Below are 115343 nucleotides of genomic sequence, written 5' to 3'. Positions count from 1 at the left end.
CCGTGTTGCCGAACTGTCCCGCTTCCGTTCGACCAAGGAAACGCAGGCCGCGATTGCGGGCCTGCGCGATGGCAGCGTAGATATTGTGATTGGTACGCACAAAATCCTGTCCTCGGACGTGCGTTTCAAACAACTGGGTCTGGTCATCATCGACGAGGAACACCGCTTTGGTGTGCGCCAGAAAGAGGCCTTGAAACAGCTGCGTGCCGAAGTCGATATCCTGACCCTGACCGCTACACCTATTCCACGCACCTTGGGCATGTCCCTGGAAGGCATACGGGACTTTTCCGTCATTGCCACGGCACCGCAAAAACGTCTGGCGATCAAGACCTTCGTGCGTCGTGAAGATGGCAGCACCATACGCGAAGCACTGCTGCGCGAATTGAAACGCGGCGGTCAGGTCTACTTCCTGCATAACGAAGTCGAAACCATTCACAACCGCCGTGCCCGTCTGGAAGAACTGGTGCCGGAAGCCAGTATTGCAGTGGCCCACGGCCAAATGCCGGAACGCGAACTGGAAACCGTCATGAAGGGCTTCTACCAGAAGCGCTACAACGTGCTGCTGTGCACCACGATTATTGAAACCGGCATTGATGTACCCACGGCCAATACCATCGTCATCCACCGTGCGGATCGCCTGGGTCTGGCTCAACTGCACCAGCTGCGCGGACGAGTGGGTCGATCCCACCACCAGGCTTATGCCTATCTGCTGACCCCCGGCGAGGATGCCATCACCAGCAATGCGAAAAAGCGGCTGGAAGCCATTCAAGCCATGGAAGAACTGGGTGCCGGCTTTTTCCTGGCCATGCACGATCTGGAAATCCGGGGTGCCGGTGAAGTGCTGGGCGAATCCCAATCCGGCGACATTCAGGAAGTGGGCTATTCCATGTATGCGGATATGCTCAACACCGCCGTCAAAGCCCTGAAAGCGGGTGAAGAGCCTGACCTGGACTCGCCCTTTGCCTTGCAGTGCGAAGTGAATCTGCATACTTCTGCGCTGCTGCCGGCCAACTATTGTCCGGACGTGAATGCCCGTCTGGGACACTACAAAGCCCTGTCACACGCCCGTACCGAAGACGACCTGATCCATATCCATGAGGAGCTGATCGACCGCTACGGCCTGCTACCAGAAGCGGGCGAAAACCTGCTGGCCGTGCATCGCTTGCGCATCAAGGCCGAACCGCTGGGTATTGTGAAAATCGATGCCAGCGAAGCTCAAGCGACGATTCAGTTTTCCTCCAAGCCCAATGTGGACGCGGTCAGCATTATTGAGCTGGTGCAAAAGAACAAGCAGGTACGCCTGGCTGGGCCGGACAAGCTCAAGGTTGAAATTGCCAAAGGCGAGGAAATCAAGAACCGTATTCAAGCCGTGCGTAATGTCTTGAACAGCTTGCGCAAAGAAAAGTAAGCCTTGAGTTTGCGGCGCCCACCTTCATTTTTTCGCCATACTAGGCTGACGATCCGCCGACATCAAACGTCCAGGCGGAACCAGTTCAACACGGCATCCAACGGAGAGTGATTCAAGGCAAAGCTGGCTTGCTCCTGCACCAACGGTTTGGCACGATAAGCCACCGAGTACTTGGCCTTGGACATCATGGGCAAGTCATTGGCCCCATCTCCAATCGCAATACACTGCTCTGGACCTGCACCCAGCTCAGCCGCCAGTTCCTGCAGGAAACGGGCTTTAGCCTGACCATCTACAATTGCGCCCAACACTTTACCGGTCAGTTTGCCGTCCACCACTTCCAAGGTATTGGAGTGGGCGTAGCTCAGACTGAAACGGTCTTTCATGCGCTCGGTGAAGAAGGTGAAGCCCCCCGACACCAGCAAAGTTTTCACCCCGTGGGCATGGGCCGTCGCAATCAAGCGGTCTGCACCCAGGTTAGGCTGCAAGCGCTCTTCATAGACGCGAGTCAGATCGCTGACGGGCACACCCTCCAGAAATGCGACACGACGATTCAGACTCTCGGTGAAGTCCTTGATTTCGCCGCGCATGGCCGCTTCAGTAATTGTGGCAACCTGCTCCTTGCGGCCAGCCATATCGGCGATCTCGTCAATACACTCGATATTGATCAGCGTGGAATCCATGTCCATTGCCAGCACACGCATTTCTTTCAGGCGATCAATCTGCTCCAGAAAAGCAAAATCCATCGCGCCGGTCTTGCACAGGGCCTGCACCTCAGCGCGTTGCGTAGCATCTGCACCCAGCAGGCGCACGGCGGTAGGACCCAGCTCCTGCACTCCATCGGCCTGCACCACTGCCGCAATTTTTTCGATGATGGCGCTATCCAGGCGCGGCCCTTGAAGAATGAGATGAGACATCAGATCGTCCACAAAGCAAGAAAATACAGCACAGCCACTGTGCCAAAAGACGATTATTGTAGCCTGCTGCGGCCCCGGCACGGCCCTGCCAACAGGCGCAATGTCAGTTTTCAGCCTGAACTCATCCTGCTACGATAAAAGCTATCGCGAAATGACCGAGGACGCCCTCCATGTACATCTGGCCCAACAATACCTTGCTGGATCTGCTCCACATCGAACATCCCATCATTCAAGCCCCTATGGCCGGCGCCCAAGACAGCGAACTGGCTATTGCCGTTGCTCGTGCTGGCGGCCTGGGCTCTCTGGCCTGCGCCATGCTCAGCCCGGAGCAGATTCGGGAACAAGTAGGCTTGTTCCGGCAAGCCGTATCGGCCCCTATCAATCTGAACTTCTTTTGTCATGAAGACCTGCGCCTGGAGCCAGAGGCTCTGCAAGAGTGGCGTCTGCGCCTGATGCCTTACTACCAGGAATACGGCCAGGACCCCAATCAGGAATTGCCCAAAGCGGCACGCGCGCCCTTCTCCAGCCAACATGCAGAATTGGTCGAAGACCTGAAACCCGAAGTCGTCAGCTTCCACTTTGGCCTGCCCTCCCCCGAGCTGGTCCAGCGCGTGAAAAAAGCCGGTGCCCTGATCATGTCCAGCGCTACCACGACGGCTGAAGCAGTCTGGCTGCAAGAGCACGGCGCCGACATCATCATCGCCCAGGGTCTGGAAGCCGGTGGCCACCGTGGCATATTCCTGGACGATAAAGTGCATACCCAAGTGGGCACCATGTCCTTGGTTCCCCAGATTGCCGATGCCGTCACTATTCCCGTAATTGCGGCCGGTGGTATTGCCGATGGACGCGGTATTGCTGCCGCCCTGGCCTTGGGCGCCAGCGCCGCTCAAATTGGCACGGCCTACCTGTTCTGCCCTGAATCCAAGATCACTCCACTGCATCGCGAAGCACTGTCCAATAGTCGCTCGGACAGCACAGCCTTGACCAATCTGTTCTCCGGTCGCCCTGCCCGCAGTATCCGCACTCGTCTGATGGATGAAATCGGTCCTTTAAGTGCCAGCGCTCCGGTATTTCCCCATGCGGGTTCGGCTCTCAGCCCGCTGCGTATCGAAGCCGAAAAACAAGGCCGTACCGAATTCAGTTCCCTCTGGAGCGGACAAAGCGCTGCCTTGGGTCGTGCCCTGCCTGCCGAGGAACTGACACTGGTTCTCGCCCAAGAGGCTCAGGGCGTCTGCAAGCGTCTGGGCGTGGCTGGCGCTACCCATGCTCCCCTGGACAAACCTTGATCGATTCTGCGGGCTGCACACGCGGTGTGCAGCCCCTCACATGCGTCAAAGCCAGCCGCTGACGGCATGGCCCAGACATTCAGGACAAAAAAAACCTCGCAAAATTGCGAGGTTTTTTCATGCAGTCAGCACTATTCAAACTTGCCCTTGGGATGACGCATCAAATAGCGATACACAAAGCCGGGGTACGCCATCACCAAAAATAAAGCAAAGGTAATGGTGTAGAACACCCAAGTCTGCTTGAACGGGTTACCGATGCTGGCTTCAAAAGCAAAGCCGTACGCACCCATAATCCCGTAAAACGCACAGACTTCCAGAAGGCGAGAAAAAAAGCCTTTGGAAACTTTCTGATGGCGGGAGCGCCAGGCCGGAAAGTAAAACATGGCTCCCACCAAAGCCAGACCCAAAAACAACTTGCCCAACATGACTGGCAAGGAGCTCAGGCCAGAGCTGGAGGCAATCACCGTGTAGATTCCCAAACCCAAAGCAGCCAGCACGGCCAGGTACACAAGGCCAACGATCAGCTGCAGCCAGGGCGAGAGGCCTGAGCGCTCGCCCGGCATGGACCAAGGCAAAACCAGCAAGGGCTTTTCCACGAGAAACGGCAGATTAGCCGTAATCACGGAAAGAACAATCAAGACCCAGATGGAAAGGCTTTGGTCCATAGTGCTACCTACTTAAAACTGCAAGGAAGACTGAATCACGCGGATGCAGGTGTCCATCAAGCCACCAGGCAAAACGCCCAGGCCGATAATCAGAACGCCGTTTACCAGCATGACCAGCTTGGTCAGCAAGCCCGTTGCCACAGGATGCTCTTCACCTTCAGGTTCGTCGAAGTAAACAACCTTCACGACACGCAGGTAGTAGAAAGCACCGATCAAGGACATGATGACGGCAAACACGGCCAGCCAGACATAGCCCGCACCCACCACAGCTTGCAGAACACTCAGCTTGGCAGCAAAGCCGGACAGCGGAGGAATACCAGCCAGGGAGAACATGGATAGCAGCCAGATCAAGGCCAGACCAGGGTTACGGCGGTTCAGGCCCTTCAGGTCGCTGATGTTTTCGCATTCAAAACCACGACGGCTCAGGATCAGGATCAGACCGAAAGTGCTCAGGGTGGTCAGAACGTAGATCACCACATAGAACAGCGAAGCACCGTAGGCTTGAGAGTGAGTCTCGCCATTGAACACGCCAGCCAGCAAGCCCAGGAAAATGAAACCCATGTGCGAGATGGTCGAATACGCAAGCATACGCTTGAGATTCTTTTGCATGATAGCAGTCAGGTTACCCAGAGCCAGCGACAGCACAGCCATGATCAGCAACATGGGCTGCCAGTCCACGGCAATACCGTGCAGAGCCTCAACCAGGAAGCGCATGGTTACGGCAAAAGCAGCCAGTTTAGGAGCAGCACCGATGATCAGGGTAACGGTAGTAGGAGCGCCTTGATAGACGTCCGGTGTCCACATATGGAAAGGAGCAGCCGTCAATTTGAAGGCCAGACCTGCCACAACAAACACCACACCGAAGACCAGAGCCAGACGCTCGGCTTGACCGTTAGCGATGACTTCAGCGATACGTGGGAATTCCAGATGGCCGGTAGCGCCAAAAATCATGGACATACCGTACAGCAAGATACCCGATGCCAACGCACCCAGAACGAAGTACTTCAACGCCGCTTCAATGGACTGACGGTGTTCACGACGCAGCGCAACCAGTGCGTACAGCGCAAAGGACATCAGCTCCACACCCAGATAAGCGGTCAACATGCTGTTGGCCGAAATCATGATCATCTGGCCCAGCAGGGCCATCAGAGTCAGGGTGTAGAGTTCACCACCGCGTTCCATCATGTCGCGCTGTTCAGCGTACTCACGACCGTAGATCAGGGTAGCGGCGACCGCAGCACACGAAAGCAGCTTCAGGAAGTGCGCCAACTCGTCTGCGACGAACAGGCCACCAAACGAGACACCGCTCACACCCTTGGACCACTGCCAGGCTACGCTGGCCGCAACCACGGCAAGCGTCAACAGGCTCAGAACAAACGTCGAGTGGCGCTGTTTGTGTTTGCTGAAAGCATCAAAAATCAGCACACACGAAGCCAGAACCAGGAGCAGGATCTCGGGCAAAGCCAGAGAAAAGTTAAAGGTAGTATCCATAGTGATTCGGCCTACAGTTTCGAGATGGAGACGTGTTGCAGCAACGCTTCAACCGAAACGTGCATGACCTCGGTAAATGGCTTGGGATAAACACCCATGCCCAGCACCGCAATCGCCATTACGCCAAGAACGAAGAACTCACGGCCACTCAGGTCGCTCATGCCGGCAACATTGTCGTTACCCACGGGGCCAAAGGCCACGCGCTTGAGCATCCACAGCGAGTAAGACGCGCCTGTAATCAGCGCTGTTGCTGTCAACAGACCGATCCAGAAGTTGTACTCCACCGCGCCCATAATGACGGTGAACTCACCGATAAAGCCGCTGGTGCCTGGCAAACCGCTGTTGGCCATCGAGAACAGCACAAAGAAGGTAACGAAACGAGGCATCACCTTGACCACACCACCGTAATCGGCGATTTGGCGGCTGTGCAGACGGTCGTACAGAACACCGATACACAGGAACATGGCACCGGACACGAAACCGTGCGAGATCATTTGCATGATCGCGCCTTCCATACCCGTGGTGTTGAACACGAAAAAGCCCAGCGTGACAAAACCCATGTGAGCCACAGAGGAGTAAGCCACCAGCTTTTTCATATCGTCCTGAACGATGGCGACCAGACCAATGTAGATCACCGCGACCAGAGACAGGGCAATGATGATTCCGGCCAGACCTTGCGAAGCATCAGGAGCGATGGGCAGGGAAAAGCGCAGGAAACCGTAAGCACCCAGTTTCAACATGATGGCAGCCAGCACCACGGAACCACCAGTAGGTGCTTCCACGTGGGCATCCGGCAACCAGGTGTGGACAGGCCACATAGGCACCTTCACAGCAAAAGCCATGAACAGAGCAGCAAAGATCAGCACCTGAGTGGTGTAATCCAGCGGCACTTTATGCCAGGTCAGGATATCGAAAGTACCGCCGGACACATTCCACAAGTAGATGAATGCGATCAGGGTCAACAGCGAGCCGAGCAAGGTGTACAAGAAGAACTTGACCGATGCATACACGCGGTTCGGACCACCCCAGATACCGATGATCAAGTACATCGGGATCAGCGTGGCTTCAAAGAACACGTAGAACAGCAAGCCATCCAGAGCGGCAAACACGCCAACCATCAGACCCGACAGGATCAGGAAGGCACCCATGTATTGAGCCACGCGGTTCTTGATCACCTGCCAGCCCGCCAGCACCACGATCACCGTGATGAAAGCGGTCAGCAGAACAAACCACATGGAAATACCGTCCACGCCAAGGTGGTAATTCACCTTGAAGGCATCAATCCAGGGGGCCAGCTCGACAAACTGCATGTCGGCCGTACCGGGATTGAAGCCCGTGTACAGAGGAATAGTGACAACAAGACCGGCAATCGAACCCAGCAGAGCCAGCCAGCGGGTGAAGGTGGGACGATCATCACGCCCCAGAGCCAGCACCAACAGGCCAGCGACGATAGGTACGAAAATCGCCAGCGTTAACCAAGGAAGAGTAGAAGACGCCATATCGCTAGCCATTTACCGAACCGTCAGTACAAAAAAGGATAAGAGCGCCAGGATCCCGAGGATCATGGCAAAGGCGTAGTGATAGACATAGCCGGACTGGATATGACGGCTGATTGCAGCCACCCAGCCCACTACGCGTGCACTACCGTTGACCACCAGGCCGTCAATCAGACCGCGGTCAGCACCTTTCCAGAGGCCCGTACCCAGGCAGCGAACGCCACGAGACAGCACTTGCTCGTTGAACCAGTCAACGTAGTACTTGTTCTCCAGGATACGGTAGATAAAAGAGCAGTTCTTTTTGATAGCGGCAGGCAAAGCAGGATTAACCAGGTACATGTACCAGGCCACCACAGCACCAGCCACAACCAGCCAGAATGGCAGCGTGCCAAAACCATGTAAGGCGTAAGCCATCCAGTCGGTCCAGTGCTCGGCCAGCGTTGCCATTGCAGGATGCTCGGGCAGAACCGTCACAATGCCTTCAAAGTAGCCACCGAACAGCAATGGATCAACGAACCAGATACCGGCGAAGATCGACGGAATGGCCAGCAGAACCAGAGGCAGCGTAACCACCCAAGGCGACTCGTGAGGATCGCCACCGTGAGCGTGATGGTCGTCGTGACCATGCGACTCGTCGTGCTTGACGTCACGGAAGCGCTCTTTGCCGTGGAATACCAGGAAGTACAGACGGAAGGAGTACAGCGAGGTGACGAACACACCGATCAGTGTGGCGTAGTAAGCGTAGGTCGAACCCCAGATACCGGCTTCGCCTGCGGCTTCGATGATGTGCTCTTTCGAGTAGAAACCCGAGAAGAACGGCGTACCCACCAGAGCCAGCGTACCGATCAGGAAAGTCAGCCAGGTAATAGGCATGTACTTGCGCAGACCACCCATATTGCGGATGTCCTGATCGTGGTGCATACCGATAATCACCGAACCAGCGCCCAGGAACAGCAAGGCTTTGAAGAAAGCGTGTGTCATCAGGTGGAACACAGCAGCCGAGTAAGCCGAAGCACCCAGAGCGACCGTCATGTAACCCAGCTGGGACAAGGTGGAGTAAGCCACAACGCGTTTGACGTCGTTCTGGATAATACCCAGCAAGCCCAGGAACAAGGCACCTGTTGCACCGATCACGATGATGAAGGACAGCGCGGTTGTCGACTGTTCAAACACAGGCGAGAAACGAGCCACCATGAAGATACCGGCCGTCACCATGGTCGCGGCGTGAATCAGCGCCGAGATAGGAGTAGGACCTTCCATGGAGTCAGGCAGCCAGCTGTGCAAAGGCACCTGAGCCGATTTACCCATGGCACCCACAAACAGGGCCAGAGCAGCAACGGTCAGCAATTGCCAGTCGGTACCGGGGAATGTCATGGTGCTCAGTTCCTGAACCTTGGCGAACACGTCGCTGTAGTTCATGGAGCCGGTGTAGGCGTAGAGCAAGCCAATACCCAGAGCAAAACCGAAGTCACCCACACGGTTGACCAGGAAGGCCTTCATGTTGGCAAAAATTGCAGTCTTGCGCTCGTACCAGAAACCGATCAGCAGGTAAGACACCAGACCCACCGCTTCCCAACCGAAGAACAGCTGCAGCATGTTGTTGGACATGACCAGCATCAGCATCGAGAAGGTAAACAGCGAGATGTAGGAGAAAAAGCGCTGGTAGCCCGGATCATCTTTCATGTAGCCAATGGTGTAGATATGCACCATCAGCGACACGGACGTCACCACCACCATCATCAGGGCAGTCAGCTTGTCGATCAGGAAACCGATATCCCACTGAATGCTGCCAATGGTGATCCAGGTGTAGACCGGACCGTTGAAGGTCTGGCCTTCCAGAACCTGCAACATGACCATGACCGAGCCGATAAAGGAAATCAGCACGCCCGCGATCGTAATCAGGTGAGCGCCTGTCTTGCCGATAAATCGACCCAGAAAGCCGGTACCGAACAAACCGGCTAGCGCCGAACCCACCAGGGGAGCAAGCGCAATCGTTAAGTAAAGATTTATGGAGTTCATTAGTGTGCTATCCCATCAACCCTTGAGCTGGTCGAGATCCTGGACATTGATCGAATTAAGGTTACGGAACAACAGAACCAGAATTGCAAGACCAATGGCCGCCTCGGCCGCAGCGACCGTCAGGACGAAAAAGACAAACACCTGACCTGCCTCGTTGCCCATCCAGGTGGAGAAGGCCACAAAGTTCATGTTGGCCGACAAAAGAATCAGCTCAACAGACATGAGCAAAATAATCAGGTTGCGACGGTTCAGGAAAAAGCCGAACAGGCCGATCGTGAACAGCACAGCGCCCAGGACCAAATAGTGCGCAAGCGTCAGCGTCATCATCATTTGTCTCCTGGCACGACAGCGTCAGCCGAACTGGACGCCGACGGCTTTTCGGTTTGAGAAGGAATGGAAACCATGCGCAGACGGTCTTGCGAACGAACCTTGACTTGTTCGCTGGAGACGGTGCGTTTGACACCTTCACGTTTACGCAGAGTCAGTGCAATGGCCGAGATCATGCCAACCAGCAGCACAATGCCACCGAGCAACACCGCCAGCACGTACTGGGAGTACATCAACTCGCCAATAACACGGGTGTTGTTGTAGTCCGCAGCCACCGCGGCAGCAGGTGCCGTTGTGAACCACAGCTTGGTCAGCACAAAGCCCATTTCCAGTACCATGATGGCGCCGATCAACAGCCCCATAGGCACGTGAGCCTTGAATTTCTTGGCAGCGGATTCCTGACGAACGTCCAGCATCATGATGACGAACAGGAACATCACCATCACGGCGCCCACATAGACCACCACCAGCAAGAGGCCCAGGAACTCGGCGCCCATCGTGATCCACATCATGGCGGCCGTGAAGAACACCAGAATCAAATGCAATACGGCTGTAACCGGATTCTTGGCAGCGATCACGCGATACGCGGCCACCACCATCACCAGCGCCAGCACATAAAACAGAACAGTAGTAAATAACATGAGTGTAGAGCTCCGGCCTTAGCGATAAGGTGCATCTGCGGCACGACGACGAGCGATCTCGTCTTCGTAGCGGTCACCGATAGCCAGCAGCATGTCCTTGGTGTAGTACAAATCGCCGCGTTTTTCACCGTGGTACTCGTGAATGTGCGTTTCCACGATCGAATCGACCGGGCAGCTTTCTTCACAGAAACCACAGAAAATACACTTGGCCAGATCGATGTCATAACGCGTAGTACGACGGGTACCGTCCTCGCGCTCTGCCGATTCGATCGAGATGGCCATGGCGGGACATACGGCCTCGCACAGTTTGCACGCGATGCAACGCTCTTCGCCGTTTTCGTAGCGACGCAAAGCGTGCAGACCGCGAAAACGTGGCGAAGCGGGCGTGGTTTCAACGGGATAACGCAGGGTTACCTTGCGCTTGAAGAAATACTTCCCCGTCAGGCGCATGCCTTTGAGCATCTCGGACAGCATCAGGCTGCCAAAGAAATCTTTGATTGCTTCCATAATCTTGCCCCTTAGCCTTAATGCCAGATGTTCCAGGGCGTCTGCATCCAGATCGCCACAATAACCAGCCAAACACCGGTCAGCGGGATAAATACTTTCCAGCCCAAACGCATGATCTGGTCATAGCGGTAACGTGGGAACGTTGCACGGAACCAGATGAACATGGAGACCACGACAAAGGTCTTCAGACCCAGCCACAGCCACCCCGGAATCCAGGTAAATGGAGCGAACTCGACAATGGGAGTCCAGCCACCCAAGAACATGATGGACGCCAGAGCCGACAGGAAAATCATGTTGGCGTATTCGCCCAGGAAGAACAGAGCGAAACCGGTACCGGAGTACTCCACCATGGGACCGGCCACAATTTCCGATTCGCCTTCCACCACGTCAAACGGGTGACGGTTGGTTTCAGCCACGGCGGAAATCACGTAGATCACAAACAGTGGCAGCAATGGCAGCCAGTTCCAGGACAGGAAGTTCAAGCCCTTGTCCGCAAAGTAACCCTGAGTCTGACCAAGCACGATGCCCGACAGATTCAGCGTGCCGGAAACCAGCAGCACGGTAATCAGCACGAAACCGATGGCCAGCTCGTAGGACAGCACCTGAGCGGCTGCACGCAGACCACCCAGCAAGGCGTACTTGGAGTTGGAAGCCCAACCGGCCACGATCACACCGTACACACCCAGCGAGGTAATCGCCAGAATGTACAGCAGACCGGCGTTAACGTCGGACAGAACCACATCGGGGCTGAAAGGAATCACAGCCCAGGCAGCCAGAGCAGGCATCAGCGTCACAACCGGAGCCAGCAGGTAAAGGACCTTGTTGGACTTCGCAGGAACGATCAGCTCTTTGGTCAGCAGTTTGAAAACGTCAGCGAAAGGCTGCAGCAAGCCACGGTAACCAACACGGGTTGGTCCCAGACGAACGTGCATGAAGCCGATCATCTTGCGTTCCCAGTAAGTCAGGTAGGCAACACACAGAATGACGGGCACAGCGATGGCAACAACCTTCAGCAGCGTCCACACCACATACCATGCGGTCGGACCCAGCAGGTCCGTGCCGTAGCTATTGATGGCAGAGAGAAATTCCATGTTATGCACGCTCCACTGTCAATTGACCGAATGCGCTACCCAAAGCGGCTGTTTCAGAAAAAGCGGTGGCAACACGCACCGAGTTCAATGCCACGGTGTCATCCAGCTGAGCTGGCAGGCTGACTTCGCCTTGCGAAGAACGAACCTTTACCAGATCGCCGTCAGCCAGACCCAGTTGGGCCAGCGTGGCAGCGGCCATGCGAGCCGTAGGTGCTGCCGAAGCAGGTGTTTCCTGCAAGGGAGCCGAACGGCGCACCAGCGCATCGCTACGGTAGATAGGCACATCTGCCACACGCTCCAGACCGCTTGCTGCAGGCAGAACGCTGGCAGCCAGATTGATCTGGTTGGACAGACGCGATTCCACACCGGCAGCCATGACAGAGTCACGAACCGATTCCGAGGTTTCATCGTCAAAACCATCCAGCTGGAACAGATTGCCCAGCACGCGCAGAACCTTCCAGGCCGGACGTGTATCGCCCACAGGAGCAGCAGCACCCTTGAAGCTTTGTACACGGCCTTCGGCGTTCACGAAGGTGCCGGAGGTTTCAGTGAAAGGAGACACAGGCAGCATCACATCGGCCCACTGCTCGGCAGCGGAACGATAGGAAGTCAGCGCGACCGAGAAGGTGGCGGACTTCAGGGTTTCTACTGCACGTTCGCCCAGATCGCTGTCCAGTGCTGGCTCAACATTCAGAACCAGGTAAGCACGCAGGGTTTGAGCCAGCATTTGCTCGGCAGTCAAACCGCCCTTGCCCGGTACGGCGTTAGCCAAGTAGCCACCCACGGTGTTACCACCGGCAGTCAGGAAGCCCAGCTTGGCACCGCTAGCCTGTGCAATCGCATTGGCGTTGGCAGCAATTACGCTGGCCTGATCCGAGTTGACAGCCATATTGCCCAGCAAGATAGCCACGCGTTCGCCGGAAACCAGGCTGTCAGCAATCTGCTGAGCTTCAGCAGAAACTTGCACGCCTTCCAGACCCGCAGGAACTGCGCTGTCTTTGGCTTTGGCAACGGCAACCAGCACTTGAGCCAGGGAGTTGGCCAACTGGCTGGGAGCCACCGTCATGCGGCCAGCAATCGCATTGAACAATGGATTATCGGCAGCCGAATCAATAAAGGAAACTTGAGCGCCACGTTTGACGGCCTGGCGCAGACGCTGAGCCATCAAGGGATGATCCTTACGCAGGAAGGAGCCCACGACCAGAACGCGATCAAGCTCGTTCAAAGCGGTCAGAGGCATACCCAACCAAGGCACACCGGCCAGAGCACCATCCAGACGGGCATCGGTCTGACGCAGACGGAAGTCCACGTTTTCGGTACCCAGAGCACGACCCAGACGAGCCAGCAAAGCCAGTTCTTCAGTCGTGGAGGTAGCCGAACCAATACAGCCCAGCTGATCTGCACCAAACTTCTCGCGCACGGCGTTCATGCCGGCAACGATGGTTTGCATGGCGTCGTTCCAGGAGGCTTCGCGCCACTGGCCGTCATCACCGCGCACCATGGGGCGAGTCAGACGATCTTCGGTGTACAGGCCTTCGTAGGAGAAACGGTCACGGTCGCTGATCCAGCACTCGTTGACTTCGTCGTTCTCGAAAGGAACAACACGCAGTACCTTGTCCATCTTGGCTTGCAGCACCAGGTTGGCACCTACGCTGTCGTGCGGGCTAACACTGCGACGACGGGCCAATTCCCAGGTACGGGCATTGAAGCGGAAGGGTTTGGACAGCAAGGCACCCACGGGGCAAACGTCAATCATGTTGCCCGACAATTCGGACTCGACTGCGCGCCCCACAAAGGTGGTGATTTCGGCGTGCTCGCCGCGGTTGAGCATACCAACCTCTTGAACGCCGGCGATTTCTTCGCCAGTACGCACACAGCGGGTGCAGTGAATGCAGCGCTGCATGGCTTCGGTCGAGATCAGTGGGCCCATGGATTTGGCGGCCACAACGCGCTTTTCTTCCTTGTAGCGCGACTCGGAGCCACCGTAACCCACGGCCAGATCCTGCAGCTGACACTCACCGCCCTGATCGCACACGGGGCAATCCAGGGGGTGGTTGATCAGCAGGAATTCCATGACGCTTTTTTGAGCGGCAATGGCTTTTTCCGAACGAGTACGCACAACCATGCCGTTGGTGACGGGAGTGGCGCAAGCAGGCAAAGGCTTGGGCGCTTTTTCCACGTCCACCAAACACATGCGGCAGTTGGCGGCAATACTCAGTTTTTTGTGATAACAGAAGTGCGGCACGTAGACCCCAGCGTCATGGGCAGCCTGAATGACCATGCTGCCTTCCGGGGCGTCAACTTTAATGCCATCGATGGTGAGTTCTACCATTACGTTGTCCTGGCCTACAAATATTGAGGCACCACACAGCCTTTATGCTCGATGTGGTGTGCGAACTCGTCGCGGAAATGCTTAACGAAACTGCGCACCGGCATGGCAGCAGCATCACCCAGGGCGCAAATGGTGCGACCCATGATGTTCTGTGCGATGTCATCGAGCATGTCCAGATCTTCTGGGCGACCTTGACCGTTCTCGATACGATGCACCATGCGCCACAACCAGCCTGTGCCTTCCCGGCACGGCGTGCACTGGCCGCAGCTTTCGTGATAGTAAAAATAGGACAGGCGCAGCAGGGACTTGACCATGCAACGAGTCTCGTCCATCACGATGACAGCGCCCGAACCCAGCATGGAACCAGCCTTGGCAATGGAGTCATAGTCCAGGTTGGTCGCCATGATGATGTCGGCGGGCAAAACGGGCGAGCTGGAACCACCAGGGATCACAGCTTTCAGTTTGCGACCGTCGCGCATGCCGCCTGCCAGTTCCAGCAAGGTGGCAAACGGCGTACCCAGAGGCACTTCGTAGTTACCGGGACGCTCCACGTCGCCAGTAATGGAGAAGATCTTGGTACCGCCCGCATTGGGGATACCCACTTCCAGGTATTCCTGACCGCTGTTGCGCAAAATCCAGGGTACAGCCGCGAAGGTTTCGGTGTTGTTGATGGTCGTCGGCTTGCCGTACAGACCAAAACTGGCCGGGAATGGTGGTTTGAAGCGAGGCTGGCCCTTCTTGCCTTCCAGGGACTCCAGCAGCGCAGTTTCTTCACCGCAAATATAGGCACCGTAACCGTGGAACGCATGCAGCTGGAAGCTGAAATCCGAACCCAGGATCTTGTCACCCAGAAAGCCTGCCGCACGGGCCTGTTCCAGCGCTTCTTCAAAACGCTGATAGATTTCGAACACTTCACCGTGGATGTAGTTGTAGCCCACGGTAATACCCATGGCGTAGGCTGCAATGGCCATGCCTTCGATCACGATGTGCGGGTTGAAACGCAGGATATCGCGGTCTTTGAAAGTGCCGGGTTCGCCCTCGTCGGAGTTACATACCAGGTACTTTTGTCCGGGCAAGCTGCGGGGCATGAAGCTCCACTTCAAACCCGATGGAAAACCTGCACCACCACGACCGCGCAAGGCCGAAGTCTTGACTTCAGCAATCACGTCTTCGGGCTTCATGCCGGTAGTCAGTACTTTACGCAGAGCTTCATAGCCACCACGCTTGACGTACTCTTCCAGGCCCCAGTTGTCGCCGTTCAAACCAGCCAGAATCTGTGGCTGAATATGACGATCATGAAAAATCATGCTGCGCGACAGGTCGCCACCAGGGTTAGGTTCCAATCCCTGTGCGAACTTGCGCAGAATGTCCGGTGCAATCATGCCGATTCTCCGTATGTCTTCAATTCTTCGAGCATGGCATCAATGCGCTCGGCTTCCATGCGCACGCACATATGCTGATTGTTCAGCAGCATGACGGGCGAATCACCACATGAACCCATGCACTCTCCCATGATCAGGGAGAACTGGCCGTCCGCCGTGGTTTCACCGTATTCGATACCCAGTTTCTCTTTCAGGTACTCGCCTGCCTTGACGCCATCACGCAGCGCACAGGGCAAGTTGGTGCAAACGGAAATGGTGACGCGGCCAACGGGCTTGGTGTGGAACATGTTGTAGAAGGTCGCAACCTCCTGCACAGCGATAGGCTCCACGCCAATATATTGAGCCACATCCTCGATAATTTCTGGCGATACCCAGCCTTTTTCCTGCTGGGCAATGGCCAGGGAGGCCATGATGGCAGAGCGACGTTGATCTGCCGGGAACTTGCTCAGTTCCTTATCTATCTGTTGGTAGGCTTTTTCGGAAAGCAACATAATTCGGTTCCGTTTTTCCAGGCGCGACCTTAGCGGTCGATCTCGCCAAACACAATGTCCTGCGTGCCGATGATCGTTACCGCGTCGGCAATCATGTGACCGCGGCTCATTTCATCGAGGGCCTGCAAGTGGACGAAGCCCGGAGCACGGATCTTCATGCGGTAAGGCTTGTTACCGCCGTCAGATACCAGATAAATGCCAAACTCGCCCTTGGGATGCTCCACACCGGCATACACTTCGCCAGTAGGCACGTGCATACCTTCGGAGAACAGTTTGAAATGGTGGATCAAGTCCTCCATCCCGGTTTTCATGCGTTCGCGCGATGGCGGCGCCACTTTGTGGTTATCCGTGATGACAGGACCGGGGTTGTTGCGCAGCCACTGTACACACTGACGGATGATGCGGTTGCTCTCGCGCATTTCCGCGATACGAACAAGGTAACGGTCGTAAGAGTCACCGTTGCGACCCACAGGAATATCAAATTCGACGCGATCATAGACTTCGTAGGGCTGCATCTTGCGCAGATCCCACTCCACGCCCGAACCACGCAGCATGGGGCCGGTAAAGCCCAGCGCCTTGGCACGATCAGGATCGACCACGCCCACGCCCACCAGACGCTGCTTCCAGATACGGTTATCGGTCAGCAGGGTTTCGTATTCGTCGACACAAGTGGGGAAACGGTTGGTGAAGTCTTCGATGAAATCCAGCAAAGAACCCGAACGCGCTTCGTTCATGGCTTTCAGTTCTTTGTCGGAGCGGTATTTGTTGGCCTTGTACTGAGGCATGGTGCCGGGCAGATCGCGGTAAACGCCACCTGGACGGTAGTAGGCCGCGTGCAAACGGGCGCCGGAGACCGCTTCGTAGCAGTCCATCAGGTCTTCACGTTCACGGAAGGCGTACAGGAACACAGCCATGGCACCCACGTCCAGCGCATGCGAACCGACCGACATCAGGTGGTTCAGGATGCGGGTGATCTCGTCAAACATGACGCGGATGTATTGGGCACGCAACGGCACCTCAACACCGACCAGACGCTCCACGGCCATACAGTAAGCGTGCTCGTTGACCATCATGGACACATAGTCCAGACGATCCATGTATGGCAGGGTTTGCAGGAAAGTGCGGTGCTCGGCCAGCTTTTCGGTGGCGCGATGCAACAAACCAATATGGGGGTCAGCACGCTGAATGACTTCGCCGTCCAGCTCAAGCACCAAACGCAACACACCGTGTGCGGCTGGGTGCTGAGGACCAAAGTTCAGGGTGTAGTTTTGAATTTCTGCCATGATGCTTATCGCCCAATTCCGTAATCGTCCTCGCGCACCACTCGTGGCGTGATTTCACGCGGCTCAATGGTGACGGGCTGGTAAATGACCCGCTTCTGCTCGGTGTCATAGCGCATTTCGACGTAGCCGGAGATGGGGAAGTCTTTGCGGAACGGATGACCGATGAAACCATAGTCGGTCAGGATGCGACGCAGATCAGGGTGGTTCTCGAAAATAATGCCGTACAGGTCAAACGCCTCGCGCTCGAACCAGTTCACCGACGGCCAGACCTCGAACAGGGTTGGCAAAGCGGGGAAATCGTCGTTGGGCACAAAGCAGCGCACACGCAGGCGCCAGTTGTGCTTCAAGGACATCAGGTGCAGTACGACGGCAAAGCGATGGGGAAACTGAGCCGATGCAGCCTGATAGGTAGGCGCTTTCCAGGCGGAATAATCAATCCCGCACAAGTCGATACAGGTCTCAAAGCGCAGATCAGCGTGGTCGCGAAGCAATGTGCAAGTGTCGACCCATGCATCAGCGGGCACTTCCAAAGTGAGTTCATTGCGCGCTTGCGTCAACGCAGCCTGCTCGCCAAGGATAGAGAGCAAGTTGGTTTTTAAAGTTTCTAGCCGTGTCATAGTCTTGTTTAGCCTGTTCTAACCGTTCAGCGTGCGATGGTATTGGTCAAACGGATCTTGTTCTGCATCTGCAGCAAGCCGTAAACCAAAGCCTCAGCAGTCGGAGGGCAGCCTGGCACATACACATCTACCGGCACGATGCGATCACAGCCGCGAACGACCGAGTAGGAGTAGTGGTAGTAACCGCCACCGTTGGCACAGGAGCCCATGGAAACGACCCAGCGTGGCTCGGCCATCTGGTCGTACACCTTACGCAAGGCGGGTGCCATCTTGTTGCACAGGGTGCCCGCCACAATCATCAAGTCAGATTGACGTGGACTGGGACGGAAAATAATGCCGAATTGGTCCAGGTCATAACGAGCTGCACCAGCGTGCATCATTTCCACTGCACAACAGGCCAGACCAAATGTCATGGGCCACATGGACCCTGTTTTTGCCCAGTTCAGAAACTTGTCTGCACTGGTCGTCACAAAACCTTCTTTGAGAATGCCGTCGATAGCCATAGTAGTTGCCTTTTGCCGGATCAGACCCTGGGAAGCCCCGGCCTATCCTGTTGCTGACCAAACCCGCTGTCATCAAGACGCATCCTCGTGCCCCTTATGCCCAGCAGCAGACGCGAAAACCCCTAGCAGGGTTCTCTATGGATGGGTTTACTCCCAGTCCAGAGCGCCTTTTTTCCATTCGTAGATAAAACCGACCGTCAAAACGGCCAGGAACGCCATAACGGTCCAGAAACCGACCAGGCCTACTGTTCCATTGGCCATGGCCCAGGGAAACAGAAAAGCGATTTCCAGATCGAACATGATGAACAGAATCGCGATCAGGTAGTAACGAATGTCCACCTTCATGCGCGAATCGCCGAATGCTTCAAAACCGCATTCGTAAGGAGAGAGCTTTTCAGCATCGGGCCGGTTTGGACCGAGCACTCGACCGACTAAAAGTAGAGCCAGGCCAATCCCAGTGGCGACGATGATAAATAGCAAAACGGGAAAGTACTCTTGCAGGTTCATGCAAAGCATCCAATCGCAGTAAATAAACTCTTGGATTGTAGCATTTTGAGAGCACAGTTTTGGGGGATAACCCCAAACCATTACATCTATGCACGGGTGTTGCACCCATGCCGCAAAAACTGTCAGCTACCTGACCAAAAACCCTTCAGCTATTGATTATTTACTTTATTAAGGGTTGCGATTTCAAGCGCTGATTAATTATCTTACCCGCTTTTGTAAGGAAAATGTCAGCGACAACAGCCAGGAAAACGATTTTTCGCGCTTATTTTGTAAGCAAGACAAACAAGACCGAGCAGTCGGAATAGTAGATGGGCAAGCACAACACACAAGCGATTCGGACGCCAGGCACAGTGGGCCGTAGCACCGCCCCACCCAACAGATCTGCACACAAAACCGCAAGAGCGAGGACAAGCACATACCAACACCCCCAGAAGCAACAGCCCCAAAACAGCCCAAGAGCCGCAATCCAAACAGACCGACCTGAACACCCTAAACAACGAGCAATAAAAAAGCCATCCCGAAAGATGGCTTTTTATACTTCTTCAGCTCAAGCAAGTCCGAAGACTTGCTCATCGAGATGCGTAGACATGCTACGCAAATCGATTAGAACTGGTGACGCAGACCAACGCCGAACAGCGTGGACTTGGCATCAGGCACGAAGTGAACGTTCTTGGCGTAAGAACCAATTGCGTACACGTTGGTGCGCTTGCTCAGCGGGTGGCTGTAACCCAGGCTGTAAGTGTGCTGCTTCTTCATTTCCCAGGACAGAGGGCTGTTGGACAGAGCATTTGGAGCCGAACGGGCGTCAGCCATTGTCCAAGAACCCATGATGGTGCCAGCGCCAACAGGAGCGGACAAACCAACCAGGTAGGAGTTGATCTTCAGACCGTCCAGACCAATCATGCTGCTTTCGATACCAGCATCTTTCAGCAGACCGGCGCTACCAGCGTAGTCTTGAGTTGCGAACAGACCGTTACGAGTCTGGCCGAAAGCCAAGTAAGCCTTCACAACTTCGAAGTCGTAGCTACCACCGATGTTCCAAGACTTGACAGAAACGCTGTCGCCTTGGCTTTCAGGTGTCTTGAACTGGTCGTATGTCAGAGCAACGCCGATAGGGCCGTTAGCGTAACGCAGACCGGTGGTCACACCACGCTTGTTCTCTTGGCTACCGCCGTCAACCTTGTAAGCCTGGTTGCCGTTCACGTTGAACGAGTAACCAACGCCGAACTGGAAGCCGGAGAAGTTAGGGGTTTGGTACATGACCATGTTGTCGTAACGAGCGGTGTTAGCTGCAGTGAAAGCACCACCGATGTTAGCTTGGTCGAAACCACCGCCAAAAGGATCAGCAACAGCGCTCAAGTACTTGGAAGCGATGTTGGTTTGACGACCGAAATCCAATTGACCCCAGCTGTCGCCAGCCAGACCCAGAGTGGCTTGACGACCGAACAGACGGCCACCTTGAGCCGAGTTACCGGTGCCCAGGTCAAAGCCGCTTTCCAGAACGAACACAGCGCGCAGGCCATCGCCCAGATCTTCGGAACCCTTCAGACCCCAGCGGTTGCCGGACTGAATACCATTGATCAGACCGGTACGCTTTTGCGAGAAATCACCAGCGTCAACGTTCGACAGGTACAAGGCTTCGTTGTACTTCAGCTTTTGGTAACCAATACCAGCGTCCAGAATACCGTACAGGGTGACAGACGTTTCTGCGTGTGCGACGCCAGCGAAGCCGGCCATCAGAGCAGCAGCGAGCAGAGTCTTTTTCATGTAAGAAATCTCCGTAGATTTGAGTAAATCAGAGCAGCCCAACTACAACAGTGCTGCTGCTCTTTCTAACTCCGCGATGGGAAGTTAACGCTATTGCATCAAAATTCCCGTCGCTTGACTACGAAACCCTTCGGAAACGTGAATCTTTGTGCACAGCTTGTTGGCTATACACAACAAAAACCCACTTGAAGCCGCTTTCCATGCCGCCTTGAACAAGCACGACAATTAGCAGGCTAAAGCCGGAATCTTCTTAAGAACTTGCTTTAAGTGATCCGAGCAATCGGTTGCCAATGCTGGTTTTCTGCAAATAAGGCAAAAAATGAAATCAGCACCGAAAAAGACAAGATCGCCGACCCCAGCCTATCGAGAGCCAAAGCCGGCCACTCAATCCATTTGATAAATTCCCACATTATGGGAATTCACAGCAACATGGGATTCAGCATTCACTGACCCGGTTCAATCACTTTTCAGACAATCAAGACCAAGTCTTGAAAATCACAACACAAGCAATTTACACAAGACGGCAAAACGCCCAAAAAATGGCAAAAAAAAACCTGCCCTTTGTCAGGATCAGGTTTTATTTCCAGGCTCCGCAATCGCAGAACTTTTCAACTTTTTGTTTGGTGCCGACGACGAGACTCGAACTCGTACAGCTTTCGCCACTACCCCCTCAAGATAGCGTGTCTACCAATTCCACCACGTCGGCAAGCAATCAAGACAGCGATATTAGCATGACGAAAGTAAAGCTGTCAGTACAAAACAGCCCAAAACACCTAAAAAAGCACGTACACAGGCATATTCCACACAAACAACGCCAAATAGACAAAGCCCGCCATTAGAGGCGGGCTTTGATATCGTATTTTCCGATCCTGCTTGTGATCTTTACCGCCTTCTATATATAGAGCAGCATTGAACTCCCAAACAGATCGAACTTACTCAGCAGCAGGAACCGCAGGAGCGCTTTGCTCAGGAGTTGCCGAAGGAACTGCAGCTGGCACAGAAGCGTCAGGGGCCGGAACCGAAGCTGCACCCGATGGAGCTGCGCCAGGAACAGACGATTCGTAACCTTGCATCACCCCCGCATCTACTTTCTGCGCAGGATGATGAGCAACCCAAGCCAAACCACCGGTGGACACAAAAAAGACGATTGCCGCCCATTTGGTCATGCGCGACAAAAAGTTCGCCGCACCTGCCGCACCAAACACACTCCCTGCCGAGCCGCCACCAAAGGCCGAGCCCATATCAGCGCCCTTGCCTTGCTGCAGCAGAACCAGACCAATAATCAACAGCGAGGAGATAACCTGCACCGCCATCAGAACGGAAGACATCCAATCTTGCATTTAAAGACTCCAGACCCTTTAAGCGGCCACAATACGTAAAAATTCTTGCGCATCCAAAGATGCACCACCCACCAAGGCACCATCAATATCCGGCATGGCGAACAGCTCGGCGGCATTATCTGCCTTCACGCTGCCACCGTACAAAATACGCAACTGATCCGACTCCATATAGGCACGAATCTGTTGATGCATTTGCTGCGCTTGCTCCGGCGTTGCAGTCAGGCCCGTACCAATAGCCCAGACCGGCTCATACGCCAGGACCAGTTTGGATACCACTTCAGCCCCAAGAGCCTTAATGGGTTCAAGCTGATCTTGCACCACACAGGTTTCCTGCCCCGCCTCACGATCGGCCAACTGCTCGCCAATACAGACAATAGGCGTCAAGCCCGCATCCAGTGCCGCAACAACTTTGGCGGCAACCTGAGCGCTACTTTCCTGGTGATACTGACGGCGTTCGGAATGCCCGACAATCACCCAGCGACAGCCGATATCAGCCAGCATTGCCGCCGAGATTTCCCCAGTGTATGCACCCTTGGCGTGGACACTGACATCTTGAGCACCGACCGCTATGGTCGAATCTTTCAAGATACCTGCCACCTGAGGCAAATACACATAAGGAACGCATACAAGCACATCACAATCTGCCTGCGCACCAGGCTGAACGAGCAGTTCTTGCAGCAGACGGCTGTTGCCATCAAGCGAGCCATTTAATTTCCAATTACCCGCAACCAGTCGTTTACGCGAAGAATGTACGCTCATTGCTCCCTTGATGCCAGTCAAAAAGTTACACCAACGCCCACAATCATGGCGCAGCTAACCGGCTATTGTAGCGCGTGCTAATCCATTTCGCGCATATTTGACAGAAAATTCGTTTCAGAACGGCAAGAAAAAGGGTGGCTATGCCACCCTTGCTGCTTTTATGGAACAAGAATGATCTTGCCCACCTGCTCACCCGCCTCCATCATGGCATGCGCTTCGCTCGCCTTTTCCAAGGGGAAAGTGGCATGAATCAAGGGACGTACCTGCCCTGCTTCCAGCAAAGGCCAGACACGCTCTTTCAGAGCCTGCGCCAGTTGCGCCTTGAACTCGACAGAGCGGGACCGCAAGGTTGAGCCGGTAATAGTCAGGCGACGACGCAGAATCTCCCCACAATTAATCGTGGCATTCACCCCACCCAGCAAAGCAATAATGACGATACGGCCGTCATCGGCCAGACACGTCAAATCCCGGTTGATGTAGTCGCCAGAGACCATATCCAGAATCACATCAACACCACGGCCGCCTGTTTTGCTTTTGATGACGTCTTCGTAAACTTCGGTTTTATAGTTGATGCCGATCCCGCCCAAGCGATTAATGGCCTCCACGCGTTCATCACTGCCTGCCGTGGCATATACCGTATGCCCCAAAGCCACCGCCAGCTGAATCGCTGTTGTTCCAATTCCGCTTGCACCGCCATGAACCAGCAGGGTTTCACCTTTACTCAGCTGACCACGGTCGAACACATTGCTCCAGACAGTGAAGAAGGTTTCTGGCAGGCCCGCCGCTTCAAGCAAGCTTAAACCCGCAGGAATAGGCAAGCACTGCTGTACTGGCACCACACAATATTCGGCATAGCCACCACCAGTGACCAACGCACAGACCTGATCCCCAATCTTGAACCCACTGCCCTGCACATCGCCCGATACGATTTCACCGGCCAGTTCCAGGCCGGGAATATCAGAGGCACCAGCCGGTGGCGGGTAAGCGCCTGCTCGTTGCAAGACATCCGGACGGTTCACGCCCGCCGCCAGCACCTTGACCAGCACTTCACCAGGACCTGTTTGTGGCATGGGGCGCTCGCCCACTCGCAACACTTCCGGCTTTCCAAACTCGGTAATTTCAACAGCTCGCATACCTACTCCCTGATATCTAGACTATTTTTCCAGCGCGGCTGCAAGCACAAACCATAAGCAGCCGCCTTACCTGCTGCAATCTATCACAGGCACTGGCATCAACGCCCTATTCCAGCCATGAAAACAGATTATTTCGATGACGCTAGCAAATTTATACGTTACACTTTAAGGCTTTCCTGGCCTCCGTGCTTTTTTGTGCATGTGACTTATCAGGAAGAAAAGCCCAACAGACAGGAAGCGTGCCAGAGCGGTTGAATGGACCGGTCTTGAAAACCGGCGATGGGGTAACCCATCCGTGAGTTCGAATCTCACCGCTTCCGCCATCATCTCCCGCTGCATCCATGGCGGAATTGGTAGACGCAAGGGACTTAAAATCCCTCGATCTTTGATCGTGCCGGTTCGATTCCGGCTGGATGCACCAAATATTCACGATAGCAGGCAGATCTCTTTGCCCACCATAAAAACCTCGGTTTTTATTCGCTCGTGACAAATAAGTACCAATCAAGAAAGCTCGCTTCAAAGCGGGCTTTTTTGCGTCCTGCCTGAAAACCCAATCCAAGCCATCACCCCGCAAGCACCACCTGAACCTGACCGACTGTTTACCCCCCGCTCCGTAAGTAAAGCCTCTCCAGCTCCTCCAGGACCGAAACTGCTCCCAAGAAGCAAACAGATCAAAAATAGCGAACCAACAACAAGCAAAGTCACAGTTACATTCACAGTCACAGCCATAACTACAACTACAACTACAACTACAACTACAACTACAACTACAACTAAGGCTACGGCTGAAACCACAGGCATAACAAGCACAGGTACAGGTACAGGTACAGGTACAGGTACAGGTACAGGTACAGGTACAGGTACAGCACCAACAGATTATCCTCCAGCTCTTGGCACAAGCCGATACGCAGCCACGCTCCCAAAAAGCAGCCGAACGCAAAAAACCCGCCTTTCGGCGGGTTTTTCTTCAAGCAGACTGCAAACGCTATCAGGAAGCAGCAGGAGCAGCTGGACCGCCTTGAGCCTCGATACCGCCAATAGCCTTGATCGACAGACGCAGACGACCTTTCTCGTCAGCCTCGATGACCTTGACCTTAACAACCTGACCCACTTTCAGCACGTCATTGATGTTGGCGATACGGTAGTTGGCAATCTCGGAGATATGCAGCAAGCCGTCACGGCCTGGCAGCACTTGCACAATCGCGCCAAAGTCCAGCAAACGCATCACAGGACCTTCGTATTCCTGACCCACTTCCACTTCAGCGGTCAGCTCTTTAATACGGCGCTCGGCTTCGCGGGCCTTGTCCAGATCGGCGCTGGCGATCGTGATGGTGCCGTCATCCGAAATATCGATCTGTGTACCGGTTTCTTCGGTCAGGGCACGGATGGTTGCACCACCCTTACCAATCACGTCACGAATCTTCTCGGGATTGATCTTCACGGTCAGCATGCGAGGCGCGAATTCGGACATCTCGGTACGGGAACCGTCGATGGACTCTTTCATCTTGCCCAGGATGTGCATACGGCCTTCGTGAGCCTGAGCCAATGCAACCTGCATGATTTCCTTGGTGATGCCCTGGATCTTGATGTCCATCTGCAAAGCAGTAATACCTTTCTCGGTACCGGCAACCTTGAAATCCATATCGCCCAGGTGATCTTCGTCACCCAGAATGTCGGTCAGCACAGCAAACTTGTTGCCTTCCTTGATCAGACCCATGGCCACACCAGCCACGTGATCCTGCACAGGCACACCAGCGTCCATCATGGACAGGGAGCCACCACACACCGATGCCATGGAGGAGGAACCGTTGGATTCAGTAATCTCGGACACCACGCGGATGGAGTACTGGAAATCTTCAGCGGCTGGCAGCAAGGGAGTCAAAGCACGCTTGGCCAGACGACCGTGACCGATTTCACGACGCTTGGGAGCGCCGAAACGGCCAGCTTCACCAGTGGCGAATGGAGGCATGTTGTAGTGCATCATGAAGCGATCGCGGTACTCGCCCATAATCGAATCAATGATCTGCTCGTCTTGCTTGGTACCCAGAGTGGTGACCACCAATGCCTGAGTTTCGCCACGCGTGAACAAGGCGCTACCGTGAGCACGGGGCAGAACGCCCAGACGGATGCTGATAGGACGAACGGTACGGGTGTCACGACCATCAATACGGGACTCGCCGCTCAAGATACGCGAACGCACGATCTTGCTTTCCAGGTCGAACATCATGTTTTCGACGGCAACCATATCAGGCTGATCCTGACCGGCGGCTTCAGCCTGAGCCTTGACCGTTTCTTTAACCTGAGCGTAAACAGCGCGCACTTGCTCGGTACGAGCTTGTTTTTCGCGAGTCTGGTAGGCCTGTGTCAGACCCTCTTCGGCAGCAGCGGTTACCGCAGCCAACAGGCTTTCATTAACAGCAGCAGGCTGCCAATCCCACTCCGGCTTGCCAGCTTCTTCAACCAGTTCATGAATGCAGTTGATGGCTGCTTGCATTTGCTCGTGAGCAAACACCACACCACCCAGCATGACTTCTTCGGACAATTGCTTGGCTTCAGACTCAACCATCAGCACAGCCTGCTCGGTACCAGCCACAACCAGATCCAGAGCCGAAGATTTCAGCTGAGTAGCGGATGGGTTCAGCACGTACTGACCATCAATGTAACCCACACGGGCAGCGCCCACAGGACCGTTGAAAGGAATGCCGGAAATAGCCAGGGCAGCCGAGGCGCCGATCATGGCAGCGATATCAGGATCAATTTCAGGGTTGACCGATACCGTGTGAATGATGACCTGAACTTCGTTGTAGAAGCCTTCAGGAAACAGAGGACGCAGTGGACGGTCGATCAGGCGGGAGATCAGGATCTCGCGCTCGGATTGGCGGCCTTCACGCTTGAAGAAACCACCAGGGATCTTGCCAGCGGAGTAGGTTTTTTCGACGTAATCAACGGTCAGCGGGAAGAAGTCCTGACCTGCTTTCGCTTCGCTTTTGCCAACAACAGTGGCCAACACAACAGTGTCTTCAATCGAAACCAGCACGGCACCTGACGCCTGACGTGCGATTTCGCCGGTTTCCAGAACGACGGTATGTTCGCCGTACTGGAAAGACTTGGTGACTTTATTGAACATTAGGAGAATCCTTACAATAAAAAAACCGTGCACACAGCGAAACCAGTTCGCCGAATGCACGGTTGTTTAGCGGGGAGCCAGCCCCGGTATCACTTACGCAGACCGAGTTTTTCGATCAAAGCACGGTAAGCGTCTGGATTACGACCTTTCAGGTAATCCAGCAATTTGCGACGACGGCTAACCATGCGCAACAGACCACGACGGGAGTGGTGATCTTTGTTGTGAGCCTTGAAGTGGCCGGTCAATTCGTTGATGCGAGCGGTCAGCAAAGCCACTTGCACTTCTGGGGAGCCTGTATCGCCTTGTTTACGCTGAAACTCGGAAACGATATCGACTTTTTTGATATCTGCAACTGCCATTTTATTTAGCCTCTAAGACTTGCGTTAGGACCGAGGTGCCCTAACGTGTTGAAAATGAGATTGAGTGCACCGGGCCCATCAGGCCAAGTGCAAGCAAACGATTATAACGAAAAACCGGACAAGGCGTTAAGCATTTCGGCCTGCTCGCCTGCCAAAGCCGGGGATTTTAGTTGTTTCCACGCCGAAGTCGTGCCAAAGCACGGGCTCGACGCCAGCGCCAGGCCATCACAAACCAGCCCGACAAGCCATACAGGCAGAACAGGCCAAACAGGAAGACCGGCGGATCCGTAGAGACAAACACGAAGACCAGCACAAAAAGCAGCATGACCCAAAATGGCACGCTACGTCTGATCGCAAAGGACTTGCCGCTGTAGAACGGCGCGTTGGAGACCATGGCCAGGCCGGCATAAATGGTCAAACCAAAGGCAACCCAGGGAATCACATTCACTTGCAGAGACAGCTTGTTGTCCACCGCCAGCCAGACAAAGCCAGCGACCAGCGCAGCGGCTGCCGGGCTGGGCAAGCCTTGGAAAAAGCGCTTGTCGACCACTTCAATATTGGTATTGAAGCGGGCCAGGCGCAGCGCACCACCAGCTACGTAAATAAAGGAAGCCAACCAGCCCCAGCGGCCCAATCCCTGCATGGCCCAGACGTACATGACCAGCGCGGGCGCTGCACCAAAGGAGATCATGTCGGCCATGGAGTCGTACTGCTCGCCAAAGGCGGACTGAGTATTGGTCAAACGAGCAACCCGCCCGTCCATACCATCAAACACCAGCGCCAGGAAAATGGCGATGGCTGCCGCCTCAAAGCGGCCATTCATGGCCTGCACAACGGCATAAAAACCCGCGAACAGATTGGCGGTCGTAAATGCGTTGGGCAGAAGATAGATGCTACGCCGACGACGGGTTTCATCATTGAGCAAATTGGGCATAATTTATGCTTTAAGAGTTGTTGCTAAGGACTGAACACTCGAATGTAGCATTGTCCCCAAGGCTACAGAGTGCAAATAATTCCAGCATATATAAGCCAGAGCGAACAGAAATGACCAAGAGGCCTGCGGCCAGGGAGTTCATGGATAAACAGTAGATTTTATCGAACTCGCTTGCGCACCACCCCAACAGGGGCACGATGGTCAAACCAAGCACTGCATTTTATCGCGCCCTCACCGATACGGCTATAAGACGAAAACAAGGCGCTTCCATCCTTTTTTTAGCCCCAGCAGAGGCGCCGCTGAAAGCCAAATTCTTGCAGCAATAAAAAAACCGGCTAACGCCGCAAGACGTCAGCCGGTTCAGGCTCAAGACCAGGGCAGCGTATGGGACTGCCCCGATATCAAACTTAGTTCTTGGACTTGTCGACCAGCTTGTTAGCGGCGATCCAAGGCATCATGGAGCGCAGCTTGCTACCCACTTGCTCGATCTGCGATTCGGCGTTGATACGACGACGCGAGATCAGGGTAGGAGCGCCTGCGGCGTTTTCCAGGATGAAGTTCTTGGCGTACACGCCGGTCTGAATGTCTTCCAGGCACTGGCGCATGGCTTTGCGGGTTTCGTCGGTAACAATCTTCGGACCGGTCTCGTATTCGCCGTATTCGGCGTTGTTGGAGATCGAGTAGTTCATGTTGGCGATACCGCCTTCGTAGATCAGGTCCACGATCAACTTCAGTTCGTGCAAGCACTCGAAGTAAGCCATTTCAGGAGCGTAACCAGCCTCAACCAGCGTGTCGAAACCAGCCTTGATCAGCTCAACCGCACCACCGCACAGAACAGCCTGTTCACCGAACAAGTCGGTTTCGGTTTCTTCGCGGAAGTTAGTTTCGATGATACCGGCACGGCCACCGCCGTTAGCCGATGCGTAAGACAGAGCCACGTCGCGAGCAGCGCCGGTCTTGTCCTGGTAAACAGCGATCAGGTGAGGAACGCCGCCGCCTTGGCTGTAGGTGCCACGCACAGTGTGACCAGGAGCCTTGGGAGCAATCATGATGACGTCGATATCGTCACGTGGCACAACTTGGCCGTAGTGAACGTTAAAGCCGTGAGCAAATGCCAGAGCGGCGCCGGGCTTGATGTTTTCAGCAACCTGGTTGCGGTAAACCTCAGCAATGTTTTCGTCAGGCAACAAGATCATGACGACATCAGCGCTCTTGACGGCTTCAGCCACTTCCTGAACTTTCAGGCCAGCGTTCTCGGCTTTGCTCCAGGAAGCGCCGCCTTTGCGCAGACCAACAACCACGTTAACGCCGGACTCGTGCAGATTCAGGGCGTGAGCGTGGCCTTGCGAGCCGTAACCGATGATGGCAACGGTCTTGCCTTTGATCAGGGAAAGATCACAATCCTTGTCGTAGAAAACTTTCATTTCAGGTGCTCCAAATTTAATAATTTCGCTTAAACAGCAATTCGAGAATGGCCGCTCATGCAGCAGCGGCACAAAAAGGACCTTGACTCATTACTTTCAGAACAGGGCCACCGCGGTCTACACAGCGTCAGGCCGTGTTTACCCTTTATAAGGAGCTGCCTTGAAAAGCAGCTCCTTGAATAAAAGCGGTAATTATGTCCTGAAAAAGCCTTGGCTTACAGCTTTAAGACTCGTTCGCCACGGCTGACACCAGAGACCCCGGTGCGCACTGTTTCAAGAATGGCCGTACGATCCAGCGCATTGATGAAAGCAGCAATTTTGTCTTGAACACCGGTCAATTCGATGGTGTATGTCTTGTCCGTAACATCAATGATGCGACCGCGGAAAATATCCGCCATGCGCTTCATCTCTTCACGTTCCTTGCCCACCGCCCGCACTTTGATCAGCATGAGTTCACGCTCGATGTGTGGGCCTTCGGACAGATCCACCACCTTGACCACGTCAACCAGACGGTTCAAGTGCTTGGTGATCTGCTCGATGACGTCGTCCGCCCCTCGGGTAACGATAGTCATGCGAGACAGGGTGTCGTCCTCGGTTGGAGCAACCGTCAAGGTCTCGATGTTATAGCCACGGGCCGAAAACAGGCCGACCACACGGGACAGTGCGCCGGGCTCGTTTTCCAGAAGGATAGAAATGACGTGTTTCATGATTCTCTCCTTACAGATCGTCCGGGCCCAAGAGCATTTCTGTCAGGCCGCGGCCTGCTTTCACCATCGGGAACACGTTTTCGGTTTGGTCCGTGATGAAGTTCAGAAATACCAGGCGGTCTTTGTGCGTGGTGAAGGCTTCGCGAATAGCGGGGACCACATCGGCTGGCTTGTCGATCTCCAGACCCACGTGACCATAGCTTTCCACCAGTTTGACAAAGTCAGGCAGTGCATCCACGTAAGACTCGGAATAGCGCGAGCCGTAGTCGATTTGCTGCCACTGGCGCACCATGCCCAAATAACGATTGTTCAGGCAAAGAACCTTGGGGCTCAAGCGGTACTGTTTACACGTAGACAGTTCCTGGATGTTCATCTGAATGGAGCCCTCACCAGTGATGACGGCAACATCCTGGCCAGGGTTGGCCATTTGCACACCCATTGCGTAAGGCAAGCCCACGCCCATCGTGCCCAGGCCACCGGAATTGATCCAGCGACGAGGCTTATTGAATTTGTAGTACTGAGCCGCCCACATCTGGTGCTGACCCACATCAGAAGTCACGAAAGCGTTGCCGCCCGTCACTTCCCACAGGGATTCCACCACGTATTGCGGCTTGATCAGCTCGTCCGACTTGGCGTAGGCCAAGGAGTTCTTGCCACGCCAGACATTGATCTGTTTCCACCAATCATTCAGGGAGGGCTGGTTCTGCGATTCCTGACGGCTTTGCGCATACAGCTCATTGAACTCTGTCAGCACGTCTTTGACACAGCCCACGATAGGCACATCAACTTTCACGCGCTTGGAAATTACCGAAGGATCAATATCAATATGAATGATCTTGCGTGGGTTCTGACCGAAGTGGCGGGTATTACCAATCACTCGATCATCAAACCGTGCACCCACTGCGATCAGAACGTCGCAATGCTGCATGGTCATATTGGCTTCGTAAGTACCATGCATGCCGGGCATGCCGATGTACTGATCCGCCGTACCTGGATAGGCACCCAGACCCATCAAGGTAGTCGTGCAAGGGGCACCGCTTAACTTGACCAGCTCATTGAGTTCGCTGTCAGCATTACCCAGCACCACACCACCACCAACGTAAATCAGCGGGCGCTCGGCGCTATTGAGAATCTGGACAGCTTTCTTGATCTGCCCCTGATGGCCTTTGATCACAGGTGCGTAGGAACGCATCTTGACCTCGCCACGCTTGGGCGTGTATTTGCACGTTGCAGTCGTAATATCTTTGGGGATATCAATCAGCACAGGACCAGGACGGCCTGTCGTGGCAATAAAAAATGCCTTGCGAATGGTATCGGCCAAATCACGAACATCGCGCACCAGGAAGTTGTGCTTGACGCAAGGACGGGTGATACCGATGGCATCACATTCCTGGAAAGCATCTTCACCAATTGCCTGGGTGCTGACCTGCCCACTGATGATGACCATCGGAATGGAGTCCAGGTAAGCGGTCGCAATACCGGTGACGGCATTGGTGACGCCCGGGCCACTGGTTACCAGTGCCACGCCAACTTTTTGGGACGAACGGGAATAGGCATCCGCAGCATGAACAGCAGCCTGTTCATGACGCACAAGAATGTGCTGGAAGCGGTCCTGCTTGAAGATTGCGTCGTAGATATAGAGAACGGCACCACCCGGATAACCGAAAACGTGTTCCACGCCTTCGTCCGCGAGCGTGCGCACAACAATATCTGCGCCATTTAATTCAGACATGAGTTTTCCTTTCAGTCTTGCTCTGCAATATCGACTGACCACGACGGTCCGAGCTTGAACCGATGTCAGCAACATGATCTGGCGCTTCATGGCCCACAGGACCACACCACCCAGACACATTACCGTCCGGCCTGCACTCTTCGACACCCAGTGCGTGCATACACAAACGTATGCGTTAGCTTGAAACGGAAGTCCTGGCATCCCACGCTTGTGACGCGGCCAGCAACAAAGTTTTTAGGCGCAAAAAACCGGGCGGATGGCCCGGTTAACAGTGCCTCGCTACAATTTGCTCGGATAAGGAGCAAAAACACCTGGTTACTTTACCTTGACTGCACAAAGCGAGCAACTGTGATTGTTGGTAAAGTGCAAAAAAACAGGCTTAAAGCTTGCATACGTAAAACGATATACTGTCTACCTATGACGAGCTGTCCGGGTATTTTATGGCATCGCCCATCCCACAATTAAAACAATTCCTGTATAGCCACTATTTTTTCGGCGGACTGCGCCAGTCCATCGGTGTGCTGTTGCCGGTCATTATTTTGGGCCGCTTCTTTGGTCACTATGACATTGGCGTCATTGCGTCCATGGGTGCCACCTGCGTTGCCATCATTGACCAGCCCGGCGGCCCACGCCGCTATCGCAACAATGAAATGCTGGGCGGTATTGCGCTGGGCACGGTCACCGTTGGCCTGACAGGTCTGGCCTCCAGCTCTCCCCTGCTGCTGGTGCTGTGCGTACCGTTTCTGTGCTTTCTGTACAGCATGTTCTCCGTGTTTGGTCGTCGCGGCGGGCTGATCGGATTTGCCGCCCTGCTGCTGATGACCTTGACGATGCGCTTTCCCATGCAGCCTCACGAGGTACTGGCGCACACGCTGTATTCCTTTGCCGGCGGTCTGTCCTATTACTTGTTCAGCACCCTGTTCCGACGCTTGTTCTGGTATCGGGAAGAGCGCCAGACACTGGCGGTAGCCCTGTTTGCCACGGCTGAATACATGGAAGCGCGCTCGCAATTCTATGACTCCACCTCGGATCTGGACGCCTGCTATAGACGGCTGATCAATCTTCAATCCAATATGACCGAAAAGCACCAGGCTGCTCGCGACGTGGTACTGCGTGAATTGCCGCGCGGTTATGGACGAGGCGATCACCATCGCAAGGCACTGCTGACCATCTTCTTGAATATGGTCAGCATTCTGGACTCGCTGGTCGCGACCTATACCGACTACACCGTCCTGCGCCGTCAGCTTTCCGACAGCGATTTCATGGTTTTTGCGCGTGATGGCTTGCACAAGCTTTCGTTGGATATCGGCCGCATTGCCATGAATGTTTCGCGCAGCGCTCGCACCACCCGTCGCTCCAGCGTCAAAGCGGAAATCCGCGCCATGGAATACGAGCTGGAGAAGTACAAACGTCAGGGCATGTCTCAATCCGACCCTGAGACCTACGCCCTGCTAGTCCAGGTCTTGCGCCGACTGCGTAACCTGAACCGCATTGTGGACAGCATGGCAAGCCTGTCGCATCGTGCCAGCCAGAATATGCCAGTCGATCAATACCTGAATAAATCGCTAAGCCGCATGCTCTCGCGTGAAGAACTGCGTTTGGGCATGCTCAGCAGCAATATGAAGCTGAAGTCTTCGCACTTCCGCTACGCGGCACGTGTCAGCATTGCGTCCATGGTGGCCCTGGGAGTGGGTGCACTCAGCGCTCATTTCCAAAGCGAACTGGGCCTGGTCAGTGCACTGACAGCACACAGTTACTGGATCATCCTGACCATTCTGGTCATTATGAAACCGGGCTTTGCCATCACGCGCCAACGCAATGGCTGGCGCCTTTTTGGCACGGTACTGGGCTGCGGGGCGGCCTTCCTGCTTCTGAAGCTAACGGACAACCGCGAGCTGTATCTGATCGCCATGTTGCTGGCCTACCTCCTGGGTAACAGCCTGGTTCAGCTGAACTTCCTGCTATCGGCCCTGTTCAACACAATCTTTGTGATTTTGTCCTTCCAATTCCTGTCCACGGGCGGCTCCTTCATCATTGGAGAACGTCTGGTGGATACGCTGATTGGTTGCGGCATCGCCATGGCCGCCAGTTACCTGCTGCCCAACTGGGAGTCCAGCGCCATGACAGGCCTGGCCCGAGCAGCCTTGGCCGCCAACAAAGAGTTCTGGCGTGCAGGGCTGGAATTCGCTCGCTTGAGCCGCCTGCATAACCAGATCCTTAAAAACGGTCAGGAAGGCGAACCCACCATGACAGAGGCCCAAAAAAACCAGGTGGATCTGGACTTGATGGAAGCCGACACCGCCTGGCAAGTGGCAAACAAGAACGTACACATTGCCTTCAGCAACTTTGCCTCGGCCTTTTATCGCATGATGGATGAGCCTGTCAGCCGACAAGCCAATGTATCCCTGCTGAACAACCTGCTGATTCAGAACCACGTGCTGGCCTCGCAAATCAGCGCCGCTACCCCGCTTCTGGCTAATTTGAGTCAGATTCCGCCAGGCATCCAGAACTCCCTGGATGCCATTGGCGCGCTGATTAACGACCAGGATGCTGACCCGCCTGCTTCCATCGAAACCGAAGGTGAGCTGGCCATGCTGGCCTACCCTATCCGTCAGATGGTCAAGGCCGCCCAACTGATACGTCAGGATATGAGAGGCCTGGAATACAGCGCTGGCCCGCAACTGCCGCCTGAGCGCAAGCAGGAACTGAAGCAGCAAGGGGCCTGATGACCATGCCATGTCCCGTATACATTTGGAGCTCGTTGTCGGGACCAAATAAACAAGAACTCAAGGCACAAGGCACAAGGCACAAGGCACAAGGCAAAAGAGCATAGGGTGTCCAGCCCTCTTCAATTCGCAGGACCAAGAATAAAAAGGCAAGGCGCAAATACATGGCCTTGCCTTTCTTTTTTTTTACCTGCAAGACCGCAGATCAGCTAAAGAGCTACTCCTACGGCGCAAGCAATAAAGCTACATACTTTCCTGCTCGGAGCGACGGAACACCAGCTTGTCCTCGCTGGAGAGCTCAGGCTGGAATACATACCCCTCGCGATCAAACGCCTTCAAGCCTTCCACTGTTTGCACACGCTTGTCGATGACAAAGCGGGCCATCAAACCACGGGCTTTCTTGGCGTAGAAACTGATAATCTTCCAGACACCGTTTTTCTCGTCCTGGAAAACGCACTGAACCACACGGGCACGCAAGGCTTTTTGATCGACCGCCTTGAAATACTCTTCGGAAGCCAAGTTCAAGACAACGGGCTTGGCTTCGCCTTCCTGACGCTCGTTCAAATAATTGGCAATCCGGCTGCCCCAGTAAGCGTACAAATTGGCACCTTCGGGATTCTTCAAGCGAGTGCCCATTTCCAGACGGTAAGGACGCATCAAATCCAAAGGACGTAAAGCACCATACAAACCGCTAAGAATCACAATGTGGTCCTGGGCCCACTTCAGCTCCTTGTCCGACAAATCCGTTGCAGCCATGCCCTCATATACATCACCATTAAAAGCCAGAATGGCCTGACGGGCATTGGAGCGGTCAAACTTGGGCTCCCACTCCTGGTAACGCTGGACATTCAAGCGCGCCAGGTCGTCGCTCAGCTTCATCAAGCCGGCAATATCCTCTTCGGACTGAGTGCGCAAAATATCAATCAAGCCTTGCGCCTGCTCCACAAACAGAGGCTGGGTTTCCAGCTGCGTGCGTACAGGGGAATCGTAATCCAGCTTTTTCGCTGGCGAGAGCAATAACAACATGCGCCTATATCCTTTCTATCCAAACAGATAAAGGGCCATGCCCTTTATCTGCCATCTACAAAACACGCTTTGACAGCAATTAGCGAGCCGTCCAGCCACCATCCAGACTTAGCGTCGTACCCGTCATTTGGTCTGCGGCGGCAGACGACAGGAACACAGCAGCACCGCCCAATTGTTCAGGAGTCACAAACTGCAGGGAAGGTTGTTTCTCAGCCAGCAGCTCGCGTGCGGCAGCTTCAATATCAATCCCTTTTTGCTGGCTGATAGCTTCGATCTGCTTTTCCACCAAGGGAGTGCGTACCCAGCCCGGGCAGATTGCGTTGCACGTAATACCCTTGCCAGCATTTTCCAGTGCGGTCACTTTGGTCAGACCCACGACACCATGCTTGGCAGCCACATAAGCCGATTTATTTACCGATGCCACCAGACCATGAGCCGAGGCGATATTGATAATGCGCCCCCAACCCTGCTTTTGCATGATAGGCAAGGCAGCCGCTGTGCCGTGAAATACAGCCGACAGGTTCAAGGCAATGATGGCGTTCCATTTATCAACCGGAAAATCTTCGATAGGCGCGGTGTACTGAATACCGGCGTTATTGACCAGAATATCCAGACCGCCCAAGGCCTCTGCCGCCTTGGCAACAAAGTCGCGCGTGGCCTGTGCATCACTCAGGTCTGCATTCAGATAATAGGCTTTGACACCAAATTTGGACTCCAGCGTGCTGCGCTCGCGCTCGATATCTTCAGGCTGACCAAAACCATTGATCACCACATCTGCACCGGCTTTTGCCAACTCGGTGGCCATGGCCAGACCGATACCACTGGTCGATCCTGTTACGACCGCTTTTTTACCTTTCAGCATAGATACCTCGTGAGTATTGACAACAGGGAACTGAAACCCAAAGTGTACTCGCCGGCCTGCACTGCCGGGAAATGCAATGGGCTCGTTTTGTCCGGAATCATCAAGGCTTGCAAAACAAGGCCAAACGCCATCGGACCAAGTACTAGCGCATTACCCCCTAGAACTTCGGCCTGCGCGGGGAAAAGTCGGCCATACACAATGTTGCGGATGAGTTTTCCGAACATCGGCCGCGACTGACACTTTTACCTTAACGTTCTTATGTGACAAAACAGCCAATAAACCATGCTGAGAGAGCAGGACGATCAAACCAGCAGAAAATAAAAAAGCCCTTGAATAATCAAGGGCTTTCAAAATTCCAGGTGGCGGACAGGGTGGGATTCGAACCCACGGTACGCTTGCACGTACGCCTGATTTCGAGTCAGGTACATTCGACCACTCTGCCACCTGTCCGCGATTGCTTATATGGTTACAAGCAAGCCCATAAATATAGATCAAAGAACACTCTTTGACAAGCACTAAAGAGACATAGCACTTGCGTCAAAGAGCGGAGTTTCTTGATAAGACCAGCCACTCAAACCAAAGAGCTCTTTTCAATCAAGGGTTTACCCTCTATTTTGGCCTAATTCACTTGTTCACCCTGAGCCGCAGGCCTATATTGGAAACACACATTGATGCATCGCAGCCCTGCCTTTCCAAGGCAGTCCTTGTAATTCCGGCACAACTTGCTGGACTTGATAAAAGGAATTGTCATGCAAACCTTCCAATGGATTATCGACGCCAACGGCGACGGCATATACAGCCTGAATGAGGTTCTCCAGACTCTGCGCTGGGCTTTTCGGATACCAGGCAGCCTGGTAGTTGAAACCTTGGGTTCCATCCCGGTTCTGTCTGATCTACTGCGTATCCAGGCTTCAGAAGCGACAGGCTACGCTTCTTTGCGAGGCGGACTGGTCAATATCCTGTCGTTATTCTTCTGGGCCGCACTCTGTCTCTGGTTTCTGGAAGTCAACTCCAAGCCACGTGCAGAGCCTGCGCAACGCAACGTACGCCATGCGCCACACTTGAGCAAGCAACTGGATTCTGTGCACGGTCGGCAGCTGCACGCGAACTACAACCGGCGCCCTGTCCGCCATCGTCAGGTTGAACGCCATACCTTCTAGATGCACTCATGCCCTCCTGCCGCAAAAGGAGAAACATGTGTTAAGAAAGGTAAACCCCTGGCATAGCGCATACGAACCGTGTTGCGTTTGGAAGTGCTTTGCCAGGATTACCTAACGTTTGGACTACAGGTTTTAGGCAACAATCGCTGCAGCTAGTGTCATTAGAGGTGCAGCTTATGAAAAAACTACTATTAGCCGGTTTAATGGCCTTGAGCACCAGCGCCGCCTCTGCGGGCGGTGTAAATGTCGATATCAATGTCGGTATTCCGGGTATCGGTTACGGGCCGATCTACTACCCACCCGCTCATGTTGTGGAACGCCCGGTTTATGTCGCCCCACCCCCAGTGGTTTACCACCCGCCACGTTACGTCTATCGTCCCGGCTACGTGGAATATGGTCGCTCCAACAAGGAATGGCGCAAGGAGCAGCGACGCGCTCACAAGCGCTGGCGCAAACAGCAGGAGCGTTACTGGGATGATGACTAATCCATCACTACGGAACCATGAATGAAAAAGGGCTGAGGACCACAAAGGTCATCAGCCCTTTTTCCATTCGGACAGTGACTTTATTTAGCCGGCACCAGACGTTCCAGTCCGCCCATATAAGGACGCAGAACCTTGGGCACAATCACGCTGCCATCTTCTTGCTGGTGGTTTTCCAACACAGCCACCAAGGCGCGGCCTACGGCCAGACCAGAGCCGTTCAGCGTATGCACAAACTCCGGACGTGCCTTGCTGTCGGCGCGGAAACGCGCCTGCAGACGACGAGCCTGGAAAGCCTCGCAGTTCGACACCGACGAGATCTCGCGGAACGTGTCCTGGGCAGGCAACCACACTTCCAGATCGTAGGTTTTGGCGGCAGAAAAGCCCATATCGCCAGTGCACAGTTGCACTACACGGTATGGCAGTTCAAGAGCCTGCAGAACGTGCTCGGCATGACCGACCATGGACTCCAGCGCCTCATAGGATTTTTCAGGATGAACGATCTGCACCATTTCAACTTTGTCGAACTGGTGCTGACGGATCACGCCACGGGTGTCTCGGCCACCGCTACCGGCTTCCGAACGGAAACAAGGCGAGTGAGCAGTCAGGCGGATAGGCAGATCGTCACCGGCCAGAATCTCGTCACGCACAGTACCGGTCAGGCTGATTTCGGAGGTCGAGATCAGGTACAGGTCTTCAGGCTTGGATTCGGTCGGATCGGCTGGCTCGTTGTCCTGACCACCTTTGGTGACCCAGAACATATCGTCCTTGAACTTGGGCAATTGGCCGGTACCATACAGCGTGGACGCGTTCACGATGTATGGGGTGTAGCACTCGGTATAGCCGTGCTCTTCCACTTGGGTATCCAGCATGAACTGGGCCAGAGCACGGTGCAAGCGAGCCAGAGGACCACGCAGAACCATGAAACGGGCGCCAGCCAGCTTGCGAGCGGCTTCAAAATCCAGACCAAACTGCTCACCCAGATCCACGTGATCACGCGGCTCAAAGGTGATGTGCGCAGGATTGCCCTGATCATCTTTAGGACCGGGGATCCAGCGACGTACTTCAACGTTGTCTTCTTCGGACTCGCCTACCGGCACGCTTTCGTGCGGCAGGTTAGGAATCGTGGCGAACCAGGAGGACAGCTCGGCCTGCACTTGGGACAAGTCCTGCTCCAGCTGCTTCAGGCGCACCGGAATTTGCTGGGATTGAGCCAATGCTTCGCTGGCGTCTTCGCCCTTGGACTTGAGCTGGCCGATGCGTTTGGCCAGTGCATTGCGCTCGGCCTGCAAGGTTTCGGTTTCCACCTGTACCGCTTTGCGGCGGGCTTCCAGCTGCTGGAAACGCTCGGTGTCAAATTGCACGCCACGTTTCGCCAGGCCCTGTACCAGCGGCTCCAAGTCTTTGCGTAATTGGTTCAGATCTAACATTTAATAGCCATATAGGTGATGGTTCAATCCCGATTGATCTGGTGATTTTAACCACAAGCCACCACAAGCGCAGCACAGCGCAAGCAGTACGGAGATATCGGGAAATACGGGGGTGACAGGTCAGGCAAGCGCCTGTCCTGTCTTAGGTGTCTTTTTTACCAGCCTGCTCATCCAGCTGACGCAGGCGCTCCATTTTTTCAGCAATCTTGATTTCCAGACCACGAGGCACGGGCTGATACCAATGCGGATCGGGAATACCATCTGGCAAGTAGGTCTCACCCGCCGCGTAGGCATTGGGCTCGTCATGCGCATAGCGATACGCATGACCGTGGCCCAGCTCTTTCATCAGCTTGGTGGGCGCGTTGCGCAAATGCACTGGCACTTCGCGGCTTTTATCCTGCTTCACAAAGGCGCGGGCCTGGTTGTATGCCATATAACCGGCATTGCTCTTGGCTGCGATAGCCAGATAAATCACGGCCTGCCCTAACGCCAGCTCCCCCTCGGGGCTGCCCAGGCGCTCGAAGGTCAAGGCTGCATCGTTGGCAATTTGCATGGCGCGCGGATCGGCCAGACCGATATCCTCCCAAGCCATGCGTATGATGCGGCGCGACAAATAGCGGGCATCAGCCCCGCCGTCCAGCATCCGGGTCAGCCAATACAAGGCGGCATCCGGGTTGGAGCCGCGCACCGATTTATGCAAAGCAGAAATCTGGTCGTAGAAATTGTCGCCCCCCTTGTCAAAACGCCGGGAGTTCAGGGTCAGCGCATTTTGCAGGAAGTCTGTCGTGACCAGCTCGGTGCCGGAAGTCTTGGCGGCCGTATTGGTCTGCTCCAGCAAGTTCAAAAAGCGTCGGGCATCGCCGTCGGCATAACCGATCAAGGTGTCGACGGCTTGATCCTCAAACTCCAGGCCATCCAGGGCATTTTGTTCCTGTACACGGCGTAGCAGGAGTTTGAGCTCATCATCCGTCAGGGATTTGAGCACATAGACTTGCGCCCGCGACAGCAAGGCCGAATTAACCTCGAAGGACGGGTTTTCCGTGGTGGCACCAATAAAGGTCACCAAGCCGCTTTCAGCATAGGGTAGAAGCGCGTCTTGCTGAGACTTGTTGAAGCGGTGTATCTCGTCCACAAACAGGATGGTGTGCTTGCCCATCGCCAGATTCTGTTGGGCCTGCTCCATGGCGGCTCGGATATCTTTCACGCCTGAAAAGACGGCGGACAAGGCGATGAACTCGCATTCGAATGCACTGGCCGTCAAACGTGCCAGCGTGGTTTTACCCACGCCGGGAGGCCCCCAGAAAATCATGGAGTGTGGTTTGCCGGACTGAAAAGCCAGGCGCAGAGGCTTGCCCTCGCCCAGCAAATGAGACTGCCCCACCACCTGATCCAGGGTTTTGGGGCGCAGTGCTTCGGCTAAAGGTGCGGCGGGTTCCTGAGCGAACAAATCACGCATGGCGATCGCCCTTCCTAAAATGGCAAGACCTGGCCAAGCGGACCAGGTCTGTATTGAAAACTTGTTTTGTCAAAGCCAGCCAAACACTGACCCTGACGATAGCGGCACAAAAACAGAATGTGCATCAAGGCATGGAGACGACATCCACTCCGGCAGGAGCCTTGAACGTGAAGGTACCCAAGGTAATCCGAGGGTTCGGTTCCAAGCCGGTGAAGTCGATATACGTGGTTTGGCCGAACGAGTCCTGCAATTCCAGACGACGTGGCTCACGATCCTTGAAGCCGATGTCTACGTAGGAAAAGCCGGCATCGCTTTGCAACGGTGTGGCTCGGATCCACTCCAATCCATCCCGTGCATCTTGCTCAACCAGACGGAAGGAGTCTTCCAGATTGCCAGTACCAAACAAGATCGCAGCAGGCGAAGCGCCGATGGACTGGTCCACACCACGCTCGGTGACCTGGGCCAGATCCGGGTCGTATTGATAAAGCAGCTTGCCGTCAGACACGATCAATTGTTCATAAGGGCGTTGCACATGCCATTTGAACTGTCCAGGGCGCTGAAACACGAATTGCCCGGATTGCGGCGCACCTTTGGACTGGCCGTTGCTATCGACCGTACGCTGGGAAAACTCGCCTTTCGCAGCACGCACATCTTGCACAAAAGAGCGCAATTGCTCGCTGGCCGAAGCGGCCATGGTCAAGGCAGGTGTAGTGGCCAGCAACATGCTGACCAGCAGTGTCTTAATCTTCATCTTTGGCACCTCCTGCGGGGACCAGAATTTCACGGTTACCGTTAGGCTGCATAGCCGATACCAGACCGGCTTGTTCCATTTGTTCCAGCAGTCGGGCTGCCCGGTTGTAACCAATACGCAAATGACGCTGCACCGACGAAATCGAAGCGCGACGATTCTTGATAATGACTTGAACAGCCTGGTCGTACAGCGGGTCCGCTTCAGCATCGACCATGCCAGTAGCGGGGTTGACCCCCTCACCCGATTCGCCTTCGACAGCACCTTCCAGCAGGCCTTCGATGTAATCGGGTTCGCCGTGTTCTTTCAAGTGTTCAACCACGCGGTGAACTTCCTCATCGCTGACAAAAGCGCCGTGCACTCGTTTAGGCAAACCTGTACCGGGCGGCAGATAGAGCATATCGCCCATGCCCAGCAAGGTTTCCGCACCCATCTGATCCAGAATGGTGCGCGAGTCGATTTTGGAAGACACCTGAAAAGCAATACGGGTAGGAATGTTCGCCTTGATCAGACCTGTAATCACGTCCACGCTAGGGCGCTGAGTAGCCAGAATCAGGTGGATACCAGCCGCACGGGCTTTCTGGGCCAAACGAGCAATCAACTCTTCGATCTTCTTGCCCTGCACCATCATCAAGTCTGCCAACTCGTCAATAATGACGACAATCATGGGCAGAACAGACAACGGCTCGGGAGCGTCCGGCGTCAAAGAGAAAGGATTGGGGATAGGCTCTTCACGCTTTTGCGCTTCGCGTATCTTGGCGTTGTAACCGGCCAAATTACGCACGCCCAGCTTGCTCATCAAGCGGTAGCGTTTTTCCATTTCGGCCACACACCAATTCAAGGCGTTGGAGGCCAGACGCATATCCGTGACCACCGGAGCCAGCAAATGAGGAATGCCTTCATAGACACTCATTTCCAGCATCTTGGGGTCGATCAGGATCAGGCGCACGTCTGCCGGGTCTGCCTTGTACAGCAGCGACAGAATCATGGCGTTAATCCCCACGGACTTACCGGAGCCGGTTGTACCTGCCACCAGCAAATGAGGCATCTTGGCCAGATCCGCCACCACGGGTTTACCGGCAATATCCTTGCCCAAAGCCATGGTCAGCAAGGAAGCACTGCTGTGATAGGTCTGCGAGCCTACGATTTCCTCCAGACGCACCATTTGGCGGCGGGGGTTGGGCAGTTCCAGGCCCATCAGGTTTTTCCCGGGAATAGTTTCCACCACCCGGATGCTGACCAGACTCAAGGCACGGGCCAGGTCTTTGGCCAGATTCACGATCTGGCTACCCTTCACGCCGGTGGCAGGCTCAATCTCGTAGCGCGTAATGACCGGCCCCGCCTGGGCGGTCACCACCGTCACCGCAACACCGAAGTCCGACAATTTCTTTTCAATCAGGCGCGAGGTGAACTCAATGGTTTCCGGCGACACCGTTTCTACATTGTCAGAGGCGGGGTCCAGCAGGGACAGCGGAGGCAAATCGCCCGCTTCGCCAGCCTGACGAGGCGCCTTGAACAAGGTCTGCTGCTTCTCTTTCTCGACGCGCTCGGATTTGGGCACAGCCACAAAAGCAGGTTCGATACGCACAGGCTGTTCGTGGACCAGTTGCTCCTGCTTGGCGACCACGCTTTCCGTGCGCTCGGCACGTTTGACCTCGCCCACGCGACGATCCTGACGGGCTGACCAGAAAGTCATCAAACGGCGAATCGTCCCTTCGATGAAGCCGCCCAGACGTTCTGCCAACGTCAGCCAGGAAAAACCGAAGAACAAACTGGCTCCGCCAGCGAGCAGGCCCATCAGCACCAGAGAGGCTCCACCAAAGCCTATCGAAGTTACTAATAGTTGCGATAATAATTGGCCTAACTGCCCACCAGCCCCCGCAGGGAGCTGCCATTGCTGGCCCAGATCTTTAAAAAACAGCGATTCCAGGCCCATGCTGCCCAGAAACAAAAAGAAAAAGCCTATGCCAATTTCCCAGCGCACCCGAGGCAGAACATCCTCGTTTTTAGTGCTGGGCAAAAGCAAAGCGGTCAGACGGTAAAAGCCCACGGCCACGCGCTGCACCAGCAGCACCACCCAAAGCCAGGCCGTCAGACCAAACAGAAACAAGAGGAAATCGGCGATGTGGGCACCAAAGATGCCCCCGCCGTTTTGGGTCAGACCCGAGTGCACGGAATGCGACCAGCCGGGATCGCCCGGATCCCAGGTTGCCAGTACCAGGCCCAGCCAGGCTGCCAGAGCAGCGAAGATAATCCACCGTGCTTCGCGCAGCAGTCCTGTCAGGCGCTGTTGCAGGGCTGAAGGCCCATTACGCACATTTTTGGATGACCGGGACGAACGAGGGGATGTTGCAGGTATTCTTGCCATGGACTCATTATAATTGGAGATCGTCTTTTTCGGATTTTCTGTGATGTCGACTACTAAGCACGCAAAAGTACTCATTCTGGGCTCAGGCCCGGCCGGCTATACCGCAGCGATCTACGCAGCCCGCGCCAACCTCAACCCCGTCTTGGTCACCGGCATGGAGCAAGGTGGCCAACTGATGACCACCACAGATGTAGATAACTGGCCAGCCGATGCCCAAGGCGTCCAGGGACCTGATCTTATGGCACGTTTCCAGGCTCATGCGGAACGATTCGAAACAGAATTAATCTTTGACATGGTGTCCTCGGTTGATCTGTCCACCCGTCCCCTGACCCTGAATGGTGATAGTGGCACAGTCTACACCTGCGATTCGCTGATTATTGCGACAGGCGCCTCTGCCCAATACCTGGGCCTGCCAACCGAGCAGGAATTCATGGGCCGTGGCGTGTCCGGTTGCGCAACATGTGATGGTTTCTTCTACAAGAACCAGGACGTGGTCGTGGTCGGTGGTGGCAATACCGCCGTGGAAGAAGCCCTGTACCTGTCCAATATTTGCAAGACCGTGACCTTGATTCACCGTCGCGATACCTTCCGTTCCGAACCCATCCTGACCGACAAGCTGATGGACCGCGTCCAGAATGGCAATATCCAGCTGAAACTGCACAGCGAACTGCAAGAAGTGCTGGGTGACGCTTCGGGCGTGACAGGTGTGCGCATCATCAATAACCAGACCCAGGCCACTGAAGACCTGGCTGTGACTGGTGCCTTTATCGCCATCGGCCACAAGCCCAACACCGGGATCTTTGAAGGCAAGCTGGAGATGCACGACGGCTACATCACGACTCGCAGCGGTCTGAAAGGCATGGCAACCATGACTTCCGTTCCTGGCGTCTTTGCCGCGGGCGATGTGCAAGACAATATCTATCGTCAGGCCATTACCAGTGCAGCCAGCGGTTGCATGGCCGCCCTGGACGCACAGCGCTGGTTGGATGAAAACAAATAAGCCCAAAGCCGTAGGGCGTAGTCTGGCAGACCTGAAGAAGTTACAAGGTCAGGTCCGCCAGGATCTCAATCCGCCCCCGGCCCCCGCCCGTCCCCAGGCTCGCAAGCGCCCCCGCCCACCGGATCCCGGTGGCAAGCCAGCCAAACTGGCTCCTGCCAGTAATGCTACAGCGGCCCAAGACCCCGTTTCCTTATTGGACCCCAGCGACAGGGCCTGGCTACGCCAGTCCATGCGGGACGTCGCCCCCTTGAAAAAACGTGGTCAAAGCGTAGTCATGAGCCGTCCTGCGGCTAGCCCGGAACAGTTGGAGCAACGTCGTCGCCACGCGGTAGGTGCGCCCACCAGTACGCCCGCCCTGCCCCAGGCCTCTGACCAATATGTCAGCGTGCAAGGTGAAAGCAACGATCTACGACATTTGCGTGCTGGCTGTGGCACCGATGTCTTGCGCGATCTGGAACGCAACCGTTGGCCGATTGAGTCCAGCCTGGATTTGCATGGCTCGGATCTGGAACAGGCCCGCGAGCGACTGGACAACTTTCTGCGCTCCTGTCTGGAGCACGGCGTGCGCTGTGTACGAATTGTCCACGGCACGGGCTACGGCTCGCGCAATGGCGAACCCGTTTTGCGTCATGCCGTGCGTCGCTGGTTAACCCAGCTGCCCAGCGTTCTGGCTTATATGGAGTGCGCGCCCAACGAAGGTGGGCAAGGTGCCGTCAAACTGGTGCTGCAAGCCATGTCCGAACCCGGTGTTTGATTTTTTCCATTAGGTACAGACGTAAAAAAGGCCAGCTTTCGCTGGCCTTTTTTTTATTGTTGTTATGTTGTACTGCCTATTGCTTTTATAATAGTGACCGTTTTATTTCGGTCTTTGTTGCCCAGCGTTGCGGGGCTATGTCTCCTCACCTGCATGGAACGTATTGTGCCCCATTTATAAAGCTGTCACACTTAGGGAATGCACTGATACCCGCATGATAAGAAAATATCAGTCGCCCATTCGCAGTCTTTATTCTGCTGCCTGGTCCAAAGCCTTCACGGCCCGCTTCAAAAACACCTGCATTTCTTTCTCAGCCTGCTTGTCGCCCTGCTCTTGGGCAATCACCAAGCCCTGCTCCAGAATTTCCCTGGCCTGTTTGAATTGCTCCAGGTTCACCAGCACCCGGCCCAACAGCTTCCAGGCTGCGGTGTAACGCGGATTCATTTCCACGGCTTTGGACAAATGTTCGCGAGCCGCTTCCAAATCGCCCTCACCCATACATGCATTGCCCAGGCCAAAGCGCAACAAAGCATTATCCTTGCCTGCCGCCAGTAGCTTCTCCAATCCTTCGCGCATAATCCGTACCCTTGAAAACAAAGCAAGGCTGGGTCGCGCTGCCTTCACACAAAACAAAATAGCGGCCGCGACACGCCTGCACAGCTTGATGACTATTGAACCATCTAGCCATAAACCATTGAGCTTGGTTTTGTACCACGGAATATCAAAGGGCGGCCTCAGCCGGCCGGGCTCTGTAGGCCCATTCTCCTGCTGGTACCGCCCTGGCTAGCGCTTTAGGCCAGATCGCCTTGCAACACCCCCTTGCTGACGACTTCACGGCCATCCAGGCTAACCGTGCAATTGCGCATTGGGTAGTCGAAGTGGCAATCGGAGAAACGACCCGCCGCTGGATTTGCGCCCGTAGAGAAAAGGAAGTTACCGGCAAAGGCGCGCAACTCGGTTCCGTTGGTATCGCGCTTGTCATACATGGCCATGGAATCCCAGCGAGCCGCCGGTGCCATGCCCCAGCCCACATGACTGACCGCATAGGCATCCTTGTCATTCCAACTGGCGTAATAGGAGCGGATCAAATCGGCATCCACGCCCTTGCCCTCAATAGCCACGACATAATCGTTTTCGATACGCAGGGTCACCGCCGATTCCAGATAGCGCTTGAAGGTCAGGTTCACATCTCCACTATCCAGCACCAGCGTGCCATTCACACTGCCATTGCTGGGGTAGCAAATGCACAGGCCAGCAGGCCAATACCCAAAGCTGCCCGGCTTGTCGGCTATCCCGGCACTGCCGCGCCCGATCACACCCGCCAGGCTGACCGTCAGGTCCGTGCCGGCTTCGGAGCTAATGTGCATGACACTGGCATCGGTAATCAGCTTGCCGCCAATATCGCACTTGCTTTGCAAATCAGGACTGGGTTTGACCCGTTCCAGAATCTCGGGATGCTCGTCGCTGATCATCATGATGCGGGCACCTTTGGCCAGCAGTGCGGCACGCTCGGGCGAATGCAGCAGCCCTTCTACGGTGCAGTCCACAATGAACTGGCTGCCTGCCAAAGCCTGGACAATCGGGTCCATACCTTCCAGCGCCAAAGACGTCCCGGTCGAGCGCAGGGCAATATTGCTTTTCAGACGTGGCGAGACCAGTTTCACATGGCAAACCCGTGCCCCCATTTGCGTCAGGGCCAACTCAGCCAGCTCGGCCAGCACGGAGCGCGATTGCGTCTCGGACAGCACGACTGCCATTTCGCCGGGTTGTACTTTGCACAGTCCAAACACTTCTACAAAATCAGCAATCCATTTGCCTTCAATATGCTCACGCAACATCTCACTACTCCTAGAAAATTCAAAAAAGGCGCTGCGCGGCTCTTTCAGCCGGGCAGCGCCTGTACACATCAGTCGTGCAAATCCTTGCCCTTGGTCTCGGGCGAGGCAATGGTGGCCCACAGGGCCAGAACGCACAGGCCGATCAGGTACCAGTCAAAAACCTGCTTTTGATTGATGGAATGCAGCCAGGCTTGCAAATAGGGAGCGGTCCCGCCCGTCAGGGCACCAGCGACCGAATAGGGCAAGCCCATGGCAACCGCACGGATACGAGTTGGAAACTGCTCGGGGAAAAAGGCCGGCATGATGGCGGTGGGTGCCGAGATCAACAGCATGCCGCCCGCCATGAACACCACCAGACGCCAGATCTCGCCCTGGCCGCCAGTCAGCACCATGGTCAGCGGGATGATGCTGATGATTGAACCGATGGAGAAGAAATACCAGTTCGCCTTGCGACCAAACCGATCCGAAAATGCGCCCCAGAAAATCAGGCACAGAATCAGAAAAAGATTGGCCCCCACCCCCACCCACATCACTTTGGCGGCAGGCATGCCCAGGGAGGTAATGGCAAAGGTGGGCGCCATGATGGCCCAGACGTAATACAGCACGGTGCCGCCGGCCGACAAGGCAAATACGCGCAAGCAGGCACTGCGATACTTCCAGACCTCCGACCAGAACACGCGTGCGCCCGGGCGCGCCGTTTTGCCTGCCGCTTGCGCTGCGGCCTGACGGGCTTTGAACATGGGAGTTTCATCCAGCTTTCTACGCAGATACAGCGCATATACCCCCAAGGCCCCACCCAAGACAAAAGGCACACGCCATGCCCAGGCCCGAACAACATCCTCACCCAGCAGACTGGTCAGGCAGGCACTGAGCAACACAGCCGCCAATACCCCGATCGTGACAAACACAAACACGGAGGAAGACCACAGCCCACGTTTATGAGCAGGTGCCATTTCGGTGACATAGGTGAAGGAAGAAACCACCTCCCCACCGTGGCCAATCCCTTGCAACAAACGGCCCATCAACAAAAACAAGGCGGCAATCGGCCCCACCATGTCATACGTAGGAGCAATACCAATCACCAAACTGCCCAAGGCTGTCACCAGCATGGACAGGGTCATGGTGAAACGCCGCCCCTTGCGATCGGCCAACCAGCCAAAAAAGATGCCTCCCAGCGGGCGCATGAAAAAACCCACAGCAAATACTGCCAGTGTGCCCAGCAAAGCCGCCAGCGGGTCCTCACTATGGAAAAACTGCTTGGCAAAATAGGCGGCAAAAATCGAATAAGCCGTCCAGTCGTACCACTCCAGGGCGTTACCCGCCCCAACCCCCAAAATAACGCGTCGACGCTGCGCGGCAGTCATGGGCTGCTCGCGCAAAGATGGTGTATGTGCGTCCAAGAGATGTCCCCTTCACTGTGATAGTTATGCTTCTTGTTTATTGTTTTTGATCCGGTGGCTCAGGCCACCAACTGCGTGAAACGAGAACGATGAAAGATCAGTGGCGAAATTTCGCGCTCGATCTGCACATCGTGGATAAGCAATTGCACGGCATCGTGGTCCCCGGCGGGATGCACTTGAAAAACACTGCAGTCAAACCAGACTGATGCCCCTTGTATATGGACGGCCCCCTCCTCGGTCAGCTCGACCTCGATATCGCTGAAGCGGCTGTCCTTGTCCGGTCCGGCCAGCTGACGGCAAATAGCCGCATGTTCAGCACTCAAAATTGACACCCCCAGACGCGAGGCGCGAGACAGCAGCGCCCAGGTCGAGGAACTTTTCTGCACAAAAAAGGCGGCCAAAGGCGGATCCAGCGAAACCCCTACGGAAAAACTGGACGCAACAATGACTTGCGGCTTGCCATCGAGTACGGCGGCAATGGCCGCTACCCCGGATGGAAAATGTCCGAAGGCTTCGCGCACCACCCTGGCTCCCAACCCACTTATGTTTTCTTTCATGACGATGACTCTGCTCAGGCGTTAAAGACCCAAAACCCAAAATGAGGCGAGCTCTGCGACAACACACTCGCTTGGCCTCAATTCTGTTTCGATCGTCATTTATTTGCAATAACAAAATAGGTAAACGAGGATGGTTTTTGTTGAATTTAGGTATTAACCCTATGAAAATTCGTCGTTTTAAAAGCTATAGGCCTATACAATCCATCTGAATATTATTGCGTATTATGTTTCGTCATTATTTATTTGCAATAATCTATAAGCTTAAAACCTCTCGGAATCCACAAGGACAGCATGTATCTACATATCGTTTTGATGGCACCCCACACCCCTGTCAGCCCGGAATTGGAACCCAAGCTGGACCAGGCCTTTATCCGCATACATCAGGAATGCTCAGACATAGAACGCTTTGAATGGGTGCCGAACCTGTCACGCAGTTCGGCGCGCTACAGCCATGCCCTGCTGTCTGTATTCCGCACTCAAGAGGCACTGGACGCCTACAGACAGAGTGATGCTCACCAGGCCATGCTGGATGCCATCGCCCCGCACATTCAGGACATCGTCGTGCTGGACAGCGTGCTGGAGAAAAGCCTGCCCTAAGAAGCTCAAGCTGGCGCCCTGGCAAGCAGGACGCAAGCAGCCCCAGTGCGGCTACGCTAGCGCCGCCGGGGCACGCACGGTAAAATGGCCCGCTACAAACCTACTATCAAAAATGGGTAGCAATCAGCCCCACCACCGGAAGACAGAATGAAAGCAAGCGTCGCGATTGATGAGTTCATCGCTAGCCGAGACCATGGCGAGCACGAGCAACTTGCCCCGCACCACTACATTCTGACGCTCTACGGTCTGTTCGCCCGCCCCACCGGCGTCATCATTCCCGTGGCCAGCGTGGTTCAACTTCTGGCCGACCTGGGCGCTGAACCATCCAGCGTGCGCTCCGCCATTTCCCGGCTCAAGAAAAAAGGCGTACTAGTTAGCCGACAAGCCGCCTCGGGCAAAGGCTATGCCTTGGCGGCCGAACTGGAGCCGCATATGCAGGCCGGTGACGAGCGGATTTTTTCCTCCCCCTCCATGAATATTCGGGACCCCTGGCTGCTGGTCTCCTTCTCCGTTCCTGAAAGCGAACGCCAGAACCGTCACAAGATTCGTACAGGCTTGGCTCGCATGGGGTTTGGCACGGTAAATGCGGGGCTGTATATAGGTCCGGCGCGCTTGCAGGCAGAGGCTGTCGAGTACATACGCGAGCACCAGCTCTGGCCCTATATTGAGCTGTTCACCTGCGAACCCAGTGGCCTGAGCGATATTCAGGAAAAGATCTCCCGCTGGTGGAATTGGGACAAGCTGGCCAATGAGTACCAGGCCTTCTTGAACTCGTATCAACACGAAGTTGAAGCGTGGCAAACCGCTTTACGCCAAGGCACGGCCGACCCTTTGGAAGCCTTCCGACTCTATATGCCTATGGTGACACGCTGGCGCAGACTGCCCTTTCTGGACCCAGGCCTTGCACCCGAGCTATTGCCAGACAACTGGGTAGGCAATACGGCCCGCAAATTGTTCGGTGACTTGCATCGACTGCTTAGTCCCTTGAGCTCGCAACACGTGCAGCAGGCCATTCCAAACTGGAAGGCCCGCGGCACGGAGTAAACCTGCTCCTTTAGTCAGGCCCCTGCAAAGCGTGCGATGTCGCCCATCAAATCCTGGGCGATGCGCTCAAACCGCTCTGGCGTCACCCCCTGCATCATGGGTGCATCCTGCCAGGCCCGGAAGTTGCCAAACTGGAAAGGCAAATCAAAACAATGCCCGCTGAACACCGCTTCAAGCGGGCTTTGTTCCATGAAGTGACGCCAAACCACCGAGCGCCCCGCTGCCTTCAGACTAGCCGCATACTGCGTGGGAAAACGCTGAAACTGCAACCAGGACGACGCGGCCACCACTTGTTGATACGGCGTCAGACCCGATCCTGCTCCCTGATACACCCCATTTCGCAGCAGGCTGTCTGGCAAATCTCCCACAGGCCATACACCCAAAGCCTGATCGACCTGCTCTTGCGTCGCCTGCCGATGAAAAGGCACGTCAAAAAAGAACACCGAGGACTCTTGGGCAGTACAACGCAGATACACCGCCTGCGCATGGCAGGCTTGTGCCGCCCAGTCAGGATTCAAGAAGTCGGGCGGCATCCCGGCGCTGGCCACAGGCAAGAATGCCGAAGGAGCATGAGCCAAACGTGGCGGCTCTTTGTCCAAGGCCATCATGCCGTGCTGCATCAAGATATCCACGTTCACCGTCAGCCACTGATCACCCAGGCTTTGTCGCAGGCGCTCTGTGGTTTTTCTTTGTTGCTCGGGTGACCACGGCGTGCGCGTTCCCATGCTGAGCAAAGCAACACGATCAATCCAACCTCGTGTGGACTCCAGCACGCTGAGCAAATGCGCATACCAGCCACCCGCCGATTGCCCTATCAAGGTAATCTTGTCCGGGTCTCCGCCAAAGGCATGGATACGATCTTTCACCCATTGCAGTGCCAAGAGCAGGTCGGCTGCCGGCAAAGGCAAATCGTCAGCTTGTGCATCGCCCAGGTGCCCCAAGGCACCCAGACGGTAATTCACATTGACCACCACCATGCCCTGCGCTGCCAGGCGGGTGCCGTCATACCAATCCAAAGAAGCGCCACCGCTCACCCAGGCTCCACCGTGGATAAAGAACAGTACGGGCAGACCTTGTGCTTGCGCAGGTGCCCACACATTCAAAAAATAAGCGTCTTCAGATTGAGGATTGGCACTGCCTGCTCCCATGACCGCCGCAAGACGGCTGGGGCGCTGCGGGAACAAAGGCACCTGATCCAGAGAGGTCGCTGCCATTCGCCCCGTCGCTGCCTGCGCCGCTTCAAAACGGCGCGTGCCTTGGGCATAACGCAGGCCATACCAGGCCTGCACCTCTACGCCGTCGGCATGACAACGGCGTGAAGGAGCATTGATCCGCAAGGTCGCCGTCATGGTTTAGAGCTTGTTGGAAATATAAGGCGTACCGGTCATGCCGTTACCGTGCAGCTCGTATCCCATTGGCGCGGTAATGGAGGCATGGCGAGTACCTGTATTAATATCGCGCCACATGCGGCCCAGCAGACTGTTTTCCGCGAAGGAGGCGGTGCCATGCAACCAGCACAGATTGTTCACCGCATCCACCAGCTCGTGTCCTGCATGGCCGATCCCGGCACGATGGCGAGCACGTAGCTCCAAAGGCATGGGCACGGTACCGGAAGCAGCAGCATCGATCTGCGCCGCAGCGCGTTCCAGCAGCAAACGAGCACCATCAATCTGAATACTTGCCGTTCCCAGGTTCTGCACAAACGCCCCCGAGTCCGACTGCTTCTTGTAATGGGTATAGGTAATGCCGCGCTTGCCACTGACTCCAGTAGTGAAATCCACGGCGGCTTGAGCCGCTCCCAAAGATGGCGCCTGAATGCAGGTGGACATGGTCAGGTGTGGCGTCAAACGACGGCCAAACGTGGCCAAGGGATCTTGCTCCTGCACATCGCCCATCAGTTGTTGAAACGTAATCAGGCGCTCTTTGGGCACCCACAGGTTTTCTGCCACCATGGTGTTGGAGCCCGAACCGCGCATACCGATGGTGTACCAGGTATCCTGAATTTCAAACTCATCACGACGCATCAGCACAAAGCCCACGGTGGGCTCGACCTGCTCGTTTTCCTTGATGAACAAAATCCCCAGTGCCCAGTCCGAGTGGTTGCTGTTCGAGGCAAAAGGCCACTTGCCCGTAATGCGCCAGCCATCGCCATCCGGCGTTGCCGTGCCTTGGGGTTGGGCAAAAATGGACGCCGCACGGATTGGACCGTCTGCAAACACCTCATCGAGCATGGCATCGCTAAAGCGGTTGGCCAGCATGACCGAACCATTAGAGATCACCACACACCAGGCTGCTGCCGGATCGTAATAGCCCACGGCGCTGGCACATTGCAAGAGCATCTCCGCCCCACCCTCATAACCGCCGTAGCGCTTCAAGGCCGAAATGCGCCAGGCCCCGGTGGACTCCAAAGCCTGAACCGCCTCGTCTGACAACATGCGATTACGGTCAGCCTGCGGGGCCAACTCACGTAGCAGCGGGCCGATCTCGTGGATACGCTCCAGAATCTCCTCTGTCTCCTGACGGGATGGCGCCTGGGTAACGGTGATCCGCTCGCGCTCGGCGACCAATGTAGCTCCTGTGATAGTCATAACAGCTCCTTAGAATTATTTAATATGGCAAATTTATAACTATCGTCAGTTAATCGCAATATTAATAATCATGGAAAACGCTAAACCCGCTTGTTTTATTGAGTTTATTCGGGTTTTCACCTAGTAAATATCATCAACCAAGCTTATTTTTAATTGCATAAAAGTAACGATCAAAAATATTTTTAGCACAAAAAAAAGCAGAAAAAAGAGAGAGAAAATGGCCTGCGCCAGCATGAGACGAAAAAAAACCGCCGACCCGAAGGTCGGCGGTTTCTCATGCAGAAAACCGGCTTTAACAGCCTGTATTCATTACATGTTTTCGATCATGACATCGCCAAAGCCGGAGCAGGACACTTGAGTCGCGCCTTCCATCAGACGGGCAAAGTCATAAGTCACTTTACGCGAGGTGATGGATTTTTCCATGCTGGAGATGATCAGGTCAGCAGCTTCGGTCCAGCCCATGTGACGCAGCATCATTTCGGCAGACAGGATCAGCGAACCGGGGTTCACGTAGTCTTTGCCAGCGTACTTGGGAGCAGTACCGTGGGTGGCTTCAAACATGGCCACGGAGTCGGACAGGTTGGCACCGGGAGCGATACCGATACCACCCACTTGAGCAGCCAGAGCGTCGGAGATGTAGTCGCCGTTCAGGTTCAGTGTGGCAATAACGTCGTACTCGGCAGGACGCAGCAGAATCTGTTGCAGGAAGGCGTCAGCAATCGAATCCTTGACGATGATCTCGCGACCAGTCTTGGGATTCTTGAATTTGCACCATGGGCCGCCGTCGATCAATTCAGCGCCGAATTCTTTTTGAGCCAGTTCGTAAGCCCAATCACGGAAGCCACCTTCGGTGAACTTCATGATGTTGCCCTTGTGAACGATGGTCACGGAAGAGCGATCGTTGTCGATGGCGTACTGGATGGCCTTGCGCACCAGGCGCTCGGTACCTTCGCGGGACACAGGCTTGACACCGATACCGGAGGTATTGGGGAAGCGGATCTTGTTCACGCCCAGGGTGTTTTGCAGGAAGTCGATCAGCTTCTTGGCGCTTTCGGACTCGGCAGCAAATTCGATACCAGCGTAAATGTCTTCGGAGTTCTCGCGGAAAATGACCATTTCGGTCTTTTCTGGCTCACGCACAGGCGAAGGAACACCCTTGAAGTAGCGCACTGGGCGCAGGCAGACGTACAGGTCCAGTTGCTGACGCAGGGCCACGTTCAGGGAACGGATGCCGCCGCCAACGGGAGTGGTAAGAGGGCCTTTGATGGACACGACGTAGTCTTTAACGGCATCCAGAGTTTCTTCTGGCAGCCAGACGTCGGAACCGTACACCTTGGTGGATTTTTCACCGGCGAACACTTCCATCCACTCGATCTTGCGCTTGCCGCCATAAGCCTTGGCAACAGCAGCGTCGACCACTTTGATCATGACTGGCGAAATATCCACGCCCGTACCATCACCCTCGATGTAAGGAATAATGGGTTGATCGGGAACATTCAGGGAAAAATCCGCGTTAACTGTAATTTTCTGCCCCGACGCGGGGATCTTGATATGCTGATAGGACATGGATGCTCCAGTTGTGCTCCAATATTAGGGATAGCTAAACACGGAACGCTTTCGCGTTTCCGAAGTCTTATATAAGAGTTTAACTTAATTCGCGCGTATTCAGGCACCTGTAAACTCAAAGCTTGCCAAAAATGCTTGCATTCTTGGCAACTTATCCATTCTACACGGCCCCGATTGCAGCTTGTGCCGGCCTTGCGCCCCCACCATTTCACGCAAAACACGCGCCTAAGATTCGCATTTTCTGACTATTTTTATCTCGATTCCACCATGTTCAACCCCTCTCGCGAGCAGGTTCGCCAATTTTTCATTGAAGCTTGGGACAAGCACCAAAGTGGTCATCTGCTGACCGCTCTGGAAACCATGGCGGTGGACCTGGTGCAACAGCACCCTGAATACCACGACGACTTGCGCAACGCCGACGCCGTCAACCAGGACTATTCCGTGGAGCAAGGACGCAGCAATCCCTTCCTGCATCTGTCCATGCACCTGGCTATCAATGAACAACTGTCCATTGACCAGCCTCCAGGCATCAAGGCGGCGTATCAGCGCTTATTGACCCGGCACGATCAGCACGCCGCAGCGCACATCATTATGGAAGCGCTGGGCGAGGTGATCTGGGAAGCACAACGTCTGGGCACACCGCTGAACAACGAGCGCTATATCGAATTGATTTTGCGCCACAGCACGCGCGACTAAAGCCGCAGGCTGCCTTACTTTCTATTGCTCAAGGGGCCGGGCTGACGCGACAGCCACACGGAGATACTGTCGATATCCGCCTGGCTCATGGTATTGGCCATAGCCCCCATGACGGCATTCTTGCGGATATTGGACGTTGCCGGTGCCCCGGCCTGCCCACGCTTGTAAGCCATCAAGGCCTGCCGCAAATAATCGGCATGCTGACCGGCCAGAATGGGATATTCCGGGTTCAAGGGCGTTTTCGCATCGTCACCATGACAGGATGCGCAATTCAGATTCTTCCAGGCTTCCCCGCCTGCCTTGACCAGATCCTCAGCGGCCATTGCCTGACCGGCCACCCCGGCCATCAGCCCCATTGCCACCAGCAAGACTGTTTTTCTCATAGGTGCCTCCCCGTCCTCAAGGTTTGTTGCCCGCGTAGTACGCGGCAATATCCGCCATGTCCTGTTCGGACAAGCTCAGCGCAATGGCTTGCATAGTGGGGAAGGTTCGAGCGCCGCTGGCATACTCCTTGAGCGCTGCTTCTATATAAGCAGCCCCCTGCCCGGCAATCATGGGGACGTGATAGACCTCGGGAAAGCTGGCCTTGTAACCGGGCAAGCCATGACAGCCTATACACATGGAGATCTTGTCGCGCGCCGCCTCGGGATTGGCCTTGATCGGCTCGGAATCCTGCGCCTGGGCTGCCCAGGGCAGACAGGAGCTTGAGGCCAGAAGAAAGAAAGAGACATACCGCTTCATTTGCAACTTCATCATCGCTATTCGCTTTGTCGTGGAGTTGAAAACGGTCCGGGTCAGGCTCTGCGTCTATTGCAGCAAAAAGGAATCAACGCGACACCTGGCTCTGTGATGCTGACCGACGAGTACTGAGTCGATTGTATGATAATTGCCAAGGATGACTGATACTAGTATTTATACCCGAGTTTCTATTCTTGACAGATCAACATTTTAAGTACAAGTTTGAGCCGATTTATGACTACTACGACCCGTTTTGAAGGCACCGATCAGTACGTTGCCACTGATGATTTGAAGCTGGCCGTCAACGCCGCTTTGACGCTACAACGCCCTTTGTTGATCAAAGGTGAACCCGGTACCGGCAAAACACTGCTGGCCCTGGAAGTGGCCCGTGCCCTGGGACGCCCCCTGCTGCAATGGCACATCAAGTCCACCACCAAGGCCCACCAGGGCCTGTATGAATACGATGCGGTGTCGCGTCTGCGTGACTCCCAGTTGGGCGATGAAAAAGTCCGCGACATTGGCAACTACATTGTGCAGGGCACATTGTGGCAAGCGTTTGAGTCCGAGGAACCCACGGTTGTTCTGATCGACGAAATCGACAAGGCCGACATCGAGTTCCCCAACGACTTGCTGCAGGAACTGGACCGCATGGAGTTTCATGTTTATGAGACTCGCCAGACCGTCAAGGCGCGCCATCGTCCCTTGATCATCATTACCTCCAATAATGAAAAAGATCTGCCCGACGCCTTCCTGCGCCGCTGTTTCTTCCATTACATTCGCTTCCCCGAGCGCGAAACCATGGAGCAGATTGTGGCGGTGCATTACCCCAATCTGCGCAGTGACATTCTATCCAGCGCCCTGGATACCTTCTTTGCCCTGCGAGATGTTCCCGGCCTGAAGAAAAAGCCGTCTACCTCGGAATTCCTGGACTGGCTGCGTCTGCTGCTGGCCAACGACATTCCTGCCGATGCCCTGCACGAGCTGGATGAAGGCTTGCCCCCTATGGCTGGTGCCTTGCTGAAAAACGAACAGGACTTGTCCTTGATGCAGCGTCTGGCCGCTATGAGCCAACGCAGCCAGCGCCGGAGCTGATATGCAAACAAGCGCTTTTTCCCAGCCATTGGCCCCCGTGACACTGGAAGGATGGGACGTGCGTCTGGAGCCTTTGCAACTGGCGCACGTGGAGTTACTGGATGCCGCGGCTGCCGATGGCGAACTTTGGAATGTACGTGTAACCAGCGTGCCCGCCCCCGGCCAGGCCCAGGACTATGTAAAAAAGGCGCTGGACGGCCTGGAGCAAGGCCATATGCTGCCCTTTCTGGTGCGTGACCTGAGAACAGACCGGGCTGTCGGCACTACGCGCTATCACGACATTATTGCGCCAGTGGCCCGCCTGGAAATCGGCTACACCTGGTACGCCCGCAGCGCCCAGCGCAGCCACGTCAATACCGCGGCCAAACTGCTCCTGCTGCAATATGCGTTCGAGACCTTGGGAGCCGGAGTCGTGGGCTGGCGTACCGACCACCTGAATTTCAAATCCCAGCAAGCCATCACCCGGCTGGGAGCGCGTTTCGATGGTCGTGTCCGCCACCATGCCATCCGCCGCGATGGCACGATACGCGACACCATGTTCTACAGCTTGATGGCAGGCGAGTGGCCCGATACCCGCGCCCACTTGCTGGACAAACTAAGGCAGCACAGCCATGTTGCTTGATTTCTTCTACCACCTGCGCGAACGCGGCCTGCCGGTCTCCATTCAGGAACACCTGACGCTGCTGGACGCCTTGTGCAAAGGCATCATGCCGCCCACGCTGGACGATTTCTATCATCTATCCAGACTGGTTCTTATCAAAGACGAAACGCTTTACGACCGCTTTGATCTGGCCTTTGGGGAGTTCTATCAGCCGCAGCTGGAAGCGCTCGCCAAAGATAAAACCCTGCCCGAGGACTGGCTGCGCAAAACCCTGACGCGTAACCTGACTCCGGAACAGAAAGCCGCACTGGAAAAGCATGGCTTGGAAAAGCTGCTGGAGATGTTCAAGGAACGTCTGAAAGAGCAGCAAGGGCGTCATGCAGGCGGCAACAAGTGGATTGGAACCGGCGGCTCCTCGCCGTTTGGACATGGTGGCTATCATCCCGAAGGTATCCGCATTGGTGGCCCTTCGGCAGGGAACCGTACCGCCATCAAGGTCTGGGAAAAGCGCGAGTTCGTGGACTACGACGACCAGCAAGAGCTGGGCACACGCAACTTCAAGATGGCGCTACGTCGCCTGCGACGCTTTGCACGTCAGGGCGCCCCTACCGAGCTGGATCTGGACAGCACCATACGCGAGACGGCTCGCAATGCGGGCATGCTGGATTTGCAAATGCAGGCCGAGCGACAAAACCGCGTCAATGTGCTGATGTTGCTGGATATAGGCGGCAGCATGGATGACCACATCGCCCAGGTTGAATCCCTGTTCTCGGCCGCACGCTCCGAATTCAAACACCTGGAAGCCTACTACTTCCATAACTGCGTGTATGAATCGGTATGGCGGAACAATTCACGCCGCCAAAGCGAACGACTGGAAACCTGGGATTTGCTGCGCAAGTACAACGAGGACTGGCGCGTCATTATCGTGGGCGATGCCACCATGAGTCCTTACGAGATCATGGCCCCAGGTGGTTCTGTCGAGCACTACAACAAGGAAACCGGCGCAGCCTGGCTGCAAAGACTGAACGACCACTGGCCACGTATTGCCTGGCTCAACCCCGAGCCGCAGGCTTACTGGCCGTACCGCCAGTCCATTGCCATCATTCAGAATCTGATGTCCGACCATATGTACCCCGTCACCAGCGCAGGGCTGGAGGAGGCAATGCGGTACTTGTCGCGGTAGCATCAGACCTCTATCAAGCAGCAAGTTAAAAGACCCGAATTTCGGGTCTTTTTTTATTTACGATTAAAAAACCCGCAGAGTCTTGCGACTGTGCGGGCTTTCAATCAGGTTTTGCTATTGCAGCGATCAGCGACCTCGTTGACGCTGCAACATCCCGGCACGCTGTCGCTCCAGATCCTTGATCTGACTCTGCAATTCACGCAACTGCTCTCGGGCTTCACGCTCTTGTTCGGCCAGCGCCTGGGCTTCGCGACGGGACTCCTCGCGCTGAGCAATGGCCAAGGCCTCTTGCTGACGCTGCAACGCCAAGTCGTTCTGCAGCACGGTCAGTTGATCGGCGCTTTCATTCAATTGCTTTTCAGCCTTGGCAACTTCAGCCTGCAGCTTGATGCGCTCCAGATCGGCGGCGGCATAGTCCACCGTGTCCTGACGGTACTGGGTGTACATGCGCTCGGCCAGGGATTCGTCGGTGGTCTTGAAGACGCGCCAGAACTCGCGCTGCTGGAACAGGGCCACGTAGTAGGTCATGCTTTCGGCAGAGAACAACAGACTGGCACCGAAGCGGCCGTTATAGGCGGTACGCAGCTCTTGCACGGCACGGGCCTGAATCAGCTGCTGCAAATGAGCCACAGTGGTGTTTTGATAAGCCGGGGCCGCTGCGGGCGCTGGAGCAGCGGCTGGAGCCGCAACCGGGGCTACCTCTTCAACCTCTTGTTCCTGGGTTTGCGCGACCACGGGCCGCTCTGGCTCCTGCACCAAAGACACCGAGCTACACGCTGACAATAAAAGAAGTCCCCCCAAGGACAGCAACACCGCCGTCTTCTGACTAAGGTTCACCATACCCATCCCTTGATAAACAATTTTTTTGTGTTTAGCTTGATACACAGAATCAGCCCGTATTCTAAACGCGGCTTGTCGCATCTTGTGCCTTTATGTTGAATTTGCGCATCTTTTCCCACAAAACTTTACGAGAAATCCCTAATACGGCAGCAGTATCCTGCCGTCGCCAGTTCTGGGTATCCAGAACCGAAATAATACGTGCACGCTCTTCCTGCTCCTGTGCGCTCAGGCTGATGACGGGCTCGGGCCGCTCCAGAATGGGCGCACCTTCAGACAAAGCCAGAGCCGGGGCCATAACGGGGGCATTGAAACGTTCCAGCACTTGCCGCAACTGCACCGACTCCCAGGCCCCAAACTGCTTGCTCATGACAGCAACGCGCTCCACCAGATTAGCCAGCTCGCGCACATTGCCGTTAAAGCGCATGCTGCCCACCGCATCCAGAACCCATTGAGGGATGTCCTCGACGTCGCACTCCAGGGCCTGTTCCAGCAAGGCGCAGAAAATGGCGATTTTTTCCTGGGAGCCACGCTGTTCCAGATTCGGAATCAGCAGCTCAACCACGGCCAAACGGTAATACAAGTCCGCACGGAACTGGCCTTGTTGCACCAGTCCCAAGAGGTTTTTATTCGTAGCGGCCACCATACGAAAATCTACCGGAATCTGTTGCGTCGACCCCAGACGCGTCACGGAACGCTGTTCCAGTACACGCAGCAATTTGACCTGTTGATGCAGGGGCAAATCCCCAATTTCATCCAGGAACAAGGTGCCTTGATCCGCCTGCTCGAAATAACCTTTATGAGCACCGATCGCGCCTGTAAAAGCCCCTTTCGCGTGGCCGAAGAAGTGGGCTTCAAACAGGCCCTCAGGCACCGCCCCGCAATTCACCGGAACAAAGGGCCCTTGCGCTCGTGAGGAACGCTCGTGCAGCAATTGAGCGATGCGTTCTTTGCCCACACCTGTTTCACCATGAATCAGAACACTGGCCCCGCTATCGGCGTACATATCCGCTTCAGCAATCAAGGCCCGCATCACAGGCGATACGGCTACTAATGGTTGAGGACCACCTTGCCCTTCTCGCTCGACCTGTGCGGTCAGCCCGGCCAGCTTGGCCACCAGGGTACGCAGCTCGGCCTGACTGAAAGACAGCGGCAAGGTATAGGAGTAGGCCGAGGGGTAAAAACGCGGGTCGTAGCCTCGGTCCTCCGAGGCCACCCAGATCACTGGAATGGCGTGCTCGACCAGCCACTGGTGCTGTTCAAAACGTCCCTGGGCCATCACACTGACGGACACCAATGCAACCGCATGGCGCGTGGGATGACGCTCGGCGTCCAGCACCAGGGAAGGCTCTACGCGCATGACCGCTACCGAACTGGGCTCCATGGCGCGCTCGGCACGCGTCACCAGATCGGAACTACCCTCCCAGACGTATAAAACGGGTTCATTACCCATAAAGCTGACGCTCATTGCTGTATTCGCCTCCCGCGCTATTGCACCAGATAGGCAGTACCGCACTGCACATCATGAAGTTTCACGTCGGCCTCGACCAGACTCAGGCCCAGCAGCTTCAGCAGCCCCTCCAGCAGAGCACTCAAGCCTTGCAATACCGGGTCCAACAACGCGACAACCAGACTTAATACGGCACCGACCAGGTTGGAGTCTTTAAAGACCAGCACCTCTACCGCCCCTGTCCGGCATTCGCGCATCGCTTGCTGACCACCAATCCCACCAATCACGCAGGCCAGATCACTCAAGGGCGCACCCAGCAGGGTTGTCAGCAAATTATCGACAAAGCCCAGGGTTCCGCCCAGCACACCGATCAAGCCATTCTGGCTCATGGTGCGGGCCAGTTGATCCATACGCTCCTTGGACCAGTTCATCTCGTTCACGACCTCAGAAACTGAGCGGCCGGCCCCACCGCCCACCAGACTTTCCGCCATCTGACGCTTGCCGGACGCGCCACTCCAGGGGGTGTTCAGCAAATCACCCAGGATACCCGACAGAACAGCATCGGAGAGCAGACTCACACTGCGAGACAAATCCAGCTGAGTGGCGTTGACAGTTGCTTCTGAAGGCTCGCCCGGAGGCGCGGTCAACGTTACATGAACCGGATTTTTTGTATCAATTAAGGGTAAGGTGACTTTAGCGGTCAAAGGCAGGATACCCAACACATTAATCACCTGATGACGCTGAATTCCCCCAAACGATTCATCCTTGCAACTATTGCTAGTCGAGAAAAAATCCGAATGTGGGAACTTGCCCAGACACACGTTCACCAGCGAGGATTTGACCGCAATCGTGGCCTGATTCTCGGCAATCGGTGCGCGGCAGACATTAACCAACTCGCCGGAGGCTTGGGATAGCTCAATAATGACAGGCAGACTAACCCGCGTTCCCAGCGCATTCAGAACAAGACCCACCAGCGGAATCTTGGAAGTATCCAGATTCAGATAGACTCGCACACCTGCCGAGTTCGCTTTAGTGCCTATCCCGCCCATGGCGATGCTGGGCGGCTCCACAACCCGCACTCGCAAATCCAGGGCGTTATTGAACATATTGGTCAAACCGGAAGGCAGCGCAGTCAGGTTCAAATCAATCAGATTCTTGCCATTGGCCACCACCAGTCCCGTGTTGACCAGTTGCAGCACGTCCAGGTTCACATTCAAGGCCGACAAGGGATCCACACCATCGATCAAGGCCAGAATACCGCCCTCACCCAGCAGTTTGACGGGCAAATCCAGAGGCCCGACGCCCAGCAACAAGCGGATGTATTCCTGCAAGGCCCCAACGTCCAGACCCAGTGTTTTTTGCTGGTCCAGCAAGGCCAGACTGGCACTGAGCAAATCGGCCAAAGTCAGTTGCTCCAGCCGGGCCAATTCTTCAGGTGTACCCACTCCTGCGATAACCGTGGCGGGCAATCCCAAGGCTTTCAACAAACCGGAAGGCGTAATCTTGGCATTGACCAAACCGGCCGAGTCCAGCACCGTCAACTGGTCCGGGCGCAGGCCCACGCCGCGCAGCAGGTTATAGACCAGACCATTGCGCTTCAAGGACAAAAGGCGACTGCCCACGGAGAAGGTCGCAACCGGCTCACTGTTCTTGGCGGTGGCAACCGCCTCAATCACCGAGGAAGTAAAGAAAGGGAACAGAGAAGGCGGCTGATAGCTCAAATGCACGCGCACGGAATCAGCGGGCAAGGAAGAAACAAAACGCTGGGCCGGATCACTGTGGCTGCTATTCCATTTACCGCAAAAGACTTTGGCACCATCGCCCGTCAAACCCGCAGCAGGCGAATCGGGCTGGCTATTCAGGCTGAACCTGGCCATGCTTTCACCTTGCTGGCAGCCCAGCGCATCCCCGGAACCCAAGGCCTGCGCCCCCGCCAGTGCAGCCAAGTCAGCCGCGTTTTGCAGCCCCCGCTTCACATGGAAGTTATGCCCCAGGTGCGCCGCCCCCAGCAACACCAGCCCCACCAGCAACGCGGCGGCTGCAGGCACAATAATGGAACCTTGCTGCTTATGTGCCTGCTCGCTCTGGGTTCGAGTTCTTCCCCATTTCATCTCGCTCTCCTGACCCACTCCAGCCCTGTGGGCTTTAATCACTACCGTTTGTTTTGATGCGCTCTTTCATGTACTCAGGAATGGGATGCTTGAAGCTCTCCAAATAGCGCTCCCAGGCCAGATTGGCTGCCGCACCATGCACCGGCAAGACCTTGCCTTCTCGGTCCGGGTCGGCCTGCATGCTGAGCAGGCTGCGGGTATCAGGCCCCACCTCGATGCGCGGCGGAATATGGCGGCGCTCGTTCTGTACATGCACAGGCAGGCCTTCCACTTCAGGCCAAGGGTGTACTTCCTCATCACTCAAGCGGTACTTCTCGTAAGGCTGACGCTCAGCGGGCGCTGTTTCTGCCGCCGGAGCGGCCGGTGTGTGCACACCCTGATTGCTGGCCGCTGCCGGGCTGGTGCTGACCGGGTAGGTGCTGGTGCCTGAAACCATGGTTCCAGTCAGCGGAGCTTGTGTCTGCGCCCAGGCACTACTGGCCATCAACAAGGTGCAGCAGGCCAAAATGCGGGATCGGTTCATTGCGATATCCTTGAAAAAACGGCAATCAATTCATTGACGAAGACACAGGGCCCAGGCTTTCCAGCAAGGGACGGTTCAAGCCCGCTTGCGTAGAAGAAACCACAACCGCAGCAGGACGAGCCACGGCCGGGTTTTGTGCCTGGGCGGATCGGTTCAAGACGACCTGGCCCATCGCCGTCGGAGTAGCCGGACTCAATGCCACCGCCTGGGCTCTGGCCTGCTCATCCTTTGCAGCCGCTGCCATGCGCAGCTCGTGTTGTTTCTGCATTTGCTGACGGGCGTGCAATTGCTCCAGATCCTGTCCAATCTGTTCGGCCATCTGCACAATGGCTTGCTGGGTTGCGGCGTCCATACCTGCTTGCTGCATCACAAAACCAGCCCGTTGCGTTTCCTGGCTGACCAGCAAATACAAGGCCATATTGCTCAGTATCTTGGGGTTATCCGGGGCCAGTTCGGCCGCCTTGCCCAAGGCCAGACGTGCTTCCTGAGGGCGACCGGAACGCAAGTAGGCATAAGCCAGATCGCTTTGCACAATCGCATTCGTGGGGTCTTGCCCAGCCGCTTGCTTGAGGAAATGAGCAGCCTGATCAAAGTGTTCTTGCGAGCCAGCAATCAAACCCAAACCTTGATAAGCCCGTCCGGCCACGGGTGTATTCAACAGGGCCTTGAAGGTGTGCGCTGCCTGCTCCAGCTGTCCGGTTTGACGCTGTGCTTCAGCCCGCAACACCATGACCTCCGGGTCTGCGCCATACTCCTTTTCCATGGCTTCGGCATAGGCCAGGGACGCAAAGTAGCGGCCCTGTTTTTGCGTCTCTTCCAGCATGCGTACCGCCATCTGCTTGTCCGTCGGTCTGCGCTTTTCCCAATGCTCAATTTCCTTGCTCTGCAAGAAGGCTTCCTGTTCCTGTTGCTGACGCACCAGCTCGTAGGCGGAATCCGTGGTGGAACACGCCACCAGCAAAGTACTACCCAAACCCAGCGCAGCCCAGCGCATCAAGGGACGAGTCCATGTCGACATTTTCATCAAAGTCACCCTCCGGCCACTTGGCTCAAGCCACGGAACAAGGCCAGAAAACCTGACCCCGCAGTAATAATCAACAAGGCAGGCAGCAAAGTCAGCACCATGACGCCCGTCATCTTTACGGTCAATTTGCCCACCTTGGCTTTCAGCTCCAGGCGACGCTGCTCGCGCAAGCGCACACCGAAGCGGTGCAAGGGTTCCTGCATCGCACCACCGTGCTGGTCCACCTGCACAATCAGGCGACAGATCACGGCCAGATCCTCGTTGGTAAAGCCGCTGGCAATCCGCTCCAACGACTGCTCACGAGTACGACCACGGGCATATTGCTCGACCGCAATGGTCAGCTCTGAGCCCATGACGGGAATCACGTCATGGAATTCGCGCTCGATAGTGTGCAAGGTCTGGTCCATGGACAGGCCCACGCCTTGCAGCAAACGCAGCAAATCCACAAACAGGGGCAGCTCGGCAGCAATACGCATACGACGTTGCGAAACACGACGCGCCAGCCACCATTTGGGCAGCATCCAGCCCAGGGCAAAGCCAATGAACACAGACACAAACGGCACATACTCATTCAGCCTGCGAGTCATGGGCAGCAAGCTGAACAGGACAATCAGAACGATGCTCAGGCCGACTCGACTCAGGACGAAATACTGCCGCGCCACATCAATGTGCTTGAAGCCTGCATTCATGATGAGTACGCGATCTTCCTCGCTAAGCAGACTGGACCCGAAGCGCCCTTTCAGCCAGCGCTCGCCCAGGCTGCCCGCCTGCATCTTGATCTGTTCCACCGTCTGGCGAGACTGGCTGGGCGCCTGCGTCATGTGCGGCGCGCCTTTCAGGCGTTCATCCACCGCCTGGCTCAAACGCATGGCTTGCTGACGCTGCTGCCAATGGTTGTGAAACCACAAGGCAAACAGAATCAGGCCAGCCAGAGCGCAAGCCACAGCTCCCCAGACCAGAACGGTTTGTGCTTCCAAGGCCATCATGTCTTGCTCCTAGACATTGCGTGCCATCCAATACAGCCAATAACAACCCACACACTGCAAGACTGCTGCGAACAGCAGCATGCGAAACCCCACCGGGTCGTTCCACATGGTCAGGAACAGCTCGTTATTGAAAATCAGAATGTAGACACCGATCAGGATCGGCAATAACGCCAGAATCCAGGCGGACAGGCGCACCTCGGCAGACAAGGCCACCAACTCGCTGCGGGCGTTTTCCCGGTCTCGCATGAAGCCGGCCATACGTTCCATGGTCTGATCACTGCGACCACCAAAACGCATCGCCACATTGATTACAGCGGCAACCAGAAAGAGTTCGTGCAAGCCGTGCTGACGCGAAACTGCTCGCAAGGCCACATCCAGATCCTGCCCGGAACGGTGCAGGGAATTTGCATCCTGCAATACCTGGCCCAGGGGTTGCGGCGTGTTGTCAGCCGCATTCAAAAAGGCCGCTCCCATGCTGTTGCCAATGGTGATCAAGCGCACCATCAGATCCAGAAAGTCCGGAATTTGAGAGACGATTTTGCGGTGACGCTTATCACTGCGAAACCACAGAAAGGTATAGGCGCCCAGTACGGTGGCAAGCAGCATGGCCCCACCTGCAACCGGCCCGACAAAAGCCAGCAACAAGGCAGGCGGCACCAGCGTGCCCAGCAAAAGAATCAGATAAAAACGGCGTGAAGGCTGAATGCCGGTGCGCAGCATGAACTCCCGCCAGCCCTTCGGTGCTCCCAACCAGGCATCCTGCGCACTGGGCTGGGCTCGTACGCTACTCTGTACCGCCGGGCGCAAAGCCAGCTGCTGCTCGAGCACCTGTGCCGAACGCTGGGCCTGCTGACGCTGGGCACCCTTGGCCCAGAGCAGTACCGCGCCCAGCATCAGAATCACAGCCGCCAAAGCGATATACAAAGCCATCATTTAGCGTCTCCAATCCCAGAAACCACCGCCTTCTTTAGGCGTGTTGTCCTGAGCCTGAACCTGCTCATTAGCCAGTTGATCGCGGTACTGCATCAGCTTGCGGGTATGCGGATGAATGCCCAGGCTGACCCAGCGATCCTGCTCGGTGCCATCATCCAGCACATAGGATTCGTGGCGATACAGCTCTTGCATGGCAATCACGCCATCACCCATGCCGGTAATTTCAGTAATGGACAGTACCCGGCGCTTGCCATTGGGCAGGCGGCCAATCTGAATAATGAAGTCCAGCGCGCTGGCGATCTGCCTGCGCAAGCTGTCCTCGCTGCCCTGAAAGCCTGCGAAACCGGCCAGCATTTCTACGCGATACACACATTCGCGCGGCGAGTTGGCGTGGATCGTGGCCATGGAGCCTTCGTGACCAGTATTCATGGCTTGCAGCATGTCGATGACCTCGGCACCCCGCACTTCCCCTACGACCACCCGGTCCGGACGCATACGCAAGCTGTTGCGCAAGAGTTCGCGAATCGAGATTTCGCCGCTGCCGTCATACCCGGCCTGACGTGCTTCCAGGCGCACTACATGCGGGTGATTCAAGGCCAGTTCGGCGGTATCTTCCACCGTTACGACACGCTCGGTTTTGGGGATGTAAAAAGCCAGAGCATTGAGCAAGGACGTCTTGCCGGAACTGGTCCCGCCAGAAATCAGAATATTGCAGCGCGATTTCACTGCGGCTTGCAGCAGCCGGTCCACCGGCTCGTCAAACGCGCCCAAACGCATCAAGTCTTCAGGCTTTAGCGGGTCCTTGCGGAACTTACGGATAGAGACCATGGGGCCATCCACCGCCAGGGGGTGAATGACCACGTTCAGGCGGCCACCATCGGGCAAGCGGGCATCCACCATCGGAACCGACTCGTCCAGCCTGCGTCCCAACGGAGCCAGAATACGGCGCACGATACGCAGCACGTGCTGATCATCCGTAAACCCACTGGGCTCCTGGCCCAACACGCCACCGCGCGACACAAACAGTTTGTCGTAGCCGTTGATCAGAATATCTTCAACCGCCGGATCCTCCAGCAGGTCTTCCAAAGGCCCCAGACCCGCCAGTTCACGGGTCAACGCCTGCACGATCTCGCGCACTTCCTGTTCGTTGACGGGCACCCGTTTCAAACGAACAAAGCTGGCCAATTCGATGCCAACAAAATCCTGTATGGCCTGCCGTGTCCAGCGACCAAACTCGGCTCCCAACTCTTCGATGCGAGCCAGCAAATGTTCATGGGCCTGTTCCCGGACCTGAATCAGGTCGGGACGCCCACCGAGCAATGAAGTATTGTTCATGCCTTACTTTTCCATGCTTGGGCCTGTTCAGCCCCCGAACCTGAATTTCAACCGTCCCAAAACCGTACTGACCTTGTTTTGTGACAGCCCCTGCCTGCGCCCCATCAAACCCGATGCCAAACTTTGCAAGGCACGGGTATAGGGGTCCTTCTCATCTACTTGCACCAGAATCTTGCCCAGACCGGCGCTGCGCATATGCCCAAGACGCCGATCCGGCAGCACGGCGGCCAGCTCCAGATCAAAGCGCTCGGCAATGGCCTGCCCAGAAAAACCGTAAGCCGGATCAAACTGATTCACCACCAGACGCACATTGGCCAGCGCATCGAACTGCGCACGCACGGCCATGAACTCGGCCAGAGACACCAGCGCCCCCATGCTTTGGTCTGTGACCACCAGCACCTCGTCCACCAGCGATTCCAGTTCCACCAGAAAACGCGGATTGGGAAAACCGCCAGCATCAATCACCAGGCAGCCCATGCGTTCACGCAAATAACTGCACAAACCCAGCGAATCGTCCAGACTGATTTGATTCAAGGTATTCACATCGGCGGGCAAAGACAGCAGGTTCAAGCCGCTGCTGTGTTGTGCCAGTGCCGAATGCAACATGGTGTCGTCCATTCGATGACGCTGTGATGCCGCCTGAATGAAGTCAAATTCCGAACCCAGGCCCATGTACAAGGCACAGTCCCCGGTAGGTGCTCCCAGATCCAGCAAACCGACTCGCTCGGACAGCGGCACCAGTTCAACCGGCAAGGGCTTGGCCGACGTCAAACCTCGTACCTCCTTGCCCATGCGGTTCATCTCTTGTTGCAAGAGCCAGGCCAGACTGCTGGCAGCGGTACTGCAACCGACACCAATACGCGCGCCCATCAACAGCACACTGCGAAAAGGCTTGTCCAGCAAAGGGCTGTGCTGGGTCTGACCCAGCTTTTCAATCAATACCTGCAACTGATGATGCAGATCTTCGTTCGTGTCCAGGTTCAGGAACTCGTTGGCACCCGCCCGCAAGGCATTGACGGGGCCTTGGGGCACGGATGCCCGCCCTACCGCCACACGCTGCACACTGGCATCGAGCCGCGCCAGACTGCGAACCAAACCTACTACCTGTCCGTTCTCTTCCCCATGCTGTCCATGAACAAAGTCAAAAAACACCAAAGGTTCCGCTTGCTTGGCCAGCTCCCGGCGCAAACTCTCGGTCGTGGGCTCAATCGCCCTTACCGTCAGGAGCCCGGCAGCTGCCGTGTTGATCATCACAGCCAGCTCGGGGTGCTCTGTACACAAGAGGTATTCCCGATATCGTTGCACGTCACCACTCCACGCGCTTAGCGCGAAAACCCTGGCATCTGCTCGTAACCATGGCGGCCCAGCAAGAAGTAGCCCCAGGCATTGGGTGCGTCATCCAGTTTTTCCTGACGACCACCCGGCAAGGCAATCGTGGCGCCTTTCTGGATAGGTTTGATCAGACGGGGAGTGACGACAATGACCAGTTCCAGCTCTTTCTGGCTGTACTGCACGTTGCGGAAAAAACTACCCAGAATCGGCAAATCCCCCAGGAAGGGAATCTTTTTGACGGCAGCAGCGGTTTGGCGCGACACCAGCCCGCTGATGATGTAGCTTTGGCCATCACCCAGCTCAATAGTCGTATCGGCTCGACGGGTACGCAAAGAAGGCATCACACCGCCACCGGGCATTTGCACCACATTCGAGTAATCCAGATCACTGGCTTCAGGGGCAACCTTCAGGGCAATACGTTCAGGAGACAGCACCGTTGGCGTTACCGTCAGACCGATCCCGAAAGGTTTGTACTCCACCGTCGTTGTTCCCAAACCGCCCGAACTGGGGATAGGAATTTCGCCACCGGACAAAAAGCTGGCGCTATGACCAGACATGGCCACCAAAGTCGGCTCGGCCAGCACACGGGCCAGGCCATTTTGCTCCAGCAGATTCAAGGTCGCACTGAAGTTGCTCGAGTTGTACCCCAGGCTCAATCCACCCGTTAGAGCCTTGGGCAACAAGTTCACCCCGCCCGACCAGGGCTTGCCACCAATGGCATTGGCACTCAGGCCAATGTCTTTCATGACTTCGCGGGAAACCTCCACCACTTTGACTTCCACCTGCACCATGCCACTGGTGCTGACCTCGGACAGGTCCAGCACCGGCGCATCCGGACCAGCGCCGGAGCGTGCGGCGGCCATGGCATCCTGGTGATCCAGCAAAGAGGGGCTGCTACCCGTAATCAAGGACTGCTGCCCGGCGCTGGACACCTGCGCCGACATGGGGCGACCGGCCTGTGCCAGTTGCTGTTGCACTTGACTGGTCACCTCAATCGTCCAGCGATCCGGATTCGTGCGACCAGGCATCCAGACACGCAAATCAGCCGTACCCGCGCGTTTGCCGATCAGGAGCACCTCGCCGCGCTGCCCGGCCGATGCAGACAGAATTTGCACATCCGCCACGCTTTCATCGCTGATCGCCACACGCTGCGGAACTTGCGACAAGCGCAAAATATCCTGATCGTTGGCCACCAGACGTATCACCTTCTGACTGGCGCTGGTTTGAGCCGTTTGCGCCATCACCGGCACTGGTGCCAAACCCGACAAGCAGAGCGCATACCAGCACCCCAAACCCAGACCTGCTTTTTTGATTTTCTGTCTCATGTGTTTAATCCATGCTGCCTTGCGTCGCGTCTCGTCAGCCCTCACAGGCAGGCTGACCCGTCCCCACAACAAGCTCTGTATTGCTTAATACTGAATGACCTCTAAACGGCCCCCGCGAATAACTTCCGTGCGGCGCGGCGGCGCAGCATGCGGCTCTCCGCTGGCCCGGGCTCGTGCCTGCACCTGTTCTTTTTCGGTCTGGCTGATTGCAAATTCACGCAAGCCCAAACCGGCCATGGCGCGGTTATCCGGCAGTTTCAAGGCATCGCGCTGATCGGCATCCAGACCAGCACGCGCGGGAATCAGACCCGCAAATTCAGGGAACAAGGAGGCGTCCGGCAAGCTCTCGTCCTTGGGAGCACGCAGGACCAGTTGCAGGCTGCCGCTACGGCTGGCCAGCAGGAGTTCGTTCACCGACTCCAGGGGGACGGCCAGCATGGCGTGGCGCGCCTGAGTCTCGGCACGATTCGTCGCATTGGCCTCTGCTGGATCTGGCCCGGACAGCGAAGCACCGCCATAGGCCAGCACGCGCACACGCGACATCAACAGGCGGGCCTGGGTGTCATTGACTTCGTTGCCGCTGTTAAAGGTAATGAAGATATCGACCAGATCGCCCGGCTCTACCCTGTGGCTGGCGCCAGTGATCACATCAATGGGAATGCTGACGGCGCGCTCACCCTCTTCCAGATAGCTGGCCAGACTTTTGGCGATGAAGCTGCTTAACACTGGCTGCCCTTGGCCCAGGTCAAAACGCAGGGTTTTCCCGCTCAAGGCTTCCAGCGTGTTGAAAGACTGGGCAGGGGCCGCAGGCCACTGCGCCAATTCCAGGGCATCAGCCTGCAAGGTTTCCCCCGCTTTCACATCCCGTTTGAGCACGACCACCGCCTGCAAGTTGGCTGCTGGCTCTACGCTTTGCGTGCTGAGCACAGGCTGGACCACCTCTGGTTTGGGCTTCATGCCCAGGTACAAGGCAAACGCAACCAATACGGCTGCGATCAGCAATAAAAGGACTGCCGCCCCCTTCATAATGCCGCTCATTAATGTGGTCTCCTGAGTACGAGTAGTGTCTTGGCGCTTAAGCTGCGCAATTGATCTGCCTGACCCTCTTCAGGCCTGAACAGATCCAGGGTTTGAGAAAGAATTCCGGGTTCAAGCTCCAGCTTCAGGGAAAGCTGGGCGCAGTCATACTGAGGCTCCGAGGCACAAGCCTGGGATTGAACATCCGCACTCAGGTCGCCAAACCAATGCAAGAACGCGTCGCTCTTGGCTTGGCCCCTGCCATAGTTCCTGGCCAGTTCCTGATTTATAAAAGGCGCGATCTCATCGGCGTTCTTGACCTGCATCGTCGCTTGGCGAGAAAGATCGCCGACCAGATGGTCCATTTTTTGCTTGGCCAGAAACAAGGAACTGAAGGTGATGATGCCGCTGAAGATCAACAACAAAATCCCCACCATCAAGGCAAACTCGATGGCAGCAACACCTTGCTGACGTTGTGCAGCAGAAAGGAGACAGGCGGCACGTGTCATGGCGTGTCCCCCGCTGTGCCCACTTCACCGGCAACCAGCAGATTGATCTGCGCATTGCCCTTTAACTGTTCGGGCACAACCAGCGCAAACAAGGTATCGGGAGCAAAACGAGGAATCAGGGGGGCTTGCAGGTAGTCGTACACAATCCCCACACGCAGCTCATCACTGAGCAAATCCGTGGTGATGCGCACATGCTCACTGCCTACCCAAGTGCTTAGCCACTGAACCTGATCGGCGGCCACTTCCTTGGCCCGATTTACCCGTGCTTGCAGGCGATCCGGACTGAGCATGGGGCCACCCGGCCCAGCGCCTGGCTCCAGCAAAGCAGCGCGGGCACCGGATTCGGCCGCGAAATTAAGAGACTGCTGCGCGGTCATGATCAGACCGAACGTCAGCAAGCCATACATGAAGAGAAACAACAATGGAAAAATCAATGCAAATTCCAGTGCGTAGGCTCCGTATTGGTATTTTTTTTCTACGCCACGCCGTTTTGCTAATTGGCCCTCTCGTGGGGGCTTTATTGATTTTGCATCCATACCCACCCCATTGTTGCAAGGGATAACCAGGCCCCTAAAGGCACACTACGCGCCTTGACGCGGGTTCCCGGCAAAGCAAATCCGTACTTACGTTCCAAGGATGGAATCAGCACCAATACCAAGGCATGCAAACCCGCCAGTACCGTGCCAAACAACACCACCATGCCTGCTTCCTTCCACCCCAGGGCCAGGCCCAGCACGGCCATCAGCTTTACATCGGCCGCACCCATCAAACGCAATAACCAGATTGGATAAAACACGATCAAGGCGGCGGCAAAACCGATCAGGGAGTCCCCCCAGCCCGCCCCCCATCCCCAGGGAAGGCCATAGGACACACTGACAAAAACCTTGTGCAACAGAACCGCCAAACCATAAAAAACTAATAAGGCATTAGGGATTTTCCGGAGCTTCAGATCGCTATAGATAATCTGAGCGGAAAAGAAAAGCAGAATAAAAATAAAGGAAAGCTTAATTAAAACGGACATAAGCATCAGCCATTCAAGCTAAAAGATACAGCCAGACCTGAAGTGGCTGATGCACCATCAAAACGTCTTACTTAATCAAAACAAGAGTCCGTAAAAACTATTACGTGACGGACTTTGCACCACTGATCTTGTCAGATATCGTTGTAAAAAGAGCATCCAAATTCGTACCCAGCGCGGTCAAGACACCGATGATCGCCACAGCGATCAGCCCTGCGATCAGGCCGTACTCAATAGCCGTTGCACCGTCTTCATCGTTCCAGAATTGCTGAAGTTGAGTCTTCATGACTGTCCCCATTCAAAAAGAAAAAATTACCCTCAACAGCGAGGATTCAAGGCCCCTTGGGGCACTACACTTTGCCAACTTTGGCAACTTCCACTGCTAACTGTTATCAATTTTTGTATTTTTCAGTTGAAATCATCTTAAACCCATGTATGTATCTGTTTTTACTAGGGTTTACGTGCAACAAACATCAAATACACAAACGAATTCTAGCCCAAAGATACGAAAAACGCATGATTGTGTATTTACAACAGCCAATTTCCCATAAAAAAAGGCCAAAAAACAGCTAATTTGAAACTTTTACTTACCCGTATTGTGTCGAAGTTTGTTAATGTTACCGTTTTTATCATTTCAGAATGCAACAAAAAAACTGACTGGCTACTGCTACAGAGCACCTGCAAGACAGCTTTAATTACTTGAAAGAAAGTAGGTTTTTTTCAATTTATTGCTGTTAGCAAGGGAAAACCCGCGCAGCCCCAACTAAGCATGAATACAGACATACAAGACTGTTTGCTAACGAGCTAAATCAGGGCTATTTTTTTTACGTTTCAAAATGTAATAGTTAAAGTGTTTTAAAGCACTAAGAGGAAATACCCTGCTTTCAAACAGCAAAAAGTGACAGCCAAGTTAAACTACGGCACAGTAGAAAAAAGCGCCCGATTTACAGCGAATAATGATTAATGAATATGAATCCCAAGCATCACTTGTCACTGGCCTTCCTTAGAAAAAAAAATCCCAGCCTGATTGTGAGCTTGGGATTATTTATGGGGCTGGCCACTACTGGTTCAGAAAGTTGGGCGGACGCCCCCTTGCGGGGGAACCCGGTCGACTCTTTGCCGCCCATCAATGCACCGGCCCCCAGCACGCGTGCGCCATCTCTAAACATTCCGCCCGCTGCCACCCAGACTCAATTGCAGCAGCAACTACAACTGCAAGTGGTGGTGCGCAGCTTTGATGTCAGCGGCAGTCGCAGCATTCCTTTTGAACAGATCACCGCGATTCTGGAACCGCTGGCCGGTAAAACGCTTAGCATTGCCCAGCTGATCAACGAGGTGAACAAGATCACCGCCCTGTATCAACAGCAGGGCTACCCCCTGTCTTTTGCCATCTTGCAGCAACAGGACTTTGCGCAAGGACACATCAAGGTCACGGTGGTGGAAGGCCATGTAGGCAGTGTTCGTATTGAAGGCGATCCAGGTCGCAGCCAGGCTCGCATCGAGCGTATCGCCAAAGCCATGGTGGATGAAAAGCCGCTTACCCAGCGCACGCTGGAGCGCACCATGAATCTGCTGCGCACCATTCCGGGCCTGAAAATAGATCCCAAGCTGGACATGCCCGTACGTACTGATGGCGCCTCCGAGCTGGTCATCAATGCACAGCACAAATCTTTCAGCGCAAATGCCAGCGTGGCGGAAATGGGCTCCAGCAAACAGGCTCTGGTGCAGTTAAGCGCCAATAGCCTGACGCCTCTGGGCGAACAGCTGAAGCTGACTGCCGCCATCCCCACCAGCTCTGAGGACGTGAAGTACGTCAGCGGCAACCTGACCATTCCCCTGACCGGTAATGGCTTGAATCTGGAGATTGATGGCTACCACTATCGCTCCAAGCCGCGTGATGAAGTTCTGGAAAGCCAGGGCTGGAACCGCAAGGTCATCAACGAACGTATCGGGGCGGCGATCAGCTATCCCTTTATTTTGAACAATCAACGCAGTCTGAAAGGCACGGCAGGTTTTTATGCCAGTCGCTCCCTGGACGACTACACCCACAAGACGCTGGACAATGTCTGGATCGAGAACACCACCGACGTACGCGCCCTGAAGGCTGAGTTGCGCTATACCGATGCCTCGCAGCGTCAATCTCGCGAGGTCAATCTGGGGGTCTACAAGGGTCTGGATGCCATGGGCGCCCGCAAGTCTCTGAACACCTACTTGCAACGTGATGCCGAGTCCGATCTGGACTTGGACTTCACCCGCTGGACCGCCTCTTTCAAGCAGAATCTGGCCTTGCCAGGGCAATTTGGCATGAGCTTTTCGGCCAGCGGCCAGTACAGCTCGAACGTCCTGCCAAACTCCGAACAGGTTTCTTTTGGTGCCTGGCGACATGGCTATGGCTATCCGCAAGGCGAGCTGGCTGGCGATAAAGGCATAGGCGCCACGCTGGAAATCAATCGACGCTTTACGAACTCCTCCACCTGGCTCAACAACATTCAGCCCTATATTGCCTATGACTGGGCACGCGCCTGGTACAACCTGGAGCGACTGAACAGCTATAACAATCGACGCCTGCGTTCCGCTGCCATTGGTGTACGGCTGTCCAATAACAAACACTATCTGTTTGACATCAACGTCGCCAAACCGCTGGGCGATTTGCCAGTTAACTCCGACAAACGCAAAGTACGCTTGAACACCAACTTTCTGTTCTTCTACGACGGTTTTTAGCAGGCATCCTGCCGGTACCCTTACTGCCGATTTTTCCCCAAGGCCATCGCAAGATGGCCTTTTTTGTTTTCCATTTCGGCAGATTCCGGCCTCAGGTGTTACGAAAAACGTTACGTAACAGGAACGGAACACCCCACAAAAACAGCTCCAAACACGCTCGCACCGACCCTGTTCTTTGATGAAATCCTGATCCGCAAAAACCAGGAAAACTCACAACACACTGATTAACAACAATAAAAATAAAACACAACAACAAAAATAGAACTTGGCACGCTACTTGCTTCATGTCTATCAACAGCCCTTGAAGGGCGTGCTTACACTTCAAATCGGAGTCAGACATGAAAGCAAGGAATTCAGCAAGAAACGCCTCGGTACACCGCAACTTGCAACGTGCCGTTGTCGCTACATTGGTCATCAGCGCCGCCGTTCTGGCCGGTTGCTCCTCGCGCGGCGGTGTTCGCGACGGCCTGGATGTGTCGGTTCGCCCCCCTGTTGTTGACCCTAACCTGCCCAAGCCCGGTGACGGCGGTACCGGCGGTGGCGACAACGGCGGCGGCAATAACGGCGGAAACAACGGCGGTGGCAAGGACACTAGCCTGACCCAAAATGCACTGGGCAATCTGGGCCAGGCTGTCGACAACGTAGTGCCTTTGAACCTGAGCAAAACAGGCAATCAACTGGGCAAAACGCTGGATGGCGCGCTCAAACCCGTTACCAATATCGTGACGGATGCCACACGCACCGTCGGTGGTGTGACCGGACTGGGACAGCCCGTCAACGGCTTGACCACTCAAGTCGGCGGTGTAGTGACCAATCTGGGCGATCAACTGGGCAAAACCGGCCTGCCCCTGAACCTGGGTGAGGGTGCGGGCGGTCTGCTGTCCCACTTGGGTCAAGCTGTGGGTTCGGTCGGCGGCTTGCTGGTCAACGATCCCAAGAACCCCAATCCACTGGGCAACACCTTGCACCACGCCACCAAAGGCATAGAAGTGCTGACCGGCTCCTTGCTGGGAGAAGGCAGCCTGCTGCATCCATTGACAGCGCAGCTAGGCCTGGGGGGTATCTTGCTGGCAGAGGGGGGAGAACCTGTCCTGCAGCCTGCACTGGGCAATATCGGACAAACCGTAGATAACATTCTGCCACTGGGGCTGAACCCGATTCTGGGTGATGTGGGCGGTGCTTTGGACAACACGGTAGCGCCTGTGGTTGCCACCGTCACCAATGTGACCCAACAAGTGGGGGATGGCCTGGGTGTTGGCCGACCCATCAACGCCTTGCTGGGTGGTGTTGGCAGCGCTTTGGGTAATGTGGGCAGCCAACTGGACAATGCAGCACCTCTGGGGCTGGGCGGTGTGGTAGGCCATTTGGGTCAGGCCGTCGCCTCGGTGGGTGGTGTACTGCACAAGACTGATGCAAATACCAACCCCCTGGGTAATACCTTGAATCACGCCACCCAGGCCGTCGCCTCCCTGACGGGCGGACTGGGCGGTATCACAGGTGGAGAAGGTGGTGGCTTGCTGGCACCCGTTACCGGACTGTTAGGTGGTGTGGGTGGCGGCGATGGTGTTAGCGGTGGATTGCTGGCCCCTGTCACCAGCTTGGTCGGTGGACTAACTGGTGGCTTGGCTGGCGGCGACGGCGCGAGCGGCGGCTTGCTCTCCCCTGTCACCAATCTGGTCGGTGGATTAACTGGTGGCTTGAGTGGCGGTGACGGCGCGGCCGGCGGCCTGCTCTCTCCCGTCACCAATCTGGTGGGCGGTTTGACTGGTGGCCTGACGGGTGGTGATGCCTCCAACGGTGGCTTGCTGGCTCCTGTCACGGGTCTTTTGGGTGGCATCACAGGCAGTGTTTCGATCGGTGGTGGCGCAGCAGCGGAAGGTCAGGCTGGTGGTGGATTGCTGGCACCCGTTACCGGTTTGGTCGGAGGTCTCGTCGGTGGCCTGACAGGTGGCGTCAACGTACAGGCAAACGCTGGCGCAGCCGGCGGCGAACAAGCCAATGGTGGTTTGCTGTCCCCGGTAACTGGTCTGCTCGGTGGCTTGCTGGGAGGTGGCCGGAAATGATGAATAAAGTCATGAACCCGGTCAGTTTGCCAGTAAGCTTCCATCCTGGCGCCCAAGGCGCCGGGGCTCGCTCCAACTGGTCCTCACACAGCGATGAGCAAAGCATGTTGTCAGAAAAGATGTTGATGGATCTGGGCAAAATGCTGGGCCGTCAATTCACCATCTACGCAGAAGCCCTGAAAGCCAGCTTGGCCGAAGAAGCGAATATCCCCTTGAATGATTTCAAAGCACTGGAATACATCATGGAATTCGATGCATTGCCTACAGGTCAGTTGGCTCATTTGATGGACTTGAGTGCCAGCGGTGTCAGCGCCCTGATCAACCGTCTGGAACACAGGGGTTACATTACCCGCGGCCGCCACCCCCTGGACAAGCGTGTGATTGCCTTGCATCCGGTAATGGACAAATGCCGTGAAGTCCTGGCTGTGAAGGAACGTGCTATCAACCAGGCAATCAACACGGCGGCGAATCAAAACCCTGCCCAGCTGATTGCCATGTACGACTTTCTGGTCGACAGCATGAGCACCTTCAGGCAAAACACCAAAGCCTGGCTGGATGCCAAGGCCCTGGTGCCACGAGCCTCCTGAGCACCCTGCTCAGCCCCTACGGAACCGCTGCTTGTCAGCGGTTCTTTTTTTGTTACGTAACACGTTCCGCCCAGCCCCTAAAACCCGTAACAAATAGCCCTCTTTTTTTCCTCTACTTTTCACCAAACCCAGCTTACATGCGGCTTGCAGGCAATCCAATAAATTGGCACGTGAATTGCTTAACTAGACTCAGGAAGCAAGCAAGTCCCCCGATCATTTATTGGAGCAAGCAATGCATAAAAATACAGACAGCAAGAAACCAGGCCTGCGCCTGACACTCCTGGCCACCCTGATGGCCAGCACTTTAGCGCTGACTGCCTGCGGCAGTTTATCCGGTGGTGGCAGTAGTGGCAGCGGTGGCGGCGGATCGGAAACCCCCACCAATCCAGGCCCAGGCACTGGTGGCGGCGACAACGGTGGTGGTGACAACGGCGGCGGCGATAACGGCGGCGGCGACAACGGCGGTGGTGACAACGGCGGTGGCGATAACGGCGGTGGCGACAACGGCGGCGGTGATAACGGCGGTGGCGACAACGGCGGCGGTGATAACGGCGGTGGCGACAACGGCGGCGGTGACAACGGCGGTGGCGATAACGGCGGCGGTGATAACGGCGGTGGCGATAACGGCGGTGGTGACAACGGCGGCAATCCCCCCACGCGTACACCGGGCCCACTGGAAACCACTCTGAATAATGTAGGTGAAGCCGTCGACAACGTACTGCCAGTCGGCTTGCAAGATACCGGCGGCAAGCTGGGCAAAACACTGGATACCGTAGTCGCTCCTATCGTGGACACTGCAACTGGCCTGACTCAACAAATTGGTGGCGCAACCGGCCTGGGCCAGCCCATCAATGGACTGACACAGCAAGTTGGCGGCGTTGTAACCAACTTGGGCGAGCAGCTGGGTAACAGCGGCCTGCCCCTGAATCTGGGCCAGGGTGTTGGTGGCTTGCTGAGTGGTCTGGGTAATGCCGTGGGCAGCGCAGGTGGCCTGCTTCATGCTGACGCCAACAACCCTAACCCACTGACAGCCGTACTGGGCCATGCAACCGGCGGTGTTGCTGCACTGACAGGCTCCCTGCTGGGTGAAGGCAGTCTGCTGTATCCCCTGACAGGACAATTGGGGCTGGGCGACTTGCTCAATGGTGCTGATGCTGCCCCTATCCTGGAACCTGCCTTGGCAAATGTAGGCCAGACAGTCGACAACATTTTGCCCCTTGGCTTGAACCCCATCCTGGGCAATGTCGGCGAGACCCTGGACACCGTAGTCGCTCCTGTTGGTGCAACGGTCACTCATGTCACCCAACAAGTGGGTGACGGTCTGGGTGTTGGTCAGCCTATCAATGCTTTGCTGGGCGGCGTAGGCAGCGCCCTGAGCAATGTGGGTACGCAGATTGATGGCGCAACCCCTCTGGGTCTGGGCGGCACCGTTAACCACTTGGGTCAGGCTGTTGCCTCGGTCGGTGGCCTCTTGCATAAAACAGATACCAACACGAACCCGCTGGGCAACACCCTGAATCACGCCACACAAGCTGTCGCCTCCTTGACTGGCGGGCTGACGGGTAATGGGGAAGGCGGGCTGCTCTCGCCAGTAACCGGCTTGCTCGGCGGACTGACTGGCGGTTTGGGCGGTGGTGATGCTGGCAACGGTGGCTTGCTGTCCCCCGTGACCGGCCTGCTCGGTGGTTTGACGGGTGGTCTGGGTGGTAGCGATGCAGCCAACGGTGGCTTGCTGGCTCCCGTGACGGGCCTGGTCGGTGGTTTGGTAGGCGGCCTGGGCGGCGGTGATGCAGCCAATGGCGGTTTGCTGGCCCCCGTGACGGGCCTGGTCGGTGGTTTGACTGGCGGACTGAGTGGCGGTGATGCAGCCAATGGCGGTTTGCTGGCGCCCGTGACAGGCCTGGTCGGTGGTTTGGTGGGCGGACTGGGCGGCGGTGATGCGGCCAACGGCGGCTTGCTGGCTCCTGTCACGGGTCTGGTCGGGGGTTTGACAGGTGGCCTGGCAGGCGGAGACGCTGCCAATGGCGGCCTGCTAGCACCTGTGACCGGCCTGGTCGGCGGACTCCTGGGCGGCGGTGCAACCGTTTCCGTAGATACCAGTGCCTCGGGTAGCGTCAACGCTGGTGGTGGAGCCGCTGCAGGCACCAACAATGGCGGTTTGCTGGCACCGGTAACCGGACTGCTCGGTGGACTGCTGGGCGGCCCTCGCTAAGCACAGGGGATGGGGCGTACACCGCCCTATTCCTTAACCCCAGGATCTTCCTAAGCCCTGCTTGAAATGGCTGAGCAATCCTGATCACCAGATGGAGTAAGTCATGACTACAAAGACACGCTTTGCCTCCAGCAGGATCATTTTGCTCGGCCTGGCAGCTAACCTGGTTTCACTAAGCGCGCAGGCCGACATCGTGGGTGTCAACAGCCTGCCCCTGCCAGTATCCAGTACATTTGCTACGAGCTTGATGAATGTCGATCCAGCACTCGATAAAGTACCTCTGATGGAGCAGCCTGGCCCCCTCCTACCCCTTTACGAGGTACTTTATTCCGCTGCAGATTTTGAACAGGTTTACCAGACGACTGTCTATATAAGACAGAAAGTTGACGATCTGGCTCAAGGGCTTGAACTAACGCCACTTCCCCTGAATGCAGGACAAGCTGCCGGAGATGTGCTCCACGGCGTTAGTAACACGATCGGCAACGTTGGGGATTTGGTCAGGAATAATCCGGACAACCCTTACCCCATTAGCAGCACGCTTACCGATCTGACAGGCAGCCTGGTCAATGCAACAGGCGCCCTGCTTCAAGGTAGTGTTCAAGCACCTGCCAACAACGGGCTGCTCAATGGTCTGGTAAACAACAATCCTGGCAACACAAATCTTCTCTCCCCCGTCACCAATCTGGTCAACGCTGCGGGCGGGGACTTAATTAACACCAACACAAGCAATGACGGCCTGCTTGCTCCGGTCGGCAATCTGCTGGGCGGACTGGCAGGCGGCTTGCCCATTACACCAGACAGCAATAATGGTTTGTTGACGCCTGTCACAGGCTTGCTGGGCAATATCTCGACCAGCCCCGTAAATAAGGCGCAGGCATCACTGCCTGCGGACAGTTCCACAACAACAGCAGCCAATGGCGGTTTGCTGGGCCCCGTCACTGGTCTGCTCAGCGGACTGCTGGGTGGCGCACCACATTAAGGATGTGTGCGTATGCCAGACAAACAGACACTGACCAGGACCTGGATCGACACCGATCCTCCGGATACGGTGCTGTCAGGGCATATGCGAGGCGACATTGTGCGCATGATGGTGCGTCAGTTCGATGTCTATATGGAAGCCAACAAACACGAACTGGCACAAGAAGCGGGCCTGAGCCTGAACGAATACAAGGCAATGGAGTTTGTACTGGAGCTCAAACACTTGTCGCCGGGCAGGCTGGCTCAGCTCCTGCACCTTAGCCCTAGTGGTAACCACGCCCTGATTACCCGGCTGGAGCACGCTGGTTATCTGACTCGCAAGCCACACCCTCGCGATGGACGCATGACTTGCCTCTACCCCAATCAGGAACGATGTAAACGCCTGATCGCCAATATGGAACACGCTGCGCAGCACATTATCAAGGCCACTGCTCAGCACAATCCGGGCCAACTGGCCGCCGTGCACGAGTTTTTGACCGGCAGCATCGGCCATCTCCGTCATGATGCGCTGCACAGACTCAAGCGCAAACCTGACTGAAGATCAGGGACCGGTTTCTTGCTGTTTTGCCCACCAGTACCCCTGGTGGGCTTTTTTTCGATGGTGCAGGACATTTGCGAGAGAAGTCGCCTACCCAGCCAAACGGCCCCATGCTACAAAAGACACTGGTCGGCTTGGCTGGCTTTTTCATCGCTAAAACCGTAAGGATGTGTTCATGAAACTCTCTGTACTGATTGCCGCCCTGCGCCTGCGCCATCTTGCAGGGGCTGCGCTGCTGTCCACTTCGCTGGCAGCCTATGCCCTACCCGCAGGTCTGGCCCAAGGCCCCTCTGTCGAAGGCGTCACTCAATACACGCTGGACAATGGCTTGCGCCTTGTTCTGGCCCCAGACGATTCCAAACCTACGACCACCGTCAACATGACCTACCTGGTCGGCTCGCGACACGAGAACTATGGGCAAACCGGCATGGCTCACCTTCTGGAGCATATGCTGTTTCGCGGCACCCCCACCTTGCGCAATGCGCTGGGAGAATTTTCCAAACGTGGTCTGGAAGCCAACGGCACCACCTCCAGCGACCGTACCAATTACTTTGCCAGCTTCGCCGCTGATCCCGAGACCCTGAAATGGTATCTGGACTGGCAAGCCGACGTGATGGTCAACGCTCTGATCGACAAGCAGGATCTGGAAGCGGAAATGCCCGTGGTGCGCAATGAAATGGAAAGCGGTGAAAACAGCCCTTTCCGTGTTCTGATGCAAAAGCTGACAGCCGCTGCGTACCAATGGCATAGCTATGGCAAGACCACGATTGGCGCCCGCTCCGACGTCGAAAACGTGGATATTGAACAGCTGCGCAAGTTCTACCACGACTACTATCAGCCCGATAATGCGGTGCTGTTTGTGACCGGGCAATTCGACACCGATCAGACTCTGGAGCACATAGCCAAGGCCTTTGGCTCCATCCCAAAACCGACTCGCACGCTGCGCCCCGAATACACGGTTGAACCCGTGCAAGACGGTACCCGCACAGTCACCTTGCGCCGTCACGGTGGTGCGCCCTTGATCATGTCGCTGTACCACCTGCCCAGCGCTGCCAGCCCGGAATACATGGACTTGAGCCTGGGCATCAGCGCCTTGGGCGATACCCCCAGCGGACAGTTGTACAAGAATCTGGTCAACAAGAACCTGGCTACCAGCGTATTCAGCTTTGATTCCGAAAGCCACGACCCAGGCTACGCCCTGTTTGGTGCCGAGCTGAAACCCGATATGGATCAGCAAAAGGCCTTGAAGGTCATGAATGACACGCTGGAAGGCCTGGCCAAGTCCCCGTTGAAAGATACGGATCTGGAACGCATCCGCAGCCAATGGATGACGGGCTGGACACAAACTTATGCCAACCCCTCCAGTCTGGCCAGCGCGCTATCTGAAGCGGCGGCCAGCGGCGACTGGCGTTTGTTTTTCCTGCAGCGCGACCGGGTCGAAGCTGCCAAGCTGCCCCAAGTTCAAAAGGCGCTGGAAACCTGGCTGGTCGCCAGCAACCGCAGCAATGGCTTGTACATCCCCACAGAAAAACCGCTGCGTGCTCCTGAGGCCAGCACCGTTGATGTGGCCAAGCTGGTACAGGACTACACCGGCAAGGATGGCGGCAAAACGGTAGAAGCCTTTGATCCTAGCCCTGCCAACATCATGGCCCGCACCGATCTGCAACCCTTGTCCTTGGGCAAGGATCTGGGCGAAGTGAAAATGGCCCTGCTGCCCAAGGGAACTCGCGCGGAACGCGTGGAGGCTCGCTTGTCCTTCAAGTTTGGTTCGCCTGATCAACTCAAGAACCAGACCGCTACCGCTGCAGCCGTCGCCAGCCTGCTGAGCACCGGTACCAAGAAACTGAACCGCGAACAGATTTCTGATCAGTTCACCGCCATGCAAACCCAGTTCAGCACCAGCGGCTCCAATGGTCGCTTGTACCTGAGCTTGTCCTCCAACCGCGAGAACCTGCCCAAAGCCATTGCTCTGGCGCTGGACGTGCTGCGCAATGCAAACTTCCCCGAGGACGAGCTGAAGAAATATCAGCAAGCCGTGGTCACCGATCTGAAATCGGCCAGCACCGAACCTGCTGCTTTGGCCAGCCAAGCGATTGAACGCTACACCAACCCATGGCCCAAAGACGATATCCGCTACACGCCCAGCTTTGAAGAAGGCATAGAGCGAGTCCAGGCGATTAACATCAAACAGGTGCGGGATTTCCATCAAAAATTCTACGGTACGGGTGATGTCGCCTTTAGCGCCGTGGGTGACTTTGACAAGGACGAGGTTCGCAAGGCTTTGGCCGATGGTTTGAAAGGCTGGCGCAAAGCCCCGACCTACCAGCGTCCGGACGATCCACTGCAGACCGTGGCTCCCAAGGTCTTTGACATCAACACGCCGGACAAGGCAAATGCCTTCTATCTGGCGGACCTGGGCCTGAAACTGCAAGACAGCGATGCGGACTTTCCAGCTGTCTACCTGGCAAACTACTTGCTGGGCCTATCTGAAACCTCGCGCTTGTGGAACCGTGTGCGCGTAGAGGATGGCTTGTCCTACAACGTACGCAGCCAGGTGGATGCGTCCAGCTATGAACCCAAGGGTTCGTGGACGGTCTATGCCATTCACGCTCCCAGCAATAGCGATAAGTTGAGCAAGACTATCGACGAGGTCCTGGCCCAAACACTGAAAGATGGCTTTAGCGAGCAAGAGGTCAAGGAAGGTGTGAATGCCTTGCTGAACTACCGCCGCTTGTCGCGCAGCCAGGACACCGTGGTCAGCAGTGCGTGGTTGAATTACCTGGACCTGGGCCGCAGCTTTGAATGGTCCGAGAAAATGGACCAGGATCTGCAAAAGCTCAATGCGGAGCAAGTCAATGCGGTTTTGCGCAAATACCTGAAACCCAAGGAAATGGTCGTAGCGATTGCCGCTGACCATGAGCGTCAAAAGCAAGGTGCCGCCACGCCAGCACCTGAAACCGCAGAACAGGCTCCGGTGACAGCGCCGGCTCCAGAACCCCTGGATGCCCAACCTTGATCAAGCCAGCAACCCCGCTTGCCTGAACGTTGAACAGGCGTAAAAAAGCCCGGTACAAAAGTACCGGGCTTTTTACTTTCTAATTGGCGACTCCTTGCTGGAGCCCTGCCAGGATTCAGGAGAAGAAACCTTTCACCTTGTCCGTCCAGGATTCGCTTTTGGGCGAGTGCTTGACGCCACCATCGCTCAAGGCCTGTTCAAACTGACGCAGCAATTTCTTTTGCTCTTCGTTCAGACGTACAGGTGTCTCGATTTGAATGTGGCAGTACAAGTCACCGGGGTAGCTGGAACGCAAACCCTTGATACCCTTGCCGCGCAAGCGGAAGGTCTTGCCCACTTGGGTGCCTTCAGGGATGGTGATTTCGCCACGCCCTGTCAGGGTAGGCACTTCCACCGTTCCGCCCAAGGCCGCCGTGGTAAAGGGGATGGTCAGCTCGCAATGCAGGTCCTCGCCATCACGCTGGAAAATACCGTGCGGCTTGATGCGGATTTCCACATACAAGTCACCGGCAGGACCACCGTTAACGCCAGGCTCACCATTGCCGCTGGAGCGAATGCGCATGCCATCATCAATACCGGCTGGAATCTTGACCTGCAAAGTCTTGGTCTTCTTGACCTTGCCTTCGCCGTGACACACCACGCAGGGATCAGGAATTTCCTTGCCGCTACCGTGACAGGTCGGGCAGGTTTGCTGCATGCTGAAAATGCCTTGCTGCATACGGACCGCGCCACTACCTTGGCAAGTGCGGCAAGTCTGTGCAGAGGTACCGGGCTTGGCACCCGAACCCGAGCAGGTTTCGCAGTTTTCCCAGCTTGGTACACGAATTTCAGTATCAAAACCGGCTGCTGCCTGCTCCAGGCTGATATCCAGCGAATAGCGCAAGTCCGCGCCACGGTAAACCTGAGGGCCACCGCCACGACGTCCGCCGCCACCACCAAAGATTTCGCCAAATATATCGCCAAAGGCGTCTGCAAATCCGGCCCCGCCCATGCCGCCACCCATACCGCCCATGCCGGCATTGGGATCGACTCCGGCATGACCATAGCGGTCATAGGCTTCGCGTTTCTGTTCGTCGGACAGGATCTCGTATGCTTCCTTGGCTTCCTTGAACTTTTCCTCGGCGTCCTTGCTATCCGGATTACGGTCAGGGTGGAACTTCATGGCCAGCTTGCGATACGCCTTGCGGATTTCATCCTGCGTCGCATTTTTGGCCACACCGAGAATTTCGTATAAATCGCGTTTTGCCATGTTTGATTAACGACGTCCAAACGCCGCTGTTTGAATAATAATGCCCGATCTCCAGCGTATGCCGCCAAAGATCGGGCCAGGGAACCTTATTCAGGCTCGCAATTACTGATCGCGTTTGACTTCTTTAAAGTCGGCGTCGACCACGTTCTCGTCGGCGGGCTGCTGGGCTGTGCCTTCAGCACCTTCTTGTGCTGCGGCTTGAGCCTGCATGTCGGCGTACATCTTCTCGCCCAGTTTCTGCGAGGCCACACCCAGTGCTTCCACCTTGGCGTCGATGGCTTCCTTATCGCCTTCTTTCAGAGTTTCCTCCAGATCAGCGATGGCCTTTTCGATGGCTTCTTTCTCTTCCGCTTCCAGCTTGTCGCCGTAGTCCGTCATGGACTTGCGGGTGGAGTGAATCAAAGCCTCGGCCTGGTTGCGTGCAACAGCCAGCTCAGCGATGCGGTGGTCTTCTGCTGCGTTGACCTCGGCATCTTTCACCATGCGCTCGATCTCCTCGTCGGACAAACCGGAGTTTGCCTTGATGGTGATCTTGTTCTCTTTGCCTGTGCCCTTGTCTTTGGCGGACACGTGCAAGATACCGTTGGCGTCGATGTCGAAGGTCACTTCAATCTGTGGCAGGCCACGTGCTGCTGGTGGAATGCCTTCCAGGTTGAACTCGCCCAGAGCCTTGTTACCGGCAGCGATTTCACGCTCGCCCTGGAACACCTTGATGGTCACAGCAGGCTGGTTATCGTCAGCCGTGGAGAACACTTGCGAGTGACGCGTAGGAATCGTGGTGTTCTTCTGGATCATCTTGGTCATGACGCCACCCAGGGTTTCAATACCCAGGGACAGAGGAGTCACGTCCAACAGCAAGACGTCGGTACGATCGCCGGACAACACGGAACCTTGAATGGCTGCACCAGCGGCCACGGCTTCGTCCGGGTTGATGTCTTTACGCGGATCACGGCCAAAGAACTCTTTAACGCGCTCTTGCACCTTGGGCATACGGCTCATGCCGCCGACCAGGATCACGTCGTCGATTTCCGAAACCTTCACGCCCGCATCCTTGATGGCAACACGGCAAGGCTCGATCGTGCGTTCGATCAGGTCCTCGACCAGCGCTTCCAGCTTGGAGCGAGTGATCTTCAGGTTCAAGTGCTTGGGACCGGAAGCGTCTGCCGTGATGTAAGGCAGGTTGATCTCGGTCTGCTGCGTGGAAGACAGTTCGATCTTGGCTTTTTCAGCGGACTCTTTCAGGCGCTGCAAGGCCAGCACGTCTTTGGACAGATCAACGCCGCTTTCTTTCTTGAACTCGTCGATGATGTAGTCGATGATGCGCTTGTCAAAGTCTTCGCCACCCAGGAAGGTGTCACCGTTGGTGGAGAGCACTTCAAATTGCTTCTCACCGTCGATATCGGCGATTTCGATGATGGACACGTCAAACGTACCGCCACCCAAGTCGTATACAGCGATCTTGCGATCACCCTTGTCAGCCTTGTCCAGACCAAAAGCCAAAGCTGCGGCGGTAGGCTCGTTGATGATGCGCTTGACTTCCAGACCGGCAATGCGGCCTGCATCCTTGGTTGCCTGACGCTGGCTGTCGTTAAAGTAAGCAGGCACGGTAATCACGGCCTCGGTTACTTCTTCGCCCAGGTAGTCTTCGGCAGTTTTCTTCATTTTGCGCAAGATGTCGGCGGACACTTGCTGAGGTGCCATCTTCTTGCCTTGAGCTTCCACCCATGCGTCGCCGTTGTCGGCGGCAGTGATGGTGTAAGGCACGTGCTCGATGTCTGTCTGAACTGCCTTTTCAGTGAACTTACGACCGATCAAGCGCTTGACAGCGAAGATAGTGTTGGTGGGGTTGGTGACAGCCTGGCGTTTGGCAGGAGCGCCAACCAGGATTTCGCCATCCTGCATGTAAGCCACGATGGAAGGGGTCGTACGACCGCCTTCGGCATTTTCGATAATACGAACCTGGTCGCCATCCAACACCGATACACAGCTATTGGTGGTTCCAAGGTCAATACCAATGATTTTGCCCATGATTTTTTACCTGACTAAAAGATTGATTGCGAAAGCAAATTATTTGATGAAATGCATATGGGGAACTCTGCGTGCATTTCAAGAGCAATGGCCTTATTTTTTTACTGTGCAAGCGGCTGATCCGAAAAAGCAGTCAAAAACGCCTTAATTCCGAACAGCCTGCGCGCACAGACAGGCTGGCTCTATTACTTGGGGGCCGACACCATCACCAAGGCCGGACGCAGCACGCGATCCGAAATGGTGTAGCCCTTTTGCAGCAACTGAGCCACTGCGCCTTCTTCAAACTCCGAAGGTACGGCCGAAATGGCTTGGTGCAGGTGCGGATCAAACTTGTCACCGGCTTGTGGAGCCACTTCTTTCAGGTTGTTGCGCTCAAAAGCCTTGTTCAGTTGACGCAAGGTAGTTTCCACGCCTTCTTTCCAGGCGTCCGTGCTTTGCTCGGTCTGGGCCAGAGCCGCTTCCAGGCTGTCACGCACGGGAATCAGGCTTTCAGCAAAGGACTCGGTGCCGAACTTGCGGGCTTTAGAGACATCATCCTCCGCACGGCGGCGAATGTTTTCCACCTCGGCCTTGGCACGCAGCAGCTGGTCGTAGTACTGCGACACTTTTTCCTGGGCCTGAGCCAACTCGGTGGCCAGATCAGCCGAACTTTCTTCGGGCTGCTGAGCCAAAATCTCTGGCTGCTCGTGCTCGGGGGTGCCCTGTTGTGCCTGTTCAGGCGTGTTTTCCGTCACTTCCCCGTCCAGAGGCTTATTGGGATCGGCATGTGTAGCCATTCGATGTATCTCCACTACAGAATTCGTTGATCGCATAAAAATGGGGGCATCTGCCCCCAGTTCAAGACCCGCCTGCATATTTTGCTGGCCAGCCCCTTGGAAAACGTCCAATACCGCTATCCGGCTGGCACCAGACGGCTGGGCAGCCAGCCTCCCAGATGCTGCACGGCCAGCCGTCCCAGGCCCTCAATCCATTGCGGATCGTCATTCAGGCAAGGTATGTAATGGAACTCGCGGCCACCTTCTTCCAGGAAAGCGTCGCGGCATTCCACCTGGATTTCTTCCAGCGTCTCCAGACAATCGGCCAGAAAACCGGGGCAGACGGCATCCACACGCCCCACCCCCTGCTTGCCCCATTCGCGCAAGGTGGGCTCGGTATAGGGTTCCAGCCAGCGCTGCGCGCCAAAGCGACTTTGAAATGCCATATGCACTTCTACGGCAGGCTCATCCAGCGCCGCACGCAAGGCATCCGCCGTTTCACGGCAGTCACGGTAATAAGGGTCGCCCAGTTCCACGCAGCGGCGCGGCAAGCCGTGAAAGCTCAATAGCAGACGCTCTGGCTTGCCATGTTCATCCCAGTAGCGGCGTATCTGTGCCGCCAGCGGGCCAATGTAGTCCGGGTGCGTATGGTAACGCTTGAGGAAGCGCAGCTCAGGTTGATTGCGCTGTTTTCCAAGGTGCTCCGCCACGCAATCCACCGCCGTAGCCGTGGTGCTGGCTGCATACTGCGGGTACAGGGGCAAGCTCAAGATTCGTTCGCAACCCGCTGCTTTCAATTTATCCAGACCACTGGCAATGGACGGGTTGCCATAACGCATACCCAGCTCCACCTTCACATCATGGCCTTGCGATTGCAGCAGCTCTTGCAGGCCATCGGCCTGTGCCTGGCTGTAGACCAGCAAGGGCGCGCCCTGTGGCAACCAGATATCCTTGTAGCGCGGTGCCAGCTTGCTGGGGCGGCGAGGCAAGATGAACAGACGCAGAATAATCTGCCAGAGCGGCTGAGGGATTTCAATGACACGGGGATCAGACAGGAATTCCCCCAGGTAGCGGCGAATGGACGCAGCATCGGGCTGGTCCGGCGTGCCCAGATTGACCAGCAAGATACCGATGGGCCCGGCCTCGCGTACCGGAGCCTGATCATTGAACATATCGGCGTCCTGCGCTTCGGGCAAATAAGGAGAAGCAAACAACTTGGGCATGATGATTAGTACGTTAGACAGCCTGATTGCCTTCAGCCCAACAACAGACTGAAGGTCCAGACCTTAACTGGCAGAGTGATGGCTCAGGGCATTGGACAATAGCCGGGCCGTAATGTCCACGATAGGAATCACACGATCATACGCCATCCGCGATGGCCCGATCACACCCAGCGTCCCCACGACCTTGCCATCCACGCCATACGGCGCCGTAATGACGGACACATCATCCAAAGGCAAAAGCTGCGAATCCCCACCGATATAAATTTGCACGCCATCGGCCTGACTGGAGACATCGAGCAAGTGCAGCAGATCGGTTTTCTTCTCGAACAAGGAAAACAGACGGCGCAAACGATCCATGTCCGCCACCATCTCGGTCACGTTCAAAAGCTTGCTTTCACCGGCGATGACCACAGCTTCTTCGCTATCGGGCTGATGGCTGCCCACATCCACCGCCTGTTGCATCAGACGCGAAATATCCGCCTGCAAGGAGCTGAGCTCCTGTGACAAGGCCAGCTTGACCGACTCGAAGGACATGCCCGAGAAATGCTGATTGAAAAAGTTGCTGGCCTCGACCAGCTCCTGCTCCAGATAGTCGCGCGGCACAAACAGGATGCGGTTTTGCACATCACCATCCGGCGTGACGATAATCAGCAACACCCGTTTGTCAGACAGACGAATAAATTCAATTTGCCTGAAGGTCTGGGCTTTTTTCGGCGCCAGCACCACACCGGCAAACTGCGACAGATTCGACAGCAAGGAAGCGGCAGAACTAACGGCCCGGTTGGGTTCGTCAAAAGGCAGGTACTGGCTAAGATTACGTGCATCGGGCCGCTCGAAACGCTCGGCAGCCAGGAGGCGATCCACAAACAGGCGATAGCCTTTGGGCGTAGGAATGCGCCCCGCCGAGGTGTGGGGGCTATGAATCAGGCCCAGGCCTTCCAGCTCGGCCATCACATTACGAATCGTGGCCGGGGAAAAATCAAAAATGGTCGATAAGGTACGGGACCCTACCGGCTGACCATCGGCGATGTAACGCTCGATCAGCACCTTCAACAAGGCATTTGCTCTGTCATCCATGTCGCGTACGTCACTTAAAAACACCAGCTCTGCATGATAAAGGGGAGAATCTTACAGCCAAGCCTAGAGTGGCAACTCTATAATCCACTGATCGCCATTATTTCATCAATCATAAGGTTTTCGCCCCATGCATTTCAAAACGGTTGCCATTGTTGGCAGATACCAGGACTCCGGCTTGGATGCGCCCATCCGATCGCTGGCTAAAACCCTGGTCAACACTGGTTGCTCGGTGCTGCTTGAGGCCACAACCGCCCAGAATGCCGGTATTACCGAATTCCCCATCGGCGATTATGCCCAAATTGGCGAGCGCGCCGATCTGGCTATCGTGATGGGCGGGGATGGCACCATGATAGGCGCTGCGCGCGAATTAGCCCACAGCAAGGTTCCCCTGATCGGGATCAACCACGGCCGCCTGGGCTTCATTACCGACATTCCCCTGGATGACGCCAACGACGCCTTGCTGCGCGTGCTGAAAGGCGAATACGACATTGAAGAGCGCTCCATGCTGGAAGGCCGCGTGGTGCGTGACGGGCAAGTGCTGTATTCAGGCGTGGCCCTGAACGATGTGGTCATCAACCGTGCCGGGCGCGGCGGCATGATCGAGCTGCGTGTCGAGCTTGACGGCGTATTCATGTACCGCCAGCGCTCCGACGGCCTGATCATCTCCACCCCCACGGGCTCCACGGCCTATGCGCTGGCGGCTAGTGGTCCCTTGCTGCACCCTTCCCTGAAGGCATTTTTGCTGGTCCCCGTTGCTCCGCAAACCCTGTCGCACCGCCCTATCGTGCTACCCGACACAGGCACCCTGAACTTGACCATTACGGCCCTGGGCCGGGTGGAATCGGGTGGCAGCGTGCACTTTGACATGCAAACCTGGTCGGACTGTCAGCAGGGAGACCGCATCGACGTGCGTCGCTCCCAGGACACCATTCGCTTTATCCATCCCAAGGGCTACAGCTTTTTTTCCACCCTGCGTCAGAAGCTGGGCTGGAATCACATCCCTTTGCCTAACGACGAAAACGAATAAACCCCTATGCTCCGTACCCTGCACGTTCGAGACTTTGTGATCGTGGATCAAGCCACGATTGATTTCGACTCCGGCTTCACGGTTTTTTCCGGAGAGACCGGCGCTGGTAAATCCATTCTGATTGACGCGCTCTCCCTGGTGCTGGGGGCACGCGGCGATGCCAAAGCCATCCGCGAGGGCTGTCCGCGCACTGAAGTCAGCGCGCACTTCGATTGTGAACAAGACATTCAAAGCTGGCTGAGCGAGCGTGACTTCGATGTCGCGGACGAGTTGATCTTGCGTCGACTGATCGACCAGCAAGGTCGCAACCGCAGCTACATCAATGGTAGCGCAGCCACCTTGACGCAGTTGCGCGAGCTGGGTGAATTGCTGGTGGATATTCACGGTCAGCACGCTCATCAAAGCCTGATGAACCCTCAAAGCCAATACGATCTGCTCGACAGCCAAGGCGGCCATTTACCCCTGGCGCGCCAAGTGGCGCAGTCCTGGCAGCAATTGAGCCAGGCACGCAAAGCCGTCGAACAGGCCAGTCAAAGTGCTGAGCAGGGCAAACGAGAGCAGGAGCGTCTTGAGTGGCAGATCAACGAGCTGTCCAGCCTGAATCTGCGTGCTGGTGAATGGGACCAGTTGCAACAAGAACACACCCGCCTGTCCCATGCCCAGGCCTTGATTGACGGCAGTGCCTTGGCCCTGACGGCTCTGGATGGCGAGGAAACCTCGGTACAGCAACTGCTGGGCAAAGCGAGCCACGAAATGAGCGCCCTGCTGCGTCATGACCCAGGCCTGCAAGCGATTGTGGATGCCTTGGAGTCGGCACAAATTGCCGTCACCGAAGCAGCTTCGGACTTGAACAGTTATCTAAGCGATATGGAGCTGGACCCCGAACGTCTGGCGCAGGCAGAAGAACGGGTTTCTGCCATTTTCAGTGCCGCACGCAAGCTGAAAGTGGAGCCCGAAGAACTGCCCAGCCTGCTGGAAACCTGGCAGGAACAGTTGGCACAGCTGCAACAGTCTTTTGATCTGGAAGCCCTGCAAGCCAAGGCTCAGCAGGCTGAAAAGCAGTACCAGGAGCTAAGTAGCAAGCTAAGTGCCGCAAGACGCAAAACCAGTGTGCAACTGAGCAAACAGGTCAGCCAGGCGATGCAGTCCATGGCCATGCAAGGCGGTCGCTTCGAGGTCGCCCTGACCGCTTGCGCGCCCCAGGTTCACGGCGCAGAGCAGGTGGAGTTTCTGGTGGCTGGTCACGAAGGGGTAACACCACGCCCGCTGGCCAAAGTGGCCTCGGGTGGTGAGCTGGCCCGAATTTCATTGGCACTGTCTGTTATCGCCAGCCAGGCAGCGCGCGTGCCTACCCTGATTTTTGACGAGGTGGATACGGGTGTCGGTGGCGCGGTGGCCGAAGTGGTGGGACGCTTGCTGCAAGAGTTGGGGGCACGTCATCAGGTCTTGTGTGTGACCCACCTGCCCCAAGTGGCCGCTTGCGGCAACCATCATTTGAAGGTCGAGAAAACGACCGAGCAAGGTCAGACCTTTTCCTCTATCCGTCCTTTGACGCAAGACGAACGCGTGGACGAAATCGCCCGCATGCTGGGTGGTCTGGAAATTACGCAAACAACGCGTGAACATGCGCGGGAAATGCTGGCACGTCAGCGTTAAGCAATTTTGAAACGCAAGCTAAACCACCAGCGCCGAAGCAGCTGGTGGTTTTTTTGTATCCAATCGTGAGGCCCTGTGATCCGGATCTGATTGTTCTTTGAATTTTCAGGATGCCGCCCTGGCTATCCTGCCCCCAATCATCAGATCCCGCACCGGCGGACCCTCTACAAAGGGATTAACTGCGCAAAGTAGGCTTGGCCTGCTTGCCTGCTTCCGAGCACTTGGGGCAAATGCCGTACAGCAGCATGGTATGGCTCTCCAGCACAAAACCGTGGTCTTTGGCGACCTGGTGCTGGCGGGCTTCGATATTGCTGTCGGTAAACTCTTCCACAACGCCACAATTGGTGCAGATCAGGTGATCGTGGTGATCGCCATCATTCAGTTCAAAGACGGCTTTGCCGCCGTCAAACTGGCTGCGCACCAAAATGCCGGCTTGCTCGAACTGGGTCAATACACGGTAAACCGTGGCCAAACCAATATCGACTTCTTCGGCAATAAGCAGGCGGTATACGTCTTCAGCGCTCAGGTGGCGTTGACCGTCCTGGTCGGAGCGGCGAAAAATATCCAGAATCTTCAGGCGCGGAAAAGTCGCCTTAAGCCCCATGTTCTTCAGTTCATTTTGATCGTTCATGGCTAAATTATCGCATCTTGATGGGGATGGATCTCAAGTCCGTCCTGGTTGAAAACCAGCTCGTCTTGAGGCGGTTCAATGCGCAATTCATGCGCTTTTTCCTAAACCCTTATATGATAACGATTTTATTCCTACTGGGGCATTTCGTGCAGAAGAAGGCCAATTCATTCACTCCTGTCATCCGCGCCATACTCGCAGCCAGCCTGGCTGCCGCCGCCCTGAGCGCCTGCGGATCCTCTAAATGGGGCTTCCCATACCGCGCCGACATTCAGCAGGGGAACTGGATCACTGCCGAGCAAGTGGCCCGCCTGCAATCGGGGATGACACGCGAACAGGTTCGTTACCTGCTGGGTTCGCCCACCTTGCAAGACATTTTCCACGCCGACCGTTGGGACTACCCTTACCTGAACAAGCCTGGCTACGGCAAGAGCGAGCAGCGCACCTTTACCGTCTGGTTTGAAGGCGACACTCTGGTTCGCTGGGAAGGCGACGAGCAACCTGACCGCCAACCCTTCGAGCGCAGCGACACAGGCAAGAAACACACCCCGCCCCCCGCTGATGCCGACCAAGCCGCCCCAACGCCCAGCGTGAGCGGCAACCAGCCTACGCTTTAAGCTTTACGTTAAGGACACAGGATACATGCGCATTGCCATTGCTGGCGCAGACGGCCGTATGGGCCGTATGCTGATTGAAGCTGTTTTGAACAGTACTGACCTGACACTGGCCGCGGCCTTGGACCACAGCGGCTCCAAAGCCATTGGTCAGGACGCAGGAGCCTTTCTGGGTAAAGACACAGGTATCAAAGTCACGGACGACCTGAACGCCCTGGCCCAGGCAGATTGCCTGATCGACTTCACCCGCCCTGAAGGCACCATGGCCCATCTGGACGCCTGCATGCAGCACGGCACCCGTCTGGTCATTGGCACTACCGGTTTTTCCGAAGCAGAGAAACAACAGATTCTGGCGGCTGGTCGCGAGATTGCCATTGTCTTCGCCCCGAACATGAGCGTAGGCGTCAATGCCACCCTGAAGTTGATTGAAATGGCGGCTGCCTTGCTGAACCAGGGCTACGACGCCGAGGTGTTTGAGGCCCACCACCGCAACAAGGTGGATGCGCCATCGGGGACAGCTCTGGCTATGGGCGAAGCCATTGCCAAAACCTGGGGTGAATCCCTGAACGATGTAGCCGACTGGGCCCGCCACGGCCACACCGGTGCCCGTCAGGATGGCCGCATTGGTTTCTCCGTCGTCCGTGGTGGCGATATTGTGGGCGACCACACCGTGTTTTTCTGCGGCGAAGGCGAGCGCATCGAAATCTCGCACCGCTCCAGCAGCCGTGCTGGCTATGCCAACGGCAGCCTGCGTGCAGCCCGTTTCCTGGGCGATAAAAACACTGGCCTGTACAACATGCAAGACGTGCTGGGCCTGTAAGTTCCTGACTTGCAAACGCTCTGACCAAAAGCCGGCTTTCGAGCCGGCTTTTTTTATCTTCGCTTAACAGATCCTCCTCCTGTTGGCTACTTTCCGAAAGTGGCTACGCTGGATTGATCTGACCAGCACCTATCCCTTTGCCTGTGCCCCTGCCCTTTACCTTCTTTTGTCCTTTACCTGTCCCTTCATCTCCTGCCCCAGCCTGGGTCCAGTGTGTCCCGTCCTGCCCCCTCCCGCCTCGCCTCACCGCAAAAAAAAAGCAGCTCCAAGCCCGCCAGTGAAACTGCACAGCCAGTCCTGAGCCTGGCCTGAAAACTGCTCAACCCAGCGCTACAGCGGCTTCACCCCTTAAGTCGCCCCCTTGCCACATTTCCTCCCCCCTGTTTTCCCTGCTTGACGCAGAAAAAAATATCACTAATATGTTAGTTGGATATTCAAAGAATGAACCTTTTCCGCAGGAGACAACCGACATGATGAGCGAACGCCAACGCAAGTTCCGAGAGGACTACAAATCCAACATCAGCCCCGCCTACAACGGCATTGTTCACGTGGTAGTGACCTATATCGTGGGCTTGGCAGCGATTTACTACAGCATCACCCAGCTAGGCCCGGTAGGTTGGGAATGGCTGATTGTGATCCCCGTTTTTCTGGCGGGTAATTTTGTTGAATGGGCCATGCACCGTTATGTGATGCACCGACGCATCAACATCATTGGCTTGCGGGAAATCTACGAACGCCACACCCGCCAGCATCACCAGTACTTCACCGACAACGCAGCCACAATTGATTCCAGCAAGGAGTTCCGGATTGTGTTTTTCCCCTGGCGCGTTCTGGCCACGTTGGGGGTAGGCGGCGGGATTCTGGGCTGGCTGGCCGCAACCATCATCAACCCCAATGCAGGCTATTTTGTATTCATGACCATGGTGGCACAGTACCTGGTGTACGAGGCCTTTCACTACTGCTGCCATGTGCATGAGAACAGCTTTGTGCGCAATATGCCCTTCATCAACACCATTCGCCGCCACCATACCGCCCACCACAATCAGGGCATCATGATGAAGTACAACATGAACCTGACGTTCCCGATTGCAGACTGGGCCATGGGCACTACGGATCTGCGTCGCGGTCTGCTTGGCCACCTGTTCAATGGCTATAGCGAAAAGCACGTCAAGGAAGAGCTCAAGCCCATTATTCGCCGTTTCCGTTTTGAAGATACTGGCGACACCACGGACGGCCCGGCCTTGAAAAAAGAAGAGGCCCACGCCCTGGAGCGTGGCCTGGCCAGCTAAGGCCCTGCCTGTCCTTACAAGCTGGAAATCAGGGTCGTGCGGGCGAGTTCTTCGATGTAGTCCATCAAGAGATCCAGGCTTTGACCGGCCTGGTCCATATCGCCCCCGGCAATGGACATCGCCAAGTTGGCATGCAGTCTGCCCATCTGCGTTAAATCCGGATTTTGCTGATAGTGGCAGAACCAGAAACGACGGGATAGCCCATGTGTCAGACGCATCGCTGCCTCGGCAAACTCATTGCGAGCCGCCTCGATTTCCAGCTCATTCAACCGTCGATCTGCCCGGATAAAACTGACTTCATCGTTCTGGGTGGCTGCTTCCAGGAAAGCATCATGCAAGCTCTTGAATTGCTCGCGTTGATCGCGTGTCGCCCGTTTGGCCGCACTACGGCAGATCAGACGCTCGATCTCCCGTCGCGTCTCGATCAGGCGCAGTTGCTTGGGCATGTCCAGCTCTGGAATCAACAGCCCACGCTGCGGCAAGACCAGCATCAAATGTTCGCGTGCCAGACGTTGAATGGCCTCCCGAATCGGCGTGCGGCCAATCTCGAACATCTGGCTCAAGGTCAGCTCGGACACGATGCTGCCCGGCGGCAGCTTCAGGGTAATGATGGCTTCTTCCAAACGCTCGTAAGCAATGTCTGTGAGCTTGGGCTTGGGTTCCGTCAAGGCCTTGATGTCCAGCACCTCATCTTGAGCCTGCCCTTTTCCCGCTACCTTCCGCTTGCTTGTAACCATGCTGACCCTGCCTTTAAAACGCAGCGTTTGCTGCTGACACCCAAACTCTGACGCCTGCTCTGGCGCTGCAAGTACAAGGCCGGAACTGGGCAACAGCCTCATATCTTAGTTGTATTTATCTACTCCAGGAAGCCACATGAGCATTGCCTGCGATTCAAAACAAACCACCATCATTGCCGTGCATGGGATTCAGGGCACCCATCGCAGCTGGCTGCCAGTGGTCAACGCCAGCTCGAATTTGATGTCCTGGCACACCCCGGACTTGCGAGGCCGAGGCAATACCTTTCGCGGCTCCAGCCAGGTAGATTACGGGCTGGACGGCTTTGTGCAGGATCTACGCGCCAGCATTCAAGCCTTGCCTGAACACACGCCCTATGTCCTGGCAGGCTGGAGCCTGGGCGTCTCGGTGGTGCTGCAAACCTGTCTGACTTTACTGGACGAACAGGCCCCACTGCCTCAAGCCCTGCTGTTGTTATCGGGCACAGCCAGCCTGAACCGGACTCAATGGTTCAAGGCCCAGGACACGCCTGCCTTGCTGCAAGAAATTGCAGAACGGGAACAGCGCCTGGGCCTGCTGGAGGCCGCAGGTCATCTAGATGTGGCCTGGACCTGGCTGGCTAATCGGCACCACGACCTGTATGCGCAACTTCCCCGTATTTCCATCCCCTCTTTGATCATCCACGGCGAGCAGGATCAGGACTGTCCCATTGAGCACGCCCACCGGTTGGCGCAGGCACTGCCACAAGCCACCTTGCACAGCCTGCCTGATGCGGGCCACAGCATTCTGGGCTCGCACACTGAACTGATCGCCTCATTGATAGAACCCTTCTGCTCTCTACACACCGCAAGGACTGCCGTATGAACACACACGTTTTCTTTTGCCCACCACCCCGCACCCTGATGGGACGCGGCTGCCGCCATGAACTACCTGCCTTGATTGCCCACCTGGGCTGGCGTCGCGGCTTATTGATTACCGACCGTTTTTTCACCATTCAAACCACCTGGGTTCAGGACCACATCGCCGCCTGTAGAGAACAGGGAATTGAGCTTGTGGTTTTTGATGGTGGCGAGCCAGATCCTTCCACTACCTTATGTGATCAGGCCACGCTGCAAGTACGTGCTCACCTGGCCGATCACCCTATCGATTTCGTATTGGCGTTGGGCGGCGGAAGCAATATAGATCTGGCTAAAGCCCTGTGTCTGACCGTCCCCACCGGGGAGCCCATACGCACCTACAGCGGGACCTGGCCCGCCCACACCAAGCCCTTGCCCTTGATCGCCCTGCCCACCACCTCCGGCACGGGATCAGAAGCAACACCGGGAGCCATTCTGGTCGACCCCGACAATGCCACCAAAATTGCCGTCATGGGCAATGCACTGCGTCCCGCCATTGCGGTCATCGACCCGGAACTCAGCGATAGCTGCCCACCCCGCGTCACTGCCGACGCCGGTATCGATGCCCTGACCCACGCGATTGAATCCTTTATGACGCAGGATGCCAGCCTGTTTGATCGTGGTGGCAGCCCCGACCCTGGCTATAGTGGCCGATCCAGCCTGACCATGATGTTCGCACGCGAGTCCATACGCCTGTGCGGCCAGTACATGCTGCGAACCTATCGCGACGGCACCGACACTGAAGCCCGTGATGGCATGGCCAGCGCCAGCTACTATGCCGCCCTGTCCTACGGCACGGCAGGTCTGAATGCGGTACACGGCATAGCCTACGCACTGGCAGGTTTGACGCATCAATCTCACGGCACCACCAATGCCGTGCTGCTGCCCTACGTTCTGGACGAACTGCGTGAAACTCGCGCCTCGGAATTGCTGGAAGTCGCCCAACTACTGGGCATGCCAACCGGCAAGCCGGAAGATACCTTACTGGCCCTGCCTGCCTATGTGCGGTCGCTGGTCGAACAACTGGACACCCCCTCTGACCTGAGCCAATGCGGCGTACAAGAGCATCAGCTGGAGCGCCTGTTGAGCGACGCCCTGCAAGTGACTCGTCTTGCCAAAGCCTTCCCGGTTGCTGACTGCACCAGCGCCTATCAACGCATTATTCAACACGCTTTTGAGGGCTCTTTAGCCGGAGCACTAACCCACAATTAATTAGCCAGCTAAGTACATACCATTATTTAATCTTAAAATAGATACCACTAGTATCCATGTAATATATTAGTAGAAGAAAAAAGGCCTGCCATGGCCTGACGGCAGGTCACCTATACATAAAACCCGCCACAAGAGCGGACCTACAGGAGACACCAATGACAGCCGTATCCCCCAATGTGGCCAATCGCCTGGAGCGATTACCCATGACACGCTATCAACGCATGCTGTTCGGTATTATCGCGACCGCCTGGTTCTTTGACTCCATGGACCTGGGCATCATGACTTTTGTTTTAGGTTCCATCAAAGTAGAAATGGGGCTCAGCACCGCGCAAGCGGGGATGCTGGCCAGCTCCAGCTTTTTAGGCATGTTTTTGGGTGCTGCCATTGCGGGCATGCTGGCAGACAAGTACGGGCGCAAACCTGTCTTTCAATGGAGCATGATTTTTTGGGGTGTAGGAAGCCTGGCCTGTGGCCTGTCCCAAAACGTCGAGCAGTTGATGGCGTTCCGGGTGCTGCTGGGGTTTGGCATGGGAATGGAATTTCCCATCGGCCTGGCCATGGTTTCGGAGATCGTGCCCGCTAAAAGTCGCGGTCGGTACATCGCGATTCTGGAAGGCTTCTGGCCGCTGGGCTTTATCAGCGCCGGGATTCTGACCTACCTGAGCCTGGACTATATAGGCTGGCGCGGGATCTTCATTGCCCTGTCTATCCCCGCCCTGTTTGTGTTTGTGATCCGCCGTTGGGTTCCTGAGTCCCCCCGCTGGCTGGAAGAAGCAGGCCATAACGACCGCGCCGAACAAGTCACCACGGCCTTTGAACATAAAGTTATTCAGGCCAACGGCGGCCAGGCCCTGCCCTCTCCCCTGCCTCCCACCCCTTGCGAGAAGTTGAAACGTGGCGCGCTGTTTGCCCAACTTTGGCAAGGCCAATACGCCCGCCGCACCTTGATGCTGTGGATGCTGTGGTTCTTCTCCTTGCTGGGCTACTACGGTCTGACTACCTGGCTGAGCGCACTGCTACAACAAGCCGGGTATGAAGTCACCAAGTCCGTTACCTACACCATCTATATTTCCCTGGCCGGTATTCCAGGCTTCATCTTCTCGGCCTGGTTGCTGGAGAAATGGGGACGCAAGGCAACCATGGTCTTGATGCTATTCGGTAGCGCCGGCTGTGCCTTTATTTATGGCCATGTCGCCACCAGCCAAGCACCTGTGGCCCAATTGATTGGCGCCGGTTTGTGCATGCAGTTCTTCATGTTTGGCATGTGGTCGGTTTTGTATGCCTACACCCCCGAGCTGTACCCCACGCGGACACGCAGCACAGGCGCAGGTTTTGCCTCTTCCATTGGCCGACTGGGTTCCTTGTTCGGACCGCTGCTGGTGGGCTTTATCCTGCCCTGGACCGGTCATGCAGGCGTTTTCACCTTGGGGGCTATTTCCTTTTCTATTGCAGCGTTGGTGGTGATTGCATTGGGGGTGGAAACCAAGGGACGTTCGCTGGAGGAAGTTTCGGCTTAAGAGACTGATTCAATTGATGATTAGTTAACTTAATGCTCAATAAAAAACCCGTGTCAGCCTATGTCGCTGACACGGGTTTTTAGCTTATGAATGGCCAAACTCAATTCCCAGTGCCGCTCAGAAACAAAACGAACTGAACGCGCCCCTCCCCAGTTGCTCAAGCCCGCCACAAGCAGATAAACCACTATTCAAAGCAAGGGTTTGGGCAAGCCAAACTCGATATCAAAACCCCTATTTTTATGCGCCATAAATCTGCGCAAAGCGCTGTTTATTCAAGAATAAGTCCGCAAGCTAAAATCCCGTCTGGCATTTCAAAATATATATAATTTGAAATGCCAAACATAACTAAAATCAAATACGAAACCCGACGCGCGCAAACCGGAGACGCTAAATGAGTATTCCCTCCTCCTCTGATGACACTTTGCTGGCCACCCAGGCGTTTCAGGCATTTCGTCATTTATTGGCTACAGGGCAGGTACGCGCGGGGCAGATGGTGTCGATGGCGGAGCTGATGAAATTAAGCGACTTCCCTCTGGCCCCAGTGCGTGAAGCCGTCAAACGCGCTGCGGCTGCCGGGCTGGTGTCCATCCTGCCCAAGCGGGGAGTGCTGGTTCTGGAGGCAACCACGGAAGCGCTACGGGAATGCTTTCAGCTGCGCTGTGTCTTTGATCAGGAGGGGGCCAGGATACTGGCTAGCTGTGCCAAGCAGCCCGCATTGGAGAGTTTGCGGGACAAGCACGAGAAGATTCTGGAGCAGGCACAAAGCGGCCTTGTTACCACCGCTTTGCAGATTCAGGCCATGGAAGTGGACTGGGCCTTGCATCGCTATCTGGCTCAAGCACTACAGAACCGCTCGGCCATGACAATCTACGAAGAGAACTGTGATCGCATCAATGTGCTGCAGCACTCGCGCCGCCCTTTACCCGAGCGCATTGTGCCCGCCATGAAGGAGCATTTACAGATTCTGGATACGCTACAGGCAGGAAACCCCGAAGCGGCCATGGAAGCCGTGCGCCACCATCTGGCACAAACTCTGCGATGGTGGGGCGCGGTCGATGTTTAATTGACAATAACGGGCTCTTGTTCCAACTCCACGCCGAAGCGTTCCCGAACAGAACCCCGAATCGCCTGGGCCAGGCGTTCAATATCATGCGCAGTTCCGCCACCATGATTCACCAGCACCAAAGCCTGGCGATCGTGCACGCCCACGGCACCATCACGCTTGCCTTTCCAGCCACACTGGTCAATCAACCAGCCCGCCGCTAGTTTGCATTGGCCCTGTCCAACTTCATAAGAAACCAGATTGGGCCATTGCTGCTTCAAGGCATCACGCTGCTCGGTCTGCACAAGGGGATTCTTGAAGAAACTGCCCGCATTACCCAAGACACGAGGGTCAGGCAATTTTTGACGACGAATCTCGCAGACTGCATCAAAAATACGTTGAGGGTCTGGCTCCCCCGCCAAATGAGCTTGCTTATTAAGATCGGGGTACTCCAGCACCGGCGTCCACTGACGCGGCAAGGCAAAGCGCACCGCCAGAATCAACCAGCTTCCAGCCGGGTCATGCTTGAAACGACTGTCTCTATAAGCAAAGCCACACTCGGCCGCAGACAGCTCCACCTCTTTGCCTTCTTTAAAGCTCCAGGCCAGCACACTGTGCACCCGCTGCTCCAGCTCCAGACCGTAAGCACCAATATTCTGAACCGGGGCCGCGCCCACCGTGCCGGGAATCAAAGCCAGGTTCTCCAGACCGGGCCAGCCTTGATTCAAACAATACTGCACAAAGTCATGCCAGCACTCGCCCGCCTGCGCTTCCACAATATAGGCATCTTCCTCCTCCTGCAGTAAACGAATCCCTTTGCTTTCTACCTTGATCACCAGAGCATCAACTTGTTCGGCCAGCACCACATTGCTGCCACCGCCCAGCACAAAGATACGCTCGCCCTGCTCCACCAGCGCTTGCAAGGCAGGCAGCTGGGTAACATTGTCATACACCACCAGGTCGCGCGCGCGGCTGCCCAAACCCAAGGTATTAAAAGAGCTCAAATCCACATTATGCTGCCTGTCCACGGCCCTGTCCCACGATCAAAGAAAGCAGTAAGCATAGCTCGGACAGACAATTTTCCGGAAAAATTTAAAGAATCTATTGACAAGCTTCTTTGCTGCAGTCTATAGTTACGTTCTTGCTTAACGCAGCGTCGGTTTCGCAGCAAAAAGCAGTTTGAAGGCAAGCTAGTTTGTTAGGCAGTACTGATAAAAAGCTTAGGCAAAATATCAAAAACGCTTGACAAACAAAGATAGCCACTCTAAACTAGCTTTCTTTACTTAATAAGAAATAGCTAATAAGTAAAACGCTGAAAACAGATTCAATCTGCACAGCAAAATGCGGGAGTAGCTCAGTTGGTAGAGCGCAACCTTGCCAAGGTTGAGGTCGCGAGTTCGAGACTCGTCTCCCGCTCCAGATTCCTAAGGGAAGCCTATGCTTCCCTTTTTAATCGACCACGGCGCAATGGCAGAGTGGTTATGCAGCGGATTGCAAATCCGTCTAGGTCGGTTCGATTCCGGCTTGCGCCTCCAGTAATTCTGGTCACAAGTCGGTAGTGCAGTAAAAAATGCGGGAGTAGCTCAGTTGGTAGAGCGCAACCTTGCCAAGGTTGAGGTCGCGAGTTCGAGACTCGTCTCCCGCTCCAAATTCAAAAAGCCCAAACTTCGGTTTGGGCTTTTTTCTTTTCTGCTGCAGGCAAGCGTTAGAGCAGATAAAACACCATAAGAGCAAACCGATAGTTCCACCACGCTCTGATGTGGGTCCACCCTACACGCTTAAAGCTAGCCCCTCACCAAGAATTAGCGCTTTACATTGCAGCGATGCCTGGAACGCTGCGCCTACGAACGCAGTGCCTCCATACAGACTGAATACACCTACCGCGCCCGCAGCAAAGAAAACTAAGCACGCTTTGCACAGCCCAGATCCGGCTGCTGCCAGTACCAGGCCTATAGGTTAATATCGCATTTCGCACACGGACACATTCCGCAGATCTGCCGATTTGGCGCCGCTGGACAGCTGCTTGAGTCCGTATCACGGCACCAAGCTCCTCTAAACCCGTCAACGAACCCACTGTAGAACGTGATGGCCTTGATTAATCCTGTACGGAACACGCTGCTTGACCTGGCACCGGTACAAGCCATCGCGACCAGCTTGAAGCGGCTTGTATCTGGCAAGCATAGGAGCGGGCTACACAAGGCTGGGGCCATCACAGTTCTGGCCATACTGCTGAGCGGCTGCGCCGGCGTCAAAATAGCCACTGTCAGCACCGAGGACTACATTGCCCAACGCCGTGGCGACATTCTTACCACTAATAAACTCAGCGCCTCCGCACGCGATACGCTGACCAGTCTAGCTATCGCGCCCGAGCAATGCGCTAAAGATATTCCCCACTGCTCTTCCAGGCTGATAGAGCTGTGGAATCTGGACACCGAGCAGCGCATGGCCACCTTGGCCGAGATCTGGACGCAAGAGGCCTTGCGTTTGCAGGGGCGTCGCAATGCCCGGCCAGACTTCTCGACCGAGCTGTTCGATGCCTATCTGCAAAGCGCCCGCTATGCCTACGCCTATCTGTTCTTCACGGATCGCAGGCCAGGAGACCGGGCATTTGAAGACCGCCAGACCCAGGTGCGTGACTACTACAACTACGCGGTGCAGCAAGCGACCATGCTGCTGTTTGCCAAGTATCACGACACCAGCTACGCCTTCCAGAAAACTATCGAGATTGGTCGGTGGCGTATTCGTGGTGATCTGTCCCAGGTACGCGATGCCACCGCCCCTCAGCCCCATGAGCTGATTCCGGCCTCCCAATTAACATTCCGCGGGGTGCGCAGCATTTATCGGCGCGACGGTTTTGGAGCCGAGATGGTGGTCGTGAACGAGTCAAAAGATGTCACGCCGAACAGCTTTCAAAGCACCTACAGCGAACCGCCTTTCCAGGCTGTCACGGGGATTATCACTTTCCCCGGCGAAACCCTGTCCCAGGTTCTGCAAACTCGCGACGCCACCATTATTGGCTACGATCCGTACCAGCAAACCAGCGTCAAGCTGAAAGACGTGCAAGTGCCCTTGGCGGCCAATTACACCTCTGCCTACGGGCTATGGCTGGCGCGCTCGGACTTCTCGACCCAGGCTTTGCGCACCGTCCTGGGACGGGACGGTGGTCTTGAATCCCCGCATGTGTTCCTGCTGCAACCCTATGACCCGAATCGCCGCGTCATCATCATGCTGCACGGCCTGGCCAGCAGCCCGGAAGCTTGGATTAACGTCGCCAATGAGGTGCTGGGCGATGAGGAGTTACGGGATCGCTATCAGATCTGGCAGGTCTACTATCCAACCAATCTGCCCCTGCCATATAACAATGCCGAAATTCGGAAAGCCCTGACAGAAACCTTCCGGCATTTTGATCCGGACAGGAAGGCCATTGCCTCAAACAATATCGTGGTGATCGGCCATAGCATGGGCGGTGTGCTGGGACGTTTGCTGGTGTCCTCGTCCGACAATCTGCTGGAAGACGCAGCCCGCGACCGTTATCAAATGGATGATGTCAGCATTGCCAGAATGAATCAGGAGTTTGGCAATGTGGTGCACTTCTCTCCCCTGCCCGGCGTGACGACAGCCATCTTTATTGCTGCGCCTCACAAGGGCACGCCGTTTGCAGGAAATCGTATTTCACGCTTGGCGGCAGCACTGATTACCTTGCCGGTTACGGTGGTGACTCAACTCAACAAACTTAGCCAGGTGGCGGTTGGCAATACGCCCGCCAAAGACGAGATGCTGATCCTGCCCAATGGCGTGGAAAGCCTGCGCGACAGCGATCCCTTCATGCAGATCACCTCCAAAATGCCGATCTCCACGCAAGTGCGGTATCACAGCATTATTGCCAATTACACGCCCAAAAAAGACCTGCTGTATTCGGACGATGGGCTGGTGCCCTATCAAAGCTCCCATCTACCTGGTGCGACCTCGGAACTGGTGATTCCCTTCTCCCACAGCGTACAGGAAACGCCCGAGGCAATTCTGGAAATTCGGCGGATTTTGCGGGAGCAGTAGCAGCAAAACACATGCTCCACCTGACAGGGCCCCTCTACCGACTCTTTCAAGTTACTCCCGCTTCATCGCCTTTTCATAATCCCAGCCGCCACCCAGCGCCTTGTACAGATCAACCATATTCTGCAACTGACCTTCACGCACGGCGATGACCTGGTTTTCTGCCTCGTACAGATTCCGCTGCGCATCCAGTTGTTCCAGATAAGACGCATAGCCAGCCTCATAACGATTGCGGGCGTGTTCCAAGGAGCGCTTCAAGACGTCCCGACGCGCGGTCACGTGGCTTAACTCTTCCGCAAAACGACGCTGGCCCGCCAAGGCGTTTTCCACTTCGGAAAAGGCCGTCAAAACAACGCCGCGATACGCAAAGGCCGCCTCATCGCGCTGGGCTGTTGCAGAATCAAACTGCGCCTGCAAACGACCACGGTCAAAAATTGGTGCCAGAATGCTGCCACCCAAACTCCAGATCTTGGTCGGGTCATAACTCAAGGCGCTGACGTACAAAGCCCCTGCCCGTGCCGACAAGGAAACCTGCGGCAAAAAGGCAGCCCGGCTGGCTGCCATGGACGCGTCCCTGGAAGCCAAACCGAGCTCTGCTCGCGCAATATCAGGACGGCGGCGTAGCAGCTCGGACGGCAAGCCAGAGCCCGGTGCAGACAGCTCTAAAGCCGACAAGGTGGAACTGGCGTTCTGTTCATAAGCCGCAGGCAACTCCCCGGACAAGAGGCGCAAAGCATTGTGATGACGGCTAATCGCCAATTCCAGCTGTGGAATATGCTGCGCTACCGCTTCCAGCTCGGACTGGGCCTGAGTCAACTCCAGCTGGGAGATATAGCCCGCATCAAACTTTTCCTGCGCCAGGCGCAAGGCTTCTGTCCGGGAGGTAGAGGTGGCCTTGGCCTGCTGCAACTGTGCATCCAGACCCAGCAAGGCAATATAGGTACGTGCTGTCTCGGAGGCGACGCTCAAGGCAATGGCATCATAATCCGCCTGCGTGGCAGACAGCTTGAGTTCAGCCGCTTTTGCCTGCGAACTCAAGCGCCCCCATAGATCCAGCTCCCAATTCAATTGCATGGCAGGCTGCACCGCACGGCTGATTGCCATGCCGCCAGGCCCCAAGGCCCGCTCTGCATGCGAGCCGGTGTCAAAGGACAAGGAGGGGCCCAAGGACGAATCCGCCAGCTGCACCGCGGCCCTTGCCTGTTCGATGCGGGTAGCGGCACTCAAGATATCGTTATTGCGTGCCAAGGCAGCTTCCACAAGCGCACTCAAGCCGGGATCGTTAAAGGCTTTCCACCAGGCCGAATCGACCACAGTGCCTTCAGAGGATGCTCCTATCCACCCGGATGGCACAGCTACCTGCGCCTGCTCGGGTACGACCCGGTAAGCAGGCATACAGCCGGACAACAGCGCCGCGCCACTTAAGATGGCCATGCCATACGTTCTTGCAGACAGGGTCATTGTTCATGCTCCTGTTTTGTTTGATCAGGCTTATCGGAAATATCCACCTTGGCAATCACGGACATGCCAGGTCGCAAACGCTCCATACCGGGCTGATCCGCATCGATAGCAATGCGTACCGGCAAGCGCTGAACAACCTTGGTGAAGTTGCCACTGGCATTATCCGCGCGCAGCACGGAAAACTCGGAGCCCGTGGCCGGGGCAATACGCTCTACATGACCTTGAAACTCTGTGCCATCCAGACCATCAACGGTGAATCGGGCCAACTGCCCCACATGAATACCCGCCGTCTGCGTTTCCTTGAAGTTCGCCACTACCCAACGGGTATCCGGCACCAGAAACAGCAGTTGCGAACCTGCCGTCACATACTGCCCCTGACGCACAGACGCTTCGCTGACCTGACCGGCTGCAGGCGCGGTCACCACGGTGTTATCCATATCGATGCGAGCCAAACCCAAGGCGGCTTCAGCGGATTTCACCTTGGCCTGCAAGGTCGCCCGAGCCACCTCGGTGGACTTGATGGTTTCTTCGGCAATCGCAATGTTTGCCTTGGCTTGCAACATATTGCCGCGCCCCAGCTCGGCAGTCGCTACAGCCTGATCTCGCTCTCGCACCGAGATCGAACCTTTGTTTGCCAATTCCCTGGCACGATTACGATCCGCCTCGGAGCGACGGGCTTCAGCCTGAGCCGACACCAAGGCCGCCTTGCGAGCATCCAGGCTGGCGCGGTTCTGTGCCTGGGCTTGATCCAGATTCGCCAACTCAGCCAAAGCCGCATCCAGTTGAGCCTGCGCCTGATGCAGTTTTTCTTTATAAATGCGCTCATCAATGCGCACCAAAGGCTGGCCCGCCTGGACTCGCTCAAAGTCCTGCACCAGTACCTCGGACACATAACCGCTTACCTGCGGTGCCAGCACCGTCATCTGCCCACGTACATAGGCGTTGTCGGTAGTGACGCGAGTGGTGTTGAACGGCCCCAGGTTCCAAGCCCACAAGATCAACAGCAAACCTCCCAACAATACAAAGGCCATCGCAATGACACTGCGTTTGCTGGGTTTGATGATCTTGGGCGGCAGAGAAGGTTCAGTATTCGGACCCAGCTTGCCATCGTTATCCGAGTCTGTCGGCGCGGCAAGCTCACTATTGCGATCCTGATTTTCAGATGAAGTGTCTTGACTCATAAATACGGACCAGGTTTAAGAATTCGAAGAAGTGCCAGCAGCGGCTTGCGCTCGTCTGGACTGAATTGCGGGGCCAGCGGCCAGCAACACGGGCCACAACAGAAAGCCCGTCGCCAGAATGCCAATCAACAGAAAAACATCGTTGTAAGCCCGAACGCTGGCCTCGCGGCGGGCAATCTGTGCCAACTGAGCCGTGCCCGTCGCCGCCCTCAACATCGGATCGGTCACCGTTGGCCCTACAGCCTGTTGCTGCTGTTTCAGACGATTGGCCACCAAAGGCTCAGCCACATTCACATGGCTGACAATGGCCGCGTAATGATGCTGCTGGCGCTGCTGCTGAAACGTGCTCAAGGTCGCGGTGCCCATCAATCCGCCCAAAGTCTGAGTGACGTTGAGCAGCACAATAAAAGTCACGATATGGTCAGGGCCATACTTGAAGGCTTGCTTGAAGCCAATCATCACCAAGGGTCCCATGAACATGCCCGCGCCAATGGACAGCACGAATTGGCTATAGAAAAAGTCCTGTGGGCGGTCCAGGCTGGTACGCCCAAAATCCATGAAGCTGGACACGCCAATCAGCAAAATCGCGGCAAACACCTGTACCAGAATCGTCTTGGGCCCAAAGGTGATGGCGCTGAGCACAATGCCGCACACAATGCCCACAAACACCACCCAGAACAAAGGCTGCATCTGCTCCGAGCCCATGCCCAAACTGCGCAGCATATTAACCATGCCGTAGTTCTGCTCGGTCGTGATGAAGCGCAAAATCATGGCCCCGACGGCAAAGTAAATGGTGGAACCCTGCGCCAACCACCGCACTTTCAGCAAAGGATTGACGCGGTGATATTCCAGAAACGAACAGACGGTGAACAGGAACAAGGACGCCATCGCCATCCAGGCCAGGCTTGTGTCGTTGAACCACCAGCGGATATAGCCTTGCGTCAAGAATGCGATCAGCAAACCGGCAGCCGGAGCAAACAAGGCAAAAGCCAGGAAGTCCAGTTTTTCAAACGCCTTGATCTGATAGCCGGGGGGCAACTTCAACAGCACTACTGCCGCAAAGGAGCACAAGGCCATGCCCGCCTCAAAGCTATACAGGCCGTGCCAATTCCCCAGCTCTATCAAGGACGGCGACAGCACCCAGGCCAAGGGCGTCGCCATTTGCGTGATACTCACTCCCAGCACCAAAGCCTTACCTAGCAGGCGTCTGGGGAAAGCTTGCAGCATGTACAAGACGCCCAGGGTGCTAGCCGCCGCACCAGAAAACCCGCTGGCACCACGCAGAAAAATCAGCGATTCAGCACTATTAATGGATAGATGCAGCAAGGCCAGAACGGCATACAAACCCAGGCCTATCTCGGCAAACAGGCGCATGCCATATTGCTGCCTGAACTTGAACACCAGCAAATTGGCGGTGATATTGACCATGGCATAGGCTGCGGGCAACCAGGCTGCCTCGGAGGGCGTCAACCCCAGCTCCCCTTGCAGCGTCGGCAAATTCACCGACACCAGGGCATTACCCAAACCACCTGTCAAACCAACCAGAATCGCAACCAGACCATAAGCCATACGGATATGCGATTCATGATGAGGTGCCGATGGCGAGCCCGGCATGAAGGGCTTTTCATGCTCCTCCCAATGTGGATGCGGCTTGATGTACTGACTCATTCAGGCTCCCAATCGGGAGCATTACGGTCCACCTGCAACAACACGCCTTCACACAAGAACTTCAGCGAGCGTTTTACGAACAGTAGCCTTTCCTTGTCCGTGCGCCCCCGCAAGCTGGCAGCCAGCATGCCAATCAACAAGGGAATGTCCGTGGGCTGCAAGGCCGGGTTGCACTGCCCGGCGGCCTGCCCCATTGCCAAGGGTTCGCGCGCCAGATCAACCAAACGTGCGCGCACCCCCACAATGGTGGGGTGATTGGGGTCAATCGCCTTCCAGTAATCCGACATGGGAGCCGACTCCAGCGCGAACCCTGCCAGCACCTGCATCAAGACCTTGAAGTCCTGGGCATTGCCTTTGCGCTTGCTTAAGAAGCGCTCTTCAATCCGGTCTGCTGCCCGTATCAGCAACGCCTCCATCAAGGCAGCCCGATCAGGGAAATTGCGATAGAGCGTCGCCCGTCCTACCCCTGCCTGCGACACAACCTGATCCAAAGGGGCCGTGACACCACACTTGCTAAAGACCGTGTTAGCCGCATCCAGCAACAGTTCCCGGCGTTCCAAGGCATCAGAACGATTAGGTAAATTCCGGTTTTTCATTCCGAAATTATACGGACAGTTTTGTCCGCTTAAAAAGGCATCAAGCTAAAAAAGCTGTAAGAAACGATATTCCATATATGAAATAAAGCCTGCCAAGGCACGCAGGAAAAGTCCGGGGCTGGCTGTCTGCCTTTATTGCAAAAAAAACGTACTCCAACGAAAAAGACGCGACCGCAAGCAGTCGCGCCCTGTTCTATTCAGATCCCACCGCGCAGGCCCTTAGCCCACTTTGGAACCACTCGAACTCTCCTTGGGCTGCTTCTTCAGCCAGCTGTCATGCAGCCATTTTTCAGTTTGCCTATGCCCGGGAAAGGTAATCCATGTGATGTCACGTTCAAAGATCATAGGTTGCTCATCCGGGCCCACAATCACCCAGAACCACAGACGATCCTCCAGATTGCGAGCCTTCACCTTCATCCCGGTCAAGGTGACCGTCTCCATACGGCCATTACGCTCCACACGAATCGGCTCGTCATGCTTGTCGATCCAATGAATTTCCATGCGAGGCAACAAGTCAGGAGCATACTGCTGCAGGAACGCACGTGCGATTTCCTCACTGCGCTGGCTGTCTGGCAAAGGACGGCCCACCAGGTCCAGAGAGATATTGGCAAAACCTTTAAGGCGACCTGACGGCGCAATTACCGAACTAAAGTGCTCGCCTTCCAGACCGGCATTACGTCCGTCCTTGCGCTCATAGCGCGTCAACACAACGGCCTCACCATCCGCACTGACCTGACGGCTCATGACCTGGGCATGGGTTTCCGGAATAAAGGCATCAATAGAAGGGCTGGCAAGCGTGCTCATGGCATTCTCCGAAATGGAAAGGACATTCTGTTGAGCCTGAGCAGGAAAAACCCAGGCCGTTTGCATCATCAAAGCGGCAAACAAGGATGGCAAAGAAAGATGGACTCGCATAAGGCGGACTCCTGTGAAAAGAAAGCATCACGCTAGAGAAAACGAACTTCATGGGCACGTTCTCAAAATCAGCTTTCAGAAAAACGGCCAAGTTTTCCAGCTGGTAACTCAAGGCCGTAAAACCAAGACAGGTCTAAAGAGCTAGAGCGCGCGGCCTTGCTCTACAGCTTGCGTCTGAACATAATTCAGAGCGCATAAGCCAATCACGATCAAGCTAAAGTGCACCATCTGGACTGGCCCCTGCTTGAGCCAATACCCAAACCACAAACCGCCGCAGATGAAAAACAACCACAAAAAAACAAACAGGCTCAAAGCCAGTACCGCGCGATTGCGAGCACGTAAAAGAACACAAGCCTTTTGCACCCAAAAAGCCTTTGCATAAGAGAGGGCGGCCCACCACAGCAAGATGGCACAAGTCAGCTGGACAGCAGCCACCACATATAAAACCACCGGAGCCCACTGCGCCGACCAAGCCCTCCACAACAAGCCTGCACCCAGCAGCTCCTCCGCCATCACCAAATCCATAGAAAGCGTATGGCTCAGCAGTAAACGATTAGTCCCGGAATCCGTGACGTTGTTAATGACGGCAATCGACAACCACATAGCCAAGCCACCCAGGATCAGCAAACGACTAAACGCAATAAGACGTATCGACATAATCCCTACCTCATCACAAGGAATACTGATTCAAGATGGGCCAGCCACGCTCTTGTGCTATGCCCATCAAATTCGGGTCTCCTGCTATCACCCGCGGAAAACCGACAAGTTCCAGCATGGGCAGATCAGAAATGTGATCGCCGTACCCATAACAATCCGCAGCGCATCCTGCCTGACGCTCCAGAAACCGTTGAACGGCTCGCCGCTTCCCTTCGCCAATGGTCTGTATTCCCATGATTTCACCGGTGTAATTGCCCGCGAGAATCTCCAACTGATTAGCCAGCACATAGCGCACGTCCAGATCTCGAGCCAGGGGCTGCAGAATGTCGCAACTGGAGCCAGATACAAACACAGGCTGAACGCCATTGCGCTGATGCT

General features: G+C 55.8%; 102 protein-coding genes and 7 tRNA genes (2 of these 109 only partly in view). 35 read left to right on the top strand and 74 right to left on the bottom strand.

Translation table 11 applies throughout. The features are described from left to right. Nucleotides 1-1408, top strand: partial view of a transcription-repair coupling factor gene (mfd, locus tag ACU6HM_RS01300; protein ID WP_446763263.1) — the 3' portion only. Its footprint begins 2084 nt before the window's first position; 1408 of the gene's 3492 nt are visible here — the last part of the coding sequence; its start codon lies off the left edge, out of view; it ends in the stop codon at nucleotides 1406-1408. Nucleotides 1409-1470: 62 nt separating this feature from the next. On the opposite strand, the gene serB is transcribed toward mfd, so the two are convergent. Next, nucleotides 1471-2322 (bottom strand): phosphoserine phosphatase SerB, encoded by an 852-nt coding sequence (gene serB / locus ACU6HM_RS01295; RefSeq protein ID WP_446763262.1) that lies wholly within the window; start codon nucleotides 2320-2322, stop codon nucleotides 1471-1473. Nucleotides 2323-2492: 170 nt separating this feature from the next. On the opposite strand from serB, the gene ACU6HM_RS01290 reads away from it, so the two are divergent. Next, nucleotides 2493-3608: an NAD(P)H-dependent flavin oxidoreductase gene (locus ACU6HM_RS01290; protein WP_009456671.1), complete on the top strand. Its 1116-nt coding sequence runs from the start codon at nucleotides 2493-2495 to the stop codon at nucleotides 3606-3608. A gap of 131 nt (nucleotides 3609-3739) precedes the next feature. Here ACU6HM_RS01290 and ACU6HM_RS01285 read toward each other — a convergent pair whose 3' ends face one another. The 20 genes from ACU6HM_RS01285 to ACU6HM_RS01190 all read right to left on the bottom strand — a co-directional run bounded on the left by ACU6HM_RS01285 (nucleotide 3740) and on the right by ACU6HM_RS01190 (nucleotide 23959). Then, a complete protein-coding gene (locus tag ACU6HM_RS01285; RefSeq protein WP_446763261.1) occupies nucleotides 3740-4273 on the bottom strand; it encodes a DUF2818 family protein in 534 nt (177 codons plus the stop codon). A gap of 12 nt (nucleotides 4274-4285) precedes the next feature. Further along, nucleotides 4286-5764 carry an NADH-quinone oxidoreductase subunit NuoN gene (gene nuoN / locus ACU6HM_RS01280; RefSeq protein ID WP_009456673.1) on the bottom strand — a complete coding sequence of 493 codons (1479 nt, stop codon included), beginning with the start codon at nucleotides 5762-5764 and terminating at the stop codon, nucleotides 4286-4288. An 11-nt stretch (nucleotides 5765-5775) separates the two neighbouring features. Continuing rightward, nucleotides 5776-7263 carry an NADH-quinone oxidoreductase subunit M gene (locus tag ACU6HM_RS01275; RefSeq protein WP_026483134.1) on the bottom strand — a complete coding sequence of 496 codons (1488 nt, stop codon included), beginning with the start codon at nucleotides 7261-7263 and terminating at the stop codon, nucleotides 5776-5778. A gap of 12 nt (nucleotides 7264-7275) precedes the next feature. Next, on the bottom strand, nucleotides 7276-9279 hold the full coding sequence (nuoL, locus tag ACU6HM_RS01270) for an NADH-quinone oxidoreductase subunit L (RefSeq protein WP_446763260.1): 2004 nt from the start codon (nucleotides 9277-9279) through the stop codon (nucleotides 7276-7278). A 15-nt stretch (nucleotides 9280-9294) separates the two neighbouring features. Then, on the bottom strand, nucleotides 9295-9603 hold the full coding sequence (gene nuoK, locus ACU6HM_RS01265; RefSeq protein WP_026483136.1) for an NADH-quinone oxidoreductase subunit NuoK: 309 nt from the start codon (nucleotides 9601-9603) through the stop codon (nucleotides 9295-9297). A 2-nt stretch (nucleotides 9604-9605) separates the two neighbouring features. Further along, on the bottom strand, nucleotides 9606-10247 hold the full coding sequence (locus ACU6HM_RS01260) for an NADH-quinone oxidoreductase subunit J (RefSeq protein WP_009456678.1): 642 nt from the start codon (nucleotides 10245-10247) through the stop codon (nucleotides 9606-9608). Between the two features lie 18 nt (nucleotides 10248-10265). Next, entirely contained in the window at nucleotides 10266-10754 is a 489-nt protein-coding gene (gene nuoI, locus ACU6HM_RS01255; protein ID WP_003801051.1) for an NADH-quinone oxidoreductase subunit NuoI, read from the bottom strand. 17 nt (nucleotides 10755-10771) lie between these two features. Continuing rightward, entirely contained in the window at nucleotides 10772-11845 is a 1074-nt protein-coding gene (gene nuoH, locus ACU6HM_RS01250; RefSeq protein WP_060186470.1) for an NADH-quinone oxidoreductase subunit NuoH, read from the bottom strand. A 1-nt stretch (nucleotide 11846) separates the two neighbouring features. Next, nucleotides 11847-14177: an NADH-quinone oxidoreductase subunit NuoG gene (gene nuoG / locus ACU6HM_RS01245; protein ID WP_035272463.1), complete on the bottom strand. Its 2331-nt coding sequence runs from the start codon at nucleotides 14175-14177 to the stop codon at nucleotides 11847-11849. Between the two features lie 14 nt (nucleotides 14178-14191). Further along, nucleotides 14192-15559 (bottom strand): NADH-quinone oxidoreductase subunit NuoF, encoded by a 1368-nt coding sequence (gene nuoF / locus ACU6HM_RS01240; protein WP_009456684.1) that lies wholly within the window; start codon nucleotides 15557-15559, stop codon nucleotides 14192-14194. Beyond that, complete coding sequence (gene nuoE / locus ACU6HM_RS01235; protein ID WP_021446890.1) at nucleotides 15556-16050, bottom strand: NADH-quinone oxidoreductase subunit NuoE; 495 nt, start codon at nucleotides 16048-16050, stop codon at nucleotides 15556-15558. The genes nuoF and nuoE overlap by 4 nt, the downstream gene beginning before the upstream one ends. A 29-nt stretch (nucleotides 16051-16079) precedes the next feature. Beyond that, a complete protein-coding gene (locus ACU6HM_RS01230; RefSeq protein WP_009456688.1) occupies nucleotides 16080-17333 on the bottom strand; it encodes an NADH-quinone oxidoreductase subunit D in 1254 nt (417 codons plus the stop codon). A 5-nt stretch (nucleotides 17334-17338) separates the two neighbouring features. Continuing rightward, nucleotides 17339-17950, bottom strand: coding sequence for an NADH-quinone oxidoreductase subunit C (locus ACU6HM_RS01225; RefSeq protein WP_009456690.1), 612 nt, complete (start codon nucleotides 17948-17950; stop codon nucleotides 17339-17341). Nucleotides 17951-17976: 26 nt separating this feature from the next. Next, nucleotides 17977-18453, bottom strand: coding sequence for a NuoB/complex I 20 kDa subunit family protein (locus ACU6HM_RS01220; RefSeq protein ID WP_003801059.1), 477 nt, complete (start codon nucleotides 18451-18453; stop codon nucleotides 17977-17979). 147 nt (nucleotides 18454-18600) lie between these two features. Beyond that, entirely contained in the window at nucleotides 18601-18960 is a 360-nt protein-coding gene (locus ACU6HM_RS01215) for an NADH-quinone oxidoreductase subunit A (RefSeq protein ID WP_003801061.1), read from the bottom strand. 603 nt (nucleotides 18961-19563) lie between these two features. Continuing rightward, nucleotides 19564-20727, bottom strand: a complete 1164-nt coding sequence (locus ACU6HM_RS01210) for a porin (protein WP_083053260.1) — start codon at nucleotides 20725-20727, stop codon at nucleotides 19564-19566. Between the two features lie 621 nt (nucleotides 20728-21348). Further along, nucleotides 21349-21433 (bottom strand) — tRNA-Leu (locus tag ACU6HM_RS01205). Between the two features lie 226 nt (nucleotides 21434-21659). Beyond that, the gene (gene secG / locus ACU6HM_RS01200; RefSeq protein WP_009456694.1) at nucleotides 21660-22067 is read right to left on the bottom strand and encodes a preprotein translocase subunit SecG; all 408 of its coding nucleotides are present in this window, start codon (nucleotides 22065-22067) and stop codon (nucleotides 21660-21662) included. Between the two features lie 18 nt (nucleotides 22068-22085). Beyond that, nucleotides 22086-22826, bottom strand: a complete 741-nt coding sequence (gene tpiA / locus ACU6HM_RS01195; RefSeq protein ID WP_060186464.1) for a triose-phosphate isomerase — start codon at nucleotides 22824-22826, stop codon at nucleotides 22086-22088. A 158-nt stretch (nucleotides 22827-22984) separates the two neighbouring features. Further along, a complete protein-coding gene (locus tag ACU6HM_RS01190) occupies nucleotides 22985-23959 on the bottom strand; it encodes an NAD(P)H-quinone oxidoreductase (protein ID WP_446763259.1) in 975 nt (324 codons plus the stop codon). Nucleotides 23960-24192: 233 nt separating this feature from the next. On the opposite strand from ACU6HM_RS01190, the gene ACU6HM_RS01185 reads away from it, so the two are divergent. Continuing rightward, nucleotides 24193-24282: transfer RNA gene (locus tag ACU6HM_RS01185), tRNA-Ser, on the top strand. 12 nt (nucleotides 24283-24294) lie between these two features. Continuing rightward, a tRNA-Leu gene (locus ACU6HM_RS01180) sits at nucleotides 24295-24380 on the top strand. A gap of 358 nt (nucleotides 24381-24738) precedes the next feature. On the opposite strand, the gene ACU6HM_RS01175 is transcribed toward ACU6HM_RS01180, so the two are convergent. From ACU6HM_RS01175 to ilvB, 7 genes are all read right to left on the bottom strand, one after another. Then, the gene (locus tag ACU6HM_RS01175; protein WP_446763258.1) at nucleotides 24739-24882 is read right to left on the bottom strand and encodes a hypothetical protein; all 144 of its coding nucleotides are present in this window, start codon (nucleotides 24880-24882) and stop codon (nucleotides 24739-24741) included. Nucleotides 24883-24947: 65 nt separating this feature from the next. Next, nucleotides 24948-27086: a polyribonucleotide nucleotidyltransferase gene (gene pnp / locus ACU6HM_RS01170; RefSeq protein ID WP_009456700.1), complete on the bottom strand. Its 2139-nt coding sequence runs from the start codon at nucleotides 27084-27086 to the stop codon at nucleotides 24948-24950. An 89-nt stretch (nucleotides 27087-27175) separates the two neighbouring features. Continuing rightward, nucleotides 27176-27445, bottom strand: a complete 270-nt coding sequence (rpsO, locus tag ACU6HM_RS01165) for a 30S ribosomal protein S15 (protein WP_003801068.1) — start codon at nucleotides 27443-27445, stop codon at nucleotides 27176-27178. 166 nt (nucleotides 27446-27611) lie between these two features. Next, nucleotides 27612-28379 carry a CDP-diacylglycerol--serine O-phosphatidyltransferase gene (gene pssA / locus ACU6HM_RS01160; protein WP_021446892.1) on the bottom strand — a complete coding sequence of 256 codons (768 nt, stop codon included), beginning with the start codon at nucleotides 28377-28379 and terminating at the stop codon, nucleotides 27612-27614. A gap of 407 nt (nucleotides 28380-28786) precedes the next feature. Next, complete coding sequence (gene ilvC / locus ACU6HM_RS01155; RefSeq protein ID WP_009456705.1) at nucleotides 28787-29803, bottom strand: ketol-acid reductoisomerase; 1017 nt, start codon at nucleotides 29801-29803, stop codon at nucleotides 28787-28789. A 215-nt stretch (nucleotides 29804-30018) separates the two neighbouring features. Next, a complete protein-coding gene (ilvN, locus tag ACU6HM_RS01150; RefSeq protein WP_003801075.1) occupies nucleotides 30019-30510 on the bottom strand; it encodes an acetolactate synthase small subunit in 492 nt (163 codons plus the stop codon). Between the two features lie 10 nt (nucleotides 30511-30520). After that, complete coding sequence (ilvB, locus tag ACU6HM_RS01145) at nucleotides 30521-32242, bottom strand: biosynthetic-type acetolactate synthase large subunit (protein ID WP_021446893.1); 1722 nt, start codon at nucleotides 32240-32242, stop codon at nucleotides 30521-30523. Between the two features lie 440 nt (nucleotides 32243-32682). Here ilvB and ACU6HM_RS01140 point away from each other — a divergent pair, with 440 nt between their 5' ends. Then, complete coding sequence (locus tag ACU6HM_RS01140; RefSeq protein ID WP_021446894.1) at nucleotides 32683-34968, top strand: FUSC family protein; 2286 nt, start codon at nucleotides 32683-32685, stop codon at nucleotides 34966-34968. Nucleotides 34969-35211: 243 nt separating this feature from the next. Here the strand turns inward: ACU6HM_RS01140 and yaaA are convergent, their stop codons facing one another. The 3 genes from yaaA to ACU6HM_RS01125 all read right to left on the bottom strand — a co-directional run bounded on the left by yaaA (nucleotide 35212) and on the right by ACU6HM_RS01125 (nucleotide 37306). After that, nucleotides 35212-35994, bottom strand: coding sequence for a peroxide stress protein YaaA (gene yaaA, locus ACU6HM_RS01135; RefSeq protein WP_446763257.1), 783 nt, complete (start codon nucleotides 35992-35994; stop codon nucleotides 35212-35214). Between the two features lie 79 nt (nucleotides 35995-36073). Then, complete coding sequence (locus ACU6HM_RS01130) at nucleotides 36074-36856, bottom strand: 3-hydroxybutyrate dehydrogenase (protein ID WP_446763256.1); 783 nt, start codon at nucleotides 36854-36856, stop codon at nucleotides 36074-36076. A 360-nt stretch (nucleotides 36857-37216) separates the two neighbouring features. Then, nucleotides 37217-37306 (bottom strand) — tRNA-Ser (locus tag ACU6HM_RS01125). A gap of 299 nt (nucleotides 37307-37605) precedes the next feature. On the opposite strand from ACU6HM_RS01125, the gene ACU6HM_RS01120 reads away from it, so the two are divergent. Beyond that, on the top strand, nucleotides 37606-38016 hold the full coding sequence (locus ACU6HM_RS01120) for a hypothetical protein (RefSeq protein ID WP_009456725.1): 411 nt from the start codon (nucleotides 37606-37608) through the stop codon (nucleotides 38014-38016). A 176-nt stretch (nucleotides 38017-38192) separates the two neighbouring features. After that, nucleotides 38193-38501 carry a hypothetical protein gene (locus tag ACU6HM_RS01115; protein WP_026483206.1) on the top strand — a complete coding sequence of 103 codons (309 nt, stop codon included), beginning with the start codon at nucleotides 38193-38195 and terminating at the stop codon, nucleotides 38499-38501. 80 nt (nucleotides 38502-38581) lie between these two features. Here ACU6HM_RS01115 and serS read toward each other — a convergent pair whose 3' ends face one another. The 4 genes from serS to ACU6HM_RS01095 all read right to left on the bottom strand — a co-directional run bounded on the left by serS (nucleotide 38582) and on the right by ACU6HM_RS01095 (nucleotide 44500). Next, nucleotides 38582-39928 carry a serine--tRNA ligase gene (serS, locus tag ACU6HM_RS01110; RefSeq protein ID WP_021446897.1) on the bottom strand — a complete coding sequence of 449 codons (1347 nt, stop codon included), beginning with the start codon at nucleotides 39926-39928 and terminating at the stop codon, nucleotides 38582-38584. 142 nt (nucleotides 39929-40070) lie between these two features. Further along, the gene (locus ACU6HM_RS01105; protein WP_009456739.1) at nucleotides 40071-41384 is read right to left on the bottom strand and encodes a replication-associated recombination protein A; all 1314 of its coding nucleotides are present in this window, start codon (nucleotides 41382-41384) and stop codon (nucleotides 40071-40073) included. A 124-nt stretch (nucleotides 41385-41508) separates the two neighbouring features. Then, nucleotides 41509-42135: an outer membrane lipoprotein chaperone LolA gene (lolA, locus tag ACU6HM_RS01100; RefSeq protein ID WP_009456740.1), complete on the bottom strand. Its 627-nt coding sequence runs from the start codon at nucleotides 42133-42135 to the stop codon at nucleotides 41509-41511. Next, nucleotides 42125-44500 carry a DNA translocase FtsK gene (locus ACU6HM_RS01095; protein ID WP_031232634.1) on the bottom strand — a complete coding sequence of 792 codons (2376 nt, stop codon included), beginning with the start codon at nucleotides 44498-44500 and terminating at the stop codon, nucleotides 42125-42127. The genes lolA and ACU6HM_RS01095 overlap by 11 nt, the downstream gene beginning before the upstream one ends. Nucleotides 44501-44543: 43 nt before the next feature. On the opposite strand from ACU6HM_RS01095, the gene trxB reads away from it, so the two are divergent. Both trxB and ACU6HM_RS01085 read left to right on the top strand, forming a co-directional pair. Then, nucleotides 44544-45500, top strand: coding sequence for a thioredoxin-disulfide reductase (gene trxB, locus ACU6HM_RS01090; protein WP_009456742.1), 957 nt, complete (start codon nucleotides 44544-44546; stop codon nucleotides 45498-45500). After that, complete coding sequence (locus tag ACU6HM_RS01085) at nucleotides 45487-46254, top strand: Smr/MutS family protein (protein ID WP_009456743.1); 768 nt, start codon at nucleotides 45487-45489, stop codon at nucleotides 46252-46254. Before trxB ends, ACU6HM_RS01085 begins: the two co-directional genes overlap by 14 nt. A 249-nt stretch (nucleotides 46255-46503) precedes the next feature. Here ACU6HM_RS01085 and ACU6HM_RS01080 read toward each other — a convergent pair whose 3' ends face one another. The 4 genes from ACU6HM_RS01080 to ACU6HM_RS01065 all read right to left on the bottom strand — a co-directional run bounded on the left by ACU6HM_RS01080 (nucleotide 46504) and on the right by ACU6HM_RS01065 (nucleotide 50049). Further along, nucleotides 46504-46830 (bottom strand): tetratricopeptide repeat protein, encoded by a 327-nt coding sequence (locus ACU6HM_RS01080; RefSeq protein ID WP_009456744.1) that lies wholly within the window; start codon nucleotides 46828-46830, stop codon nucleotides 46504-46506. Between the two features lie 215 nt (nucleotides 46831-47045). After that, a complete protein-coding gene (locus ACU6HM_RS01075) occupies nucleotides 47046-48092 on the bottom strand; it encodes a hypothetical protein (protein ID WP_009456751.1) in 1047 nt (348 codons plus the stop codon). A gap of 68 nt (nucleotides 48093-48160) precedes the next feature. Continuing rightward, complete coding sequence (locus tag ACU6HM_RS01070; protein ID WP_235484276.1) at nucleotides 48161-49492, bottom strand: MFS transporter; 1332 nt, start codon at nucleotides 49490-49492, stop codon at nucleotides 48161-48163. A gap of 59 nt (nucleotides 49493-49551) precedes the next feature. After that, the gene (locus ACU6HM_RS01065; RefSeq protein WP_009456753.1) at nucleotides 49552-50049 is read right to left on the bottom strand and encodes a flavin reductase family protein; all 498 of its coding nucleotides are present in this window, start codon (nucleotides 50047-50049) and stop codon (nucleotides 49552-49554) included. A gap of 291 nt (nucleotides 50050-50340) precedes the next feature. Between ACU6HM_RS01065 and ACU6HM_RS01060 the strand changes: the two genes are divergently transcribed. Further along, on the top strand, nucleotides 50341-50646 hold the full coding sequence (locus tag ACU6HM_RS01060) for a Dabb family protein (protein WP_250755933.1): 306 nt from the start codon (nucleotides 50341-50343) through the stop codon (nucleotides 50644-50646). A gap of 147 nt (nucleotides 50647-50793) precedes the next feature. Beyond that, on the top strand, nucleotides 50794-51690 hold the full coding sequence (locus tag ACU6HM_RS01055; protein WP_250755934.1) for a PaaX family transcriptional regulator: 897 nt from the start codon (nucleotides 50794-50796) through the stop codon (nucleotides 51688-51690). 14 nt (nucleotides 51691-51704) lie between these two features. Here ACU6HM_RS01055 and ACU6HM_RS01050 read toward each other — a convergent pair whose 3' ends face one another. From ACU6HM_RS01050 to icd, 3 genes are all read right to left on the bottom strand, one after another. After that, nucleotides 51705-53039, bottom strand: a complete 1335-nt coding sequence (locus ACU6HM_RS01050; RefSeq protein ID WP_446763255.1) for a carboxylesterase family protein — start codon at nucleotides 53037-53039, stop codon at nucleotides 51705-51707. Between the two features lie 3 nt (nucleotides 53040-53042). After that, nucleotides 53043-54278, bottom strand: coding sequence for an acyl-CoA dehydrogenase (locus ACU6HM_RS01045; protein WP_035274528.1), 1236 nt, complete (start codon nucleotides 54276-54278; stop codon nucleotides 53043-53045). Nucleotides 54279-54587: 309 nt separating this feature from the next. Then, the gene (gene icd, locus ACU6HM_RS01040) at nucleotides 54588-55844 is read right to left on the bottom strand and encodes an NADP-dependent isocitrate dehydrogenase (RefSeq protein WP_026483219.1); all 1257 of its coding nucleotides are present in this window, start codon (nucleotides 55842-55844) and stop codon (nucleotides 54588-54590) included. Between the two features lie 267 nt (nucleotides 55845-56111). On the opposite strand from icd, the gene ACU6HM_RS01035 reads away from it, so the two are divergent. After that, nucleotides 56112-56540 (top strand): DUF1841 family protein, encoded by a 429-nt coding sequence (locus ACU6HM_RS01035; protein WP_009456762.1) that lies wholly within the window; start codon nucleotides 56112-56114, stop codon nucleotides 56538-56540. 14 nt (nucleotides 56541-56554) lie between these two features. On the opposite strand, the gene ACU6HM_RS01030 is transcribed toward ACU6HM_RS01035, so the two are convergent. Together ACU6HM_RS01030 and ACU6HM_RS01025 are read right to left on the bottom strand one after the other, a co-directional pair. Beyond that, entirely contained in the window at nucleotides 56555-56923 is a 369-nt protein-coding gene (locus ACU6HM_RS01030; protein ID WP_022983344.1) for a c-type cytochrome, read from the bottom strand. Nucleotides 56924-56939: 16 nt separating this feature from the next. Continuing rightward, nucleotides 56940-57296 carry a c-type cytochrome gene (locus tag ACU6HM_RS01025; RefSeq protein WP_009456766.1) on the bottom strand — a complete coding sequence of 119 codons (357 nt, stop codon included), beginning with the start codon at nucleotides 57294-57296 and terminating at the stop codon, nucleotides 56940-56942. A gap of 216 nt (nucleotides 57297-57512) precedes the next feature. Between ACU6HM_RS01025 and ACU6HM_RS01020 the strand changes: the two genes are divergently transcribed. From ACU6HM_RS01020 to ACU6HM_RS01010, 3 genes are read left to right on the top strand one after another with little or no spacing between them, the layout of a single operon-like run. Then, nucleotides 57513-58370 carry an AAA family ATPase gene (locus ACU6HM_RS01020; protein WP_009456767.1) on the top strand — a complete coding sequence of 286 codons (858 nt, stop codon included), beginning with the start codon at nucleotides 57513-57515 and terminating at the stop codon, nucleotides 58368-58370. A 1-nt stretch (nucleotide 58371) separates the two neighbouring features. Next, entirely contained in the window at nucleotides 58372-58992 is a 621-nt protein-coding gene (locus tag ACU6HM_RS01015; RefSeq protein ID WP_009456768.1) for a GNAT family N-acetyltransferase, read from the top strand. Continuing rightward, on the top strand, nucleotides 58982-60154 hold the full coding sequence (locus ACU6HM_RS01010) for a vWA domain-containing protein (protein ID WP_009456769.1): 1173 nt from the start codon (nucleotides 58982-58984) through the stop codon (nucleotides 60152-60154). The genes ACU6HM_RS01015 and ACU6HM_RS01010 overlap by 11 nt, the downstream gene beginning before the upstream one ends. Nucleotides 60155-60280: 126 nt before the next feature. Here the strand turns inward: ACU6HM_RS01010 and ACU6HM_RS01005 are convergent, their stop codons facing one another. From ACU6HM_RS01005 to ACU6HM_RS00935, 15 genes are all read right to left on the bottom strand, one after another. Beyond that, nucleotides 60281-60994, bottom strand: a complete 714-nt coding sequence (locus ACU6HM_RS01005; protein ID WP_446763254.1) for a DUF2968 domain-containing protein — start codon at nucleotides 60992-60994, stop codon at nucleotides 60281-60283. 61 nt (nucleotides 60995-61055) lie between these two features. Next, the gene (locus ACU6HM_RS01000; RefSeq protein WP_250755936.1) at nucleotides 61056-62459 is read right to left on the bottom strand and encodes a sigma 54-interacting transcriptional regulator; all 1404 of its coding nucleotides are present in this window, start codon (nucleotides 62457-62459) and stop codon (nucleotides 61056-61058) included. 20 nt (nucleotides 62460-62479) lie between these two features. Next, on the bottom strand, nucleotides 62480-64552 hold the full coding sequence (locus ACU6HM_RS00995; RefSeq protein ID WP_021446901.1) for a pilus assembly protein TadG-related protein: 2073 nt from the start codon (nucleotides 64550-64552) through the stop codon (nucleotides 62480-62482). Nucleotides 64553-64586: 34 nt separating this feature from the next. Then, complete coding sequence (locus ACU6HM_RS00990; RefSeq protein WP_052159417.1) at nucleotides 64587-65075, bottom strand: DUF3613 domain-containing protein; 489 nt, start codon at nucleotides 65073-65075, stop codon at nucleotides 64587-64589. Between the two features lie 25 nt (nucleotides 65076-65100). Continuing rightward, a complete protein-coding gene (locus ACU6HM_RS00985) occupies nucleotides 65101-66099 on the bottom strand; it encodes a tetratricopeptide repeat protein (protein WP_031232641.1) in 999 nt (332 codons plus the stop codon). Between the two features lie 5 nt (nucleotides 66100-66104). Then, nucleotides 66105-67085 carry a type II secretion system F family protein gene (locus ACU6HM_RS00980; RefSeq protein WP_026483227.1) on the bottom strand — a complete coding sequence of 327 codons (981 nt, stop codon included), beginning with the start codon at nucleotides 67083-67085 and terminating at the stop codon, nucleotides 66105-66107. Nucleotides 67086-67094: 9 nt separating this feature from the next. Further along, nucleotides 67095-68018, bottom strand: coding sequence for a type II secretion system F family protein (locus tag ACU6HM_RS00975; RefSeq protein ID WP_446763253.1), 924 nt, complete (start codon nucleotides 68016-68018; stop codon nucleotides 67095-67097). Continuing rightward, nucleotides 68019-69353, bottom strand: a complete 1335-nt coding sequence (locus tag ACU6HM_RS00970) for a CpaF family protein (protein WP_051316243.1) — start codon at nucleotides 69351-69353, stop codon at nucleotides 68019-68021. It abuts the gene before it with no gap. Between the two features lie 27 nt (nucleotides 69354-69380). Beyond that, entirely contained in the window at nucleotides 69381-70658 is a 1278-nt protein-coding gene (locus tag ACU6HM_RS00965) for an AAA family ATPase (protein ID WP_446763252.1), read from the bottom strand. A gap of 17 nt (nucleotides 70659-70675) precedes the next feature. After that, entirely contained in the window at nucleotides 70676-72010 is a 1335-nt protein-coding gene (locus tag ACU6HM_RS00960) for a type II and III secretion system protein family protein (RefSeq protein ID WP_009459514.1), read from the bottom strand. 84 nt (nucleotides 72011-72094) lie between these two features. After that, entirely contained in the window at nucleotides 72095-73048 is a 954-nt protein-coding gene (gene cpaB, locus ACU6HM_RS00955; RefSeq protein WP_239054522.1) for a Flp pilus assembly protein CpaB, read from the bottom strand. Then, complete coding sequence (locus ACU6HM_RS00950) at nucleotides 73048-73536, bottom strand: TadE/TadG family type IV pilus assembly protein (RefSeq protein WP_446763251.1); 489 nt, start codon at nucleotides 73534-73536, stop codon at nucleotides 73048-73050. The genes cpaB and ACU6HM_RS00950 overlap by 1 nt, the downstream gene beginning before the upstream one ends. Continuing rightward, complete coding sequence (locus tag ACU6HM_RS00945; protein ID WP_336971250.1) at nucleotides 73533-74072, bottom strand: TadE family protein; 540 nt, start codon at nucleotides 74070-74072, stop codon at nucleotides 73533-73535. Before ACU6HM_RS00945 ends, ACU6HM_RS00950 begins: the two co-directional genes overlap by 4 nt. After that, the gene (locus ACU6HM_RS00940; protein WP_446763250.1) at nucleotides 74054-74557 is read right to left on the bottom strand and encodes an A24 family peptidase; all 504 of its coding nucleotides are present in this window, start codon (nucleotides 74555-74557) and stop codon (nucleotides 74054-74056) included. Before ACU6HM_RS00940 ends, ACU6HM_RS00945 begins: the two co-directional genes overlap by 19 nt. A 100-nt stretch (nucleotides 74558-74657) precedes the next feature. Continuing rightward, nucleotides 74658-74840 (bottom strand): Flp family type IVb pilin, encoded by a 183-nt coding sequence (locus ACU6HM_RS00935; protein ID WP_021446907.1) that lies wholly within the window; start codon nucleotides 74838-74840, stop codon nucleotides 74658-74660. Between the two features lie 761 nt (nucleotides 74841-75601). Here ACU6HM_RS00935 and ACU6HM_RS00930 point away from each other — a divergent pair. The 7 genes from ACU6HM_RS00930 to ACU6HM_RS00900 all read left to right on the top strand — a co-directional run bounded on the left by ACU6HM_RS00930 (nucleotide 75602) and on the right by ACU6HM_RS00900 (nucleotide 86669). Beyond that, nucleotides 75602-77275, top strand: coding sequence for a ShlB/FhaC/HecB family hemolysin secretion/activation protein (locus ACU6HM_RS00930; RefSeq protein ID WP_439108647.1), 1674 nt, complete (start codon nucleotides 75602-75604; stop codon nucleotides 77273-77275). A 338-nt stretch (nucleotides 77276-77613) separates the two neighbouring features. After that, nucleotides 77614-79338, top strand: coding sequence for a collagen-like triple helix repeat-containing protein (locus tag ACU6HM_RS00925; RefSeq protein WP_446763249.1), 1725 nt, complete (start codon nucleotides 77614-77616; stop codon nucleotides 79336-79338). Beyond that, nucleotides 79335-79925, top strand: a complete 591-nt coding sequence (locus ACU6HM_RS00920) for a MarR family winged helix-turn-helix transcriptional regulator (protein WP_226348979.1) — start codon at nucleotides 79335-79337, stop codon at nucleotides 79923-79925. Before ACU6HM_RS00925 ends, ACU6HM_RS00920 begins: the two co-directional genes overlap by 4 nt. Before the next feature lie 232 nt (nucleotides 79926-80157). Next, entirely contained in the window at nucleotides 80158-82137 is a 1980-nt protein-coding gene (locus ACU6HM_RS00915; protein ID WP_446763248.1) for a collagen-like triple helix repeat-containing protein, read from the top strand. Nucleotides 82138-82240: 103 nt separating this feature from the next. After that, nucleotides 82241-83116 carry a hypothetical protein gene (locus ACU6HM_RS00910; RefSeq protein WP_446763247.1) on the top strand — a complete coding sequence of 292 codons (876 nt, stop codon included), beginning with the start codon at nucleotides 82241-82243 and terminating at the stop codon, nucleotides 83114-83116. A 12-nt stretch (nucleotides 83117-83128) separates the two neighbouring features. Then, nucleotides 83129-83653, top strand: a complete 525-nt coding sequence (locus tag ACU6HM_RS00905; protein WP_250755944.1) for a MarR family winged helix-turn-helix transcriptional regulator — start codon at nucleotides 83129-83131, stop codon at nucleotides 83651-83653. A gap of 175 nt (nucleotides 83654-83828) precedes the next feature. After that, nucleotides 83829-86669: a M16 family metallopeptidase gene (locus ACU6HM_RS00900; RefSeq protein ID WP_257112174.1), complete on the top strand. Its 2841-nt coding sequence runs from the start codon at nucleotides 83829-83831 to the stop codon at nucleotides 86667-86669. A gap of 115 nt (nucleotides 86670-86784) precedes the next feature. Here the strand turns inward: ACU6HM_RS00900 and dnaJ are convergent, their stop codons facing one another. The 5 genes from dnaJ to hrcA form a co-directional block, all read right to left on the bottom strand. Next, nucleotides 86785-87918 (bottom strand): molecular chaperone DnaJ, encoded by a 1134-nt coding sequence (gene dnaJ, locus ACU6HM_RS00895; protein WP_009459542.1) that lies wholly within the window; start codon nucleotides 87916-87918, stop codon nucleotides 86785-86787. A 102-nt stretch (nucleotides 87919-88020) separates the two neighbouring features. Beyond that, a complete protein-coding gene (gene dnaK, locus ACU6HM_RS00890; protein WP_035272098.1) occupies nucleotides 88021-89946 on the bottom strand; it encodes a molecular chaperone DnaK in 1926 nt (641 codons plus the stop codon). 185 nt (nucleotides 89947-90131) lie between these two features. Next, nucleotides 90132-90722, bottom strand: coding sequence for a nucleotide exchange factor GrpE (grpE, locus tag ACU6HM_RS00885; RefSeq protein WP_009459546.1), 591 nt, complete (start codon nucleotides 90720-90722; stop codon nucleotides 90132-90134). Between the two features lie 116 nt (nucleotides 90723-90838). Then, on the bottom strand, nucleotides 90839-91924 hold the full coding sequence (hemH, locus tag ACU6HM_RS00880; protein ID WP_035272097.1) for a ferrochelatase: 1086 nt from the start codon (nucleotides 91922-91924) through the stop codon (nucleotides 90839-90841). Between the two features lie 63 nt (nucleotides 91925-91987). Further along, nucleotides 91988-93001 (bottom strand): heat-inducible transcriptional repressor HrcA, encoded by a 1014-nt coding sequence (gene hrcA, locus ACU6HM_RS00875; protein ID WP_009459549.1) that lies wholly within the window; start codon nucleotides 92999-93001, stop codon nucleotides 91988-91990. A 127-nt stretch (nucleotides 93002-93128) separates the two neighbouring features. Here hrcA and ACU6HM_RS00870 point away from each other — a divergent pair, with 127 nt between their 5' ends. Next, nucleotides 93129-94028, top strand: a complete 900-nt coding sequence (locus ACU6HM_RS00870) for an NAD kinase (RefSeq protein ID WP_009459550.1) — start codon at nucleotides 93129-93131, stop codon at nucleotides 94026-94028. 6 nt (nucleotides 94029-94034) lie between these two features. After that, entirely contained in the window at nucleotides 94035-95684 is a 1650-nt protein-coding gene (gene recN / locus ACU6HM_RS00865) for a DNA repair protein RecN (RefSeq protein ID WP_374697347.1), read from the top strand. 175 nt (nucleotides 95685-95859) lie between these two features. Here recN and fur read toward each other — a convergent pair whose 3' ends face one another. Next, nucleotides 95860-96315, bottom strand: a complete 456-nt coding sequence (fur, locus tag ACU6HM_RS00860; RefSeq protein WP_035272094.1) for a ferric iron uptake transcriptional regulator — start codon at nucleotides 96313-96315, stop codon at nucleotides 95860-95862. A gap of 113 nt (nucleotides 96316-96428) precedes the next feature. Between fur and ACU6HM_RS00855 the strand changes: the two genes are divergently transcribed. From ACU6HM_RS00855 to ACU6HM_RS00845, 3 genes are all read left to right on the top strand, one after another. Then, nucleotides 96429-96929, top strand: coding sequence for an outer membrane protein assembly factor BamE (locus ACU6HM_RS00855; RefSeq protein WP_196784070.1), 501 nt, complete (start codon nucleotides 96429-96431; stop codon nucleotides 96927-96929). A 25-nt stretch (nucleotides 96930-96954) separates the two neighbouring features. Next, nucleotides 96955-97746 carry a 4-hydroxy-tetrahydrodipicolinate reductase gene (gene dapB / locus ACU6HM_RS00850; protein WP_026483245.1) on the top strand — a complete coding sequence of 264 codons (792 nt, stop codon included), beginning with the start codon at nucleotides 96955-96957 and terminating at the stop codon, nucleotides 97744-97746. Nucleotides 97747-98216: 470 nt separating this feature from the next. Next, entirely contained in the window at nucleotides 98217-99035 is an 819-nt protein-coding gene (locus tag ACU6HM_RS00845) for a sterol desaturase family protein (protein ID WP_446763246.1), read from the top strand. Between the two features lie 14 nt (nucleotides 99036-99049). Here the strand turns inward: ACU6HM_RS00845 and ACU6HM_RS00840 are convergent, their stop codons facing one another. Further along, complete coding sequence (locus tag ACU6HM_RS00840; RefSeq protein WP_009459556.1) at nucleotides 99050-99772, bottom strand: GntR family transcriptional regulator; 723 nt, start codon at nucleotides 99770-99772, stop codon at nucleotides 99050-99052. Between the two features lie 136 nt (nucleotides 99773-99908). On the opposite strand from ACU6HM_RS00840, the gene ACU6HM_RS00835 reads away from it, so the two are divergent. From ACU6HM_RS00835 to ACU6HM_RS00820, 4 genes are all read left to right on the top strand, one after another. Next, the gene (locus tag ACU6HM_RS00835; RefSeq protein ID WP_446763245.1) at nucleotides 99909-100634 is read left to right on the top strand and encodes an alpha/beta fold hydrolase; all 726 of its coding nucleotides are present in this window, start codon (nucleotides 99909-99911) and stop codon (nucleotides 100632-100634) included. Next, a complete protein-coding gene (locus tag ACU6HM_RS00830; protein WP_336971226.1) occupies nucleotides 100631-101878 on the top strand; it encodes an iron-containing alcohol dehydrogenase in 1248 nt (415 codons plus the stop codon). The genes ACU6HM_RS00835 and ACU6HM_RS00830 overlap by 4 nt, the downstream gene beginning before the upstream one ends. A gap of 155 nt (nucleotides 101879-102033) precedes the next feature. Then, nucleotides 102034-103395: an MFS transporter gene (locus tag ACU6HM_RS00825; protein WP_446763244.1), complete on the top strand. Its 1362-nt coding sequence runs from the start codon at nucleotides 102034-102036 to the stop codon at nucleotides 103393-103395. Between the two features lie 391 nt (nucleotides 103396-103786). Then, nucleotides 103787-104458, top strand: a complete 672-nt coding sequence (locus ACU6HM_RS00820; RefSeq protein WP_009459563.1) for a GntR family transcriptional regulator — start codon at nucleotides 103787-103789, stop codon at nucleotides 104456-104458. Here the strand turns inward: ACU6HM_RS00820 and murB are convergent. Beyond that, nucleotides 104455-105465 carry a UDP-N-acetylmuramate dehydrogenase gene (gene murB / locus ACU6HM_RS00815; RefSeq protein WP_446763243.1) on the bottom strand — a complete coding sequence of 337 codons (1011 nt, stop codon included), beginning with the start codon at nucleotides 105463-105465 and terminating at the stop codon, nucleotides 104455-104457. The two genes, ACU6HM_RS00820 and murB, sit on opposite strands and share 4 nt — an antisense overlap. A gap of 315 nt (nucleotides 105466-105780) precedes the next feature. Between murB and ACU6HM_RS00810 the strand changes: the two genes are divergently transcribed. The 4 genes from ACU6HM_RS00810 (at nucleotide 105781) to ACU6HM_RS00795 (ending at nucleotide 108490) form a co-directional block, all read left to right on the top strand. Beyond that, a tRNA-Gly gene (locus ACU6HM_RS00810) sits at nucleotides 105781-105856 on the top strand. A 42-nt stretch (nucleotides 105857-105898) separates the two neighbouring features. Further along, nucleotides 105899-105972, top strand: a tRNA-Cys gene (locus ACU6HM_RS00805). Between the two features lie 37 nt (nucleotides 105973-106009). Next, nucleotides 106010-106085: transfer RNA gene (locus ACU6HM_RS00800), tRNA-Gly, on the top strand. Between the two features lie 437 nt (nucleotides 106086-106522). Continuing rightward, a complete protein-coding gene (locus tag ACU6HM_RS00795; RefSeq protein WP_446763242.1) occupies nucleotides 106523-108490 on the top strand; it encodes an esterase/lipase family protein in 1968 nt (655 codons plus the stop codon). Between the two features lie 51 nt (nucleotides 108491-108541). Here the strand turns inward: ACU6HM_RS00795 and ACU6HM_RS00790 are convergent, their stop codons facing one another. The 7 genes from ACU6HM_RS00790 to ACU6HM_RS00760 all read right to left on the bottom strand — a co-directional run. Then, entirely contained in the window at nucleotides 108542-109948 is a 1407-nt protein-coding gene (locus ACU6HM_RS00790) for an efflux transporter outer membrane subunit (protein WP_446763241.1), read from the bottom strand. Continuing rightward, nucleotides 109945-111129, bottom strand: a complete 1185-nt coding sequence (locus ACU6HM_RS00785) for an HlyD family secretion protein (RefSeq protein WP_021446918.1) — start codon at nucleotides 111127-111129, stop codon at nucleotides 109945-109947. The genes ACU6HM_RS00790 and ACU6HM_RS00785 overlap by 4 nt, the downstream gene beginning before the upstream one ends. A gap of 15 nt (nucleotides 111130-111144) precedes the next feature. Next, the gene (locus tag ACU6HM_RS00780; RefSeq protein ID WP_009459744.1) at nucleotides 111145-112797 is read right to left on the bottom strand and encodes an MFS transporter; all 1653 of its coding nucleotides are present in this window, start codon (nucleotides 112795-112797) and stop codon (nucleotides 111145-111147) included. Further along, complete coding sequence (locus ACU6HM_RS00775; protein WP_009459745.1) at nucleotides 112794-113393, bottom strand: TetR/AcrR family transcriptional regulator; 600 nt, start codon at nucleotides 113391-113393, stop codon at nucleotides 112794-112796. The genes ACU6HM_RS00780 and ACU6HM_RS00775 overlap by 4 nt, the downstream gene beginning before the upstream one ends. Nucleotides 113394-113612: 219 nt before the next feature. Then, nucleotides 113613-114308 carry a hypothetical protein gene (locus ACU6HM_RS00770; protein ID WP_009459746.1) on the bottom strand — a complete coding sequence of 232 codons (696 nt, stop codon included), beginning with the start codon at nucleotides 114306-114308 and terminating at the stop codon, nucleotides 113613-113615. A 141-nt stretch (nucleotides 114309-114449) separates the two neighbouring features. Further along, nucleotides 114450-114965, bottom strand: coding sequence for a DUF2165 family protein (locus tag ACU6HM_RS00765; protein ID WP_009459748.1), 516 nt, complete (start codon nucleotides 114963-114965; stop codon nucleotides 114450-114452). Between the two features lie 13 nt (nucleotides 114966-114978). Beyond that, nucleotides 114979-115343, bottom strand: partial view of an HAD family hydrolase gene (locus ACU6HM_RS00760; RefSeq protein ID WP_009459750.1) — the 3' portion only. The gene runs 316 nt beyond the window's last position; 365 of the gene's 681 nt are visible here — the last part of the coding sequence; its start codon lies off the right edge, out of view; its stop codon occupies nucleotides 114979-114981.

It is taken from the genome of Alcaligenes sp. RM2 (genome assembly GCF_052931795.1).
Note: the sequence above shows the minus strand (reverse complement) of the source record. Positions and strands in the feature narration are given on the sequence as shown.

Excerpts from the sequence above, each read along its gene's own strand:
- serB (WP_446763262.1), bottom strand. The coding sequence starts at position 2,322 with ATGTCTCATCTCATTCTTCAAGGGCCGCGCCTGGATAGCGCCATCATC.
- ACU6HM_RS01290 (WP_009456671.1), top strand. The coding sequence starts at position 2,493 with ATGTACATCTGGCCCAACAATACCTTGCTGGATCTGCTCCACATCGAA.
- ACU6HM_RS01285 (WP_446763261.1), bottom strand. The coding sequence starts at position 4,273 with ATGGACCAAAGCCTTTCCATCTGGGTCTTGATTGTTCTTTCCGTGATT.
- nuoN (WP_009456673.1), bottom strand. The coding sequence starts at position 5,764 with ATGGATACTACCTTTAACTTTTCTCTGGCTTTGCCCGAGATCCTGCTC.
- ACU6HM_RS01275 (WP_026483134.1), bottom strand. The coding sequence starts at position 7,263 with ATGGCGTCTTCTACTCTTCCTTGGTTAACGCTGGCGATTTTCGTACCT.
- nuoL (WP_446763260.1), bottom strand. The coding sequence starts at position 9,279 with ATGAACTCCATAAATCTTTACTTAACGATTGCGCTTGCTCCCCTGGTG.
- nuoK (WP_026483136.1), bottom strand. The coding sequence starts at position 9,603 with ATGACGCTGACGCTTGCGCACTATTTGGTCCTGGGCGCTGTGCTGTTC.
- ACU6HM_RS01260 (WP_009456678.1), bottom strand. The coding sequence starts at position 10,247 with ATGTTATTTACTACTGTTCTGTTTTATGTGCTGGCGCTGGTGATGGTG.
- nuoI (WP_003801051.1), bottom strand. The coding sequence starts at position 10,754 with ATGGAAGCAATCAAAGATTTCTTTGGCAGCCTGATGCTGTCCGAGATG.
- nuoH (WP_060186470.1), bottom strand. The coding sequence starts at position 11,845 with ATGGAATTTCTCTCTGCCATCAATAGCTACGGCACGGACCTGCTGGGT.
- nuoG (WP_035272463.1), bottom strand. The coding sequence starts at position 14,177 with ATGGTAGAACTCACCATCGATGGCATTAAAGTTGACGCCCCGGAAGGC.
- nuoF (WP_009456684.1), bottom strand. The coding sequence starts at position 15,559 with ATGATTGCACCGGACATTCTGCGCAAGTTCGCACAGGGATTGGAACCT.
- nuoE (WP_021446890.1), bottom strand. The coding sequence starts at position 16,050 with ATGTTGCTTTCCGAAAAAGCCTACCAACAGATAGATAAGGAACTGAGC.
- ACU6HM_RS01230 (WP_009456688.1), bottom strand. The coding sequence starts at position 17,333 with ATGGCAGAAATTCAAAACTACACCCTGAACTTTGGTCCTCAGCACCCA.
- ACU6HM_RS01225 (WP_009456690.1), bottom strand. The coding sequence starts at position 17,950 with ATGACACGGCTAGAAACTTTAAAAACCAACTTGCTCTCTATCCTTGGC.
- ACU6HM_RS01220 (WP_003801059.1), bottom strand. The coding sequence starts at position 18,453 with ATGGCTATCGACGGCATTCTCAAAGAAGGTTTTGTGACGACCAGTGCA.
- ACU6HM_RS01215 (WP_003801061.1), bottom strand. The coding sequence starts at position 18,960 with ATGAACCTGCAAGAGTACTTTCCCGTTTTGCTATTTATCATCGTCGCC.
- ACU6HM_RS01210 (WP_083053260.1), bottom strand. The coding sequence starts at position 20,727 with ATGAAAAAGACTCTGCTCGCTGCTGCTCTGATGGCCGGCTTCGCTGGC.
- secG (WP_009456694.1), bottom strand. The coding sequence starts at position 22,067 with ATGCAAGATTGGATGTCTTCCGTTCTGATGGCGGTGCAGGTTATCTCC.
- tpiA (WP_060186464.1), bottom strand. The coding sequence starts at position 22,826 with ATGAGCGTACATTCTTCGCGTAAACGACTGGTTGCGGGTAATTGGAAA.
- ACU6HM_RS01190 (WP_446763259.1), bottom strand. The coding sequence starts at position 23,959 with ATGCGAGCTGTTGAAATTACCGAGTTTGGAAAGCCGGAAGTGTTGCGA.
- pnp (WP_009456700.1), bottom strand. The coding sequence starts at position 27,086 with ATGTTCAATAAAGTCACCAAGTCTTTCCAGTACGGCGAACATACCGTC.
- rpsO (WP_003801068.1), bottom strand. The coding sequence starts at position 27,445 with ATGGCAGTTGCAGATATCAAAAAAGTCGATATCGTTTCCGAGTTTCAG.
- pssA (WP_021446892.1), bottom strand. The coding sequence starts at position 28,379 with ATGCCCAATTTGCTCAATGATGAAACCCGTCGTCGGCGTAGCATCTAT.
- ilvC (WP_009456705.1), bottom strand. The coding sequence starts at position 29,803 with ATGAAAGTTTTCTACGACAAGGATTGTGATCTTTCCCTGATCAAAGGC.
- ilvN (WP_003801075.1), bottom strand. The coding sequence starts at position 30,510 with ATGAAACACGTCATTTCTATCCTTCTGGAAAACGAGCCCGGCGCACTG.
- ilvB (WP_021446893.1), bottom strand. The coding sequence starts at position 32,242 with ATGTCTGAATTAAATGGCGCAGATATTGTTGTGCGCACGCTCGCGGAC.
- ACU6HM_RS01140 (WP_021446894.1), top strand. The coding sequence starts at position 32,683 with ATGGCATCGCCCATCCCACAATTAAAACAATTCCTGTATAGCCACTAT.
- yaaA (WP_446763257.1), bottom strand. The coding sequence starts at position 35,994 with ATGTTGTTATTGCTCTCGCCAGCGAAAAAGCTGGATTACGATTCCCCT.
- ACU6HM_RS01130 (WP_446763256.1), bottom strand. The coding sequence starts at position 36,856 with ATGCTGAAAGGTAAAAAAGCGGTCGTAACAGGATCGACCAGTGGTATC.
- ACU6HM_RS01120 (WP_009456725.1), top strand. The coding sequence starts at position 37,606 with ATGCAAACCTTCCAATGGATTATCGACGCCAACGGCGACGGCATATAC.
- ACU6HM_RS01115 (WP_026483206.1), top strand. The coding sequence starts at position 38,193 with ATGAAAAAACTACTATTAGCCGGTTTAATGGCCTTGAGCACCAGCGCC.
- serS (WP_021446897.1), bottom strand. The coding sequence starts at position 39,928 with ATGTTAGATCTGAACCAATTACGCAAAGACTTGGAGCCGCTGGTACAG.
- ACU6HM_RS01105 (WP_009456739.1), bottom strand. The coding sequence starts at position 41,384 with ATGCGTGATTTGTTCGCTCAGGAACCCGCCGCACCTTTAGCCGAAGCA.
- lolA (WP_009456740.1), bottom strand. The coding sequence starts at position 42,135 with ATGAAGATTAAGACACTGCTGGTCAGCATGTTGCTGGCCACTACACCT.
- ACU6HM_RS01095 (WP_031232634.1), bottom strand. The coding sequence starts at position 44,500 with ATGGCAAGAATACCTGCAACATCCCCTCGTTCGTCCCGGTCATCCAAA.
- trxB (WP_009456742.1), top strand. The coding sequence starts at position 44,544 with ATGTCGACTACTAAGCACGCAAAAGTACTCATTCTGGGCTCAGGCCCG.
- ACU6HM_RS01085 (WP_009456743.1), top strand. The coding sequence starts at position 45,487 with ATGAAAACAAATAAGCCCAAAGCCGTAGGGCGTAGTCTGGCAGACCTG.
- ACU6HM_RS01080 (WP_009456744.1), bottom strand. The coding sequence starts at position 46,830 with ATGCGCGAAGGATTGGAGAAGCTACTGGCGGCAGGCAAGGATAATGCT.
- ACU6HM_RS01075 (WP_009456751.1), bottom strand. The coding sequence starts at position 48,092 with ATGTTGCGTGAGCATATTGAAGGCAAATGGATTGCTGATTTTGTAGAA.
- ACU6HM_RS01065 (WP_009456753.1), bottom strand. The coding sequence starts at position 50,049 with ATGAAAGAAAACATAAGTGGGTTGGGAGCCAGGGTGGTGCGCGAAGCC.
- ACU6HM_RS01060 (WP_250755933.1), top strand. The coding sequence starts at position 50,341 with ATGTATCTACATATCGTTTTGATGGCACCCCACACCCCTGTCAGCCCG.
- ACU6HM_RS01055 (WP_250755934.1), top strand. The coding sequence starts at position 50,794 with ATGAAAGCAAGCGTCGCGATTGATGAGTTCATCGCTAGCCGAGACCAT.
- ACU6HM_RS01050 (WP_446763255.1), bottom strand. The coding sequence starts at position 53,039 with ATGACGGCGACCTTGCGGATCAATGCTCCTTCACGCCGTTGTCATGCC.
- ACU6HM_RS01045 (WP_035274528.1), bottom strand. The coding sequence starts at position 54,278 with ATGACTATCACAGGAGCTACATTGGTCGCCGAGCGCGAGCGGATCACC.
- icd (WP_026483219.1), bottom strand. The coding sequence starts at position 55,844 with ATGTCCTATCAGCATATCAAGATCCCCGCGTCGGGGCAGAAAATTACA.
- ACU6HM_RS01035 (WP_009456762.1), top strand. The coding sequence starts at position 56,112 with ATGTTCAACCCCTCTCGCGAGCAGGTTCGCCAATTTTTCATTGAAGCT.
- ACU6HM_RS01030 (WP_022983344.1), bottom strand. The coding sequence starts at position 56,923 with ATGAGAAAAACAGTCTTGCTGGTGGCAATGGGGCTGATGGCCGGGGTG.
- ACU6HM_RS01025 (WP_009456766.1), bottom strand. The coding sequence starts at position 57,296 with ATGATGAAGTTGCAAATGAAGCGGTATGTCTCTTTCTTTCTTCTGGCC.
- ACU6HM_RS01020 (WP_009456767.1), top strand. The coding sequence starts at position 57,513 with ATGACTACTACGACCCGTTTTGAAGGCACCGATCAGTACGTTGCCACT.
- ACU6HM_RS01015 (WP_009456768.1), top strand. The coding sequence starts at position 58,372 with ATGCAAACAAGCGCTTTTTCCCAGCCATTGGCCCCCGTGACACTGGAA.
- ACU6HM_RS01010 (WP_009456769.1), top strand. The coding sequence starts at position 58,982 with ATGTTGCTTGATTTCTTCTACCACCTGCGCGAACGCGGCCTGCCGGTC.
- ACU6HM_RS01005 (WP_446763254.1), bottom strand. The coding sequence starts at position 60,994 with ATGGTGAACCTTAGTCAGAAGACGGCGGTGTTGCTGTCCTTGGGGGGA.
- ACU6HM_RS01000 (WP_250755936.1), bottom strand. The coding sequence starts at position 62,459 with ATGAGCGTCAGCTTTATGGGTAATGAACCCGTTTTATACGTCTGGGAG.
- ACU6HM_RS00995 (WP_021446901.1), bottom strand. The coding sequence starts at position 64,552 with ATGAAATGGGGAAGAACTCGAACCCAGAGCGAGCAGGCACATAAGCAG.
- ACU6HM_RS00990 (WP_052159417.1), bottom strand. The coding sequence starts at position 65,075 with ATGAACCGATCCCGCATTTTGGCCTGCTGCACCTTGTTGATGGCCAGT.
- ACU6HM_RS00985 (WP_031232641.1), bottom strand. The coding sequence starts at position 66,099 with ATGAAAATGTCGACATGGACTCGTCCCTTGATGCGCTGGGCTGCGCTG.
- ACU6HM_RS00980 (WP_026483227.1), bottom strand. The coding sequence starts at position 67,085 with ATGATGGCCTTGGAAGCACAAACCGTTCTGGTCTGGGGAGCTGTGGCT.
- ACU6HM_RS00975 (WP_446763253.1), bottom strand. The coding sequence starts at position 68,018 with ATGATGGCTTTGTATATCGCTTTGGCGGCTGTGATTCTGATGCTGGGC.
- ACU6HM_RS00970 (WP_051316243.1), bottom strand. The coding sequence starts at position 69,353 with ATGAACAATACTTCATTGCTCGGTGGGCGTCCCGACCTGATTCAGGTC.
- ACU6HM_RS00960 (WP_009459514.1), bottom strand. The coding sequence starts at position 72,010 with ATGAGACAGAAAATCAAAAAAGCAGGTCTGGGTTTGGGGTGCTGGTAT.
- cpaB (WP_239054522.1), bottom strand. The coding sequence starts at position 73,048 with ATGAGCGGCATTATGAAGGGGGCGGCAGTCCTTTTATTGCTGATCGCA.
- ACU6HM_RS00950 (WP_446763251.1), bottom strand. The coding sequence starts at position 73,536 with ATGACACGTGCCGCCTGTCTCCTTTCTGCTGCACAACGTCAGCAAGGT.
- ACU6HM_RS00945 (WP_336971250.1), bottom strand. The coding sequence starts at position 74,072 with ATGGATGCAAAATCAATAAAGCCCCCACGAGAGGGCCAATTAGCAAAA.
- ACU6HM_RS00940 (WP_446763250.1), bottom strand. The coding sequence starts at position 74,557 with ATGTCCGTTTTAATTAAGCTTTCCTTTATTTTTATTCTGCTTTTCTTT.
- ACU6HM_RS00935 (WP_021446907.1), bottom strand. The coding sequence starts at position 74,840 with ATGAAGACTCAACTTCAGCAATTCTGGAACGATGAAGACGGTGCAACG.
- ACU6HM_RS00930 (WP_439108647.1), top strand. The coding sequence starts at position 75,602 with ATGGGGCTGGCCACTACTGGTTCAGAAAGTTGGGCGGACGCCCCCTTG.
- ACU6HM_RS00925 (WP_446763249.1), top strand. The coding sequence starts at position 77,614 with ATGAAAGCAAGGAATTCAGCAAGAAACGCCTCGGTACACCGCAACTTG.
- ACU6HM_RS00920 (WP_226348979.1), top strand. The coding sequence starts at position 79,335 with ATGATGAATAAAGTCATGAACCCGGTCAGTTTGCCAGTAAGCTTCCAT.
- ACU6HM_RS00915 (WP_446763248.1), top strand. The coding sequence starts at position 80,158 with ATGCATAAAAATACAGACAGCAAGAAACCAGGCCTGCGCCTGACACTC.
- ACU6HM_RS00910 (WP_446763247.1), top strand. The coding sequence starts at position 82,241 with ATGACTACAAAGACACGCTTTGCCTCCAGCAGGATCATTTTGCTCGGC.
- ACU6HM_RS00905 (WP_250755944.1), top strand. The coding sequence starts at position 83,129 with ATGCCAGACAAACAGACACTGACCAGGACCTGGATCGACACCGATCCT.
- ACU6HM_RS00900 (WP_257112174.1), top strand. The coding sequence starts at position 83,829 with ATGAAACTCTCTGTACTGATTGCCGCCCTGCGCCTGCGCCATCTTGCA.
- dnaJ (WP_009459542.1), bottom strand. The coding sequence starts at position 87,918 with ATGGCAAAACGCGATTTATACGAAATTCTCGGTGTGGCCAAAAATGCG.
- dnaK (WP_035272098.1), bottom strand. The coding sequence starts at position 89,946 with ATGGGCAAAATCATTGGTATTGACCTTGGAACCACCAATAGCTGTGTA.
- grpE (WP_009459546.1), bottom strand. The coding sequence starts at position 90,722 with ATGGCTACACATGCCGATCCCAATAAGCCTCTGGACGGGGAAGTGACG.
- hemH (WP_035272097.1), bottom strand. The coding sequence starts at position 91,924 with ATGCCCAAGTTGTTTGCTTCTCCTTATTTGCCCGAAGCGCAGGACGCC.
- hrcA (WP_009459549.1), bottom strand. The coding sequence starts at position 93,001 with ATGGATGACAGAGCAAATGCCTTGTTGAAGGTGCTGATCGAGCGTTAC.
- ACU6HM_RS00870 (WP_009459550.1), top strand. The coding sequence starts at position 93,129 with ATGCATTTCAAAACGGTTGCCATTGTTGGCAGATACCAGGACTCCGGC.
- recN (WP_374697347.1), top strand. The coding sequence starts at position 94,035 with ATGCTCCGTACCCTGCACGTTCGAGACTTTGTGATCGTGGATCAAGCC.
- fur (WP_035272094.1), bottom strand. The coding sequence starts at position 96,315 with ATGAACGATCAAAATGAACTGAAGAACATGGGGCTTAAGGCGACTTTT.
- ACU6HM_RS00855 (WP_196784070.1), top strand. The coding sequence starts at position 96,429 with ATGATAACGATTTTATTCCTACTGGGGCATTTCGTGCAGAAGAAGGCC.
- dapB (WP_026483245.1), top strand. The coding sequence starts at position 96,955 with ATGCGCATTGCCATTGCTGGCGCAGACGGCCGTATGGGCCGTATGCTG.
- ACU6HM_RS00845 (WP_446763246.1), top strand. The coding sequence starts at position 98,217 with ATGATGAGCGAACGCCAACGCAAGTTCCGAGAGGACTACAAATCCAAC.
- ACU6HM_RS00840 (WP_009459556.1), bottom strand. The coding sequence starts at position 99,772 with ATGGTTACAAGCAAGCGGAAGGTAGCGGGAAAAGGGCAGGCTCAAGAT.
- ACU6HM_RS00835 (WP_446763245.1), top strand. The coding sequence starts at position 99,909 with ATGAGCATTGCCTGCGATTCAAAACAAACCACCATCATTGCCGTGCAT.
- ACU6HM_RS00830 (WP_336971226.1), top strand. The coding sequence starts at position 100,631 with ATGAACACACACGTTTTCTTTTGCCCACCACCCCGCACCCTGATGGGA.
- ACU6HM_RS00825 (WP_446763244.1), top strand. The coding sequence starts at position 102,034 with ATGACAGCCGTATCCCCCAATGTGGCCAATCGCCTGGAGCGATTACCC.
- ACU6HM_RS00820 (WP_009459563.1), top strand. The coding sequence starts at position 103,787 with ATGAGTATTCCCTCCTCCTCTGATGACACTTTGCTGGCCACCCAGGCG.
- ACU6HM_RS00795 (WP_446763242.1), top strand. The coding sequence starts at position 106,523 with ATGGCCTTGATTAATCCTGTACGGAACACGCTGCTTGACCTGGCACCG.
- ACU6HM_RS00790 (WP_446763241.1), bottom strand. The coding sequence starts at position 109,948 with ATGACCCTGTCTGCAAGAACGTATGGCATGGCCATCTTAAGTGGCGCG.
- ACU6HM_RS00785 (WP_021446918.1), bottom strand. The coding sequence starts at position 111,129 with ATGAGTCAAGACACTTCATCTGAAAATCAGGATCGCAATAGTGAGCTT.
- ACU6HM_RS00780 (WP_009459744.1), bottom strand. The coding sequence starts at position 112,797 with ATGAGTCAGTACATCAAGCCGCATCCACATTGGGAGGAGCATGAAAAG.
- ACU6HM_RS00775 (WP_009459745.1), bottom strand. The coding sequence starts at position 113,393 with ATGAAAAACCGGAATTTACCTAATCGTTCTGATGCCTTGGAACGCCGG.
- ACU6HM_RS00770 (WP_009459746.1), bottom strand. The coding sequence starts at position 114,308 with ATGCGAGTCCATCTTTCTTTGCCATCCTTGTTTGCCGCTTTGATGATG.
- ACU6HM_RS00765 (WP_009459748.1), bottom strand. The coding sequence starts at position 114,965 with ATGTCGATACGTCTTATTGCGTTTAGTCGTTTGCTGATCCTGGGTGGC.